100 protein-coding genes, 2 tRNA genes, 1 pseudogene and 1 riboswitch (1 of these 104 only partly in view) are annotated in these 114630 nt (G+C 70.4%); of the genes and pseudogenes, 64 read left to right on the forward strand and 39 right to left on the reverse strand.

The features are described from left to right. Positions 1-153 precede the first annotated feature (153 nt). The 5 genes from ACFYRY_RS17190 (at position 154) to moeZ (ending at position 6491) form a co-directional block, all read left to right on the forward strand. Complete coding sequence (locus ACFYRY_RS17190) at positions 154-1854, forward strand: DUF3492 domain-containing protein (protein ID WP_389145510.1); 1701 nt, start codon at positions 154-156, stop codon at positions 1852-1854. Beyond that, positions 1854-3236: a hypothetical protein gene (locus ACFYRY_RS17195; RefSeq protein WP_389145513.1), complete on the forward strand. Its 1383-nt coding sequence runs from the start codon at positions 1854-1856 to the stop codon at positions 3234-3236. Before ACFYRY_RS17190 ends, ACFYRY_RS17195 begins: the two co-directional genes overlap by 1 nt. Before the next feature lie 310 nt (positions 3237-3546). Beyond that, on the forward strand, positions 3547-4509 hold the full coding sequence (locus ACFYRY_RS17200; RefSeq protein WP_389145516.1) for an NAD-dependent epimerase/dehydratase family protein: 963 nt from the start codon (positions 3547-3549) through the stop codon (positions 4507-4509). Continuing rightward, positions 4497-5249: a spherulation-specific family 4 protein gene (locus ACFYRY_RS17205; RefSeq protein ID WP_389145519.1), complete on the forward strand. Its 753-nt coding sequence runs from the start codon at positions 4497-4499 to the stop codon at positions 5247-5249. The genes ACFYRY_RS17200 and ACFYRY_RS17205 overlap by 13 nt, the downstream gene beginning before the upstream one ends. A gap of 63 nt (positions 5250-5312) precedes the next feature. Next, on the forward strand, positions 5313-6491 hold the full coding sequence (moeZ, locus tag ACFYRY_RS17210; protein WP_356763471.1) for an adenylyltransferase/sulfurtransferase MoeZ: 1179 nt from the start codon (positions 5313-5315) through the stop codon (positions 6489-6491). 71 nt (positions 6492-6562) lie between these two features. On the opposite strand, the gene ACFYRY_RS17215 is transcribed toward moeZ, so the two are convergent. The 3 genes from ACFYRY_RS17215 to ACFYRY_RS17225 all read right to left on the reverse strand — a co-directional run bounded on the left by ACFYRY_RS17215 (position 6563) and on the right by ACFYRY_RS17225 (position 12720). Beyond that, complete coding sequence (locus ACFYRY_RS17215) at positions 6563-8107, reverse strand: alpha/beta hydrolase (RefSeq protein ID WP_389145522.1); 1545 nt, start codon at positions 8105-8107, stop codon at positions 6563-6565. 236 nt (positions 8108-8343) lie between these two features. Next, positions 8344-9888, reverse strand: a complete 1545-nt coding sequence (locus ACFYRY_RS17220) for an alpha/beta hydrolase (protein ID WP_389145525.1) — start codon at positions 9886-9888, stop codon at positions 8344-8346. Between the two features lie 69 nt (positions 9889-9957). Continuing rightward, a complete protein-coding gene (locus ACFYRY_RS17225) occupies positions 9958-12720 on the reverse strand; it encodes a lysylphosphatidylglycerol synthase domain-containing protein (protein ID WP_389145528.1) in 2763 nt (920 codons plus the stop codon). Between the two features lie 185 nt (positions 12721-12905). On the opposite strand from ACFYRY_RS17225, the gene ACFYRY_RS17230 reads away from it, so the two are divergent. From ACFYRY_RS17230 to nudC, 5 genes are all read left to right on the forward strand, one after another. Beyond that, a complete protein-coding gene (locus ACFYRY_RS17230) occupies positions 12906-13292 on the forward strand; it encodes an MGMT family protein (protein WP_389145532.1) in 387 nt (128 codons plus the stop codon). 258 nt (positions 13293-13550) lie between these two features. Continuing rightward, on the forward strand, positions 13551-16889 hold the full coding sequence (locus tag ACFYRY_RS17235) for an ATP-dependent helicase (protein WP_389145535.1): 3339 nt from the start codon (positions 13551-13553) through the stop codon (positions 16887-16889). Between the two features lie 119 nt (positions 16890-17008). Then, positions 17009-20530 carry a UvrD-helicase domain-containing protein gene (locus ACFYRY_RS17240; protein WP_389145538.1) on the forward strand — a complete coding sequence of 1174 codons (3522 nt, stop codon included), beginning with the start codon at positions 17009-17011 and terminating at the stop codon, positions 20528-20530. Between the two features lie 10 nt (positions 20531-20540). Beyond that, positions 20541-21953 carry a dipeptidase gene (locus ACFYRY_RS17245; protein ID WP_389145540.1) on the forward strand — a complete coding sequence of 471 codons (1413 nt, stop codon included), beginning with the start codon at positions 20541-20543 and terminating at the stop codon, positions 21951-21953. Between the two features lie 154 nt (positions 21954-22107). Further along, complete coding sequence (gene nudC / locus ACFYRY_RS17250) at positions 22108-23052, forward strand: NAD(+) diphosphatase (RefSeq protein ID WP_389145543.1); 945 nt, start codon at positions 22108-22110, stop codon at positions 23050-23052. Positions 23053-23157: 105 nt separating this feature from the next. Here nudC and ACFYRY_RS17255 read toward each other — a convergent pair whose 3' ends face one another. After that, complete coding sequence (locus ACFYRY_RS17255) at positions 23158-23400, reverse strand: mycoredoxin (RefSeq protein WP_389145545.1); 243 nt, start codon at positions 23398-23400, stop codon at positions 23158-23160. 207 nt (positions 23401-23607) lie between these two features. On the opposite strand from ACFYRY_RS17255, the gene ACFYRY_RS17260 reads away from it, so the two are divergent. The 4 genes from ACFYRY_RS17260 (at position 23608) to ACFYRY_RS17275 (ending at position 27150) form a co-directional block, all read left to right on the forward strand. Beyond that, positions 23608-25806 (forward strand): ATP-dependent DNA helicase UvrD2, encoded by a 2199-nt coding sequence (locus tag ACFYRY_RS17260; RefSeq protein ID WP_389145547.1) that lies wholly within the window; start codon positions 23608-23610, stop codon positions 25804-25806. A 164-nt stretch (positions 25807-25970) separates the two neighbouring features. Beyond that, complete coding sequence (locus ACFYRY_RS17265; protein ID WP_389145549.1) at positions 25971-26282, forward strand: hypothetical protein; 312 nt, start codon at positions 25971-25973, stop codon at positions 26280-26282. A 176-nt stretch (positions 26283-26458) separates the two neighbouring features. Continuing rightward, entirely contained in the window at positions 26459-26830 is a 372-nt protein-coding gene (locus ACFYRY_RS17270) for a WhiB family transcriptional regulator (RefSeq protein ID WP_356763496.1), read from the forward strand. Beyond that, positions 26827-27150, forward strand: a complete 324-nt coding sequence (locus ACFYRY_RS17275; RefSeq protein WP_389145551.1) for a hypothetical protein — start codon at positions 26827-26829, stop codon at positions 27148-27150. The genes ACFYRY_RS17270 and ACFYRY_RS17275 overlap by 4 nt, the downstream gene beginning before the upstream one ends. Positions 27151-27284: 134 nt before the next feature. On the opposite strand, the gene ACFYRY_RS17280 is transcribed toward ACFYRY_RS17275, so the two are convergent. Together ACFYRY_RS17280 and ACFYRY_RS17285 are read right to left on the reverse strand one after the other, a co-directional pair. Further along, entirely contained in the window at positions 27285-28691 is a 1407-nt protein-coding gene (locus ACFYRY_RS17280) for an ABC1 kinase family protein (RefSeq protein ID WP_389145554.1), read from the reverse strand. Continuing rightward, positions 28684-29907 carry a TOMM precursor leader peptide-binding protein gene (locus tag ACFYRY_RS17285; protein WP_389146297.1) on the reverse strand — a complete coding sequence of 408 codons (1224 nt, stop codon included), beginning with the start codon at positions 29905-29907 and terminating at the stop codon, positions 28684-28686. Before ACFYRY_RS17285 ends, ACFYRY_RS17280 begins: the two co-directional genes overlap by 8 nt. A 300-nt stretch (positions 29908-30207) precedes the next feature. Here ACFYRY_RS17285 and ACFYRY_RS17290 point away from each other — a divergent pair, with 300 nt between their 5' ends. The 4 genes from ACFYRY_RS17290 (at position 30208) to ACFYRY_RS17305 (ending at position 34006) form a co-directional block, all read left to right on the forward strand. Then, positions 30208-30804, forward strand: a complete 597-nt coding sequence (locus tag ACFYRY_RS17290; RefSeq protein ID WP_389145557.1) for a M48 family metallopeptidase — start codon at positions 30208-30210, stop codon at positions 30802-30804. Between the two features lie 190 nt (positions 30805-30994). Continuing rightward, positions 30995-32551: a TerD family protein gene (locus tag ACFYRY_RS17295; protein ID WP_389145560.1), complete on the forward strand. Its 1557-nt coding sequence runs from the start codon at positions 30995-30997 to the stop codon at positions 32549-32551. Between the two features lie 5 nt (positions 32552-32556). After that, positions 32557-33234 (forward strand): AIM24 family protein, encoded by a 678-nt coding sequence (locus ACFYRY_RS17300; protein ID WP_389145562.1) that lies wholly within the window; start codon positions 32557-32559, stop codon positions 33232-33234. Between the two features lie 19 nt (positions 33235-33253). Beyond that, complete coding sequence (locus tag ACFYRY_RS17305) at positions 33254-34006, forward strand: AIM24 family protein (protein WP_389145565.1); 753 nt, start codon at positions 33254-33256, stop codon at positions 34004-34006. Positions 34007-34084: 78 nt separating this feature from the next. Here the strand turns inward: ACFYRY_RS17305 and ACFYRY_RS17310 are convergent, their stop codons facing one another. Together ACFYRY_RS17310 and ACFYRY_RS17315 are read right to left on the reverse strand one after the other, a co-directional pair. Continuing rightward, positions 34085-34600: an NUDIX hydrolase gene (locus ACFYRY_RS17310; RefSeq protein ID WP_389145568.1), complete on the reverse strand. Its 516-nt coding sequence runs from the start codon at positions 34598-34600 to the stop codon at positions 34085-34087. Beyond that, positions 34597-36063 carry a zinc-dependent metalloprotease gene (locus tag ACFYRY_RS17315; protein WP_389145571.1) on the reverse strand — a complete coding sequence of 489 codons (1467 nt, stop codon included), beginning with the start codon at positions 36061-36063 and terminating at the stop codon, positions 34597-34599. Before ACFYRY_RS17315 ends, ACFYRY_RS17310 begins: the two co-directional genes overlap by 4 nt. A gap of 192 nt (positions 36064-36255) precedes the next feature. Here ACFYRY_RS17315 and ACFYRY_RS17320 point away from each other — a divergent pair, with 192 nt between their 5' ends. From ACFYRY_RS17320 to ACFYRY_RS17335, 4 genes are all read left to right on the forward strand, one after another. Then, entirely contained in the window at positions 36256-37368 is a 1113-nt protein-coding gene (locus tag ACFYRY_RS17320) for an SDR family oxidoreductase (protein WP_389145573.1), read from the forward strand. 35 nt (positions 37369-37403) lie between these two features. Beyond that, a complete protein-coding gene (locus ACFYRY_RS17325; RefSeq protein ID WP_389145576.1) occupies positions 37404-37865 on the forward strand; it encodes a molybdenum cofactor biosynthesis protein MoaE in 462 nt (153 codons plus the stop codon). Between the two features lie 177 nt (positions 37866-38042). Continuing rightward, on the forward strand, positions 38043-38207 hold the full coding sequence (locus tag ACFYRY_RS17330; protein WP_389145579.1) for a hypothetical protein: 165 nt from the start codon (positions 38043-38045) through the stop codon (positions 38205-38207). Between the two features lie 53 nt (positions 38208-38260). Next, entirely contained in the window at positions 38261-39355 is a 1095-nt protein-coding gene (locus ACFYRY_RS17335; protein ID WP_389145582.1) for a PDZ domain-containing protein, read from the forward strand. 23 nt (positions 39356-39378) lie between these two features. Here the strand turns inward: ACFYRY_RS17335 and ACFYRY_RS17340 are convergent, their stop codons facing one another. Continuing rightward, entirely contained in the window at positions 39379-39921 is a 543-nt protein-coding gene (locus ACFYRY_RS17340; protein ID WP_389145585.1) for a PPA1309 family protein, read from the reverse strand. A 163-nt stretch (positions 39922-40084) separates the two neighbouring features. Between ACFYRY_RS17340 and ACFYRY_RS17345 the strand changes: the two genes are divergently transcribed. The 4 genes from ACFYRY_RS17345 to ACFYRY_RS17360 all read left to right on the forward strand — a co-directional run bounded on the left by ACFYRY_RS17345 (position 40085) and on the right by ACFYRY_RS17360 (position 45438). After that, a complete protein-coding gene (locus ACFYRY_RS17345; protein WP_389146300.1) occupies positions 40085-43072 on the forward strand; it encodes a UPF0182 family protein in 2988 nt (995 codons plus the stop codon). Positions 43073-43113: 41 nt separating this feature from the next. Next, positions 43114-43187, forward strand: a tRNA-Met gene (locus ACFYRY_RS17350). A 227-nt stretch (positions 43188-43414) separates the two neighbouring features. Further along, positions 43415-45226, forward strand: a complete 1812-nt coding sequence (locus tag ACFYRY_RS17355; RefSeq protein ID WP_389145588.1) for a tetratricopeptide repeat protein — start codon at positions 43415-43417, stop codon at positions 45224-45226. Between the two features lie 138 nt (positions 45227-45364). Further along, positions 45365-45438: transfer RNA gene (locus tag ACFYRY_RS17360), tRNA-Met, on the forward strand. Positions 45439-45488: 50 nt separating this feature from the next. Here the strand turns inward: ACFYRY_RS17360 and ACFYRY_RS17365 are convergent. From ACFYRY_RS17365 to hisN, 6 genes are all read right to left on the reverse strand, one after another. Further along, the gene (locus tag ACFYRY_RS17365; RefSeq protein ID WP_389145591.1) at positions 45489-46640 is read right to left on the reverse strand and encodes an ABC transporter substrate-binding protein; all 1152 of its coding nucleotides are present in this window, start codon (positions 46638-46640) and stop codon (positions 45489-45491) included. A gap of 8 nt (positions 46641-46648) precedes the next feature. After that, the gene (locus tag ACFYRY_RS17370) at positions 46649-47509 is read right to left on the reverse strand and encodes an ABC transporter permease (RefSeq protein ID WP_389145594.1); all 861 of its coding nucleotides are present in this window, start codon (positions 47507-47509) and stop codon (positions 46649-46651) included. Next, positions 47506-48273 (reverse strand): ABC transporter ATP-binding protein, encoded by a 768-nt coding sequence (locus tag ACFYRY_RS17375; RefSeq protein ID WP_389145596.1) that lies wholly within the window; start codon positions 48271-48273, stop codon positions 47506-47508. The genes ACFYRY_RS17370 and ACFYRY_RS17375 overlap by 4 nt, the downstream gene beginning before the upstream one ends. 161 nt (positions 48274-48434) lie before the next feature. After that, positions 48435-48851: a Fur family transcriptional regulator gene (locus ACFYRY_RS17380; protein WP_389145599.1), complete on the reverse strand. Its 417-nt coding sequence runs from the start codon at positions 48849-48851 to the stop codon at positions 48435-48437. 161 nt (positions 48852-49012) lie between these two features. Further along, positions 49013-49405: a cyclic nucleotide-binding/CBS domain-containing protein gene (locus tag ACFYRY_RS17385; protein ID WP_389145602.1), complete on the reverse strand. Its 393-nt coding sequence runs from the start codon at positions 49403-49405 to the stop codon at positions 49013-49015. A 194-nt stretch (positions 49406-49599) separates the two neighbouring features. Beyond that, positions 49600-50400: a histidinol-phosphatase gene (gene hisN / locus ACFYRY_RS17390; RefSeq protein WP_389145604.1), complete on the reverse strand. Its 801-nt coding sequence runs from the start codon at positions 50398-50400 to the stop codon at positions 49600-49602. Between the two features lie 175 nt (positions 50401-50575). Between hisN and ACFYRY_RS17395 the strand changes: the two genes are divergently transcribed. Continuing rightward, the gene (locus ACFYRY_RS17395; RefSeq protein WP_389145607.1) at positions 50576-51187 is read left to right on the forward strand and encodes a TetR/AcrR family transcriptional regulator; all 612 of its coding nucleotides are present in this window, start codon (positions 50576-50578) and stop codon (positions 51185-51187) included. A gap of 90 nt (positions 51188-51277) precedes the next feature. Here the strand turns inward: ACFYRY_RS17395 and ACFYRY_RS17400 are convergent, their stop codons facing one another. The 4 genes from ACFYRY_RS17400 to ACFYRY_RS17415 form a co-directional block, all read right to left on the reverse strand. Then, positions 51278-51601, reverse strand: coding sequence for a multidrug efflux SMR transporter (locus tag ACFYRY_RS17400; protein ID WP_356763538.1), 324 nt, complete (start codon positions 51599-51601; stop codon positions 51278-51280). A gap of 130 nt (positions 51602-51731) precedes the next feature. Then, complete coding sequence (gene rsgA, locus ACFYRY_RS17405; RefSeq protein ID WP_389145610.1) at positions 51732-52742, reverse strand: ribosome small subunit-dependent GTPase A; 1011 nt, start codon at positions 52740-52742, stop codon at positions 51732-51734. A 9-nt stretch (positions 52743-52751) separates the two neighbouring features. Then, positions 52752-54068 (reverse strand): 3-phosphoshikimate 1-carboxyvinyltransferase, encoded by a 1317-nt coding sequence (aroA, locus tag ACFYRY_RS17410; RefSeq protein ID WP_389145612.1) that lies wholly within the window; start codon positions 54066-54068, stop codon positions 52752-52754. A 119-nt stretch (positions 54069-54187) separates the two neighbouring features. Then, on the reverse strand, positions 54188-54910 hold the full coding sequence (locus tag ACFYRY_RS17415; protein WP_389145615.1) for a M50 family metallopeptidase: 723 nt from the start codon (positions 54908-54910) through the stop codon (positions 54188-54190). A 104-nt stretch (positions 54911-55014) separates the two neighbouring features. Between ACFYRY_RS17415 and ACFYRY_RS17420 the strand changes: the two genes are divergently transcribed. The 10 genes from ACFYRY_RS17420 to ACFYRY_RS17465 all read left to right on the forward strand — a co-directional run bounded on the left by ACFYRY_RS17420 (position 55015) and on the right by ACFYRY_RS17465 (position 65017). Next, positions 55015-55830, forward strand: coding sequence for an SOS response-associated peptidase (locus tag ACFYRY_RS17420; RefSeq protein WP_389145618.1), 816 nt, complete (start codon positions 55015-55017; stop codon positions 55828-55830). Between the two features lie 16 nt (positions 55831-55846). Then, entirely contained in the window at positions 55847-56473 is a 627-nt protein-coding gene (locus ACFYRY_RS17425) for an alpha/beta family hydrolase (RefSeq protein ID WP_389146302.1), read from the forward strand. A gap of 258 nt (positions 56474-56731) precedes the next feature. Beyond that, complete coding sequence (sigR, locus tag ACFYRY_RS17430; RefSeq protein ID WP_389146305.1) at positions 56732-57418, forward strand: RNA polymerase sigma factor SigR; 687 nt, start codon at positions 56732-56734, stop codon at positions 57416-57418. After that, positions 57415-57717 (forward strand): mycothiol system anti-sigma-R factor, encoded by a 303-nt coding sequence (gene rsrA, locus ACFYRY_RS17435; RefSeq protein ID WP_389145621.1) that lies wholly within the window; start codon positions 57415-57417, stop codon positions 57715-57717. Before sigR ends, rsrA begins: the two co-directional genes overlap by 4 nt. 154 nt (positions 57718-57871) lie before the next feature. Then, the gene (locus ACFYRY_RS17440; RefSeq protein WP_389145624.1) at positions 57872-59218 is read left to right on the forward strand and encodes an HD-GYP domain-containing protein; all 1347 of its coding nucleotides are present in this window, start codon (positions 57872-57874) and stop codon (positions 59216-59218) included. Then, a complete protein-coding gene (locus ACFYRY_RS17445) occupies positions 59215-60462 on the forward strand; it encodes an HD-GYP domain-containing protein (protein ID WP_389145627.1) in 1248 nt (415 codons plus the stop codon). The genes ACFYRY_RS17440 and ACFYRY_RS17445 overlap by 4 nt, the downstream gene beginning before the upstream one ends. Before the next feature lie 104 nt (positions 60463-60566). Then, positions 60567-61547, forward strand: a complete 981-nt coding sequence (locus ACFYRY_RS17450) for a hypothetical protein (protein WP_356763554.1) — start codon at positions 60567-60569, stop codon at positions 61545-61547. Positions 61548-61625: 78 nt separating this feature from the next. Beyond that, entirely contained in the window at positions 61626-62276 is a 651-nt protein-coding gene (def, locus tag ACFYRY_RS17455; protein WP_389145631.1) for a peptide deformylase, read from the forward strand. 291 nt (positions 62277-62567) lie between these two features. Then, complete coding sequence (gene cyc1, locus ACFYRY_RS17460) at positions 62568-63650, forward strand: epi-isozizaene synthase (protein WP_389146308.1); 1083 nt, start codon at positions 62568-62570, stop codon at positions 63648-63650. Beyond that, on the forward strand, positions 63650-65017 hold the full coding sequence (locus ACFYRY_RS17465) for a cytochrome P450 (RefSeq protein ID WP_389145635.1): 1368 nt from the start codon (positions 63650-63652) through the stop codon (positions 65015-65017). Before cyc1 ends, ACFYRY_RS17465 begins: the two co-directional genes overlap by 1 nt. Before the next feature lie 73 nt (positions 65018-65090). On the opposite strand, the gene ACFYRY_RS17470 is transcribed toward ACFYRY_RS17465, so the two are convergent. Then, a complete protein-coding gene (locus ACFYRY_RS17470; protein WP_389145638.1) occupies positions 65091-66077 on the reverse strand; it encodes a GlxA family transcriptional regulator in 987 nt (328 codons plus the stop codon). Positions 66078-66169: 92 nt separating this feature from the next. On the opposite strand from ACFYRY_RS17470, the gene ACFYRY_RS17475 reads away from it, so the two are divergent. Beyond that, entirely contained in the window at positions 66170-66412 is a 243-nt protein-coding gene (locus ACFYRY_RS17475) for a hypothetical protein (RefSeq protein WP_389145641.1), read from the forward strand. Here ACFYRY_RS17475 and ACFYRY_RS17480 read toward each other — a convergent pair. Together ACFYRY_RS17480 and ACFYRY_RS17485 are read right to left on the reverse strand one after the other, a co-directional pair. Beyond that, the gene (locus ACFYRY_RS17480) at positions 66325-67344 is read right to left on the reverse strand and encodes a ribonucleotide-diphosphate reductase subunit beta (RefSeq protein ID WP_389145644.1); all 1020 of its coding nucleotides are present in this window, start codon (positions 67342-67344) and stop codon (positions 66325-66327) included. The genes ACFYRY_RS17475 and ACFYRY_RS17480 overlap by 88 nt on opposite strands. Further along, a complete protein-coding gene (locus ACFYRY_RS17485) occupies positions 67344-69698 on the reverse strand; it encodes a ribonucleoside-diphosphate reductase subunit alpha (RefSeq protein ID WP_389145646.1) in 2355 nt (784 codons plus the stop codon). Before ACFYRY_RS17485 ends, ACFYRY_RS17480 begins: the two co-directional genes overlap by 1 nt. 140 nt (positions 69699-69838) lie before the next feature. After that, a riboswitch (cobalamin riboswitch) is annotated at positions 69839-69922 on the reverse strand. 209 nt (positions 69923-70131) lie between these two features. Here ACFYRY_RS17485 and ACFYRY_RS17490 point away from each other — a divergent pair. Continuing rightward, positions 70132-73752, forward strand: a complete 3621-nt coding sequence (locus ACFYRY_RS17490) for an NACHT domain-containing protein (RefSeq protein WP_389145649.1) — start codon at positions 70132-70134, stop codon at positions 73750-73752. 138 nt (positions 73753-73890) lie between these two features. After that, on the forward strand, positions 73891-74415 hold the full coding sequence (gene cpt, locus ACFYRY_RS17495) for a chloramphenicol phosphotransferase CPT (protein WP_389146310.1): 525 nt from the start codon (positions 73891-73893) through the stop codon (positions 74413-74415). 147 nt (positions 74416-74562) lie between these two features. Here cpt and mctP read toward each other — a convergent pair whose 3' ends face one another. The 3 genes from mctP to ACFYRY_RS17510 all read right to left on the reverse strand — a co-directional run bounded on the left by mctP (position 74563) and on the right by ACFYRY_RS17510 (position 77407). After that, complete coding sequence (gene mctP, locus ACFYRY_RS17500) at positions 74563-76191, reverse strand: monocarboxylate uptake permease MctP (RefSeq protein ID WP_389145652.1); 1629 nt, start codon at positions 76189-76191, stop codon at positions 74563-74565. Further along, entirely contained in the window at positions 76188-76451 is a 264-nt protein-coding gene (locus ACFYRY_RS17505) for a DUF3311 domain-containing protein (protein ID WP_389145655.1), read from the reverse strand. The genes mctP and ACFYRY_RS17505 overlap by 4 nt, the downstream gene beginning before the upstream one ends. Positions 76452-76642: 191 nt before the next feature. Further along, on the reverse strand, positions 76643-77407 hold the full coding sequence (locus tag ACFYRY_RS17510) for a GntR family transcriptional regulator (protein ID WP_389145657.1): 765 nt from the start codon (positions 77405-77407) through the stop codon (positions 76643-76645). Positions 77408-77777: 370 nt separating this feature from the next. Here ACFYRY_RS17510 and ACFYRY_RS17515 point away from each other — a divergent pair, with 370 nt between their 5' ends. The 4 genes from ACFYRY_RS17515 (at position 77778) to ACFYRY_RS17530 (ending at position 82655) form a co-directional block, all read left to right on the forward strand. Next, positions 77778-79064 (forward strand): extracellular solute-binding protein, encoded by a 1287-nt coding sequence (locus ACFYRY_RS17515; protein WP_389145660.1) that lies wholly within the window; start codon positions 77778-77780, stop codon positions 79062-79064. Positions 79065-79191: 127 nt separating this feature from the next. Next, positions 79192-80175: a carbohydrate ABC transporter permease gene (locus ACFYRY_RS17520; protein WP_389145662.1), complete on the forward strand. Its 984-nt coding sequence runs from the start codon at positions 79192-79194 to the stop codon at positions 80173-80175. Further along, positions 80172-81026 (forward strand): carbohydrate ABC transporter permease, encoded by an 855-nt coding sequence (locus ACFYRY_RS17525; protein WP_389145665.1) that lies wholly within the window; start codon positions 80172-80174, stop codon positions 81024-81026. Before ACFYRY_RS17520 ends, ACFYRY_RS17525 begins: the two co-directional genes overlap by 4 nt. Positions 81027-81035: 9 nt before the next feature. Beyond that, positions 81036-82655 carry a glycoside hydrolase family 3 protein gene (locus tag ACFYRY_RS17530; RefSeq protein ID WP_389145668.1) on the forward strand — a complete coding sequence of 540 codons (1620 nt, stop codon included), beginning with the start codon at positions 81036-81038 and terminating at the stop codon, positions 82653-82655. A gap of 317 nt (positions 82656-82972) precedes the next feature. Here the strand turns inward: ACFYRY_RS17530 and nagB are convergent, their stop codons facing one another. Then, entirely contained in the window at positions 82973-83758 is a 786-nt protein-coding gene (nagB, locus tag ACFYRY_RS17535; RefSeq protein ID WP_389145671.1) for a glucosamine-6-phosphate deaminase, read from the reverse strand. A 164-nt stretch (positions 83759-83922) separates the two neighbouring features. Further along, positions 83923-84027 (reverse strand): annotated as a pseudogene (locus ACFYRY_RS17540) (SDR family NAD(P)-dependent oxidoreductase); the annotation flags it as partial. 96 nt (positions 84028-84123) lie between these two features. Here ACFYRY_RS17540 and ACFYRY_RS17545 point away from each other — a divergent pair. Both ACFYRY_RS17545 and ACFYRY_RS17550 read left to right on the forward strand, forming a co-directional pair. Next, positions 84124-84756 (forward strand): TetR/AcrR family transcriptional regulator, encoded by a 633-nt coding sequence (locus tag ACFYRY_RS17545; RefSeq protein ID WP_389145674.1) that lies wholly within the window; start codon positions 84124-84126, stop codon positions 84754-84756. Positions 84757-85199: 443 nt separating this feature from the next. Further along, complete coding sequence (locus ACFYRY_RS17550; protein WP_389146313.1) at positions 85200-86666, forward strand: sensor histidine kinase; 1467 nt, start codon at positions 85200-85202, stop codon at positions 86664-86666. A gap of 222 nt (positions 86667-86888) precedes the next feature. Here the strand turns inward: ACFYRY_RS17550 and ACFYRY_RS17555 are convergent, their stop codons facing one another. Continuing rightward, on the reverse strand, positions 86889-87146 hold the full coding sequence (locus ACFYRY_RS17555) for a WhiB family transcriptional regulator (RefSeq protein WP_006380970.1): 258 nt from the start codon (positions 87144-87146) through the stop codon (positions 86889-86891). A 320-nt stretch (positions 87147-87466) separates the two neighbouring features. Next, positions 87467-88435, reverse strand: a complete 969-nt coding sequence (locus tag ACFYRY_RS17560) for a diacylglycerol/lipid kinase family protein (RefSeq protein ID WP_389145676.1) — start codon at positions 88433-88435, stop codon at positions 87467-87469. A gap of 115 nt (positions 88436-88550) precedes the next feature. Here ACFYRY_RS17560 and ACFYRY_RS17565 point away from each other — a divergent pair, with 115 nt between their 5' ends. Then, positions 88551-89012 (forward strand): hypothetical protein, encoded by a 462-nt coding sequence (locus ACFYRY_RS17565; protein WP_389145679.1) that lies wholly within the window; start codon positions 88551-88553, stop codon positions 89010-89012. A 134-nt stretch (positions 89013-89146) separates the two neighbouring features. Here ACFYRY_RS17565 and ACFYRY_RS17570 read toward each other — a convergent pair whose 3' ends face one another. From ACFYRY_RS17570 to ACFYRY_RS17580, 3 genes are all read right to left on the reverse strand, one after another. Next, a complete protein-coding gene (locus ACFYRY_RS17570) occupies positions 89147-90244 on the reverse strand; it encodes an RNA polymerase sigma factor SigF (protein ID WP_389145681.1) in 1098 nt (365 codons plus the stop codon). Between the two features lie 17 nt (positions 90245-90261). After that, positions 90262-90675, reverse strand: coding sequence for an anti-sigma regulatory factor (locus ACFYRY_RS17575; protein ID WP_389145684.1), 414 nt, complete (start codon positions 90673-90675; stop codon positions 90262-90264). Positions 90676-90937: 262 nt separating this feature from the next. After that, positions 90938-91198, reverse strand: a complete 261-nt coding sequence (locus tag ACFYRY_RS17580; RefSeq protein WP_389145686.1) for a UBP-type zinc finger domain-containing protein — start codon at positions 91196-91198, stop codon at positions 90938-90940. Between the two features lie 85 nt (positions 91199-91283). On the opposite strand from ACFYRY_RS17580, the gene ACFYRY_RS17585 reads away from it, so the two are divergent. The 6 genes from ACFYRY_RS17585 to ACFYRY_RS17610 all read left to right on the forward strand — a co-directional run bounded on the left by ACFYRY_RS17585 (position 91284) and on the right by ACFYRY_RS17610 (position 98140). Further along, complete coding sequence (locus tag ACFYRY_RS17585) at positions 91284-92879, forward strand: Na+/H+ antiporter (RefSeq protein WP_389145689.1); 1596 nt, start codon at positions 91284-91286, stop codon at positions 92877-92879. A gap of 59 nt (positions 92880-92938) precedes the next feature. After that, positions 92939-93475: a hypothetical protein gene (locus tag ACFYRY_RS17590; RefSeq protein WP_389145692.1), complete on the forward strand. Its 537-nt coding sequence runs from the start codon at positions 92939-92941 to the stop codon at positions 93473-93475. A 171-nt stretch (positions 93476-93646) separates the two neighbouring features. Next, the gene (locus ACFYRY_RS17595; RefSeq protein ID WP_389145695.1) at positions 93647-94381 is read left to right on the forward strand and encodes a hypothetical protein; all 735 of its coding nucleotides are present in this window, start codon (positions 93647-93649) and stop codon (positions 94379-94381) included. Next, positions 94378-96543 carry a hypothetical protein gene (locus ACFYRY_RS17600; RefSeq protein ID WP_389145698.1) on the forward strand — a complete coding sequence of 722 codons (2166 nt, stop codon included), beginning with the start codon at positions 94378-94380 and terminating at the stop codon, positions 96541-96543. The genes ACFYRY_RS17595 and ACFYRY_RS17600 overlap by 4 nt, the downstream gene beginning before the upstream one ends. 36 nt (positions 96544-96579) lie before the next feature. Then, positions 96580-97551: a hypothetical protein gene (locus tag ACFYRY_RS17605; protein ID WP_389145700.1), complete on the forward strand. Its 972-nt coding sequence runs from the start codon at positions 96580-96582 to the stop codon at positions 97549-97551. After that, positions 97538-98140 carry a hypothetical protein gene (locus tag ACFYRY_RS17610; protein WP_389145703.1) on the forward strand — a complete coding sequence of 201 codons (603 nt, stop codon included), beginning with the start codon at positions 97538-97540 and terminating at the stop codon, positions 98138-98140. Before ACFYRY_RS17605 ends, ACFYRY_RS17610 begins: the two co-directional genes overlap by 14 nt. A 32-nt stretch (positions 98141-98172) precedes the next feature. On the opposite strand, the gene ACFYRY_RS17615 is transcribed toward ACFYRY_RS17610, so the two are convergent. Next, positions 98173-99060, reverse strand: a complete 888-nt coding sequence (locus ACFYRY_RS17615) for a 1-aminocyclopropane-1-carboxylate deaminase/D-cysteine desulfhydrase (protein ID WP_389145706.1) — start codon at positions 99058-99060, stop codon at positions 98173-98175. Positions 99061-99238: 178 nt separating this feature from the next. Here ACFYRY_RS17615 and ACFYRY_RS17620 point away from each other — a divergent pair, with 178 nt between their 5' ends. The 7 genes from ACFYRY_RS17620 (at position 99239) to ACFYRY_RS17650 (ending at position 105359) form a co-directional block, all read left to right on the forward strand. Next, positions 99239-100645, forward strand: a complete 1407-nt coding sequence (locus ACFYRY_RS17620) for a family 2B encapsulin nanocompartment shell protein (protein ID WP_389145709.1) — start codon at positions 99239-99241, stop codon at positions 100643-100645. Between the two features lie 112 nt (positions 100646-100757). Next, entirely contained in the window at positions 100758-101834 is a 1077-nt protein-coding gene (locus tag ACFYRY_RS17625; RefSeq protein WP_389145712.1) for a family 2 encapsulin nanocompartment cargo protein polyprenyl transferase, read from the forward strand. Positions 101835-102055: 221 nt separating this feature from the next. Continuing rightward, on the forward strand, positions 102056-102688 hold the full coding sequence (locus ACFYRY_RS17630; protein ID WP_389145716.1) for a GNAT family N-acetyltransferase: 633 nt from the start codon (positions 102056-102058) through the stop codon (positions 102686-102688). 221 nt (positions 102689-102909) lie between these two features. Continuing rightward, positions 102910-103494, forward strand: a complete 585-nt coding sequence (locus ACFYRY_RS17635) for a dihydrofolate reductase family protein (protein ID WP_389145718.1) — start codon at positions 102910-102912, stop codon at positions 103492-103494. A 26-nt stretch (positions 103495-103520) separates the two neighbouring features. Beyond that, on the forward strand, positions 103521-103766 hold the full coding sequence (locus tag ACFYRY_RS17640) for a hypothetical protein (protein ID WP_389145721.1): 246 nt from the start codon (positions 103521-103523) through the stop codon (positions 103764-103766). Positions 103767-103952: 186 nt separating this feature from the next. Continuing rightward, positions 103953-105107, forward strand: a complete 1155-nt coding sequence (locus tag ACFYRY_RS17645; RefSeq protein ID WP_389145724.1) for an anion permease — start codon at positions 103953-103955, stop codon at positions 105105-105107. Between the two features lie 18 nt (positions 105108-105125). Further along, the gene (locus ACFYRY_RS17650; RefSeq protein ID WP_389145726.1) at positions 105126-105359 is read left to right on the forward strand and encodes a hypothetical protein; all 234 of its coding nucleotides are present in this window, start codon (positions 105126-105128) and stop codon (positions 105357-105359) included. 134 nt (positions 105360-105493) lie between these two features. Here the strand turns inward: ACFYRY_RS17650 and ACFYRY_RS17655 are convergent, their stop codons facing one another. Beyond that, positions 105494-106519, reverse strand: coding sequence for an Lrp/AsnC ligand binding domain-containing protein (locus tag ACFYRY_RS17655; RefSeq protein WP_389145729.1), 1026 nt, complete (start codon positions 106517-106519; stop codon positions 105494-105496). Positions 106520-106728: 209 nt separating this feature from the next. On the opposite strand from ACFYRY_RS17655, the gene ACFYRY_RS17660 reads away from it, so the two are divergent. Both ACFYRY_RS17660 and ACFYRY_RS17665 read left to right on the forward strand, forming a co-directional pair. Further along, on the forward strand, positions 106729-108282 hold the full coding sequence (locus ACFYRY_RS17660) for an AbgT family transporter (protein WP_389145732.1): 1554 nt from the start codon (positions 106729-106731) through the stop codon (positions 108280-108282). Positions 108283-108394: 112 nt separating this feature from the next. Next, positions 108395-109582: a M20 family metallopeptidase gene (locus tag ACFYRY_RS17665; RefSeq protein ID WP_389145735.1), complete on the forward strand. Its 1188-nt coding sequence runs from the start codon at positions 108395-108397 to the stop codon at positions 109580-109582. A gap of 130 nt (positions 109583-109712) precedes the next feature. On the opposite strand, the gene sodN is transcribed toward ACFYRY_RS17665, so the two are convergent. Then, positions 109713-110108 (reverse strand): superoxide dismutase, Ni, encoded by a 396-nt coding sequence (gene sodN, locus ACFYRY_RS17670; RefSeq protein WP_030928916.1) that lies wholly within the window; start codon positions 110106-110108, stop codon positions 109713-109715. Between the two features lie 145 nt (positions 110109-110253). On the opposite strand from sodN, the gene sodX reads away from it, so the two are divergent. Continuing rightward, positions 110254-110688 carry a nickel-type superoxide dismutase maturation protease gene (gene sodX / locus ACFYRY_RS17675; RefSeq protein ID WP_389145738.1) on the forward strand — a complete coding sequence of 145 codons (435 nt, stop codon included), beginning with the start codon at positions 110254-110256 and terminating at the stop codon, positions 110686-110688. Here sodX and ACFYRY_RS17680 read toward each other — a convergent pair. Then, positions 110592-111221, reverse strand: coding sequence for a CGNR zinc finger domain-containing protein (locus ACFYRY_RS17680; RefSeq protein ID WP_389145741.1), 630 nt, complete (start codon positions 111219-111221; stop codon positions 110592-110594). The genes sodX and ACFYRY_RS17680 overlap by 97 nt on opposite strands. A gap of 101 nt (positions 111222-111322) precedes the next feature. Between ACFYRY_RS17680 and ACFYRY_RS17685 the strand changes: the two genes are divergently transcribed. Next, entirely contained in the window at positions 111323-112093 is a 771-nt protein-coding gene (locus tag ACFYRY_RS17685; RefSeq protein WP_389145744.1) for a class I SAM-dependent methyltransferase, read from the forward strand. A gap of 142 nt (positions 112094-112235) precedes the next feature. Here ACFYRY_RS17685 and ACFYRY_RS17690 read toward each other — a convergent pair whose 3' ends face one another. The 3 genes in view from ACFYRY_RS17690 to ACFYRY_RS17700 are tightly spaced (at most 29 nt apart) and all read right to left on the reverse strand, a layout consistent with a single transcriptional unit that may run on beyond the window. Beyond that, positions 112236-112997 carry an amino acid ABC transporter ATP-binding protein gene (locus ACFYRY_RS17690; RefSeq protein ID WP_389145747.1) on the reverse strand — a complete coding sequence of 254 codons (762 nt, stop codon included), beginning with the start codon at positions 112995-112997 and terminating at the stop codon, positions 112236-112238. After that, the gene (locus ACFYRY_RS17695; protein ID WP_389145750.1) at positions 112994-113941 is read right to left on the reverse strand and encodes an amino acid ABC transporter permease; all 948 of its coding nucleotides are present in this window, start codon (positions 113939-113941) and stop codon (positions 112994-112996) included. Before ACFYRY_RS17695 ends, ACFYRY_RS17690 begins: the two co-directional genes overlap by 4 nt. 29 nt (positions 113942-113970) lie before the next feature. Beyond that, positions 113971-114630, reverse strand: partial view of an ABC transporter substrate-binding protein gene (locus ACFYRY_RS17700; RefSeq protein WP_389145753.1) — the 3' portion only. 288 nt of this gene lie beyond the right edge of the window; only the last 660 of its 948 coding nucleotides appear in the window; the start codon falls outside the window, past its right edge; it ends in the stop codon at positions 113971-113973.

Here is a 114630-nt window from a genome sequence, read left to right on the forward strand (position 1 = left end):
TCCCCCCCAGTTATTACTACCGCGCGAGGGGCCGCCGGGGGCCCCCCCCCCCCCCCCCCCCCCCCCCCCCACCGCCTTGTCCGCATACGTTCGTCCCGCTGCGAGCCGCCGGGCCAACGGCGGCTCTCCATACGGGAGATCGGGGGTGCGCTCGTGCGCATCGGACTGCTTACGGAGGGTGGCTATCCGTATGTGAGCGGTGATGCCAGGCTCTGGTGCGACCGGCTCGTGCGCGGGCTCGAGCAGCACGAGTTCGACATCTACGCGCTCAGTCGCAGCGAACGCCAGGAGGACGAGGGCTGGGTCCCGCTGCCGCCGCAGGTCAGCAGGGTGCGTACGGCACCGCTGTGGACCGCGGAGGACGACGGGGTGGTGTACGGACGGCGCGCACGCCGGCGGTTCGCCGAGTGCTACGGCGAGTTGGCGGCCTCGTTGTGTCACGGGGGCCCGGCTGAGGTGTCCGAGGAGCCGTCCGCCGCTGAGGCGGACCGTTTCGCCAGCGGGCTGTACGGGCTCGCCGAACTCGCCCGCGAGCACGGCGGACTGGCGGGAGCACTCCGTTCCGAGGCAGCCGTGCGCGCCCTCGAACGCGCCTGTCGTGCGCCCGGCGCACCTCGCGCGGCGCGTGAGGCGCGCGTACCCGAACTGCTCGCCGTCGCCGGGCATCTGGAACGCGCCCTGCGCCCCCTTTCGCTCGACTGGTACGCGGACGACGGTCTCGGCTCCGTCGACCTGTGCCACGCGGCGTCCGGCGGCCCCGCGGCCCTGCCCGGGCTGCTCGCACGCCACTTCGCCGGGGTGCCGCTGGTGGTGACCGAGTACGGCGTGCGGTTGCGCACCCACTACCTGGCCGCCACGGAGGCCGCCCCCGGCGTACGGGCCCTGCTCACCGCCTTCCACGGCAGGCTCGCCACCGAGGCCTACGGGCGGGCCGCGATCGTCACGCCCGGCAACACGCACGCCCGGCGCTGGCAGGAGCGTTGCGGCGCGGACCGCGACAAGCTCCGCACGGTCTACCCGGGCATGGACGCCTCCGACTTCACGGAGGTCGGAGAGTCGTCGGAGTGCGCCGCCCCCGACACCGTCCTGTGGGTGGGCCGGGTGGAGCCGACCAAGGACCTGGTGTCGCTGCTGCACGCCTTCGCCGAGGTCCGCAAGGAGGAGCCCGAGACCCGGCTGCGGATCGTCGGCACCGCCGCGAGCCCTGAGGGTGCCGCCTATCTCGAGCACTGCAAGGTGCTGGCCGCGCAGCTCTTCCCGGACGAGGCCGACGGGCCGCACGCCGTCGGCGACAATCCGGTGTCCTTCGAGGAGCCAGGCGGCCCGGACCTGCCGACCCTCGCCGACGCGTACGCCGCGGGCTGTGTGGCCGTCCTGTCCAGCGTGGTCGAGGGTTTCCCCGTCAGTCTGATCGAGGCCATGTTCTGCGGTCGCGCGACGGTCTCCACCGATGTCGGCGCGGTCGTGGAGGTCATCGGGGGCACCGGGCTGGTGGTGCCCCCGCGCAATCCGCGGGCGCTCGCCGACGCGTGCCTGGCGCTGCTGCGTGACCCCGAGCGCCGTGCCCGCCTGGGTGCCGCCGCGCGCGCCCGTGCGTTGGAACTGTTCACCGTCGAGCAGAACATCACGGCATTTCACGGCATTTACCTGGAGATCGTCTCGCGCAACCCGGTCCGGCACGTCGTCCTCGACGAGACCGGTGAGCCCCTGCCGTTCGCCGCGCCCGCCGAGTCCCACGTCCCCGGCAGCTGGACCGACCGAGGCGCACGTGTGGTGGCTCGCGGCGGACCCGGCTGGGCGACGGAACAGCAGGGACAGGCCACCGCGCCGATCGCCGCGGGGGAGGGAGCGTGATGAGCGGACTCGGTGAGTTGGACCGCCCCGGGAGCCCGAGTGGCGCCGGGCCGTGGGAGCCGCGGTCGCGGAATCCGATCACGACGGAGGCGGACTCGGGGGAGAGAGAGGCGGACTCGGAGGAGACGGAGGCGGGGGAGACGGAGACGGACTCGGTGGAACGGTCCGTGCACGGGTCGGCCGACCCGGACTTGGCGTCGGACGCCGACCCCGAGGCGGGGGCCGGGCTCGTTGCCGGGGCCACCGGCGGTGTCGAAGTCCCCGGAGCCCGCCCGACCGTCCCCGCCGCCCGCCGGGCGGGCGCGGCGGACCCGGTGAAGGCCCTGATGCACCGCCACCGCGAACTGTGCGAACGTGCCGTGGACCCCCTGGAGATCGCGGCGGGCCTGGAGGCGCACGGCGTCACGGACCGCACCGCGGCCCGCTTCCGTCACCGTGACGTCTTCTCCCTCGCCGAGGAGATGTACGCCCGCGTCTCCCGCGACGGCGAAACGCCCTCGAACCCGACATCGGGCGACGCCCCGCGGGCCGGCGCCGGCCCGCTACTGCTCACCCTCCTTCCCGGCGCCCTCTGCACGGGCACAGTGGTCGGCCTGCACCTCACCCACGGACGAGCCCGCCTGACCATCGCCGCCGTGGGCGTTCTCGCCGTGGCCCTCGGAGTGCGGGCCGCGCTGGGCCGCGGCCCGCTCGGCACGAGGGGCCGCGCCCAGCGGAGCGCCACCGGCGCCTGGACGTCCTGGCTCGTGGCCTACGCCGTCCTCGGCGACGGGCTGCTCGGCGCGGCATTGGCCGGCGGCCCCGACGGCCTCCCCGGCGGCACCGCGAACTCCCCCTGGCCCCTCGCCACGGCGCCCGCCCTCGCCCTCGCCTGGGCCTGCGCACCCGCCGCCTGGAGCGCCCACCTGTTCGCCGTCCGGGTCGGCCGCAGACTGACCGCCAGCCGAGGGCTGGAGGACTTCGCCGCCTCCGTACGCCCACTCCTGCTCGGCACGTTCGCCCTGTTCCTCGTCGCCCTCACCGCCCTCCTGGCCGGAGCCGGCCCGGCCCTCGACGAATCACCCCCCTACGCCCAGACCCTCACCCTGGGTGCCCTCCTGCTCCTCGCCCGCCTCCTCAGCGTCCACCGCTTCACCCACGCCCCGAAGACCGTCCTCGCGGTCACGGCGGCCTCTCAGGCAGCGGCCCTGGCCACCGTCTTCGCGGCCCGCCTGCCCGGCTGCGACCTCCTGACCGTCCCCGTCCAGACGATCACCGACGCCTGGGGACCGGGCGCCGTCCCGACCCTCACCTGCGGTCTGGGCGCCCTGACCCTCCTGGTCCACGCGCTGCGCACGCTGACCCGAGCGTCGGCCCACGCCCACCCCGGTGAGCAGCCATGACCGCACCTGTGACCGCAGCCATTACCGCAGCCACGACCGCCGCGCGAGGTACCGCCGCCTGCCGACTGCCGCCGCCCCGCACGCCCGCCCGGCAAGACCCGCACCAGCACTCACCCGCACTCACCCGCACAGCAGGCCACAGGACCCCCGGCCCGGCGCCACAAGCACCCGCGACCGCGCCCGAGCGCGCGGGCCTGCGCCGGTGCCAGGCCCCAACGCCGCAGGCACCCGCACCCGCACCGCCCCTTCTCGAAGGAGACCATCACATGATCACCTCCCGACCCGACGCCTCGGCCCCGGGAGCAGCCCGATGAGAGTTCTGCTGATCGGAGCCAACGGCTACCTCGGCCGCTTCGTCGCCGACCGCCTGCTCGCCGACCCGGCCGTCCAGCTCACCGCCCTCGGCCGTGGCGACGACGCCGACGTCCGCTTCGACCTGGCGACCGGCAGCCCCGGCGCCCTCACCCGTTTCCTCGACGCGGTCCACCCCGGAGTCGTCGTCAACTGCGCCGGAGCCACCCGGGGCGGCGCGCGCGACCTCACCCGCCACAACACCGTCGCCGTCGCCACCGTCTGCGAGGCGCTGCGGCGCAGCGGCTGCGGCGCCCGCCTCGTGCAGATCGGCTGCGGCGCCGAGTACGGGCCCAGCCAGCCCGGTTCCTCCACCGCCGAGGACGCCGTCCCCCGCCCCGGTGGGCCGTACGGCGTCAGCAAGCTCGCCGCCACCGAACTCGTCCTCGGCTCGGGCCTGGACGCCGTGGTCCTGCGGGTGTTCTCCCCGGCCGGCCCCGGGACCCCCGCCGGCTCCCCGCTCGGCCGGCTCGCCGAGGCCATGCGGCGCGCCATGCAGTCCGGCGACGGCGAGCTCAAACTCGGCGGCCTCGGCGCCCAGCGGGACTTCGTCGACGTACGCGACGTCGCCCGCGCCGTGCACGCCGCCTCGCTCTCCGCCGCGCAGGGCGTCATCAACATCGGCTCCGGCCGCGCCGTCCGGCTGCGTGACGCCGCCGCGATCCTCGCGCGCGTCGCCGGATACGGCGGTTCCCTCCAGGAACTCGACGGGCCTCCCGGCAGCCACCTCAGGGCGACCATCGGACACCCCCGCACCGAGCCGGACCACGCGGCCCCGGTCGCGTACCCGTACCCGGACGGCTGCGGCACCTGGCAGCAGGCCGACGTGCGCACCGCACGCGACCGGCTCGGATGGCGCCCGCGGATCAACCTGGAGGAATCCCTGGCCGACATCTGGATGGAGGCGGCATGCCGCATCTGACCGGCGGTACCCCCGGCACGGCGAGCACCGACCTGCGCACCGCCCTCGGTATCCCGGGCTTCGCCCACCCCCTCGTCGCCCCGGCGGAATGGGCCGAACTCCTCCGCCCCGGCACCCCGCTGCACTGGGTCGTCCTGAACATCACCGGCCACGGTCCCGGGACCCGCCCCGACCAGCACTGCCTGGAGGCGGCCGGCCGGCTGCGCGACGCGGGGATCCGGGTCCTCGGTCATCTCGACGCCACCTACGGGGCCCGTGCCTTCGGGGAGATGATCTCCGACGCGCACCGCTACCTCGACTGGTACCGGGTGGACGGCTTCCTGCTGGGCCGCTGCCCGACCGAACGGGTCGCCCTTCCCGCGGTCCGCCGGACGGTCACCACGCTCCGAGCGATCAGTGACCGAGCGCACATCGTCCTCGGCCACGGCACCCACCCGTACCCCGGCTACGTCGAGACCGCCGACCAACTGGTCACGTTCTCCGGCTCGTGGAGCGACTACCGCTGGTCGCAGGTGGCCGAGTGGACCGCCGACCACTCGCCCGAGCGCTTCTGCCACTTCGTCCACGGTGTCCCACGCGGCCACCTCGACGAGGCCCTGCGCATCGCCCGCTGGCAGGGCGCCGCGACCGTCTACTTCACCGACCGCACGGACCGTTTCGGCCGTAGCGACCCGTGGGAGACCATGCCCGGCTACTGGGACGACGTCGTCTCGCGCATCGGAACGGGTGTCTCGGAATGAAGAAGCCCATGGCACTGTTACCAGGAGAACAACTGTAGTGATTGACCGACCAACGGAGTCCCCGTGTCGCTGCCACCCCTGGTCGAGCCCGCTTCCGAGCTCACCGTAGACGAGGTCCGCAGGTACTCCCGCCACCTGATCATCCCCGACGTCGGGATGGACGGGCAGAAGCGGCTGAAGAACGCCAAGGTGCTCTGTGTGGGCGCCGGCGGCCTGGGCTCGCCGGCCCTGATGTACCTGGCCGCGGCAGGCGTGGGCACGCTCGGCATCGTGGAGTTCGACGAGGTCGACGAGTCGAACCTGCAGCGCCAGATCATCCACAGCCAGGCCGACATCGGCCGCTCCAAGGCCGAGTCCGCGCGTGACTCCGTCCTCGGCATCAACCCCTATGTGAACGTGGTCCTTCACGAAGAGCGGCTTGAGGCCGAGAACGTGATGGACATCTTCAGCCAGTACGACCTGATCGTCGACGGCACGGACAACTTCGCGACCCGCTACCTGGTCAACGACGCCTGCGTGCTGCTCAACAAGCCGTACGTATGGGGCTCGATCTACCGCTTCGACGGCCAGGCCTCGGTCTTCTGGTCCGAGCACGGCCCCTGCTACCGCTGCCTCTACCCCGAGCCCCCGCCGCCGGGCATGGTCCCCTCCTGCGCCGAGGGCGGCGTCCTGGGCGTGCTGTGCGCGTCCATCGGCTCCATTCAGGTCAACGAGGCCATCAAGCTCCTCGCCGGCATCGGTGAGCCGCTGGTCGGCCGCCTGATGATCTACGACGCCCTGGAGATGCAGTACCGCCAGGTCAAGGTCCGCAAGGACCCGGACTGCGCGGTGTGCGGCGAGAACCCGACCGTCACCGAACTCATCGACTACGAGGCCTTCTGCGGCGTCGTCTCCGAGGAGGCCCAGGAGGCGGCGGCCGGTTCGACGATCACTCCCAAGCAGCTCAAGGAGTGGATCGACGACGGCGAGAACATCGAGATCATCGACGTCCGCGAGATCAACGAGTACGAGATCGTCTCCATCCCGGGCGCCAAGCTGATCCCGAAGAACGAGTTCCTCATGGGCACCGCCCTGGAGTCCCTCCCGCAGGACAAGAAGATCGTCCTGCACTGCAAGACGGGTGTCCGCAGTGCGGAAGTCCTCGCGGTCCTGAAGTCCGCGGGCTTCTCCGACGCCGTACACGTCGGCGGCGGTGTGATCGGTTGGGTCAACCAGATCGAGCCCGACAAGCCGGTCTACTGAGCTTCGGCTCGTCCCAGTCGGATGACGGCGGGGGCTTCGGGTACCGCGGGTGCCCGAAGCCCCCGCCGCCGTCATGAGCAGACCTTGCCGTCCCTCGGTACGGTGCCGGCCAGCAGATACGCGTTCACCGTGGAGTCCACGCAGTCGCTCCCGCTGCCGTACGACCCGTGGCCCTCGCCCTTCCAGGTGAGCACCACGCCCACGTCCTCGCCCAGTTCGGCGGCCATCCTCCCGGTGCCCTCGTACGGCGTCGCCGGGTCGCCGGTGTTGCCGACCACCAGGATCGGCGCCGCTCCGGGAGCGCTCACCTCCGGCGTCTCGTACTGGCCGGCCACCGGCCAGTCGTGGCACCAGCCGGCCGTGTCCCAGCCCAGGAAGGGCCCGAAGACGGGAGAGATCTTCTCGAACTCCGGCAGCAGTCTCCTCGTCTCCTCGACCGTCGGCCGCTGCTTGTCGTCCAGGCACGATATGACTCGTTGCGCATGGGCCCCCGTGCCGTAGCGGCCCGCGGGGTCACGCTCGTTGTAGTCGTCGGCGAGCGCCAGCAGCTCCGAACCGTCCCCCCGCCGCGCGGTGTCCAGCGCGCTGGTCAGGGTGGGCCAGCTGTCCTCGCTGTACAGCGGCAGGATGACGCCGAGATAGGCGAGCGCCTGCGTCAGCTTCCGCTCCGACGACGTCGGCAGTGGGTTCGCGTCGAGCCGCTTCAGCAGGGCCGCGATCTTCCGCGACCCCTGCTCGGGGTCCTGGCCGGTCGACTTGAGGTAGTCGTTCAGCGCCCGCTGGAAGCCGCGGGCCTGGTTCTTCCGGTGGCCCACCATGTCGGCGCTCGGGTCGCTGACCGCGTCGAGGACCAGCCGGCCCACGTTCTGCGGGAAGAGATGCGCGTACACCCCGCCGAGCGCGGTCCCGTAGGAGATGCCGAAGTAGTGCGTCTTCCTGTCGCCGAGGACCTGCCTCATCAGGTCCATGTCGCGGGCGGTGTCGGTGGTCGAGACGTGCGCCATCAGCTCGCCGGCGTCCTTCTGGCAGCCCTTCCCGAAGTCGGTGGAGTCCTGGAGGTACGCCTTCTCCTCGGTGGGGGTGTCCGGGGTGATGTCCACCGCCTCGGCCGCCTGGATCTGCCGGTCGCCGCGGCAGCGGACGCCCTCGCTCGCGGCCACCCCGCGCGGGTCCCAGCTGACCAGGTCGTAACGCTCGCGGAGCGGGGAGACGGCGGCGGCGTAGGCCGGCATGGTGGAGACGCCGGAGCTGCCGGGGCCTCCGAAGTTGAACAGCAGGGAGCCGATGCGGTTCTTCTCCCGGGCCTTGGTGCGGATGAGGGCCAGCCCGATCGTGTCGCCGTCCGGCTTCGACCAGTCCAGTGGCGCCTTGAGCGTCGCGCACTGCCAGTCGCTGCCCGGCGGGGTGGAGTCCGGGGTGGCCTTGCAGCGTCCCCAGTCGAGTCTCTGCGAGGTCAGCGCGGAGGGCAGATCGCCGGCCGATCCGGACGGGCCGGACGTCGGCTGGGCTCGGTCGGTCCTCCCTCCGCCCCTGTCGCCTCCCGACGAGCCGCCGCATCCCGTCACCAGCAGGGCGACGGCGGCACCCAGAGCCGTCCACCGTGCGAAACTCCTCATCGCGTCCCCCCTCGCAGGCCTTCCACTCTGTGCCGCGGATGGCTTTCCCGCCATGGTAGGCGGATCACGAGATGACCGCGGGGCCTGTGGATAACGCCCTGACCTGCGGCTATCACTGAATTTGGGCTCGCTGTCCGTGGGTCGTCCGTGGGCCGTCCGTCCGTCGGTCGGCCCGCCGGCCGTCCCCCGGTCGTCCCCTGGTCCTCCGTCGGTTGGCGGTGACGCAGCGGGCGACGTCAGGAGCAGACCGTTCCGGCTGTCGGAACCGTCCCGTCCAGCAGGTAGCCGTTCACGGCGTCCTGCACGCACTTGTTCTTGCTGTCGTACGCCCCGTGCCCCTGCCCCTTGTACGTCAGCTCCACGCCGACGCCCTTGCCGAGGGCCGACACCATCCTCCGCGCACCCTCGTACGGCGTGGCCGGGTCACCCGTGTTGCCCACGACGAGGATCGGCGCGGACCCGGGCGCACTCACGTCGGGATGGTCGGCCGCGCCCCGCACGGCCCAGTCGGTGCAGCTGACCAGGCCCCAGGCGAGGAAGTCACCGAGCAACGGCGAGGCGGCCCGGAACTCGGGCAGTTTCCGCACGACGTAGTCCGCGGTGTAGCGCGGCTGGTCGTCCGCGCAGTTGATGGAGATGTTGGCGGCGGCGAGGTTGCTGTACTCGCCGTTCTGGTTGCGGCCGTTCAACGAGTCGGACAGCCCCATCAGGATCTGACCGTTCCCGTCGTACGCCTGTTCAAGCCCTTCGGTGAGGTACTCCCAGAAGTCCTTCGAGTACAGCGCCTGCGCGATGCCGTTGGTCGCGTCGGTCTGGGTCAGGACACGCGGGGGGATACCGGGGATGGGCTTGCTGTCGAGGCTCTTGAGCAGCGCGGCGATGCGGTCCTCGACGTTCCGCGCGCTGTCGCCGACGGGGCAGCCCTCGGGCTTCGACACGCAGGCCTCGGCGAAGTTGTCGAGGGCCAGCTGGAAGCCCTCGGCCTGCCCGAGCGAGCCCTGTTCGGCGTTCTGGGTGGGGTCGACGACCGCGTCGAACACCGCACGGCCGACCTTTTTCGGGAACAGGTGCGCGTACACGCCGCCGAGTTCGGTGCCGTAGGAGATGCCGAAGTAGTACAACTTGTCGTCGCCGAGGACCTGGCGCATCAGGTTCATGTCGCGGGCCGCGTCGGTGGTGCGCACGTGCGGCAGCACCTTCTTGGAGTTCTCCTCGCAGGCGGCATTGAACTCCTTGGTGTTGTCCAGCAGCGCGGTGCGTTCGGCCCGGTCGTCGGGGGTGGCGTCCTGCTGGAAGTACGCGTCGAGCTGGGCGTCGTTCTCGCATTCCACGGGGGCGCTGCGGCCGACGCCGCGCGGGTCGAAACTCACCAGGTCGTAGCGCGTGCGCAGGCGCGCGTAGTCCTCACCGAAGGAGGGCAGGGCGGTGACTCCGGAGCCGCCGGGACCGCCGAAGTTGAAGACGAGTGAACCGATCCGTTCACGCGCGGCGCCGCTCGCCTGCGCCCGGATCAGCGCGAGGTCGATCGTGCCCCCGTCGGGCTTGTCCCAGTCGAGAGGGGCCTTCAGAGTGGCGCACTGCCACGGGTCGCCGTCCGGCAGCGGAGGCGGGGCGTCACCGCCGCCCTCTGCCGCGGACGGCGCCGGGCAGTCCCCCCAGCTCAGCTTCTGCGTCGGAAGGTCCTCGTTCCGGGAGTCGTCGCCGCAGCCGGCCAGCACGGAGGCCAGCAGCAGGGCGGTGGCGGTGAGGGCGGTGGTGCGCAGCCGGGAGGAAGCGGGCATGGTCCCATCTTGGCGTCGTCGCCGGGGGACCGCTCGGGGCGCGGGCTGGAAGAAGTACCGCGGCGCTCCCTACAGCGCGCCCTTGCGGGTCAGATGGTTGAAGGCAAGCCACCCCGGCAGCACCGGCAGCCACAGGGTCAACAGCCGGAACAACAGCACCGCCGGCGCGGCGACCTCCTTGGGCAGACCGATGGCGATCAGACCGACCGTCAGGGTCGCCTCCACCGCGCCCACACCGCCCGGGGTCGGCGCGGCGGACCCCAGGGCGTTGCCCGCGAGGAAGACGACCGCGACGCTGGCGATGCTCAGCGAGGTCGTCTGGTCGCCGAACGCCCGGATCGAGGCGTCCAGGCACATCACGAAGCAGGCGGTCAGCAGCAGCATGCCGCCGATGCCGGTGACCAGCTTCTGCGGCCGCTGGAGCACATCGAGCATGCGCGGCACCACACCCGCGAACAGCGACCTCACGCGCGTGGCGACGAACTTCCGCAGGAACGGAACCGAGGTCACGACCAGCACGAGCACCGCGACCGTCAGCAGACCCGCGATGACCGTCCGGGACGGTGACAGCGACGGGGTCTTCTCGGTGCCGGTGAGATAGCCGAAGGACAGCAGCATCAGGATGTGGCAGCCGAGCCCGAACAGCTGCGACGCGCCGACACTCGCCACCGCGAGCCCCGGCCGCACTCCCGCGCGCTGCAGGAAGCGCGTGTTCAGGGCGACACCGCCCACCGCGGCCGGTGCGACGATCTTCACGAACGACCCCGCGACCTGCGCCGCGACGGTCCGCAGGAAGGTCACCCGCTCCGGCACGAAGCCCAGCAGCGCCATCGCCGCCGCGAAGTAGCTCGCCGCCGAGAACAGCACGGCCGCGGCGACCCAGCCCCACTCCGCGTTGGCCACCAGCGGGCCCAACTCGATGTGGGTGAGCTGCGTGAGCAGGAAGTACGCGCCGATGGCGCCGGCGATGAAACTGATCAGCGTGCGCGGCCGCACCCGCTCCAGTCGGGCCGGTTCGACCGGTGCCTGCGGCCGGATCAGCAGCACCTGGTGGCGGATCTGGGTGAGCAGATCCTCCTCCCGCGCCTCTTCCACGGCCTCGTCGATGGCCCGCTTCTCGGCCCTGGCCTCCGCACGCACGGCCTTCTTGTCGGGCTTCTCGAGTACGGGTGCGGTGTCGTCCGCCGCCGACTCCAGGCGGGCATGCTTGGCCTGCCGGGACGCGTCGAGGACCGCCTCGCGTTCGCGCTCGGCCCGGTCCCTGGCCATTCTTCGCAGCGTCGCACGCGTGGAGCGGCTCAGTGCGATGGGCTGCAGCATCGGCAGGCAGTCGGCGACGGCGTCGGGCCCGAGAACACTCAGCGCCGCGGCCACCGCGCGCTCGGCGCCCACCCGCAGGCCGAGCGTCACCAGCAGCTGGGAGACGTCCATCCGCAGCAGCAGGTCGCCCGCCGCGATCTCGCCGACGCGCAGGTCGGTGAGGATCACCGTGCCGGAACGATCCACCAGGATCGCGTCACCGACGAGCCTGCGGTGTGCGATACGCCGGGACTGCAGCGCCTGCACCTGGAGCCAGGTGTCGCGCAGCAGATCGTCGGTGATCTCCTCGTCCGTGAGGGAGTCCAGGGTGCGGCCGCCGGTGTGCTCGTAGACGAGTATCACCGCGTCGGGGCCCAGCTCGGAGGTGGCGATCAGCTTGGGCGCGTTGGCGCCGGCCGCGATGGCCGCGTACGCGAGCAGCGCCTCCTGCTCCAGTGCCTGCCGCAGCGACGGCAGGCTGCTGCGGGTGGCGAAGCCGCGCAGTGTCAGGTTGCGCCAGGCACGGTAGAAGAAGCCCTGGGCCTGCTGTTCCCGGTCGACCACCGTCACGTCCAGTGGCGGGCCGTCCTCCAGGGTGACGAAGTACCGTCGGCCGCGGTCGCCGGTCTCCGGGGTGTCCGGAACCTCCTCACGGGCCGCGCTCACCGGGCGGAAACCGACGGTTCTGAGGCCCGCCATCAGGGTCCGACCGGTCGGGCGGACGTTGGGGGAGCCGACCGCGTACAGCGTTCCGTAGGCCACGGTCCAGCCGATCAGCACGGTCAGGATGATCGAGAACGGCGTGGTGTAGCCGGTGACGAGCATCGAGAACGCGTCGAGCGTCAGCACGATCCACAGCACGGCCCGCCAGCGCGGTCTGCGTGACATGCCGACCGCCGTCATGTAGGCGATGACGGGGGCCAGATAGCCGTGCACCGGATCGGTCAGGGCGTGGATGTCGCCGGGGGAGGGCTGGGTGAGCGCCTCCTGGATGGAGTCGGGGGCGGCTTTGGCGACCCACAGGTCCGTGGCGAGGGTCACCCCGTGTGCCAGGACCGCCGCGAGGACGCCGTCGGCGATCCGCAGCCCGTCACGCTTGATCAGCCGCTCGATCGCGAACGCGACCGGGACCAGCAGGATCGCGATGCTGGAGGCGAGTCCCGCGATCTTGATGAGCAGGTCGGGCGCCTGTCCGGTGCCCTTGTTGATGTCCTGTTCGAGACCCGAGGTGGTGCCGTGCGCGAACGCGGCGATCGCCAGCAGCATGACGACGGCCAGTACGCCGATGAGGAGCCGCATGAGGTCGGAGGGCCGGTGCACGCGCGCGGGGAGCAGCGGTTCGTCTCCCTCGACCTCGTCGGCACGCACCTCTTCAGGCTCCTCGACGTCGGGCTCGGGCTGCCCCGCCGCCTTCTTTCCGGGGTTCTTCTCGACCTTTCCGGTGTCCTTCTCGACCGCGTCGCCGCTGTCCGGGCGCGACGAGGTGTCAGAGGTGCTCTCCGCGTCGTCGGGATGCACGCCCTGCTGCTCCATCGCCTCTTCTTGGTCTCGTATCACCAGTCACCGCCCGCACGATGGTGGCATGCCCCACCGACAGTCACGGGCGTCAGGGTGCACATGTGGGGCGCACAGTCTGCCCGAAGGGCCGGCCCGGAGCGAGGAATACGCACGGTCACGCGGGGGTCACCCTGTCGGTGGGGTGGGGCAGGATGGGTGGGATGAGCGAGGAGAGCCTTCCGCACGACATCCGCGCGGAGTACGCGGACGCGTTGCCGGAGTACGCCGAGCGGGTCCTCGACGTCGCCGAACGCATCCCGCCCGGGCACGTGATGACCTACGGCGACATCGCCGAGTGGCTGGAGGCCGGCGGCCCCCGTCAGGTCGGCCGGGTCATGTCCCTCTATGGAGGAGCCGTTCCGTGGTGGCGTGTCGTCCGCGCGGACGGTGTCCTGATCCCGGGCCATGAAGTGGAGGCGCTGTCCCGGTACCGCGAGGAGGGCACCCCCCTGAAGCAGGCGAGCCGAACCGCCGAGGGCCATCTGCCACGGGTCGACGTGAGACGGGCCCGATGGGACGGCGGTGAACACACGGAGGGTCACACCTGACAGCTTCCGCCATCGGACCGGCCCAGGGACACCCTGGGGCCCGTACGGGGGAAACCGGGCACGTCCGTGGCATGACGTACGTTCGAGGGGCGAGGGGCGTACGGGTCGCGAGTTCCCCGAGGGAAGAAGGGGAAGTCCTGCTTCCGCACCGCTCGTCGGCGTAGCGTCGGCCGCGCGCGCACCTCTCACCCCCAGGCCTACCGCCCGCCGCGCGCGGCGGTCCTTCCCACAGCACACCCACCAGGACCGGCGAACCACGTGAGCTCCTCTTCCTCCACCAGGCGCCTGTCGCACACCCAGGTGCGACAGGGGAACCGTGGTGCTTACCGACTTGTCCGTACCCCGCCGGCCCGGGTCGATCCCCCTCGTCTTGACGCCGCACAACGCTCCGTGGTTGACCACCGGACCGGCCCGCTGCTCGTCCTCGCAGGTCCGGGCACCGGCAAGACCACCACCCTCGTCGAGTCGGTGGCGGCACGGATCGCCCGAGGAGGGGACCCGGCGCGCATCCTGGTGCTGACGTTCAGCCGTAAGGCCGCCGTCGAACTGCGCGACCGCATGGCGCTGCGCATCGGAGCCGCCCGCGCACCCCAGGCGACCACCTTCCACTCGTTCTGCTACGCCCTGGTCCGCGCCCACCAGGACACCGACCTGTTCGTCGAGCCGCTGCGGCTGCTGTCCGGCCCCGAGCAGGACGTCGCCGTCCGGGAACTGCTTTCCGGCCAGCCCGACCTGGAACGGCTCGGCCTCGCGCACGTGCGCTGGCCGGACGAACTGCGCGCCTGTCTGACCACCCGTGGCTTCGCCGACGAGGTCCGCGCGGTCCTCGCGCGCACCCGCGAACTGGGCCTGGACCCCGGCGCGCTGGACGCCTTCGCCCGCCGTATCGGCCGCCCCGACTGGCGCGCGGCGGCCGCCTTCCTCGCCGAGTACCTCGACGTGCTCGACCTCCAGGGCGTCCTCGACTACGCCGAACTGGTCCACCGCGCAGTCCTCCTCGCCCGCCGGCCCGAGGTCGCCGCACGGCTCGCCGCCCAGTACGACGCCGTCCTCGTCGACGAGTACCAGGACACCGACCCGGCACAGGTACGGCTGCTCCACGCCCTCGCCGGCGGCGGCCGCACCCTGGTCGCGTTCGGCGACCCCGACCAGTCGATCTACGCGTTCAGGGGCGCGGACGTGAACGGCATCCTGGAGTTCCCCCGGGACTTCCCGCGCGCGGACGGCCGCCCCGCACCGGTGGAAGTGCTGCGCACCTCCCGCCGCTCCGGCGCCACCCTGCTGGGCGCGACCCGGCTGCTGACGCAGCGCATGCCGCTGACCCGGCTTCCCGCCGACAAGGCACGCGCCCACCGGGAGCTCACTCCGGTACGGGAGGGCGGCACCGTCGAGGTCCACACGTACCCGACCCCCGGAACCGAGCTGGACAACGTCGCCGACATCCTCCGCAGGGCACACCTGGAGGACGGTGTCCCGTGGAGCGAGATGGCCGTCCTGGTGCGCGCCGGAGCCCGCACGCTCCCCACGGTCCGCCGCGCCCTGACCGCGGCCGGTGTTCCCCTGGACATCGACGGTGACGACCTCCCGCTGCGGCACGAACCGGCGGTGGCACCGCTGCTGACGGCACTGCGGGCGGTGGCCACGGTGGAAGCGGCGGAGACGTCGGCCCCGGCGGGTGGGGTGCCGCCTTCCGCCGAACCGGGGTCGGACGCCTGCTGGCTCGACACCGAGACCGCCCTGACGCTGCTCACGTCCCCTCTCGCGAGCATGGACGCCGCCGATCTGCGCCGCCTCGGGCGTGCCCTGCGCGACGAGGAGCGGGCCGCGGGCAACGCCCTGCCGCCGCCCTCGGACGAACTGCTCGCGCGGGCGCTGGCCGAACCGGAGCGACTGGCCGTCCACGACCCGGCGTACGCGCGCGGTGCGCAGCGGCTCGGCGCGCTGCTGCAAAAGGCCCGCGAGCGCCTCGCGGGTGGCGGCACGGCCGAGGAGGCGCTGTGGGACCTGTGGCAGGGCACCCCGTGGCCCACGCGTCTGGAACGGGCCGCCCGCCGCGGCGGCGCCGCCGGACGCAACGCCGACCGGGACCTGGACGCCGTGTGCGCGCTGTTCGCGACCGCGGCCCGCGCGGAGGAGCGCACCGGCGGCCGGGGCGCCCTGAACTTCCTCGAGGAGATCGACGCCGAGGACATCGCCGCCGACACCCTCACCCGACGTGCCGTACGCCCGGACGCCGTCCGTCTGATGACCGCGCACCGCTCCAAGGGCCTGGAGTGGCGCCTGGTGGTCGTCGCGGGCGTCCAGGATGGCCTGTGGCCGGACCTGCGCCGCCGCGGCTCCCTCCTGGAGGCCGACCGCATCGGCCGCGACGGCCTCGCCGAACCCCTCACCCCGGGTGCGCTGCTCGCCGAGGAGCGACGCCTGTTCTACGTGGCCGCCACCCGCGCGCGGGAGCGTCTCGTCGTCACCGCGGTGAAGGCGCCCGCGGACGACGGCGACCAGCCCTCCCGCTTCCTGACCGAACTCGGCGTCGAACCCAGGGACGTCACGGGCCGCCCCCGCCGCCCGCTGTCCGTCGCCGCACTCGTCGCCGAACTGCGCGCCACCACGGTCGACCCGCGCGTGTCCGACACCCTCCGGCAGGCCGCAGCCCGCCGACTGGCCCGGCTCGCCGCACTGTCCGACGAGGACGGCCGCCCGTTGGTGCCGTCCGCCCACCCCTACCGCTGGTGGGGCATGTTCGAGCCGACCGAGAGCAAGGTGCCGCTGCGCAACCGCGACCAGCCCGTGGTGCTCTCCGGCAGCGCCCTGGACCAGCTCGCCAACACCTGCGCCCTGCAGTGGTTCCTGGGCCGTGAGGTGAAGGCCGACGCGCCCGCGACGGCCGCCCAGGGTTTCGGCAACGTGGTGCACGTCCTCGCCGACGAGGTCGCCTCCGGGCGCACCCCGGCCGACCTCTCCGTCCTCATGGAACGCCTCGACTCCGTATGGAACGCGCTGGCCTTCGACGCGCCGTGGAAGTCGGCCCAGGAGAAGGACAACGCGCGCGTGGCGCTCGAACGCTTCCTGCGCTGGCACGTCATGGACCGCACCGGACGGACCCCGGTGGCGAGCGAGCACGACTTCGACGTCACCCTCGAAGCGGGCGACTACGAGGTCCGTATCCGCGGCCAGTTGGACCGCGTGGAGGCCGACGGCGACGGCCGTGCCTACGTCGTCGACTTCAAGACCGGCAAACACACGCCCAGCGCCAAGGAAGTGGAGCGCCACCCCCAACTCGCCGTCTACCAACTCGCCGTCCGCGAGGGCGCCGTGGACGACGCCTTCGACGGCCTGCGCCCCGAAGCGGGCGGCGCCGAACTCGTCCAACTGCGCCAGGCCGCCGCCCAACGGGACGGCGGCGAGGCCATGCCCAAGGTGCAGGCCCAGGAACCCCTCGAAGGGGCCGCGGGGGAGTGGGTCGGCGACCTGCTGGCCACGGCGGCCGGCAAGGTCCTCGACGAACGGTTCACGCCGAGCACGGGCCAGCACTGCACGCACTGCGCGTTCCGGGCGTCCTGCAGCGCGCGGCCCGAGGGGCGCCACGTGGTCGAGTGACGCGGCTACGGACGCGAGTTCGCTGTGATGCACCGCACGACAGGCGCTGACCTGCGCCTCGGCCCGCCCCGACGGGGATGTGGTCTCCACTGTCAGTGCCCGCCACTAGCCTCTCCGTCATGCCCGCCCGTATCACCGATCCCGACCAGCTCAAGGAGCTCCTCGGCATCCCGTTCACCCCGGAGCAGACGGCCTGCATCATCGCGCCGCCCGCCCCGCAGGTGATCGTGGCCGGTGCCGGTTCGGGCAAGACCACGGTGATGGCGGCACGTGTGGTGTGGCTGGTCGGAACCGGCCAAGTGGCCCCCGAACAGGTGCTCGGCCTTACGTTCACCAACAAGGCCGCCGGTGAACTCGCCGAGCGGGTCCGCAAGGCACTGGTCAGGGCCGGTGTCACCGATCCGGACGTCATCGACCCGGACAACCCGCCGGGCGAGCCGGTGATTTCGACGTACCACGCCTTCGCGGGCCGCCTGCTGACCGACCACGGCCTGCGCATCGGGCTGGAACCCACCTCCCGCCTGCTCGCCGACGCCACCCGCTACCAACTCGCCGCGCGCGTCCTGCGCGAGGCCCCAGGCCCCTACCCGGCGCTCACCCGCTCCTTCGCCGACCTGGTCAGCGACCTCCTCGCACTGGACGCCGAACTCGCCGAGCACCTCGTACGACCCGAGGACCTGCGCGCCTACGACGCCGACCTGCTGCGCACCCTGGAGGGCGTCAAGCTCACCAACGCCGATCTGCGCAAGGTGCCCGAGACGGCCGCCGCCCGCCGTGAACTCGCCGACCTGGTGGTCCGCTACCGCGCCGCCAAACGGGAACGTGACCTGCTGGACTTCGGCGACCAGATCGCCCTGTCCGCGGGGCTCGCCCGGATCCCCGACGTGGGCCGCGTCCTGCGCGACGAATTCCGGGTGGTGCTCCTCGACGAGTACCAGGACACGTCCGTGGCCCAGCGCATCCTGCTCGCAGGCCTGTTCGGCAGCGGCACCGGACACCCCGTCACCGCGGTCGGCGACCCCTGCCAGGCCATCTACGGCTGGCGCGGGGCCTCCGTCGCCAACCTCGACGACTTTCCCGAGCACTTCGCCCACGCCGACGGCCGCCCGGCCGTCCGACAGGCGCTCAGCGAGAACCGCCGCAGCGGCGGACGGCTCCTGGACCTCGCCAACGACCTCGCGGAGCCCCTGCGCGCCATGCACGCGGGCGTGGAGGCACTCCGCCCGGCCCCCGGCGCCGAACGTGACGGCATCGTCCGCTGCGCCCTGCTGCCCACCCACGCCGAGGAGATCGACTGGCTCGCCGACTCGATCGCGCACCTGGTGAACACCGGCAAGGCACCCGGGGAGATCGCCGTCCTGTGCCGTACGGCCACCGACTTCGCCGAGATCCAGGGCGCGCTCGTCGCCCGGGACGTCCCCGTCGAGGTCGTCGGCCTGTCCGGGCTGCTGCACCTGCCCGAGATCGCCGACCTGGTCGCCGTCTGCGAGGTCCTCCAGGACCCCGGAGCCAACGCCTCCCTCGTCCGTCTGCTGACCGGCCCGCGCTGGCGGATCGGCCCGCGCGACCTCGCCCTGCTGGGACGGCGCGCCCGGCTCCTGGTGTCGCACGCGCGGGTGGACGGCGAGGACGACCCGGACCGCCGGCTCGCCGCCGCCGTCGAGGGAGTCGACCCGGCCGAGGTGATATCGCTCGCCGATGCCCTCGACACGTTCCTGGAGACGCCGTTCGACGGGCACGGGGACGACGACGGCCTGCCCTTCTCCCCGGACGCGCGCGTCCGGTTCGCGCGCCTGGCCACGGAACTGCGCGACCTGCGCCGCTCCCTGGCCGACCCGCTCATGGACGTCCTGCACCGCGTCCTGGCGGTCACCGGTCTGGAGGTGGAGCTGTCGGCGTCCCCGCACGCCCTGGCGGCCCGCCGACGAGAGACCCTGTCGAACTTCCTGGACGTCGCCGCCTCCTTCGCCGCCGGCGACGGCGAGGCGACCCTGCTGGCCTTTCTCGGCTTCCTGCGCACCGCCGCCCAGTACGAGAAGGGCCTGGACAACGCGCTGCCCGGCGGCGAGAACACCGTGAAGGTGCTCACCGCGCACAAGTCCAAGGGCCTGGAGTGGGACGTCGTCGCCGTCCCGGGTCTGGTCACCGGTACCTTCCCCAGCAGCCAGGGCCGTGAGAAGTGGACCTCCCAGGGCAAGGTGCTGCCGCACGAACTGCGCGGCGACGCCGACACCCTCCCCGACCTCGCGTCCTGGGACTCACGGGGACTGAAGGCCTTCCAGGAGGCCATGAGGGAGCACCAGCACACCGAGGAACTCCGCCTCGGCTATGTCACCTTCACCCGCCCCCGCTCCCTCCTCCTCGGCTCCGGCCACTGGTGGGGCCCGACCCAGAAGAAGCGGCGGGGACCCTCCGACTTCCTGAGTGCCCTGTACCAGCACTGCGCGGACGGGAACGGCGAGATCGAGGTCTGGGCGGAAGAGCCCGACGAGGACGCGGAGAACCCCGTCCTGCACCAGGTGTCCGCCGACCAGGTGTGGCCCCTGCCACTGGACGAGGCCGCCCTGACCAGGCGTCGGGCCGCCGCCGAGACCGTACTGGCCCACCTGGAGCACCTCGCCTCCCACCCGGACGGCCACCCGGCGGCCACCCACGACCCGGACACCTACGACGACCCGGACTGGCCCGCACCACCGGACCACGAGACTGCCTTCGAGGAGGGCCCCTACGACGACGGCCCTTACGCCGAGGAGGGCCCGCTCGGCGAGGAGGATCCGGCCGACTGGGACTCCTGGACCGCCGCCCGCCCGACCGTCCCGCACCAGGCGGGCGCCCCGGACACCCCGCGGCAGCCCCGCCCGGAACCCGCACGCCCCCACCCCACGGAAGCGGACTCCGACCACTCGCGCCTCACCCCGGAGGAGGCCCGCACCATCGCCTCCTGGGACCGCGACCTCGACGCCCTCACCGGCGAACTCCTGCGTGCCCGGCACGGCGTCACCGACGTCCCCCTGCCCGCCTCGCTCACCGCGTCCCAGCTGCTGCGTCTCGCCGAGGATCCGGACGGTTTCGCACAGGAGCTGGCCCGCCCCATGCCCCGTCCGCCGCAGCCCGCCGCCCGCCGCGGCACCCGCTTTCACGCCTGGGTCGAGTCCCGCTTCGAGGCGCTCACGCTGCCCATGCTGGAACCGGAGGACCTGCCCGGAAGCGAGGCTGAGATCGCCGACGAACACGACCTGGAAATCCTCAAGGACGCCTTCGAGCGCACCGACTACGCCCAGCGCACGCCCTACCGCGTGGAGGCGCCTTTCCAGCTCACCCTCGCCGGCCGCGTGGTCCGGGGCCGGATCGACGCCGTCTACAAGTCGGGCGACGGTGACGAGACGACGTACGACATCGTGGACTGGAAGACCAACCGCGGCCACACCGCCGACCCGCTCCAGCTCGCGGTGTACCGGCTCGCCTGGGCCGAGCAGCAGGGCATCCCCCCGGAGTCGGTCACGGCGGCCTTCCTGTACGTGCGCAGCGGCGAGGTCGTGCGGCCCGAGGGGCTGCCGGACCGCGCGGCGCTGGAACGGATCCTTCTGGAGGAGCCCGGGGGTGAGGAACCGCACGACGAGGATGTCACCGCGGGCCGATAGGCTCGTCACCATGAGCCACCCCGTTGACAGTGCCGTCAGCGCCGTCCGCACGTATGTCCAGCGGCACCGTGCCGTCTTCCTCGACGACCTGGCCGAGTGGCTGCGCATCCCGTCGGTGTCGGCCCAGCCCGACCACGCGCCCGATGTACGACGCAGCGCCGACTGGCTCGCCGCCAGGCTCCGGGAGACCGGCTTCCCGACCGCCGAGGTCTGGGAGACGCCGGGTGCCCCGGCCGTCTTCGCCGAGTGGCCCTCCGCCGACCCCGGGGCGCCCACGGTCCTGGTCTACGGCCACCACGACGTACAGCCGGCCGCCCGCGAGGACGGCTGGGACAGCGAGCCCTTCGAGCCCGTCGTCCGCGACAACCGCCTCTACGCGCGCGGGGCGGCCGACGACAAGGGCCAGGTGTTCTTCCACACACTCGGCGTCCGCGCCCACCTCGCCGCCACCGGCCGCACCACTCCCGCCGTCCACCTCAAGCTGCTGATCGAGGGCGAGGAGGAGTCCGGCTCGCCGCACTTCCGCGCACTCGTCGAGGAGCACGCGGACCGGCTGACCGCCGACGCCGTGATCGTCTCGGACACCGGCATGTGGTCCGATGACACCCCCACGGTGTGCACCGGCATGCGCGGCCTCGCCGAGTGCGAGATCCGGCTGCACGGCCCCGACCAGGACATCCACTCCGGCTCCTTCGGCGGCGCCGTCCCCAACCCGGCCACCGCCGCGGCCCGCCTCGTCGCGGCGCTGCACGACGAGCACGCGCGTGTGACGATCCCCGGCTTCTACGACGGCATCGTCGAACTGACCGATAACGAACGTGAACTCTTCGCCGAACTGCCCTTCGACGAGGGGGAGTGGCTTCGCACGGCCAAGTCGTACGCCGCCCACGGCGAGGCCGGACACACCACCCTGGAGCGCGTCTGGGCCCGTCCCACCGCCGAGGTCAACGGCATCGGCGGCGGCTACCAGGGCCCCGGCAGCAAGACGATCATCCCGTCCTCCGCCCTGGTGAAACTCTCCTTCCGGCTGGTCGCGGGACAGGACCCCGACCACATCGAGAAGATCGTCCGCGCCTGGGTCGAAAAGCAGGTGCCGCCCGGGATCCGCAGCGAGATCACGTTCCTGGCCGCCACGCGCCCCTGCCTGACGCCGCTCGACCACCCGGCCCTGCAGTCCGTCGTCCGTGCCATGGGCCGCGCCTTCGAACAGCCGGTCCGCTTCACTCGGGAAGGCGGCTCCGGACCGGCCGCCGACCTCCAGGAAGTGCTGGGCGCCCCCGTGCTCTTCCTGGGCATCTCCGTCCCGTCCGACGGGTGGCACGCACCCAACGAGAAGGTCGAGCTGGACCTGCTCCTCAAGGGTGTCGAAACCGCCGCGTACCTGTGGGCCGACCTCGCGGAACACTGGAGTCATGCGCCCTGACCGCCCCGAGCCGCCCGGGCCGGCACAGCGGGCGGGGCACACTGGAAGAGCTGCCCCGTACCGCCATGCCCAGCCGCACCCGGCCACCTCCCGCCCGACATCCCGCTGAACCGCCCGAGAAACACCCTTTCCACCGGGGGAGTTGGAAGCACACGTGACCACCTGGACCGACCACACCGCCGACCGCCCCATCTCGCTCACCGCCCCGAGCGGCATCGACCGCGCCGCCCACCACCGGCTCGACGAGGCCTGGCTCGCGGCGGCATGGAGCCACCCGACGACCCGCTGCTTCGTGGTCTCCGGCGGCCAGGTCCTCATCGACGAGACGGCCGACGGCCGCACCGAACTCGTGATGACGCCGTCCTTCGAGGCGCCCCTCACCGAGGCGCACCGCTACTTCCTCGGCATCGACGAGGACGGCGTCCGCTACTTCGCCCTCCAGAAGGACTCGCTCCCCGGCCGTATCGACCAGTCCGCGCGCCAGGCGGGCCTGCGCGAGGCCGGCGCGCTCCTGTCACCCCGTGACGTCGGCCTGATGGTGCACGCGGTCGGCCTGGAGAACTGGCAGCGTACGCACCGCTTCTGCTCGCGCTGCGGCGAGCGCACGGTCATCGCCGCGGCCGGTCACATCCGCCGCTGCCAGGCCTGCGGCGCCGAGCACTACCCGCGCACCGACCCCGCCGTGATCATGGCGGTCACCGACGAGGACGACCGCATCCTGCTGGGCCGCCAGGTCCACTGGCCCGAGGGCCGCTTCTCGACGCTCGCCGGTTTCGTCGAACCCGGCGAGGCCATCGAGCAGTCGGTGCGCCGCGAGGTCTTCGAGGAGGTCGGTATCACCATCGGCGAGGTCGAATACGTCGCCAGCCAGCCCTGGCCGTTCCCGTCCAGCCTGATGCTGGGCTTCATGGCCCACGCCACCTCGACCGCCATCGACGTCGACGGCGACGAGATCCATGAAGCCCGCTGGTTCTCCCGCGACGAGCTGCGTGCCGCCTTCGACTCCGGCGAGGTCCTGCCGCCCTACGGCATTTCGATCGCGGCCCGTCTGATAGAGCTCTGGTACGGCAAGCCGCTGCCGACGAGAAACTTCCTGTGAGACACGGCACTGTGAGACACGGCCATTCGCCGGTCCAGCCACGACAACGCGAGGGCGGCCCCCGAGGAATCCTCGGGGGCCGCCCTGCTCACACCGCGGGAGCGGTTACGCCCCGACCTTCTGCTTGACCTGGGCCAGCGAAGGGTTGGTGAGCGTCGAGCCGTCCGGGAACAGCACGGTGGGAACGGTCTGGTTTCCGCCATTCGCCTTCTCGACGAACGCGGCGGATTCCGGGTCCTGCTCGATGTTGATCTCGTTGTACGCGATGCCCTCGCGGTCCATCTGGCTCTTCAGCCGACGGCAGTATCCGCACCACGTGGTGCTGTACATCGTCACAGTGCCCGGCATGTCTCTCGCGCTCCTTCGGCGGCTCGGGGGTCGTGCTCGCAGTGGGGGAACGTACGCGCAAGGGCGACCATTCCCGTCCGGCTGGTCAACCCGATGTGAGTCCCGCCGCACGACCGGGACGTGACGCCTGCCGCATTAGTACGACTGCGGGTGCTCCCCTGTGGACAACCGACTCTTCCGTCTCCGGCGACCTGGCAGCATGGCTGTGTGACAGCAGCAACGCACTCCACCCTCTTCCCGCGGACACCGGACTCGGCCGACGCGGTACTCGAAGGGCTCGACCCCGAGCAGCGCGAGGTCGCCACCGCCCTGCACGGTCCGGTGTGCGTGCTGGCGGGCGCCGGCACGGGCAAGACACGGGCGATCACCCACCGCATCGCCTACGGCGTGCGCGCGGGCATCCTCCAGCCGTCCAGCGTGCTGGCCGTCACCTTCACCAACCGCGCCGCGGGCGAGATGCGCGGTCGGCTCCGGCAGCTCGGCGCGGGCGGTGTCCAGGCCCGTACCTTCCACTCCGCCGCCCTGCGTCAGCTCCAGTACTTCTGGCCGAAAGCCATCGGTGGCTCCATGCCCCGGCTGGTCGACCGCAAGATCCAGCTCGTCGCCGACGCGGCCGCCGCCTGCCGCATCCGTCTCGACCGGGGCGAACTGCGCGACGTCACCGGCGAGATCGAGTGGTCCAAGGTCACCCAGACCGTCCCCGCCGACTACCCGCTCGCCGCGGTCAAGGCAGGACGCGAGGCGCCCCGCGCGCCCGCCGAGATCGCCCAGCTCTACTCCGCGTACGAGGACCTCAAGCGCGACCGCGCGCTCATCGACTTCGAGGACGTCCTGCTGCTGACCGTGGCCGTCCTCCAGGACCGGCACGATGTCGCCGACCAGGTCCGCTCCCAGTACCAGCACTTCGTGGTCGACGAGTACCAGGACGTCAGTCCCCTCCAGCAGCGCCTGCTGGAGCTGTGGCTGGGCGACCGGGACAACCTCTGCGTGGTCGGAGACGCCAGCCAGACGATCTACTCGTTCACCGGAGCGACCCCCGACCACCTCCTCGACTTCCGCACCCGCCACCCCGGGGCCACGGTGGTCAAGCTGGTCCGCGACTACCGTTCCACACCCCAGGTCGTCCACCTCGCCAACGGCCTCCTAGCCCAAGCGCACGGCCGCGCCGCCGACCATCGGCTGGAGCTGGTCTCCCAGCGCGCCCCCGGCCCCGAGCCCGTCTACAGCGAGTACCCCGACGAGCCCGCCGAGGCCGAGGGTGCCGCCCGGCGGATACGTGAGCTCATGGACGCGGGCGTCCGGGCCAGCGAGATCGCCATCCTGTTCCGCACCAACTCCCAGTCCGAGACCTACGAACAGGCCCTCGCCGACGCCGGAGTCCCCTACCAGCTGCGAGGCGCGGAGCGCTTCTTCGACCGGCCCGAGGTCCGCAAGGCCGGCGTCGCCCTGCGCGGAGCCGCCCGCTTCGGCGGTAACGACTCCCTCCTCGACGACGTCGTCGACCTGCCCTCCCAGGTGCGTGCGGTGCTCTCCGGCGAGGGGTGGACCACCGAGCCCCCGGCCGGCTCGGGAGCCGTCAGGGAGCGCTGGGAGTCCCTCGCGGCCCTCGTGAACCTCGCGCAGGACTTCGCCGCCGCCAGACCGGGCGCCACCCTCGGCGACCTCGTGGCCGAACTCGACGAGCGGGCGGCCGCCCAGCACGCCCCGACCGTGGAAGGCGTCACCCTCGCCTCCCTGCACTCGGCCAAGGGCCTGGAGTGGGACGTCGTCTTCCTGGTCGGCGTCGCCGAGGGCATGATGCCGATCACCTACGCGAAGACCGCCGAGCAGATCGAGGAGGAGCGCCGGCTCCTCTACGTCGGCGTCACCCGCGCCCGGGACCACCTCCACGTCTCCTGGGCGCTTTCCCGCTCTCCGGGTGGACGCCCGAGCCGCCGCCCCAGCCGCTTCCTAGACGGGCTGCGCCCCGGCTCGGCCGCCACCGCGGGGAGCCGAGCCGCGACAGCCGGCCCCGGAGGCGTCGAGCGGGGCTTCACGAGCAGACCGGGCGCCACCCCGCGACGCAGGCAGCGCACTCCGGCCCGCTGTCGAGTGTGCGGGCGCACGCTCACCGACGCCGGTGAGATGAAACTGATGCGTTGCGAGGACTGCCCGTCCGACATGGACGAGGGCCTCTACGAACGGCTGCGCGAGTGGCGCGCGGTCCAGGCGCAGCGCAGCGGACAGCCCGCCTTCTGCGTCTTCACCGACAAGACACTGATGGCGATCGCCGAGGCCGCCCCCGACGAAGACGGGGAGCTCGCGCGGATCCCAGGGGTCGGTATGCGCAAACTCAAGCGCTACGGAGCCGATGTCCTCGCCCTTTGCGCTGGCCAGGAGCCTGCGGGAGAAGAGCACGGGGATTGATGCGAACTCGTCGAAAAAATAGTTTGCGCATGCCCCGGCAATCCCCATAGGTTCTTAGCCACGGGGACGGAGGCCTTCTCGGAGGCCCCGATTCCGTGCTGTACTTGCATACCCGCAGGACTGGTTCAACCCAGTCCCTAAGACGCCGAGAGGAGGCGATTCCAGTGATCAGCATCAACAGCGGCTTCATCAGCAAAATGACCGATCGCTCGGTCGTCTCCACGTGCATGCTCGGCGCCTCTGCTCCGTGCACCGGTCTGTCCGGCATTCGTGCCGTGCGTCCGGTGTCCTCCGTGTCTCTGACGGGTCTTCCCGTCCGAGAGCGCAATGAGCGACCGATCAAGGCACTGGAAGCAGTAGGGGCACAGGCGCAGGCCTATGCCTTTGCGGCGGCCGGTGCCGGTAGCCGGAAGCAGACGCAGCACCACCTGATGTGGGCCTTCCGTGGGCCAGAACCCTGGAGTGATCCAGCCTGATCGTCGATCAGGCCGGCGCCTTCAGGGCCGCGGAACCCCACCCGGGATCCGCGGCCCTTCTGTTTGTCCTCGAACGGGGATGACGGAACGAAGGGGCCTCGGGACAAGAAAAGAACCCGGTACCAGCCGACAACCGGTCCAACAGGGCCGGAACGACCAGACGAGGAAGACGAAACGTGCAACTCGAAGCGCACGCCCCGTCCGTACCGCCTTCCGAAACGATCCCCCCGCCCGGCCTCACGGAGGACTCCACCTTGTTGACCCCGCTCACCGCGCTGACCGCGCTCGACGACGCCATCGAGAACCTCGGCGTGCCCGTCCCCTGCCGCTCCTACGACCCGGAGGTCTTCTTCGCCGAGTCGCCGGCGGACGTCGAGTACGCCAAGTCCCTCTGCCGCACCTGCCCCCTGGTCGAGGCCTGCCTCGCCGGCGCCAAGGAGCGGCGTGAGCCCTGGGGCGTCTGGGGTGGCGAACTGTTCGTGCAGGGTGTCGTCGTCGCCCGGAAGCGGCCGCGTGGCCGCCCGCGCAAGAACCCGGTCACAGCATGAACACCGCAGGAACCATCGACCGTCCCGTCACGCACGACCCCAAGAAGCAGGCCCCGATGAAGCCGTCCACCGACGAACCCGCAGGCGCGACGCCTGAAGACCTCACCATGAGCGGCGCGATGGACTCGCGCCAGAACAGGACCCGCGAGATGCAACTCATCCCAGAAGCCCTGGCCCGTGCGCATATGCACGAGCTCCTGCATGAGGCCGAGCGAGACCGTCAGGCCGTGCGCCTGGTGGCCGCCCGCCGGATGCAGCGCCGGGCCGAGCGCGCCTCGCTGCGCGCCCGCCGCGCGCTCGCCATGGCCGTCATGCAGTAACCCGAACAACACCTGAAGCGGTGGCCTCCCGGCCAGGGAGGCGGAGCTCTCCTGGCGGGGGCCGGTCCGACCGAACGGACCGGCCCCCGCCGTGCATGGTGCCGACCATCCGCAGGTCGTCCGGGCCGGCGCCCTCACGCCTCCGCGACCGACTGCTCCTCGTCCACGTCGTCCGCCGCGCCGCCGTTGTCGTTCTTCTCCAGGATCGACTCCGGGACGAATCCCGGCAGCCACTCCTCCAGTTCCTCACGCAGACGCACCGTCGAGCCCAGCTGGCAGAGCACGCCGATGGTGCTCAGGGTCACACGGTGGATCAGGAGGTAGGCCGGGGGCAGGTTGAGCTGTTTGCCCAGCTGATGGGCGGGGGAGCGGGGATCGGCGATGCGGGCAGCCTGGCTGCGCATCCAGCCGCGGCTGAAGGTGAACTCGTCGGCCTCGGCCGGTTCGATGATCGGCAGGAGGTAGTCGAGGACCGCGTCGGGGTCGAGCTCTATGGATTCCTTGACGAAGCCCTCGGCACACAGGAGCTCGTACACGGCCTCCGCCTCGCCGTCGATCGTCATGCGCAGGGAGGTGCCGATCGGGATGGGCAGACCGCCCGGGAGACGGTCGACCGTGCCGAAGTCCAGGACCCCCAGGCGCCAGTCCTCCTCGCCGTCCGGGCCCCCGGGCAGGAGCCGGAAGTTACCCGGGTGCGGGTCGGCGTGCAGCAGTCCGGTGCGGGCCGGGCCGGAGAAGAGGAAGCGGGCCAGTAGCTGACCGGCGCGGTCGCGCTGCTCCTGGGTGCCGTCGGCGATCACTTCCGACAGCGGAACGCCGTCCATCCACTCCGTGACCAGAACCTGCTCGCACTGATGCACCACCCCGGGCACGACGACATCCGGATCGTCCGCGAACTCCTCGGCGTGGGCGCGCTGGGCCTGAGCCTCCAGTCCGTAGTCGAGTTCCTCGGAGACCCGGTCCTTGAGCTCCGTGATCAGCGGCTTGATGTCCACGCCGGGGATGAGGGGACCCAGCAGGCGGGCGAACCGGCTCAGTTGGGTCAGGTCCGACAGCAGCGCCTCGCCGGCGCCCGGGTACTGAACCTTGACGGCCACCTCGCGGCCGTCGTGCCACACCCCGCGGTGCACCTGGCCGATCGAGGCGGCCGCCGAGGGCTTGTCCTCGAACTCCAGGAACAGGCCCTTCCAGTCCTTGCCGAGGCGCTCCGCCAACACCGTGTGCACGGTGCGGATCGGCATCGGGGGAGCCGCCTCCTGGAGCTTCGTCAGGGCCGCCCGGTAGGGGCCCGCGACCTCCTCGGGCAGCGCCGACTCGAACACCGACAGGGCCTGGCCGAACTTCATCGCGCCGCCCTTGAGTTCGCCGAGCACCTTGAACAGTTGATCGGCCGTGCGCTGTTGCAGCTCGCGGCCGACCAGCTCCGCGGACTCGCCCACGATCCGCTTGCCGAGCCCCCAGGTCGCTCGTCCGGCGAAACCGAGCGGAAGCGCGGCGAGCTTAGCGGTACGGGTGACCGCCTTGCGGGGAAGATCAGACATGCGCCCTCCAGGTGCCAGCCAGCCGCGCCGCGTCAGCCCTACGGCGTAACTCCTTCGACGGTTGTTGCTCCGCCATTGTCTCGTGCCACTCCTCGGCCTCGGAGGTGTGTTCCTCCTTACCCTTCTCCGCTGCTCCGCAACGACATGCGGAGTGCGCCCAGACCGGCCGAGCATGCCAGTTGAGGGCGGGCAGGGCGACCTCCCAGCGTGCGCCCGCGCTCGACGGGACCCGGCCGTCCAGGAAAGCGAGCGCGTGCGCCGCAGCCAGACCCGCGACCGTCGTGGCCAGCGTCAGGTCGCAGGGGCGTACCTGTCGTGCCTGGCGTGGCGTACCGGAGCGCCATTGGGCCACCAGGCGGGGCCAGGTCCGGTCACGGTCGACGCGTGCCTCGTGCAGACATCCGGCGCAGCCCGTCTCGCCGGGGAGGACGAGTGGGCCCACCACGCCGGTTCCCTCCACGACCCCGGCGTACAGATGGGGGGTGCCGGAGGTGATCAAGGGGTCGGCGGTGGAGGGATCGGGAGCGTGTACGTCCACGTCGTCCCGCGGGGTGAGGATCACCAGGGACAGGCCGGCGTTGTCGCCCTCGGCCGGGGCGCGGGAGCCTCGGCGCGGTGGGGCTTCCGGGGCGGCCCGGCGCACCGCCCGCCGGGCAGCCTCGTCCCTGCGCTCGCCGATCGACTCCGCGGTCAGCCCGCCCGGCGCGACGTCCCCCGGCTCGACGCGGCCGACGTCGCGCACCTCGACCTCGCCGATACCCGCGCCCGACAGCAGCGAGGCAAGGACCGCGCCCACCCGGCCCGCGCCTCTCACCTGGACGCGCAGGGAACGTCGCGCGGCCAGCAGACCGATCGCCTCGCCCGGTTCGGACGCGGTCAGCGACAGCGAGGCCAGGTCGGGGCGCAATCGGTCGAGAACCTCCTTCTTCTCGCGTAGGGCCTCGGCCTCCGGCCCGCCGCCTCTCGCGTCGTCGACGAGCCCGGCCCGCGCCAGCCGCTCCACCAGGGCGTCGACGTGCCCCTCGGGCAGATCCATCCGACGGGCCTCTTCCCGAAGGAGCGGAAGCCCACGGGTGCCGTTGAGCAGGTCGAGGAAACTGCCTGTCGCCGTGTCCATCGGGCCCAGTGTCATCGCGTGCGCCGGAGTCATCCCGAACTGCACGGTGTTGAGGTCGCGCCAGCCGCGCCTGAGCGCGGGCTTCACGATCGGAACCATCGACTGTGACGTCGTCGCCTGCGAAACCGTCGACTGCATGACAGACCCCCGTAGCGCTCGTGGAACATCCCCGTCCGCCGACGGATTCTGTTGGGACGTCGGACAGGTCAGGACACCCCGTCACACCTCCGCCGGCGAGTGCCAGCATGCCCCGGGCCGGGCGTCGGGCGCCGACAGTTGTCCACAGGCGGCGGCATTCGTCGTACAAGTCCGTCGTACGAATCAAACGTATGTGGGGTATCGAAGCTCAACCGTCCCGGAGGCGGGACTTCCCCGGTGTGCAGCGGGTAACGTCGGGGCGTGTCCGCCGACCCCCTGCACCGCGCAGGAACGCCGCAGCGCCGTACGACGAGCCAGCCGCCGGGCGGCTCGGGGGCGAGCGCGATCGAGGTGCGCAGGAGTGCCCGGCGCCGCCGGACGGTCTCCGCCTACCGCGAGGGCGACCGCACCATCGTGCTCATCCCTGCCCGGATGTCCGAGGCGGAGGAGCAGCGCTGGGTGGGTGTCATGCTCGACAAGCTGGCCGCCCAGGAGAGCAAGCGGGTCCTGGGCGACGTCGAGTTGGGTGAGCGTGCCGAACGGCTGTCCGCCCAGTACTTCGACGGCCGGGCCAGGCCCACCTCGGTGCGCTGGGTCACCAACCAGAACACGCGCTGGGGCTCCTGCACCCCGGCCGAGGGCAGCATCCGTCTGTCGCACCGGCTTCAGGGCATGCCCGAGTACGTCGTCGACTACGTCCTCCTCCATGAGCTCGCACATCTGCTCGTGCCGGGCCACGGGCCGCGTTTCTGGCGTCTGTTGGAGGCGTATCCGCGCACGGAGCGGGCCAAGGGCTATCTCGAAGGCGTGGTCGCCGTCGGACGATTGCCCCACCTGCCGGTCGCAGACGGAGAATGACGCGTCCTGCGGAGAGCGACGCGTCCGCGCAGAATGACGAGCCCCGGGCGAGTGAGGACCACCCAGGGCACCAGTCCCGAATCCCCAGCGGGATTCTGTACCGGATCTGTACCGACTTCCGCCGGTGTCCGAGTTTGCAGTTAGCCTGTCGCGACGCACTCGTATACGGGATGGGGGACGGTCGTTACGCATGGCCAGGGAATTCCAACGAGGCCACAAGGCCAAGATCAGTGACCTGACCGCGGGTACGGACCTGTACGTGGGTGTACAGATCTCCGGCCCCGGACTGACCTTCGACATCAGCTGCTTCGGTCTCGACGCCGACGAACGGCTCTCCGACGACCGGTACTTCATCTTCTTCAACCAGCCGAAGTCACCCGAGGAATCCATCCAGCTCCTCGGCCCGCAGGCGGGCGACACCGAGTCCTTCCGCGTCACGCTCGATCAGATCCCTTCGCAGATCCAGAAGCTGTCGTTCACCGCGACCATCGACGGCGACGGCCAGATGTCACAGATCGCTCCCGGCTACGTCCGGATCGTCGCCGGCGGGGAGGAGGTCGCCCGGTACTCCTTCGACGGAGGTGAGTTCACCACCGAACGCGCCGTGATGCTGGGGGACTTCTACCTGAAGGACGTGTGGCGTTTCGCCGCCGTCGGACAGGGCTTCGACGGGGGCCTGGACGCGCTGCTGAAGAACTTCGGCGGCGAGGTCGCCGAGGAGGAGCCCGCGCCCGCGCCGGACGCCCCGGCACCGACCCAGGCGCCGGCCTTCGCACCGCCGCAGCAGGCCGCCGCGCCGCAGGCACCCGCGCCCACGTTCGGAGCGCCCACTCCTGTACAAGCGCCGGCTCCCCCTGCCCCGCCCGCCCCCGCCCCGTCGGTCCACACGGCGCCGACGATCGTCGGGACCACGCCGCCCGGTGCGCCTCCCGGCGTCCCGCCGCAGGCGCCCGCGCCGACCAGCCCGCAGATGTTCACGCCGCCCGGAGCGGGCCCGCAGACGTTCACGCCTCCGGGCGCTCCCGGCGTCTTTCCCGGTCAGGGGCAGCCGTTCGGCGGAGCCACGGCGCTCGCGCCCGTGCCGCCCGAGGCCAACGTGCGGGTCGTCCTGACGAAGTACGCGGAAGCCCCGGTGGGCGACCGCTGGACCGAGCAGAACCCGCAGCTCGTGCGCGCCACGCTCTCCAAGGGCGCCCCGATCCTCGCCAAGCAGGGCAGCATGGTCGCCTACCAGGGCGACATCGATTTCGCGCACAAGGGATCCGGCCTGCTCGGCAAGCTCACCGGAGCCCTCACCGGCCAGGGCATGTCCCTCATGCGCTGTTCCGGCGACGGGGAGGTGTTCCTCGCCGACGAGGCGAGCCGCGTGTTCGTCATCCGACTCCAGGGCGAGCAGCTCTACACCAGCGCGCAGGGTGTGCTCGCGTTCGACGAGGCCCTGGAGACCGAGGTCCGCCGGATCGAAGGCGCGGGACTCCCCGGCGGCGGCCTGTTCAGCATGCTGTTCTCGGGTACGGGCGCGGTCGCGGTGAAGACCCGCGGTGTGCCGGTCGTCATCCCCGTCGGCCCGGCCACCTACGTCGACGGGAACGCCGTCATCGCCTGGTCCGCCGGCGCGCAGGCGGTCACCACGACCTCGCTCAGGCTGCGCCGGTCCGGGTACGCCCGGCAGGCCTCCGAGGCCGTGAACCTCCAGTTCCGGGGCGCCCCCGGCAACTTCGTCGTCGTACAGCCCTTCGAGGTGTGAGGTCCATGGACACCCAGACTCTCAGCGCGCACAGCGCCGCTTCCACCGGCGTCCGGATGACCGTGCACAGCTCCAAGACGCTCAAGGTCACCATGGCCACCGGACACGAACTGCTGGCCAAGGCCGGCTCGATGATCGCCTACGACGGCTACGTGCAGTTCGACGGACCGCCGGCCACCCTGCGCCGATCGGCGGAGGAGATGGTCACCGGTGAGGGCGGCAGGCTGATGCTCTGCCGCGGTGACGGCGACCTCTACCTGGCCGACTACGGCGGCGACATCCTCGTCCTCCACCTCAACGGCGAGGCCCTCTCGGTCAACGGCGCCACGCTGCTGGCCTGCGACACCACGCTGGAACTGACCGTCGAACCGGTCAAAGGGCTCGCCAAGCTGTCCGGCTCCGGGCTGACCAACCTGGTCGTCCGGGGAACCGGCTGGGTCGCGCTGGTCAGCCGGGGCATCCCGATGGCCCTGGACTGCGCCGAGCGTGAGACCTACGTGGACCCGGACGCGCTCATCGCCTGGACGACCGGCCTGGACATGAAGGCCCGCCGCACGGTCAAGGCGAGCGCCCTGATCGGCCGGGGCAGTGGCGAGGCGTTCCAGATCGGATTCAAGGGCCAGGGCTTCGTGGTGGTCCAGCCGAGCGAGGACACCGGCGACCGATTCAAGGTCCGGGGCTGAGGGGAGCACCAGGCACATCATGCACAGCACACTTTTCGCACACATTCCGGTGGAGTCCACCGGCCGCTACACCCTCCAGAACCCGCAGCTCCTCAAGACCGACGTCAGCCAGGGCAGCAGCCCCGTGCTCGCGCGCCAAGGGGCCATGGTGGCGTTCGAGGGGCAGGTGGAGTTCGACAGCCAGTACCGCGACCGCAGCTGGCGCAACGTCGAGCGGATGACCGGCGAGCGTCTGGAACTCATGCGGTGCAAGGGCAACGGCGTCGTCTACCTCGCCAACCTGGCCCAGCACCTGCACATCATGGAGGTCGGCCGTGGTCTCACCGTCGACAGCTCCTATGTGCTCGCCTTCGACGGCTCCCTGGGGGTCGGCATCGTCGCGGTCGACAGTGCCGTGGAGGTGGCCTCGGCGGGCGCCTACAACCTGGAGCTGTCCGGCTCGGGGCAGATCGTCCTCATGACCTCGGGCGAGCCGCTGGTCCTGGAGGTCACCCCGGAGAAGAACGTCTGCTGTGACGCGGACGCGGTGGTCGCCTGGTCGACGTCTCTGCGGACCCAGCTCCAGGCCCCGACCTCCACCTCCGCGGTGTGGCGCCGCCGGGGCTCCAGCGGTGAGGGCTGGGAAATGCAGTTCTCCGGGACGGGCCATGTCCTGGTGCAGCCCAGCGAGCTGCTGCCGCCGCAGCATCTGCGGACATCGGGCGTGCTCGGCCAGTTCGGCATGGGCAGCGGCGGCCTGCGCGGCAACTCCCTCGGGGGCAGCAACAGCTGACGCCTTCCGCACCGGTCGGCAAGCGGACCTGAGGGGCGCACGCGGAAGCATGCGCCCCTCAGGTCCGCCCGTTGTGCCTCAGAGTCTCGCGCGCGCCGCCTCCAGCAGACGTACGACCGACTCGTCGGCGACGTCGGCGACCTGGTCGTACGCGAACCAGCGCAGGTCCAGGGATTCGTCGCTGATCGCCTCGACGGCACCCGACGGAGCGAGCGCCGCGTACTGGACGTCGAGGTGCCAGGCGCAGGGCGTGTGATGGCGGTCGAGGCGCACCGGGCCGCCGGGCAGCAGGCGCAGCCCCGCGATGCCCGACTCCTCGGTGCCCTCGCGCAGGGCGCTCGCCGCCAGGGTGTCGTCGGCCGGTTCGCAGTGGCCGCCCATCTGCAGCCACTTGCGGATCTTTCCGTGCAGGGTCAGCAGCACGCGTCCCTGTTCCGGGTCGATCACCATGGCGCTCGCCGTGATGTGACCGGCCTCGCAGGCCTTCCACAGGCCGTCCGGATGATCCGCGAGGTGGTCCAGGTAGGCCTGGCGCAGCTCTGTCTGGCCCTCGTAGTTCTTCAGGACGAGGACCGCGTCGTCGTACAGGCTCACTCGGTGTCGTCGCCCTCGTCCTTGGAGCTGCCCTCGCCCGTGGAGCCCTCCTCGGGGCCCCCGTCCTTCTTGCGGAGGTCGGGCTTGTCCGCCGCCTCGCCGAGCATCTTGTCCAGCTCGGAGAAGTCCAGCTGCTCGCGGTGGACGAAGCCGTCCGGGTCGTCCAGGTCGGAGGCGGTCGGCAGCATGTCCGGGTGGGCCCACAGGGCGTCCCGGCCGTCGACACCGCGCGCGTCCGTGAGCGAGGCCCACAGCCGGGACGCGTCTCGCAGGCGGCGCGGACGCAGTTCCAGACCGATCAGCGTGGCGAACGTCTGCTCGGCCGGGCCGCCGGAGGCGCGACGGCGGCGCAGGGTCTCGCGCAGCGCGTCCGCGGCGGTCAGACGGGGCTTCGCGGCCGCGTGCACCACCGCGTCGACCCAACCCTCGACGAGGGCCAGAGCGGTCTCCAGACGGGCCAGCGCCGCCTTCTGCTCGGGCGTGTCCTCCGGCTGGAACATGCCCTGCTGAAGGGCGTCCTGCAACTGCTCCGGGTTCTGCGGATCGAACTGGCCGACCACGTCCTCCAGCTTCGCTGTGTCGACCTTGATCCCGCGCGCGTAGCCCTCGACCGCGCCGAACAGATGCGAGCGCAGCCACGGCACATGCGCGAAGAGGCGCTGGTGGGCGGCCTCGCGCAGGGCGAGGTACAGCCGCACCTCGTCCTTCGACACGCCGAGGTCCCTGCCGAACGCGTCCATGTTCACGGGAAGCAGCGCGGCCTTGCCGGCCGGGCCGAGCGGCAGACCGATGTCGGTGGAACCGATCACCTCGCCCGCGAGCACACCGACGGCCTGCCCGATCTGGGTGCCGAACATGGCGCCGCCCATCGAGCGCATCATGCCGATCAGCGGGCCGGCCATGGCCTGCATCTCCTCCGGCAGGACGTCACCCATGGCGGCGCCGACCCGCTCGGCGACCGGGTCCACCAGTTCCTTCCACGCGGGCAGGGTCGCCTCGATCCACTCCGCGCGGCTCCACGCCACCGCGGAGGCAGCGCCGGACGGCAGCGACGTCGCGTCGTCCAGCCACAGGTCCGCCAGGCGGACGGACTCCTGCACGGCGGTGCGCTCGGCGGCGCTGACGCTCGTGTCCTTGGTGCCGTCCGCCGTGCCCTGCGAGACCGTCTGGCGGGCGATCTGTTTGGCCATGTCCCAGTTCACCGGGCCGCCCTCGTAGGAGAGCATCTGACCCAGCTGCTGGAAGGCGGCGCCCAGGTCGGAGGGGTTCAGCGAACCGAACATGGCAGCGAGCGGATTGTCCGCGCCGGGGCCGCCAAAGCCTCCGGCGCCGGGCATCCCGCCGAAACCGAACGGGTTGGCCGGTCCCTGACCACCGCCGCTCTGCGGGTCCTTCTTCTTGCCCTCGTCGCCGTCGTCCGGCTCCTCCGGCGGAAGGCCGAATCCGAATGGGGTGTCACTCACGGGATTCCTCGGCTGGTAAGGCCACCGGTTCTCTCCGGCGGCGCGGCTGCCCGACAACACCACCCAGCGTAGACACCATGGGCGGTTAGGGCCTCGGTGCTTCGCCGACTCGCGGCCTGCGGCAGGATGGATGCCACCTGGTACGCACGCTTCACGCGCGCTCGTACTGAAGACAACCACTGGAGACGCCCGGTGAGTTCCCCAGATCCACAGGTTCGCGCAGCGCGAAACCAGTCAACCAGTTCCGCCAGGCGCGGGCCCGTCGTCGCGGTCACCGGCGCGGCCTCCGGCGTCGGCGCGCTGCTCACCGAGCGGCTCGCCGCTTCGGAGGAGATCAAGCAGGTCATCGGCCTCGACGAGCGGCGAGGAGAGTGCGCCGACGCGCAGTGGCACATCCTGGACGTGCGGGATCCGGCCATCGCGGAGAAGCTGCGCGGGGCGGATGTCGTGGTGCACCTGGCTCTCGATCTCGACCTGGAGACCGATGCCGCCGCCCGGACGGCGTACAACGTGCGGGGGACGCAGACCGTGCTGACCGCGGCCGCCGCGGCCGGTGTCCATCGGGCCGTGCTGTGCACGTCCTCCATGGTGTACGGGGCCCTGCCGGACAACGAGCTGCCCCTGTCGGAGGACGCGGAGCTGCGGGCCACCGCGGAGGCGACCGGGGTCGGGGACCTGCTGGAGATCGAGCGACTGGCCCGCAGGGCTCCCCGGGCGCATCCGGGACTCAACGTCACCGTCGTGCGCCCCGCCGTGCTCGTCGGCGGTACCGACACCGCGCTGACCAGGTATTTCGAGTCGCCTCGCCTGCTCGTCGTGGCCGGGTCCCGGCCTGCCTGGCAGTTCTGTCATGTCGAGGACCTGTGCAGTGCCCTGGAGTACGCCGTCCTGGAGAAGGTCGAGGGGGAGCTGGCCGTCGGATGCGACGGGTGGCTGGAACAGGAGGAGGTCGAGGAGCTGAGCGGAATCCGGCGGATGGAGCTGCCCTCGACTGTCGCGCTGGGGGCGGCCGCCCGGCTCCATCGGATCGGGCTCACGCCGTCGCCGGCGGGGGATCTGGCGTACACGATGTACCCCTGGGTGGTGAGCGGGAGCAGGCTGCATGACGCGGGCTGGCGCCCGCAGTGGACCAACGAGGAGGTGCTCGCGGAGCTTCTCGAGGAGGTGTCCGGGAGACGCACGGTCGCCGGGCGCCGGCTCGGGCGCAAGGACGCGACGGCCGCCGGTGCCGCGGGGGCGACGGTGGCGCTGCTGGGAGCGGCGGCGGTGGTGCGCCGGGCTCGCAAGGCGCGTCGGCGGATCTGATCCCCATGGTCGCGGGCGTGCGGCACGATGGGGGTATGGCACCCACACACGACCATCCCGGTGAGCAGGCGGCTCAGGACCCGATCAAGCTGCTTGCCATCCGGGAGACGGATCTCTCCCTGGACGAGGTCTTCCGGGCCGTCGGGGACGACGCCGCCGGCGGCACCGCCCTGTTCGTCGGCACCGTGCGGAACCACGACGGGGGCGCCGATGTCGAGGCGCTCGGGTATTCGTGTCATCCCAGTGCCGAGGCCGAGATGCGGCGGATCGCCGAGAAGGTGGCCGCGGAGTACCCGGTGCGCGCGCTCGCCGCCGTGCACCGGGTGGGAGACCTGCGGGTCGGGGACCTCGCCGTCGTCGTCGCCGTGTCCTGCCCGCACCGGGGTGAGGCCTTCGAGGCCTGTCGGAAACTGATCGACGATCTCAAGCACGAAGTGCCCATCTGGAAACACCAGAAGTTCTCCGACGGGACCGAGGAGTGGGTCGGGGCGTGTTGACCCCGCTACGCGGCAACCCGGCACCTGACACCCCCGGGCCTGAGGGTCGACGGAGCCGGGACCCCTTCCTCACCGCTCCGGTTGCGTAACCGCACCCCTGGCGTGAGCGTTGTCAGTGCGGATGGTTAATCTGCTGATCAGTCAGTTGGGGTAGTTCAGGGTGGGTTGGAGGTCGGCATGGGGGCGCTCGTCTGGTTGCTGATTCCGCTGTCGGCCGGGATCGGCGCGGGACTGTGGGGCAGTTGGGCCAACCGGACCCGCAAGGCCCGGGGTGACGGTCCCGAGCTCGACGGATATGCCCGGTTCCGCGCGGCCATGGAGAAGCCCCAGTCCGGCACGTGACCTGGACGCGGCCCTGACGATGCGCTGACAGGGCCGTCCCGTACTGTCGTGCCATGCCACGCCGCACCGCGACGATGCTCGCCTCCACCCTGATGCTGATCGCGCTCCTGTGCGCGGGAGTCTTCATCGACGTGCCGTACTCGGAGATGTCACCGGGGCCGACGGTGAACACGCTCGGGGACCACGACGGCGAGCCGGTGCTGCAGATCTCGGGACGCAAGACGTACGCGGCCAGCGGGCACCTGAACATGACCACCGTGCGGGTCACCAGCGCCGACTACAAGATGAACCTGGTCGAGGCCGTCTACGGTTGGCTCGCGCACGACAACAAGGTCGTGCCGCACGACACCCTCTACCCCGACGGCAAGACCGAGGAGCAGTCCACCCAGGAGAACGCCGAGGAGTTCAGCCAGTCCCAGGAGAGCGCCAAGGTCGCCGCCCTGAAGGAACTGAACGTTCCGGTGCGGTCCTGGGTGATCGTCTCGACGGTCGTCAAGGACTCCCCGGCCGAGGGCCGGCTGCACGCGGGCGACGTGATCAAAGCCGTCGACGGTACGGCGGTGAAGGAGCCGGCCGACGTCGCCGAGCTGGTGACCAAGCACAAGCCGGGCGACAAGGTCGCCTTCACGATCGTGCCCGCCAAGGAGCAGGCCGCCGCCGAGAAGGAGCACCGGACGCCGACGAAGACGCAGAAGGTGACCATCACGACCAGGACCTCCGACGACAGCGGCAAGAAGCGCGCCATCGTCGGGATCTCCGCCGGGACCGATCACACGTTCCCGTTCAGCATCGACATCAAGCTCGCCGACGTCGGCGGTCCGAGCGCCGGCCTGATGTTCTCGCTCGGCATCTACGACAAGCTCACGCCCGGCAACCTCACCGGCGGGAAGTTCGTCGCCGGCACCGGGACCATCGACGACGCCGGCAAGGTCGGCCCGATCGGCGGCATCGAGATGAAGACCGTCGGCGCGCGCGACAAGGGCGCCCAGTACTTCCTCACGCCCGCCGAGAACTGCGCCGCCGCCGCGAGCGACACCCCCAAGGGCCTCACCCTGGTCAAGGTGCACACCATCGACGACGCCCTGGGCGCCCTCAAGGACATCCGCTCCGGCGACACCGCCGACCTGCCGAAGTGCACGACGAAGTAGCCGGGAGATCCACTCCTCGAGGACTACTCCTCGAACGTCGCCTTCAGCGCCTCCGCCAGCCCCGGCACCAGATCGGAACCGGTGAGGACCTCCGTCGGGGAGTCCTTCTCACGCAGCCGCAGGGCGGAGTCGCGGGCGCCGTCCCGCAGGACCGCGACCGTCATACGGACCTCCTGGCGGTCCGGGTGCTCGGCCACCCACCGCGCGAGCTTCTTCTCGCCGAGTCCCTCCGGCACGGACGCCTCGGCGGACGGCGGCAGCATCAGACGTTCCACGGTCAGGGCGCAACCGACCACGGCGTCGGGCCAGGCGATGGTGCCGAGGAACTCGTCGAGCGGTTTGCCCGTTGGAATCTCGTCCTGCTCGATCGGGGTGAGGCCGGTGATCTCCTGCTCCGCCTCAAGGCCGAGCTGGGCCGCGAGCGCGGGTTCCTGGGTGCGCAGCCGGGCGGTGTCTACGAGGGCGAAGAGGCGGGCGGGCTGGTCCCAGCCGAGGCCGGAGGCGTACTCGTCGATCTCGAGCACCGCCCGGGTGAGCGGGTTCGCCGTCATGGGAGTGTTGGACATAATCACAATCTTGCCTCGTTCCCGGCCCGGATCGGGAACCGAGTAAAGCGTGAGTAAGTTGCATAGGTGAGGGACCACGATCACGTGGCCCATGGACGGCCCGTGACGACGCGGGTCTGACGGACCAACAGCGAACTTCGAGGTGCGCACCTTGGCTTTCCAGATGCCGGACCGCGGCGGAGGCCCGACGGGGCCGCGGATCAGAGTGGGCCGCCCGTCCCGGCGAGTCCGGACCCTGCTCATGACGCTGGGCGTCCTAGCCGTCCTCGGCATGGCGTTCACCATGTTCGCGGGGTTCTGGACGGACTGGCTCTGGTACCGGTCGGTGAACTACTCGTCCGTGTTCACGACGACCCTGTGGACCAAGATCGGGCTGTTCTTCGTCTTCGGCCTGCTGATGGCCCTCGCGGTCGGCTTCAACATCTGGCTGGCGCACCGGATGCGTCCGCCGCTGAGCGCCATGTCGATGGAGCAGCAGAGCCTCGACCGCTACCGGATGGGCATCGCGCCGTACAAGAAGTGGCTGCTGCTCGGAATCACCTCGCTGGTGGGCCTGATCGCGGGTGCCTCCGCCTCCGGCCAGTGGCGGACCTGGCTGATGTGGGTCAACGGCGTGCCCTTCCACCAGAAGGACCCGCAGTTCCACCTCGACGTCTCCTTCTACGCCTTCGACCTGCCCTGGTACCGGTTCCTGCTGGGCTTCGGATTCGCCGCCGCGATCCTCTCCGTGATCGCCGCCGCGCTCACCCACTACCTGTACGGCGGGCTCAGGGTCACCTCTCCGGGCGCGCGTGCGACGGCCGCCGCGACCGGACACCTGTCGGTGCTGCTGGGCGTCTTCGTCGCCCTGAAGGCGGTCGCGTACTGGCTCGACCGGTACGGCCTGGCGGTGAAGTCCAGCGATTTCAAGGCCACCGACAACTGGACGGGCCTCAGGTACGTCGACGCCAACGCCTACCTGCCGGCCAAGACGATCCTGTTCTGCATCGCCGTCATCTGCGCGCTGCTGTTCTTCGCCACCCTGTGGCGGCGCACCTGGCAGCTGCCCGTCATCGGCTTCGGCCTGATGGTGCTCTCGGCGATCCTCATCGGCGGGCTGTACCCGGCGATCGTCCAGAAGTTCCAGGTCCAGCCGAACGAGCAGGCCAAGGAAGCGCCGTACGTCGAGAAGAACCTCAAGGCGACACGTGACGCGTACGGCATCGACGACGCCAAGGTCAGCGAGTACGAGGGCAAGTCCAGCACCACGGACAAGGCGAAGCTGCGTGACGACGCCGCCGACGCGGCCAGCATCCGCATCATGGACCCGAACATCGTCTCGCCGACGTTCCAGCAGCTCCAGCAGATGCGGAACTACTACGCGTTTCCCACCAATCTGGACGTCGACCGCTACAGCAAGGACGGCAAGGGCGCCGGGGACCAGGACACGGTCATCGGACTGCGCGAGCTGAACCTCAACGGCATTCCGAAGAACAACTGGATCAACGACCACTTCCGTTACACCCACGGGTACGGCGCGGTCGCCGCGAAGGGCACCGAGGCCGACTCGCAGGGCCGTCCGGTCTTCACCGAGTACGACCTGCCGTCCAAGGGCGATCTGGGGAAGTACCAGCAGCGGATCTACTACGGCGAGAAGACCAACTCGTACTCGATCGTCGGCGGTCCCCAGAAGGAGATCGACTACTCCGACGACACCGGCGAGAAGACCTTCAGCTACACGGGCAAGAGCGGGGTCAACCTCTCCAACCCGATCAACCGCGCCGCGTACGCGGTGGCGTTCAACGAACCGCAGATCCTCTACTCGGGTGCCATCGGCAAGGGTTCGCGGATCCTGTACAACCGCACCCCGAAGGAGCGCGTCGAGGCGGTCGCCCCGTGGCTGACCATCGACGGGGACGCCTATCCGGCGGTCGTCGGCGGCAAGATCCAGTGGATCGTGGACGCGTACACGACCACCAACGGCTATCCGTACGCCTCCCGTACGACCCTGGGCGACACGACGGCCGACTCGCTGACCGCGACCAACAACTCGCGTGCGGTGGTGGCCCAGCAGAACCAGGTCAACTACATCCGCAACTCGGTGAAGGCGACCGTCGACGCGTACACCGGCGAGGTCAAGCTCTACCAGTGGGACACCAAGGACCCGGTCCTGAAGACCTGGATGAAGGCGTTCCCGAACACGGTGGAGCCCAAGAAGGACATCTCCGACGCGCTGATGGCGCATCTGCGGTACCCGCAGGACCTGTTCAAGGTCCAGCGCGAGCTGCTCAGCCGCTACCACGTCGAGGACGCGCAGACCTTCCTCAGCGGCAGCGAGGTGTGGCAGGTGCCGGACGACCCGACCAACAAGTCGGGCAACGCGGTGCCGCCTTACTACCTGAGCATGAAGATGCCCGACCAGTCGTCGCAGGTGTTCTCGCTGACGACGACGTTCACGCCCAACGGCCGGGACAACCTCAGTGCGTTCATGACGGTCGACGCGGAGGCGGGCACCGGCGACTACGGCAAGATCAGAATCCTGAAGCTGCCGACGAACACCACCGTCAACGGGCCCAAACAGGTGCAGAGCCAGTTCAACTCCGAACAGGACATCGCCGAGACCATCAGCCTGCTCAACCGCGGTGACTCCACCGTGGAGTACGGCAACCTGCTCGCGGTGCCCCTCGACGGCGAACTCCTGTACGTGGAACCGGTCTACGTGCGCGGTGGCGGTCTGAAGTACCCGCTGCTGCGGAAGGTGTTGGTGACCTACGGAGGCAACACCGCCTTCGAGGACACCCTGGGCCAGGCTCTCAACAAGATCTTCGGAGCGGACGGTTCGGCCACCGAGCCACCACCGGACACGGGTGACACCTCGAACCCGCCACCGTCATCCACCAACCCCACGGTCCAGGCGGCGTTGAACGACGCCCAGAAGGCCTTCGACGCCGGTCAGGAGGCGCTGAACAAGCAGCCGATCGACTGGGAGGCGTACGGCAAGGCGCAGAAGGACCTCGAGGCCGCGCTGAAGCGGGCCGAGGACGCGCAGGCGGCGGCCGGCAAGGGCAAGGGCAGCGGCAACAAGCCCAGCAGCAGCCCGAGTCCGAGCAGCAGTCCCAGTGGCAGCAAACCCAAGAGCAGCCCGAGTCCGAGCAGCAGTCCCAGCGGCTGATCAAGCCCACCCCGCGCCGTGATACGGTTGCAGAACAACGGCGCGGGGTGGAGCAGCTCGGTAGCTCGCTGGGCTCATAACCCAGAGGTCGCAGGTTCAAATCCTGTCCCCGCTACTGACGTCGGCGACGCGAGTCGTACGCCGACGAAGGCCCGGATCCAAAAGGATCCGGGCCTTCGTCGTGTGCGAACGCATGTGCCGGGAAGGGGCACGGCCATGCTGTGGAGGCGAGTTGGGGGATCTGTGTTTGACTTGTCTCTCTGTGGGCAAGTCGACAAAACGCTGTAGTGACCTCAATGGCTGCGGTATACCAGGTGTACCCAGGTTGCAGGTGGTGCGACGATGGACGTTATGGGGGACAAGGCAACTCTGTTCGAGACAGGGCGTTTTGTGCATCCTTCCGGGCCGGAAGAGGTCGGGGAGGTGGCTGAGGATGCCGCCGAGGAGGTCCGTCAGCGGCTGGCCGCGGAATCGGGCGACGTCGAGGCGATGAGCGTCCTCGGCGCCATGCTGCTGCGCCGCGGTGATCTCGACGGGGCCGAACCCCATCTGCGTGCGGCCACCGCGGCCGGTGACCGGGCCGCCGCCAACAACCTGGGTGTCCTTCTCCACCAGCGCGGATACGCCGACGAGGCCGCGGGGTGGTGGCGGATCGCCGCCGTCGCCGGGTCCGCGGCGGCCGCGCACGCGCTGGGCCGGCACCACCGCGAGCGGGGCGACGAGCCCGCCGCGGAGTACTGGCTGCGCCAGGCCGCCGAACAGGGCCACGCGCTCGGCGCGTACGCCCTCGCCGATCTGCTGGAGCACCGCGGGGAGGCCGGGGCCGAGCGGTGGATGCGGGCGGCGGCCGAGCGGGGGCACCGGGAAGCGGCGTACCGGCTGGCTCGCGCCCTCGACCGCAAGGCCGCGCCCGAGGGAGGCACGGGGGCCGACGACGGCGTCGTCGCGACCGAGGAGACCGAGCAGTGGTACCGGCAGGCCGCCGCGCGCGGACACCGGCGGGCCGCACTGCACCTCGGGGCGATCCTGGAGAAGCGCGGTGAGCTCAAGGAGGCCGGGCGCTGGTACCTGACGGCGGCCAAGGACGGTGAGGCGCGGGCCGCCTGTGCGCTCGGGTTCCTGCTGCGCGACGCCGGCGACACCGAGAGCGCCGCCGTGTGGTGGCTGCGGGCCGCGCAGGACGGCGACGGGAACGCGGCGAACGCGCTGGGCGCGCTGCACGCCGAGCGGGGCGAGCCGCAGACCGCCGAGCGGTGGTACCGGGCCGCGATGGACGCCGGGGACGACAACGGGGCGTACAACCTCGGGCTGCTCTGCGCCGAGCAGGGACGGACCGCGCAGGCCGAGCAGTGGTACCGGCGGGCCGCGTACGCCGGGCACCGGGAGGCGGCCAACGCGCTGGCGATCCTCCTGCTGCAGGTCGGGGACACCGCCGGGGCGGAGCCGTGGTTCTCCAAGGCGGCCGAGGCGGGAAGCGTGGACGCCGCGTTCAACCTGGGGATCCTGTTCGCCGGGCGGGGCGAGGAGACGGTCGCGCTGCGGTGGTACGAGCGGGCGGCGGCGGCCGGGCACACCGAGGCGGCGTTGCAGGTCGGGATAGCGCGGCTGCGGGACGGCGACGAGCAGGAGGCCGAGCGGCATCTGCGGTGTGCGGCGGGGTGCGGGAGTGCGGAGGCCGCGTATCGGCTGGCCACGGTGCTGGACGCGCGACGGCCGCCGGAGCCCGCGCACGAGCTGGGTGAGTCGGTGCACGAGAAGAGCGAATGCGAGGAGTGGTACGAGCGGGCGGCGTCGCAGGGGCATCGACGGGCGCAGGTGCGGGTCGGAATGCTGGCGGCGGCTCGGGGGGACGTGGTCGAGGCGGCCCGGTGGTACCGGGAGGCGGCCGAGGCGGGGTCCCGGAACGGGGCGTTCAATCTGGGGCTGCTGCTCGCCCGGGAGGGGAGTGAGCCGGAGGCCGCGGTGTGGTGGACCCGGGCGGCTGACGCCGGGCATGGGCGGGCCGCGTTGCGGCTTGCGCTGGTCTACGCGCGTCGGGGGGAGCTGGCGGAGGGGCAGCGATGGGCCGATCGTGCGGTGTCGCTCGGGCCGGTGGAGGTTGCGGAGCGGGCGGCCCGGCTGCGGGACGCGTTGCGGCAGGAGCTGTCGGCGTGACAGGCGTCGAGCTGCGGCGGGGGTCGGCTCGGCCGGTGCTGTCGTGGCTTTCGGCGGGGGCGGCTGACCTGCGTTGATACGCGGCGGTTAATGGATTTGCCTCTGGCTGTGTCGTTGACGTAGTGTTCCATTCATCGACGCGGGGTGGAGCAGCTCGGTAGCTCGCTGGGCTCATAACCCAGAGGTCGCAGGTTCAAATCCTGTCCCCGCTACTGAAGGCCGAGGGCCGGAATCCGAAAGGGTTCCGGCCCTCGGTTCGTGTTCAGGGCCGGTGGCCCACTGCCTCCTCGTAGAGAGCCCTGGTCACGGTCTTCGACTCGGGGAGCGCGTCGCCCTCCGTGACGCCCTGGGCGCGATAGGCCGACTGGAGACGGTCGGTGGTGCCGGTGCGGATCTCCCAGTCCATCCGCAGGGGCGGGGTGGAGCGGAGGATCGCCGCGTCTGTTTTCAGGAGCCGTGCCAGGTAGGTGACGAAGGTCTCGTCCTTCTTGTAGTCCGCCGCGAAGTACGTGTTGATCGTGCGGATGTACGCGCGGAGCAGGGCCACCCCGGCGTCCACGTCGTCGCTCAGCAAGCTGGGGCCGTACAGCATGCCGCCCAGGGGCTCACCCGGCGGCTGGCCACCGAGGAAGGCATAGCCCGGTTCGCCGTCGACACGGCGCCAGACCGGGTCGAGGAGCCAGGCCGAGTCGACGCCTCCGTTCTGCAGGGCCGTGAGGACGTCGGCCGAGCCCAGTTGTTGGTACCGGATGCGGTCGAGGCCGCCGCCGTGGGCCTTCAGCGCCTTCTCCATCGGGTAGGCGATCACCGAACCCTTGCCGATCATCGTGCCCATGCGGCGCCCCGCCATCGCGACCCGGTCCGGGCTCTCCCCGTCCCTCAGGCGCACCCACAGGCCGCTCCTGGACTTCGGATCGGGGGAGAAGTTCCCCGCCACCCACCTGATGTCGAAGCCGCCCCGGACGCCGTTCATGACCGCCGCCTCCGGGGCCGCCCACAGCGCGTCGACGTCCCCCTTGGCCAGCAGCGGGAGCGCGTCCGGCGTGGGCAGGACCTTCAGCGTGACGTCCAGGCCTTCCTTCTTGAACTCGCCTTTGTCGAGGGCGACTTGGAGCGGGGCCACATACTCGGCGCTCAAGGTCCCCGTCGCGATCGTCAGCTTCCGGGACTCGGAGAGTGGTCGTGGGGCGGGGGCGCCGGGGCGGCAACGGGCCGGCGCGCGGGTCGGTGAGCGGTCCGCCGGGTCCGTCCAGGACGTGTCGCCGCAGCCGTCCACCGGGCGGACCGTGCGGGTCGCCAGGTCCGCCTTCGGCTGCGTGCGGTCGGCCGAGGGCGAGGAGCAGGCCGAGGACGCCAGCAGGACGCCGACGGCGACCACGGCACCGTACGCGTGTCCCCTCAGGTGCCGTCTCACGGTTCCCCTCATGACTGCCCCCGTCCGCGGTCCCTCGGTGCCCATGGGGTGAGCAACCTGCCCACCAGCCGGATCAGTTCGGAGAAGAGCACACCCAGCGCGGCCACGCAGACGATGCCGACGAACATCACGTCGTTCTGGAACAGTGCGCGGGAGTCGAAGATCAGGTGGCCCAGACCGTTCGTCGCGGCGATCTGCTCCGAGGCGACGATCACCAGGACCGCCACCCCGGCCGCTATCCGGGCGCCCACGAGGACCTGCGGCAACGACGCCGGCAGCAGCACGTGGCGGAACATCTGCCAGGGCGAGGCACCGAAGACCCGGCCCGCGTCGCGGTGGCCGGCCGGGACCGCGATCACCGCCGACATCGTCGATATCCACACGAAGAAGAAGACCGTCGCCGCCACCAGGGCCACCTGGGGGCCCTCGCCCAGGCCGAACATGTTCAGGAAGACCGGGAGCAGGGCGAGTTTCGGTACGACGTACAGCGCGTCCAGGAGGGGTTCGAGGGCGGCTCGGACCAGCGGGAGGGACCCCATCAGCAGACCGAGCGCGTAGCCCGCCCCCGTTCCGATCGCGTAACCCGCCAGGACGCGCTTCAGCGTGGCCCACACATCCGGCCACAGGTCACCGGCTGCCGCCCGGTCCCAGCCGTCGGCGAGGATCGTGGACGGGGCCGGGTAGACGCGGTCGTCGATCCAGGCCCTGGTGGCCGCCAGTTGCCACAGGAGGACCAGGAGGAGCGGGACGGCCACCGCGAGTGACAGTTCCAGGGCGCGGCGGCGGCGGTGGGCGCGTACGGGGTCGAGTTCCGGGGGGCCGGGGCGGCGGACGACGAGCGAGTCCCGGCGCGGAGTGATCGTCGTCATGCCGGCACCGCCTCCTTCCGGAGCAGGCCCCACAGCTCGCTCCTGAGGGCTGTGAACCGGGCAGTGGAGCGGATGTCGCCGGTGCGTGGACGCGGGAAGGGCGGACGGTGCTCGGCGATGATCCGGCCCGGGCGGGCGGACATCACCAGGACACGGTCGCCGAGGACGATCGCCTCCTCCAGGCTGTGGGTCACGAAGAGGGTGGTGGTGCGCGTGGTCTGGGTGAGCTCCAGCAGCTCCTCCTGGAGGACCATGCGCAGTTGGGCGTCGAGGGCGGCGAAGGGCTCGTCCATGAGGAGGAGTTCGGGTTCGACGGCGAGCGCGCGGGCGATCGCCACGCGCTGACGCATGCCGCCGGAGAGGGCCGCCGGGTAGGCGTGCGCGAAGTCGGCGAGGCCCATGCGGGTCAGCCACTCGTCGGCGCGCGCGTTCGCCGCGCGGCGCGGGACGCGCTGGATGTCGAGGCCGAAGCGGACGTTCGCCCGGACCGTCTTCCAGTCGTAGATGCCGTAGTCCTGGAAGATCATGGCGGCCGGGCGGGCGCTGGACGTGCGGATCTCCAGGCGGCCCGTGCTCGGACGGAGCAGGCCCGCGGCGATGCGCAGGAGCGTGGACTTGCCGCAGCCGGAGGGGCCGACCAGGCAGACGAACTCGCCAGGGGCAACGGTGACGTCGACGGGGCCCAGGGCCTCGACGGCGTGGGGTGTCCGGCCGAAGACGCGGGTCAGTTCGGTGGCGTGGAGTTTTGGGTGCGGATCTCCCACGATGGCTCCTCGCGGAGTTCGGTACGGGGGTGGGCGTGCCGCACGACGATATGACGACCCGTCAGATACGGGAAGGGTGCTGAAGGGGTACGCAGCTCAAAGCCCCGGCATCCATGGGTGCCGGGGCTTGTGAGAAGGGAGGGCTGGGTCGCCGGGGAGGGTCAGGCCGCCGCGCAGTTCGGGCACACGCCGCGGTACGTCACCTCGACGGCGGAGACCGCGAAGCCGAAGCGCTCCGTGTCCGGGAGTTCGGCCAGCGGGTTTCCGGTGGGGTGGACGTCCCGGATGGCGCCGCACTGGGCGCAGACCAGGTGGTGGTGCGGCTGGTGCGCGTTCGGGTCGTACCGCTTGGCGCGCTTGTCGGTGGCGACCTCGAGCACCTCGCCCAGGGTGACCAGCTCGCCCAGCGTGTTGTAGACGGTCGCCCGGGAGATCTCGGGCAGCTTGACGACGGCCCTGGCGTGGACCTCGTCGGCCGTCAGGTGGACGTGTTCGCCGTCGAGGACCTCGGCCACGACGCGTCGCTGCGCGGTCATCCGCCATCCGCGTCCGCGCAGCCGTTCCAGAAGGTCACTCATACCGAACAGCCTAACAGCAAGGTGGACCAGGTTCCGAATGGGTGTGACTTTGGAACAAAGATTGACTTAGACGCTATCTATAACAAGATCGATAATGGATCGCTTGGTGTGAGCGTGCGGGCCGACCCCGCCGGGAGGGAAGGGCCGGCCCGCACGCGTGGTCAGGCCGGTGCGGGCTGCCGGGCCGGGGCCCAGCAGCGGATGATGTCGCGCACCGAGACGATGCCGACCGGCTCGTCGCGGTCGAGCACGATCAGGTGACGGAAGCCGCCGTGCGCCATGGCGCCGGCCGCCTCCTCCAGGGTCCAGGCCGGGGCGGCGAAGACGACGTCGGTGGTGGTGTGGGAGTGGACGTGCTCCGTGTCCGGGCTCTGACCGAGCCCCACGGAGTTGAGGATGTCGCGTTCGGTCAGGATGCCGATGCCGCCGGCGTCGGGATCGAGGACGATCGCGGCGCCGACGCGGCGCGCGGACATCAGGGTTGCCGCTCTGCGGAGGGTGTGGGCGGGGCCGATGGTGAGAACCACCGTGCTCATGGCGTCGCGGACCAGCATGGGTTCGGAGTCACCTCCTGGGACCGCCGAGTTCGTTCGGCAGTTCACAAGTTCACAAATGAGGGTGCTCTCAGAGTGACAGGTAAAGCGGAGGTCAACAAGAGGGCGCGCGCGGCCGGTTGGGGGCGTGCGCGCTCATCCGCGCCCGCCGTCGGCGCCGGTGGCTTTCTCGCCCCGGCCGTGCCTGTCGCCGGTCAGTAGCGCTCGTTGAGATAACCCAGGAACTCGTCGTGCAACAGCCCGTTGGAGGCCGCCGCGTTGCCGCTGTGCGGGCCCGGGCGGCCGTCGAGACCGGTGAAGGTGCCGCCCGCCTCCGTCACGATGATCGCGTTCGCGGCCATGTCCCAGAGCGAGAGCTCCGGTTCGGCGCAGAGGTCCACCGAGCCCTCGGCGACCATCATGTAGGGCCAGAAGTCGCCGTACGCGCGGGTGCGCCACACCGCACGGGTCAGGTCCAGGAAGCCGCCGAGGCGGCCCTGGTCCTCCCAGCCGGTGAGCGAGGAGTACGCGAAGGAGGCGTCGGAGAGGTTCGAGACACGGGAGACGCGCAGCCGGGAGGCGGCGGTGAGGCTGCGGCCGGTGAAGGCGCCGTGTCCCTTCGCGGCCCACCAGCGGCGGCCGAGGGCGGGAGCGGAGACCACGCCGACGACGGGCTGGTAACCGCCCTCCGCCGCCTCCATCAGGGAGATGAGGGTGGCCCATACGGGCACTCCCCGTACGTAGTTCTTCGTGCCGTCGATCGGATCGATGACCCAGCGGCGGGGGCCCGTGCCCTCGATGCCGTACTCCTCGCCGAGGACCGCGTCGCGGGGCCGGGCGCGTGAGAGGTGGCCTCGGATGAGTTCCTCCGCGGACTTGTCCGCTTCGCTGACCGGGGTCATGTCCGGCTTCGTCTCGACCTTGAGGTCGAGCGCCTTGAAGCGGTCCATGGTGGCCGCGTCCGCCGCGTCCGCGAGGACGTGGGCGAGGCGGAGGTCGTCGTGGTAATCGGGCATGTAGGGAACGGTATCTGCCGAGGTGGGTACGGGCTACAGGGGGCTGTCGTGGACGAGGCGCCCGGTACGGAAGCGAGTGCGAGCCGTCCGAGCGCCCCCGCGCGCCCCCGCGAACCCTTGACAGTGACTCTGTGCGCGTCAAATCTGGGCGCAGAGCCGATCGCCCCGGGAGGCGATGATGCCTGCAGCGCGGGAAACCCTGCTGGATGCCGCTCACACGGCGTTGACGCGCCGGCCGTGGTCCGCGGTGCGGATGGTGGACGTGGCCGCCTCGGCCGGAGTGTCCCGGCAGACCCTGTACAACGAGTTCGGCAGCAAGGACGGCCTGGCCCGCGCGCTCGTCCGGCGAGAGGCGGACGGCTATCTCACCGGAGTCGAGCGGGCGCTGACCGGACACGGCGACGCGCTGGCGCGGCTGACCGCGACCGCCGAGTGGACGGCCTCCACCGCCCAGGAGAACGCGCTCGTACGGGCCATGCTCACCGGCTGCTGGAGCGAGCGGCTGCCCTCCCCGCCCTTGAAGGCCGTGCCGTCCTCCTCGGTCGTACCGGCGCAGCGCCGGGCTGACGGCCCGCTCCCGTCGCCCGGTGACTTCGTGACCCTCGTCCGCGACCGGGCCGTCACCGTGCTCGCCGGGCCCGGCACGCCCACGTCGCAGTCCGCCGATCTGGCCCGCTCCTGCGAACTCGTCGTCCGCATCGCGCTGTCGTGCGCGGCCGCGCCGCCCGGCGAGGGCGGACTGGCGGATCTCGTACGGAGCGCGCTGCCACGCCAGTTGACGCCGTAGCGCCTCGCCCGGACGGGAGGAGGGGACTCGGTGCGGCGGTCGTCGGTGGGCGCCGGTCTCAGGGCCGCCCGCCCGGTGCGGTCGCCGGTCTCAGTGCGCGGACCCCGACAACTGCAGGCCGATCACGCCGATGATCACCAGGCTGATCGAGACGATCTTCAGCGTCGACACCAGGTCACCGAGGAATATCATCCCGTAGATCGCCGTGCCCGCCGCGCCGATGCCCGTCCACACCGCGTACGCCGGCCCCACGTCGAGCTTCCGCAGGGCCAGGGTCAGCAGACCGAAGCTGCCGAGGGCGAAGGCGCAGAACGCTATCGTCGGCCACAGCCTGGTGAAGCCGTGCGAGAGCTTCAGACAGACGGCGAACCCGGTCTCCAGGAACCCGGCCACGATGACCAGCAGCCACGCCATGTGCTGTCCTCTCGTATGTCCACGTGTTGAAGCGCTCGGTGACTGCCTTGCGGTTCTGGTCGGGCTTTGATCCGGTTCGGTGCGCGATTATGCCCTTACCAGACCCACGGGAAGACAAACAACGCGGAGTTCAGTCGCCTTCCGTGCGTTCCCTCGTGGACAGCAGCCGGCGCAGGGAGTACAGGCGGGCCGGGTCCGCGTGGCCGTCCGCCACCCACTGGTCCAGCGCGCAGTCCGGCTCGTCGTGACTGCAGGCGCGCGGGCAGCCCTCGGTGCCCGGCTGCAGATCGGGGAAGGCGTTGATCACCCGGGACGGGTCCACGTGGTGCAGACCGAACGACCGCAGGCCCGGGGTGTCGATCACCCAGCCGTCGTCTCCCGCCAGCGGCAGCGCGAGCGCCGAGGTGGTGGTGTGGCGGCCGCGTCCGGTCACCGCGTTCACATGGCCGGTGAGACGGCGGCGTTCCTCCGGGACCAGCGAGTTCACCAGAGTCGTCTTGCCCACGCCCGAGTGCCCGATGAACGCCGTGATCCTGCCGTCGAGTTCCTCGCGCACCCGGTGCACCGCGTCGCCGTTCTCCAGTTCGGCGCGGCTGGTGACGACGAAGGGGATGTCGAGGTCGCCGTACAGCTCCAGGAGCTTGTCGGGCGGTGCCAGGTCCGACTTCGTCATCACCAGCAACGGCTCCAGACCGGCGTCGAACGCGGCCACCAGGCACCGGTCGATGAGGCGCGGGCGGGGCTCCGGGTCGGCCAGGGCCGTGACGATCGCCAGCTGGTCGGCGTTGGCGACGACCACCCGCTCGTAGGGATCGTCGTCGTCGGCCGTGCGCCGCAGGACCGAGGTGCGCTCCTCGATGCGGACGATGCGCGCGAGGGTGTCCTTCTTGCCGGTCAGGTCACCGATGATGGCGACCCGGTCGCCGACCACCGCGGCCTTGCGGCCCAGTTCGCGGGCCTTCATCGCCATGACGATCCGGCCGTCGACGAGGCAGGTCAGCCGGCCGCGGTCGACGGTGAGGACCATGCCCTCGACGGCGTCCTCGTGCTTGGGCCGGATGTGCGTCCGGGGCCGGTTGCCCCTGCGGTTGGGGCGGGAGCGGATGTCGTCCTCGTCGGTGTGCTTGCCGTAGCGGCGCATGCGAAGCCCCTAAGCCCTGAGCATCCCGGTCCACAGGTCGGGGAAGTCCGGCAGCGTCTTCGCCGTCGTCGCCACGTTCTCGATCCGCACCCCCTCGACCACCAGGCCGATGATCGCCCCGGCCGTCGCCATGCGGTGGTCCTCGTACGTGTGGAAGGTCCCGCCGTGCAGGGGGCGCGGGCGGATGTGCAGACCGTCGGCGGTCTCGGTGACGTCACCGCCGAGTTCGTTGATCTCCTTGGTCAGCGCGGCCAGCCGGTCCGTCTCGTGCAGACGCAGATGGGCCACGCCCCGGAGCGTGGAGGGCGAGTCCGCGAGGGCCGCGACCGCCGCGACGCCCGGGGTCAGCTCGCCGACCTCGCCCAGGTCGACATCGATGCCGTGGATCGCACCCGATCCGGTGAACTCCAGACCGTACTCGGTCAGTTCGCAGGTACCGCCCATCTCGGTGAAGATCTCGCGCAGCCGGTCACCGGGCTGGGTGGTGCGGGCCGGCCAGTCCGGGATCACGACCCTGCCGCCGGTCACCAGGGCCGCCGCCAGGAACGGCTGGGCGTTGGAGAGGTCCGGCTCGATGGTCAGGTCACGGCCGAGCAGGGCGCCCGGGGTGACCCGCCAGACGTTCGGCTCGCCGCCCGACTCCGGGGTGTCCACCTGGGCACCGACCGCGCGCAGCATGTCCACGGTCATCCGGATGTGCGGCATGGAGGGCAGCGTGGATCCGGTGTGGCGGACCTCCACCCCCTGGTTGAAGCGCGGGGCGGACAGCAGGAGGGCGCTCACGAACTGGGACGACGAGGACGCGTCGATCTCCACCGGGCCGCCGTCCAGGGCGCCTCCGCCGTGCACCGTCAGCGGCAGCGCGCCGCGGCCGTCGTCGTCGATACGGGCGCCGAGGACTCGCAGCGCGTCGATCACGCCGTGCAGGGGACGTTCGTACGACCTCGGGTCGCCGTCGAAGCGGATGGGCCCGTCGGCGAGCGCGGCGACCGGCGGCAGGAAGCGCATCACCGTGCCGGCGTTGCCGACGTCGACCGTGGCCGGGCCGCGCAGGCCCGCCGGGAGCACCCGCCAGGTCTCGCCGGTGCCGTCGGGGCCCACGCCCTCCTCGATACCGACACCCATGGTGCGCAGCGCGTCGGCCATCAGCAGGGTGTCGCGGGAGCGGAGGGGGCGGCGCAGCCAGCCCGGTTCGGAGGCGAGGGCCGCAAGCACCAGGGCCCGGTTGGTGACCGACTTGGACCCGGGCACGTGGACCGTGGCGTCGACGGCGCCGCTCGCGTGCGGGGCGGGCCAGAGGGCGGTGTCTGCGGGGTTCGGGGCCATGGGGCCACTCTATAAGGAGGCGGTCGGGCGGGTGCGGCAGCGTTGTGGCTGGTCGCACCCGTGGGAGAAGGGCGCCCGCGGACACGGTCCCGTGCCGCCGACGCGCCGCGCTCGGGGCCTCACACCTCCAGCAGCCAGCGCCCCCCACCCATCAGCGCGCACAGCGAAACCGCGTGGAACAGAAACAGCCACAGCCCCGCCGGTACGTGCGTCAGCCGCGACAACTGGTCCGCGTCCGAGTCGCCCGCGCCGCCGCGTGCCCGCTTCGCCTGGAGTTCGAAGGCCGGACGCACCCCGCCGATCAGCAGGAACCAGACCACCGCGTACGCGAACGCGGCCTGCACCTGGGGACCGGCCAGCCAGGACACCACCACGAACGTCCCGCCGGTGACGACCACGGTGAGCGCGCCGTAGGCGTTGCGGATCATCACGAGCATCGCGACCAGCAGGGCGGTCGCCAGCCACAGCAGGGCCGTGATGTGGCCGGAGGCGAGCAGCGCGGCTCCGCCGAGGCCCAGCAGCGGGGGAGCGGTGTAGCCGGCGGCGGCCGTGAGGATCATGCCGATGCCGTGCGGCTTGCCGCGGCTGACGGTCAGCCCGCTGGTGTCCGAGTGCAGCCGTATGCCGGTGAGGGTGCGGCCCGTGAGCAGCGCGATCAGGCCGTGGCCGCCCTCGTGCGCGATGGTGATGGCGTTGCGGGATATGCGCCACAGCGGATGCGGGACGACCACGGCGAGCGAGGCGGCCAGCGTCGCGAGCACCACCCACAGGTCGGGGTCGGGCTGGCTGCCGAAGATCTCGTCCCAGAGGGAGGCGAGCGATTCGGAGGCGGTGGTGTGCATGGTCGGCGGTGGCTCCGTGGGTGTCGGTCAACAGGATCTGACGCGTGGCGCGATCGGCGGGGAGTGGTGGTCGGGCGACGGGTGGGCCTGGCAGTGTGGCACGTATGTGCGGACGGTATGCAGCGAGTCGTGGCCCTGAGGATCTCGCAGGAACCTTTGAGGTCGAGAAGTGGGAGCCCGAGGAGACCCTGGCACCCGACTACAACGTGGCCCCGACCAAAGAGGTCTACGTGGTCCTCGACCGCCCTCTCAAGGACGCGGACGATCCGCGCCCGGTTCGCCAGCTGCGGAAGCTGAAGTGGGGGCTGGTCCCGAGCTGGTCCAAGACCCCCGAGGGCGCGGCCAGGATGATCAACGCGCGCGCGGAGACCGTCCACGAGAAGCCGTCGTACCGGCGTGCCTTCGCCGCCCGGCGCTGCGTCATCCCCGCCGACGGCTACTACGAGTGGGTCACCGGCGCGCAGGAGCGGGACCTGGAGGTCGAGGGGAAGAAGAAGCGGCCCCGCAAACAGCCCTACTTCGTGCTCCCGGCCGACGGGTCCGTGTTCGCGATGGCCGGGCTGTACGAGTTCTGGCGGGACCGGACACTTCCCGACGACCACCCGCGCGCCTGGTGGGCGACCTGCTCCGTGATCACCACGGAGGCGGAGACCAGCCCGCTCGCCGTGGCGCCCGAGTCGGGGCCGCACTCGCTGGCCGAGATCCACCCCCGGATGCCGCTGATGCTGACCCCGGACCGCTGGGACGCGTGGCTGGACCCGTCCCGTACGGACCTCGACGACCTGCGCCCGCTGCTCGCACCGCCGCCCGAGGGCCTGATGCGGGCGTACCCGGTGACCACCGCGGTCAGCAACGTCCGCAACAACGGACCGGAGCTGCTGAAGGAGCTGGAGGGGCCCGAAGAAGGCACACTCTTCTGACGTGACAGAGATCGACGTGACAGAGATCATCGACACCGATGCCGGTGCCGCCCGCATCACCTGGCACCGGGCGAAGGGGGCACGGCTGGTGCTGGCCGTCAGCCACGGCGCCGGAGGCGGCATCGAGGCACGCGACCTGCGGGCACTCGCCCAGGCACTCCCGGAGCACGGCGTGACCGTGGCCCTCGTCGAACAGCCCTGGCGGGTGGCCGGGAAGAAGCTGGCGCCCGCGCCCAGGACGCTGGACGTGGGCTGGCGGGGTGTCTGGCCCGCACTCGCCGGGTCAGGGCTGCCGGTGATCTCCGGCGGACGCAGCGCCGGGGCCCGCGTCGCCTGCCGCACCGCCACCGAACTGGGCGCACACGCCGTGCTCGCCCTCAGCTTCCCGCTGCACCCTCCGGGCAAGCCCGAGAAGTCCCGCGCCGAGGAGCTGCTCGGTGCCGGGGTGCCCACCCTCGTAGTACAAGGGGGGAACGACCCGTTCGGGAAGCCGTCGGAGTTCCCCGAGGGGTCGTACGAACTGGTCGAGGTTCCGCACGGCGATCACGGGTTCGCGGTGCCGAAGCGGGCGGAGATCACTCAGGAGCAGGCAGTGAGGCTCATCACTGATGGTGTCCTCGCGTGGGCCGCGTCACTGGAGTAATGCCTCGGGAATGTTGCGGGCCGGGCCTGGCGTTGTGGCGGACAGAAGTGCTGAAGCACAGGCACCGACGTCGTAGGAGAGGAAGTCCGCCGCATGGGTTCGACCACCTGCCCGAGCCGCAGCGCCCGCGCCGACCTGGACTGGACGGTGCTGCACGCGGCGAAGACCGCCCCCCTTCGGGCGGCGGGCGGACCGGATCGTCGTCTATCCTCCGATTCTGGCGGGACCGGTCTCGGTCACGTCCGGAATCTTGAGGAGGTGGGTCCGGTCACCGGTACCGACGCAGGGACCGATCACGGCCAGGCGGAGCAGCCCGAGGGCCAGGGCGGCGCGGGCGCGGAGTCGACCGCGGAGCGCAGTGCGCGCTTCGAACGGGACGCGCTCGAGTTCCTCGACCAGATGTACTCGGCCGCTCTGCGGATGACGCGCAACCCGGCCGACGCCGAGGACCTGGTGCAGGAGACGTACGCCAAGGCGTACGCGTCCTTCCACCAGTTCCGCGAGGGCACCAACCTCAAGGCGTGGCTGTACCGGATCCTGACCAACACCTTCATCAACTCGTACCGCAAGAAGCAGCGCGAACCACAGCGCTCCGCGGCCGAGGAGATCGAGGACTGGCAGCTCGCCCGCGCCGAGTCGCACATGTCGACCGGTCTGCGCTCAGCCGAGTCGCAGGCGCTCGACCACCTGCCCGACTCGGACGTGAAGGAAGCACTTCAGGCGATCCCCGAGGAATTCCGCATCGCCGTCTATCTCGCGGACGTCGAGGGCTTTGCGTACAAGGAGATCGCGGACATCATGGGGACACCGATCGGTACGGTGATGTCCCGGCTGCACCGGGGCCGCCGTCAACTGCGCGGCATGCTGGAGGACTACGCCCGTGACCGCGGGCTGGTCCCGGCCGGTGCGGGAGAGTCGGACGAAGCGAAAGGTTCGGGCTCATGAGCTGCGGAGAGCCGCACGAGACGGACTGCAGTGAGGTACTCGATCATCTTTACGAGTTCCTCGACAGTGAGATGCCGGATGTCGACCGCGCCAAGTTCAAGCAGCACTTCACGGAGTGCTCGCCGTGCCTGGAGAAGTACGGCCTGGAAGAGGCCGTGAAGAAGCTGGTCAAGCGGTGCTGCGGCCATGACGACGTGCCGACCGACCTGCGCGCCAAGGTCCTGGGGCGGCTCGACCTGATCCGCTCCGGCCAGGCCGTGCCCGATCACGACGTCACCGCGACCCCGCAGGAGTCCTGAACTCCCGCCCCCGTCCCTGCCCGATCGGGTCCGGGACACGCGCTGAACGGCCAGTCATCACCCGAACGTGCTAACCGCGGGCCATGAGCCCGCGCCTCCCCTCCCGCCGTCCTAGGCTCCGGACCCGGAGCAGGCATGGCCGGGGAGGGGCGCGATGGACGCGGTACCGGCACGGGCACGGGTGTACGTCGCCTGTGTCGTCGCCCTCGCGCTGATCTGCCTGGCCCCGTTGCCCGGCGTGCGCACACCCTGGTGGGCGGTCGTCCTGCTCGCCGCGCTGTACGCCGGTTGTGAGCGGGCGACCGCCCGTCGGCGGTTCGCCGGAACGTTCCACCCCGTCCTGCTCGCCGGAGCCTTCCTGCTGCCACCGCCCGCCGCCGCGCTGGTCGCGCTGCCGGGGGCCCTGCTGTCCCGCGTGGAGCAGCGCTCCCGTTGGCTGCGGCGGGTGTGGCGGGCCGCCCAGCTCGGCGTCGGCGTGTGGGTGGCCGCGCGGGTGCACTGGGCGCTCGGCGGAGCGGACGCCGTCGGCGACCCCGACTTCCCGTACGCGCTCGCCCCGGCCGGCGCCGCGGTGCTCGCGTTCTGCCTGGCGCTGAGCGTGCTGGACGCGGGCATCCTGGTCCTCGCGGAACGCGTCCCGGTACGACGGGCCTGCCGGGGGCTGTTCCTGCGTTCCCTCGCGCCGGTCGCCGTGCAGGGGCTCGCCGGGCTGATGATGGCCGTGCTGTGGCGCAGCCCCTACGGGCCCGTCGCCGCGCTGCTGGTGCTGCTGCCGATGTGTGTGTCCTGGTGGGTGTTCGCGCAGTACCACCGGGAGCGGGCCGCCCACCAGGCGACGATCCGGGCGCTCGTGCAGGCCGTCGACATCAAGGACTGCTACACGCGCGGGCACAGCGAGCGGGTCGGGCAGGCCTCGATGATGATCGCCCGCGAACTGGGGATGCCCGAAGAACGCGTCGAGGTGCTGCGGTTCGCCGGGATCCTGCACGACGTGGGGAAGCTGGGCGTGCCCACCCGGCTGCTGCGCAAGGACGGCCCGCTGACCGCCGAGGAGCGGCGGGTGATCGAGCTGCATCCCGAGTACGGGCACGAGATGGTGCGGGGGATCTCCTTCCTCGGGGAAGCCCGGGCCGCCGTGCTGCACCACCACGAGCGGCTGGACGGAAGCGGATACCCGTACGGTCTGGCGGGCTGTCAGATCCCGGAGTCCGCACGCGTGGTGGCCGTCGCGGACGCGTTCGACGCGATGACGTCCACCCGCTCCTACCGGCGGGCGCGGCCCGTGCACGCGGCGCTGGAGGAACTCGGCCGCTGTGCCGGAACCCAGTTCGACCCCCGGATGGTGACGGCCCTGGTGCGAGCACTGGGCCGATGGGGATACCCGCGCCCGAGCGAGGCCGACAGCGGGGGAGGCTGGTATCCCGCCGTCACCGGGGACGAGACGGCACACCCGCCCCGGCCCCGCCCCTCGGACGCCCGCCTGCCGGGAGCACACCGATGAACCACCGCCGGCGTCCCCTCCTGCTCACCCTCGTCCACACCTGTGCCGCTCTCCTCGCCCTGGTCTCCCTCGCCGTCACCTGCCGGACCGGCCTCGAGGAACGCGGTGTCGCCCTGGCCTTCGGAGCACTGGTCACCGTCGGTGAGCTCACCCGGTGGACCGGCGCCCAGAGCGGAAAGGCAGCGCCACTGGCGGCCGCGGGGGCACTGGCGTACGCCCTGCAAGGGGCGGACGCCGGGCAGCCCACGCGGCACGGCGCCCTCCAGGTGGTCGGCGTCGTACTCGCCGCGGCCCTCCTCGGCAGCGTGCCGCACATCGCGCGCGGCCACGGTCCGACCCTGGACCATCTGGCCCGCCGGGTGCTCACCGTCGGGTTCGCCGCCGCGTGCTTCCAACCCCTCTACCACCAGGGGAGGTTCGGAAACTGGGACGGTCCGGCGTATGCCCTGCTGGTGCTCGCGCTGCTCTCGCTCACCGCGCTGTGCGACGCCGTGCTCGCCGCCGCGCTGGCCCACTCCCGCACCCGCTGGCCCTTCGGTCCGTTGCTGCGGGACGAGTTGCGGGCGCTGCTCGGGATCGGGTCCGCGGTCTGCGCGAGCGGGGCGGTGATGGCACTCGGGGTGGCCGTCGTCGGCCTGTGGGCGGTGCCCGTGTTCTCACTGCCGCTGCTGCTCACCCAGCTGTCCCTGCGGCGCTACGCCGCCGTCCGGGCCACCTACCGGCAGACCATCGCCTCCCTCGCCCGGGCCACCGAGATCGCCGGGTACACCCCCGCCGGGCACGCCCGCCGGGTCGCCGCGCTCAGTCTCGCGGTCGGCCGGGATCTCGGGCTGTCCGGGTCCGAGCTCACCGTGGTGGAGTACGCGGCCCTCATGCACGACATCGGGCAGTTGAGCCTCGTCGACCCGGTACCGGCGGGCGCCACCGCCACGCTGCCCCAGTCGGAGCAGCGCCGCATCGCCCTGCTCGGCGGCGCGGTGGTCCGGCAGACCGGGGTGAACGCGCAGGTCGCGGCGGTCGTGGAGCGGCAGGCCGACCCCTGTGCGGAGCAGCCGCTCGGCGCCCGGATCGTGCGGGCCGTCAACGCGTTCGAGGAGAAGGCGCGGGACGCCGGGCCCGGCGGGTCCCTGACGGCACTGGAGGAGCTGCGCCTGGGCGGCGCCGGGGTGTACGCGCCCGAGGTGGTCGAGGCGCTGGCCAGAGTCCTGACAAGGGACTGTCTGACCCCCGCCCAGGCTGGGTAACCCATGGGTAATGAGCGCCCTTCCAGCCGTACGTGGTTGGATGCGATGGAGAGGGTGTCCGGGGGCACAGCCAGCCCACTGAACGGAACTGGCAGGCGGGAATCGTGAGGATCTTCGGCAAGGGACGGCACCGGCCCTCCGCCTCCTGGCGGCAGGCCACAGACCGTGCGTTCACGCTGATCGGCGACGGTCGGTACGAGGACGCGGGCGCACTGCTGACGCGGGCCGCCGATCTGGAGCCCTGGCTGTCGGAGTCCTGGTTCAACCTCGCCCTCCTCCACAAGTTCCGGCACGACTGGGAGCAGGCCCGGGCGGCGGGACTGCGTGCGGTGGCACTGCTCGACCGGGAGACCGGGGCGCCCGACTGGTGGAACGTCGGCATCGCCGCCACCGCCCTGCAGGACTGGCCGCTGGCGCGGCGGGCCTGGCAGGCGTACGGGCTGCGGGTGCCCGGAGGCGCCACCGCCAACGGCGAACCGCTCGGCATGGACCTCGGCAGCGCGGCCGTACGCCTGTCCCCGGAAGGGGAGGCTGAGGTGGTGTGGGGACGCCGGCTGGATCCCGCCCGCATCGAGGTGCTGTCCATTCCGCTGCCGTCGTCCGGGCGGCGCTGGGGCGAGGTCGTCCTGCACGACGGGGTGCCGCACGGGGAGCGGACCACCGCGGCCGGGCACGCGTATCCGGTGTTCGACGAGATCGAGCTGTGGGCGCCGTCGCCGGTGCCCACCTGGGTGGTGCTGCTAGAGGCCGCGAGCGAGGACGACCGGGACGCGCTGGAGCAGCTGGCCGCGGACGCGGGGTTCGCGGCGGAGGACTGGTCGTCGTCGGTGCGGTTGCTGTGCCGGATGTGCTCCGAGTCGCGGATGCCGTCCGACGAGGGCGACGGCGAGCACCTCGACCCGCATGATCACAGCGAGCCGGGGCATCCCGGGCCGCTCCAGCACCGGACCGACGGGCAGCTGTGGGTGCCGGAGCGGGAGTGCGGGGTGGCCGCGCCGGCCTCGCTGGTCCGGGGGTTGCTGGACGGGTGGGTCGCGGACAGTCCCGAGTCCAGGGACTGGCGGGATCTGGAAGAGGTCTGCTGAACGGATCCTGCGCTGCGGGGCTGCCTTTAGGCTGTACTCGCAGAAATTCCCAGGCTTGCAGGAAGGCATACGTCGGTCATGGCGCAGCAGGACACCGATCAGCAGCACACGGGCGTGCTCCCCGTGGACGACGAGGGCTTCGTCATCGACACCGAGGACACCGAGGAGCGCGAGACCGCCTGGCGTGAGCGTGGCACCTCGCGGCCGATCACGGTGGTCGGCAACCCGGTGCTGCACAAGGAGTGCAAGGACGTCACCGAGTTCGGCGCGGAGCTGGACCAGCTGGTGGCGGACATGTTCGCCTCGCAGCGCACCGCCGAGGGTGTGGGTCTGGCCGCCAACCAGATCGGCGTCGACCTGAAGGTCTTCGTGTACGACTGCATGGACGACGAGGGCCAGCGGCACGTCGGGGTGGTCTGCAACCCCAGGGTCGTCGACCTGCCCGCCGACAAGCGCCGTCTGGACGACAGCAACGAGGGCTGTCTGTCGGTGCCGACCGCGTACGCGCCGCTGGCTCGCCCTGACTACGCCGAGGTGACCGGCCAGGACGAGAAGGGCAACCCCGTCAAGGTCCGCGGCACCGGCTACTTCGCTCGGTGTTTGCAGCACGAGACCGATCACCTGTACGGGTACCTCTACATCGACCGGCTCTCCAAGCGTGAGCGCAAGGACGCGCTGCGGCAGATGGCCGAGAACGAGCCCCGCTACCCCGTGGTCGCCAACGACTGACGCCCCCCGGGCCTCACATCTCCCTTCCGTACGGCGCCTGTTCAGGGGTTTTGCCCCCTCGACAGGCGCCGTACGTCTGTCCCTCGCACGTTCGATCGCTCCTACTCCTCCAGTGATCAAGAACCAGTCAGGCAACAGGAGAATCTCAGCACTGTGGGATAGCGAATGGAGCAAATCCGTTCCCATAGTGGTCAGTTGTGGTGCTGAATGGAAGTGCGGGGATACGCAACGGCGCACGCCCGGCACGGCGGGAGGGGCGTGCGTCAACTGGCGGCTGGAAGGGGTTTGTTCGTGCCTGCTTTCCCACACAGCACCACATCGACACCGACGGCGATCGCGGTTCCACCGTCACTCTCTCTCCCGGTGATCGAGGCAGCGTTTCCCAGGCAACTGCACCCGTATTGGCCCAGGCTTCAAGAGAAGACCCGAAGCTGGCTGACGGAAAAACGGCTCATGTCGGCGGACAAGGTGAGGGAATATGCCGATGGCCTGTGCTACACCGACCTCATGGCCGGCTACTACCTGGGCGCCCCCGACGAGGTCCTCCAGGCGATAGCGGACTACAGCGCGTGGTTCTTCGCCTGGGACGACCGCCATGACCGCGACATCGTGCACGGCCGCCGCGCCGCCTGGCGGCAGCTCAGGTTCCGGTTGCACCGGGCCCTGGACTCCCCGCGGGACCATCTGCATCACGAGGATCCCCTGGTCGCCGCGTTCGCCGACAGCATGGTGCGGTTGTACTCGTTCCTGCCCCGGACGTGGAACACCCGCTTCGCCGGCCACTTCCACGAGGTGATCGAGGCGTACGACCGGGAATTCGGCAACCGCACCGAGGGGATCGTCCCGACGGTCGAGGAATACCTGACGCTGCGCCGTCTCACCTTCGCGCACTGGATCTGGACCGACCTGCTTGAGCCGAGCGCCGGCCGCGAACTGCCGGCGCGGGTCAGAAACCATCCGGCATATCGACGGGCGGCACTGCTGAGCCAGGAATTCGCCGCCTGGTACAACGACCTCTGCTCACTTCCCAAGGAATTGGCGGGCGACGAGGTGCACAATCTCGGGATCAGTCTCATCAAACACGAGGGGCTGACCCTGGAAGAAGCGATAGCGGAAGTCCGGCGGCGTGTGGAGGAATGCGTGACGGAATTCCTCGTGGCCGAACAGGACGCCTTGAGCCTCTCCGACGAACTGGCCGACGGCACCGTTCACGGAAAAGAACTGAGCGCCGCCGTCGAGGCCTGCGTGAGCAATATGCGGAACTGGTTCAGCACCGTCTACTGGTTCCACCACGAGTCCGGCCGGTACCGGGTCGACAGCTGGGACGACCCGTCCACACCCCCGTACGTCAACAACGAAGCGGCAGGTGAGTGATGACCGTCGAGTCTGTGAAGCCCGGGACCTCTTCGACTGCGGAGGTGCGTGAGGCGCCCCTCGCGGGCGGGGGCGCCCTGGGCCTGGGCCACGGCTGGAAGCTGGTCCGCGACCCGCTGGGCTTCCTGGCCCGGCTGCGCGACGACGGCGACCTCGTCCGGCTGCGGCTCGGACCGAAGACGGTGCACGCCGTCACCGCGCCGCACCTCGTCGGCGACATGCTGACCAGCCCCGGCTACGAGATCGGCGGGCCGCTCTGGGACACCCTGGACGTCCTGCTCGGCAAGGGGGTCGCGACCAGCAACGGGCCGCTGCACCGACGCCAGCGGCAGACCATCCAGCCATCGTTCCGCAAGGACGTCATCCACGAGTACGAGCGGGTCATGGTCGAGGAGTCATTGGCCTTCGCCGCGCGCTGGCAGCCGGGGGACACCGTCGACGTCACCTCGGAGGCGTTCCGGGTGGGGGTGCGCATGACGGCCCGGTGCTTCCTGCAGATCGAGCACATCGACGATCTGGCCGAGCGGCTGAGCACCGCCCTCGCCACCGTGTTCGGCGGTATGTACCGGCGGATGATCCTCTCCTTCGGCCCCTTCTACCGGCTCCCGCTGCCCTCGCACCGGGAATTCGACCGGGCATTGGCCGAATTGCATCTGCTGGCCGACGAGGTCATCGCGGAACGCCGTGCCGCCACCGAGAAGCCCGACGATTTGCTCACCGCCTTGCTGGCGGCAAAGGACGAAAACGGTGAACCGGTCAACCACCGGGAGGTGCACGATCAGGTCATTGCGATACTCACCCCGGGCAGCGAAACCGTCGGGTCCCAGTTGATGTGGATCTTGCAGCTGCTGGCGGAACATCCGGAACACGCGGACCGGGTGAGCGAAGAGGTGAAATCGGTCGTGGGCGACCGTGCGATCACATTCGGCGATCTCCACAAGCTCACCCACACGAACAATGTCGTCACCGAGGCGCTGCGCCTACGCCCCGCTGTCTGGATTCTGACTCGGCGGGCGATGGCCGAAACCGAGCTCGGCGGGTATCGCATTCCGGCCGGGGCGGACATCGTGTACAGCCCGCTGGCGCTCCAGCGCGACCCGCGGTCGTACCAGCAGCACCTCGACTTCGACCCCGACCGCTGGCTTCCGGGACACTCCGAGGAGGTGCCGAAGTACGCGATGAGCCCCTTCAGCGCGGGCAACCGCAAATGCCCCGCCGACCACTTCTCGGTGGCCGAACTCGGCATCATCCTGGCGACCGTGATCCCCCGGTGGCGCTTCGAACGGCTCCCGGAGGCAGACGAGTCGACCCGGGTGGGCATCACCCTGCGGCCGAAGCGGCTGCTGCTGAAGGCGGTGCCGCGGTGACGGGGCGGGACCGCGACCGGTGCGGCGAGGACCGAAGGGCAACGGCGCGGGAGACGGGGCGAGGGCTGAGGGGTCAGGCGGCGTCGGTACCGGCCTCGGCGCCCGCCTCCGGCCCCTGGAAGGTGCGCCGGTAGGCGTTCGGGGTGGTCCCGAGCACCCGGACGAACTGGTGACGCAGCGCGGCCGCGTTACCGAACCCGGTGCGACCGGCGATCGTGTCCACCGTCTCGTCCGTCGCCTCCAGCAACCGCTGGGCCAGCAGCACCCGTTGTCGCAGGATCCAGCGGTAGGGAGTCGTCCCCGTCTCCTGCTGGAAGCGACGCGCGAAGGTGCGCGGTGACATGTGCGCGCGCTCGGCGAGCTGCTCCACGGTGACCTCCTGGTCGAGGTGCCGCTCCATCCACACCAGCGTCTCGCCGACGGTGTCGCCCTGCGACCGCGGCAACGGGCGCTCGATGTACTGGGCCTGGCCGCCCTCCCGGTGCGGCGGTACGACCATCCGCCGGGCGATCTTGTTGGCCACCTCGGGGCCCTGCTCCTTGCGCACGATGTGCAGACAGGCGTCGATACCGGCGGCGGTGCCGGCCGAGGTGATCACGGGCTCCTCGTCGACGTAGAGCATGTCGGGTTCGACGGTCAGCCGGGGATACGCCCGTGCCAGCGCGTCCGCGTGATGCCAGTGCACGGCGCAGCGCCTGCCGTCGAGCAGCCCGGCCGCGGCGAGCACGAAGACGCCGGAGCAGACGCTGAGTACCCGTGCCCCGCGGTCGACTCCGCGCCGCAGGGCGTCCAACATCTCCGGTGGGAAGGTCCGGGTGTCGTAGTGAGCACCCGCCGGTACGGCGATCAGGTCGGCCGACTCCAGGCGCTCCAGGCCGTGCTCCACCCGCATCGAGAAGCCCGAGCGCGTGTTGAGGGTGGGCCCCTCGGCCGAGACGACCGCGAAGTCGTACACGGGCAGGCCGTCGTCACTGCGGTCGGTGCCGAACACCTCGCAGACGACGCCCAGTTCGAAAGGGTTCACACCGTCGAGCAGGACGGCGACCACGTTCTGCAGCATGCCGCCAGTGTGCCTCAGGGCTGGCAGTAAATCGAGGGTGTGCGGCAGTCCTGCCACTGTCGGTAAGGAGTCCGGGACGCGACAGTGATGTCATGACTACCGCACAGACACAAGGACTGATCGGAATGCTCACCGTCCTCGGAATCCTCGTCCTCCTGGCCCTCCCGTCCACGGTCGGGATCCTGCGCGACCGGCGCATCGACCGTCAGATCAGGGAGGCCCAGGAGGCCCGCGAGGCGTCCGAGGATCAGAAGTCCTCGTCCAGGTCCACGGTGCCCTCCACCGCGACCTGGTACGCCGAGGGACGCCGCTCGAAGAAGTTGGTCAGCTCCTGAACCCCCTGCAGCTCCATGAAGGAGAAGGGGTTCTCGGAGCCGTACACCGAGGCGAAGCCGAGGCGCGTCAGGCGCTGGTCGGCGACGCACTCCAGGTACTGCCGCATCGAGTCGGTGTTCATGCCCGGGAGGCCGTCACCACACAGGTCGCGCGCGAACTGCAGCTCGGCCTCGACGGCCTCCCTCAGCATGTCGGTGACCTGCTGCTCGAGCCCGTCGTCGAACAGCTCCGGCTCCTCCTTGCGGACGGTGTCCACGACGTCGAAGGCGAAGCTCATGTGCATCGTCTCGTCGCGGAACACCCAGTTGGTGCCGGTGGCCAGACCGTGCAGCAGGCCCCGGCTGCGGAACCAGTAGACGTAGGCGAAGGCACCGTAGAAGAACAGGCCCTCGATGCAGGCGGCGAAGCAGATGAGGTTGAGCAGGAAGCGGCGGCGGTCGGCCTGGGTCTCCAGCCGGTCCAGCTTCTCGACCTCGTTGATCCACTTGAAGCAGAACCCGGCCTTCTCGCGGATGGACGGGATGTTCTCCACCGCGTCGAAGGCGGCGGCCCGGTCCTTAGGGTCGGGCAGGTAGGTGTCCAGCAGGGTCAGATAGAACTGGACGTGGACCGCTTCCTCGAAGAGCTGCCGGGAGAGATACAGGCGCGCCTCGGGGGAGTTGATGTGCTTGTAGAGGGTCAGCACCAGGTTGTTCGCGACGATCGAGTCGCCCGTCGCGAAGAACGCGACCAGGCGGCCGATCAGGTGCTGCTCGGCCGGCGTCATCTTCGAGAGGTCGGCGACGTCCGAGTGGAGGTCCACCTCCTCGACGGTCCAGGTGTTCTTGATGGCGTCCCGGTAGCGCTCGTAGAAGTCCGGGTAGCGCATCGGGCGCAGGGTCAGCTCGAAGCCAGGGTCGAGGAGGTTCTGGTTACGGGTGGTGCTGGTCATTACTGGCAGGCCTCGCAGGACTCGGGGTTTTCCAGGGAGCAGGCGACGGCGTCCTCGGGTGCCGGCTGCTGGACGGGGACGGCGGCTCGTGCCGCGCGGGCGATACGGGTCGCCGGGCGTGAGCGCAGGTAGTACGTCGTCTTCAGGCCCGACTTCCAGGCGTACGCGTACATCGAGGAGAGCTTGCCGATGGTCGGCGTCTCCAGGAAGAGGTTCAGGGACTGGGACTGGTCCAGGAACGGGGTCCGGGCGGCGGCCATGTCGATCAGGCCGCGCTGCGGGATCTCCCACGCCGTGCGGTACAGGGCCCGTACGTCCTCGGGGATCCAGCTGAAGTCCTGCACCGAGCCGTTGGCCTCGCGCAGGGCCTCCCGGGTGCGCGCGTCCCAGACGCCGAGCCGCTTCAGTTCCTTCACCAGGTACGAGTTGACCTGGAGGAACTCACCGGACAGCGTCTCCCGCTTGAACAGGTTGGACACCTGCGGCTCGATGCACTCGTACACGCCGGCGATCGACGCGATGGTGGCGGTGGGGGCGATGGCGAGCAGCAGGGAGTTGCGCAGCCCGGTGGCGGCGATCCGGGCGCGCAGGGCGGCCCAGCGCTCCGGCCAGGTGAGCTCGGTGTCGTAGTGGTCGGGATGCAGGACACCCTTGGCGGTGCGGGTCTTCTCCCAGGCCGGCAGCGGACCGCTCCGCTCGGCGAGGTCGGCGGAGGCCTCGTACGCGGCGAGCATGACGCGCTCGGCGAGACGGGTGGAGAGCGCCTTGGCCTCGGGTGAGTCGAAGGGCAGGCGCAGTTGGAAGAAGACGTCCTGCAGCCCCATCGCGCCGAGGCCCACCGGACGCCACTTGGCGTTGGAGCGGCCCGCCTGCTCGGTCGGGTAGAAGTTGATGTCGACGACCCGGTCGAGGAAGGTCACCGCGGTGCGGACGGTCTCGTCCAGCCGCTCCCAGTCGATGTCCCCGTCCTTGACGAAGGCGCCGAGGTTGACCGAGCCCAGGTTGCAGACCGCCGTCTCCCCGTCGTCCGTGACCTCCAGGATCTCCGTGCACAGGTTCGAGGAGTGCACCACATGGCCCGGCTCGGCCGTCTGGTTGGCGGTGCGGTTGGCGGCGTCCTTGAAGGTCATCCAGCCGTTGCCGGTCTGGGCGAGGGTGCGCATCATGCGGCCGTACAGGTCACGGGCGGGGATGGTCTTCTTCGCCAGGCCCTTCGCCTCCGCCCGGCGGTAGGCGGCGTCGAACTCCTCGCCCCACAGGTCCACCAGCTCGGGAACGTCGGCGGGGGAGAACAGTGACCACGGCGCGTCGGCGTTCACGCGCCGCATGAACTCGTCCGGGATCCAGTGCGCGAGGTTCAGGTTGTGCGTACGGCGGGCGTCCTCGCCGGTGTTGTCGCGCAGCTCCAGGAACTCCTCGATGTCCGAGTGCCAGGTCTCCAGGTAGACCGCGGCCGCGCCCTTGCGCCGGCCGCCCTGGTTCACGGCGGCGACCGAGGCGTCGAGGGTCTTCAGGAACGGGACGATGCCGTTGGAGTGCCCGTTCGTGCCGCGGATCAGCGAACCCCGGGAGCGGATGCGGGAGTACGCGATGCCGATGCCGCCCGCGTGCTTCGAGAGCCGGGCCACCTGGTGGTAGCGGTCGTAGATGGAGTCCAGCTCGTCCTCGGGGGAGTCGAGGAGATAGCAGGACGACATCTGGGGGTGCCGGGTGCCGGAGTTGAAGAGGGTGGGGGAGGACGGGAGGTAGTCGAGCCGGCTCATGAGCCCGTAGAGCGCGGCGACCTCGTCGACGGAGCGGTGGGTGTCGTCCTCGGCGAGACCGGACGCCACCCGGAGCATGAAGTGCTGGGGCGTCTCGATCACGCGGCGGGTGATCGGGTGCCGCAGGAGATAGCGGCTGTGCAGGGTGCGCAGTCCGAAATAGCCGAAGCCGTCGTCGGCCTGCGGGTCGATGAGGGCGTCGAGGCGGTCCGCGTGGACCCGCACGAACTCGGCCGTACGGTCGGCGATCAGGCCTTCCCGGTGCCCGACGGCGACCGAGCCGGTGAAGGACGTGACGCCCTGTGAGGCGGCCTCGGCGCGGATGCTGATGGCGAGCAGACGGGCGGCCAGCCGCGAGTAGACGGGGTCCTCGGAGATGAGGCCGGCGGCAGCCTCGGTGGCCAGCTCGCGCAGCTCCGACTCGTCGGCCCGCGCGGAGCGGCCGCGCAGCGCGGCGGCGGCGACCCGGACGGCGTCGGCGTCGGGGAGGTCGGCGGTCAGCTCGGCCAGGGTCCGCTGCAACGCGGTTCCGGGGCCATCGGGTTCCACAGGAGCTGTCGCTGATACCGGATCGGCTGACGCGATGGTCACGTGGGGGCTCTCCCTCGCTCGGCAGGGGCCCCAGGACGGGCAGCGGCACACGAGCGCACACGGCGTCGCGTCCACCGGCCCATTCCACGAGGCCCGGACGTCAATGCACCCGGGCCGGATGGCCGGGCGCACTGTCGGCAGGTCCTCGGACTGACTCTCATGCGCACGTTTTGCACACATGAGTACACCGTTGCGGGACAGTTCCGGATTCGCACCGGATTCCCCTGCGGCGACAGCGAGCATGAGCATACATCTTGTGTCGGGTCGCGATGGCACCCCCAGATGTTGTGTCATGTCGGCTGCGGAGCGTGGTGGAGCGCCACGACGGCGCAGCGGGCGGCCCGGGTTGCGGGCCCTCACCGGAGTGATTCCATGGAGGTAGGTGCCGGTGCACGCGGTCCTCGCCCTGAGCCTCTCTCGGAAGGAGACCGCCATGACGAGGGTCGTCCGTCGTCCGCCCGGCAAGGAGCGGCCGCGCAACGCGCCGATGGCGACGCTGGACCTGAGGCGGGTGGGAAGCCGGTTCGGGCGCGCCTGCCTCGGCCACTGGCACACCCTGACGATCCGTCTGGAGGCACGCCGCGGCACCACCCGCCCCAAGAAGTGGCGCAGATGGGTTTCCTACACGAACACCACCAGGGCCGTCTGGCTGCTGGCCGCGCTCACTGCGCTCGCCTGGATCGGGGAGGGCGTGTACATCCTGATCGCGCAGCACACGACCCCCTTCGAGAAGTGGCGCGACCACAACGATGGGGCCAAAGTCATCCTCGGCTTCGTAGGTCCGGTCCTCACCGCGTCGCTCGCCGCCGCGCTCTTCCTCTTCTGTTGGTACCGGTGGACCAAGAAGCGCTACCTCGTGAAGGCACGCAAGGACCCGCGGCGACTGGTGCCCACCGCCGGACCGGACACCGCCGAGATAGTCGGCCGGGAGGAGATCGCCCAGGTCATCGCCGAGCGGTTGCGGGAGCGCGACACTCGCCGGCCCTATCTGCTGGTCGGCGGCGTCGGTGTGGGGAAGACCGCCGTCCTCGTCCGGCTCACCGAACTGCTGGCCAAGCAGCACGCCGTGCCCGTGCCGATCCGGCTGCGGGACGCAACCAACGGGACCGACCTGAACTTCGAACGCCTGGCCAGAAAGCGCTTCGGCGAGGAGGCGCCCCAGGGCATCCTCGCCCGCAGCAAGACCGAGCGTGTGTGGCAGCAACTCCTCGCCGACGACAAGCCGGTGGTCATCGCCGACGGACTGGAGGAGGCGCTGCTCGACGACGAGCTCCAGCAGAACCGGGACAACATCATCCGCCGCGCCATCGAGCGGGCCCACGCCGAGAAGCTGCCCCTGGTCATCGCATCCCGGCCGCACAGTCCGCTGGAGAGCACCTCCGCCGCCATCCTGGAGCTCGAACCGCTGAGCGGGGAGGCGGCGCTGCGCTTCGTCATGGCGCACACGCCGGAGACGGACGAGCGCCGGGTGGACTGGATCGTGGAGACCGCGGAGGTGACCGAATCGCCCGTCTACCTGCACATCGCCCGCGAACTGCACCGCCACGGAGCTTTGGAGCACGACCGGCCGGGTGACGATCCGCAGCACATGAACACGCGCAGCCGGGATCGCGGCACGCTGCGACTCTGGCTGCTGGAGACGTGGGACGAAGCCGTGTGCGAGGGCCGGCTGCGCGAGGACATCGCACTGGTCCCGCGGGAGCGCCGCGACACCCTCGAAGTGGTCTCCGCCCTGGCGTGCATCGGACTGCTCCAGGACAAGCTGGAGGTCGGTTTCGAGGAACTGCTCGAAAAGGACGTCCACCCCGGTCCGGCACGCCGCGCGAAGACCCGGGCCCAGTACCTGTGGGCCACGCGACGTGGCTTCGACCGGTACGGCAAACGTCAGAACGTCTACTCCGAGTGGCACCGGCAACAGATCTGGAACGCGCTCTGCGACAGGCTCAGCGACAAGGAGAGGCGGCGACTGCGGGAGGGGAACCTGGACCAGTGTCAGGCCGCCCTCGCCCGCCTGGTCGGCAATGCGGACAAGCTCAAGTTCGTGGAGGGCTACTCCAAAAAGGTCCGCTTCCCGCACAGCATCATCCAGGCCTACTTCGGCTACCGCGTGTTGAACCACCTGGGCGAACAGGGCGCAGGCGATCTGGCCGAGCAGGCCCTGCAGCCGCCCGGTCCCAGCCGTGAACTGCTCATCGCCCTGGTGCTGTTGTCACGTCGGCGGGCGGCGAGGCCCGCGGCCCGCGGGAGCGGTGTCCGGGCCGTGGTGAGGAAGGATTTCCAGGAGCGGGTACGGCAGTCTCCTGTGCGGGGGCGCCCCCTGGCCTACCGGTTGTGCGCGACCGCGAACCATCGTACGGACGACCCGAAGGCCCTCGACCTCTACGCGGCGGCCCTGGAGATCGAGAGCGTGGAGGAAGCCCCGACGCTGCTGAGCGACATTGTCGGTACGGTTCGGGCCCGCTGGGCCGGCATCAAGGGAGACCAGCGCACCGTCGAGGACGCGAAGCTGAGGCTGATCAAGCAACTCGGGGCCGCGCTGCGGAAGGTGGCCGCCAAGATCGACACCACCCCGCTGTACCAGCAGCTCTACGGGTTGGGCATCGAGGAGCCGTCGTACTCCATCCGCCTGGCCGTCGCCCAGGAGTTCGGCATCGGCGGCAACGCGGCGTTCGCCGTGATCCGCGAGGTGGTCGGTCTGAACAGTGATCCGGTGCAGGAGTACAACGACCGGCTGACCGAGCTGAGGGCGTGGAAGAGAGGGGAGTACGAGGTATGGGCCCCGCGTATGAGGCGAGCCAGGGCGGCCGACACGTCCTCACGGGCCGCATGCGCCGACAACATCAGGCGACTGCAGCGCGACCGGCAGGAGATCAACCGGAGCTACCGCAAGCAACGGGTCGCTCTGCTTCGGGAATTCGTGATGCGGGCCTGGATGCTCCCCCTGCTCCTGGGGTCCGTGGACGAGGCCCACCGTGACGAGGCCCGGGAGCGCCTCACCAAGTGGCTGCGCCACCTCGACCCGGCCTTCACCGGCGGCACCCCCGATCTGCCGCTCGCCCTCGAGTCCGCGCTGGCCCAGGGCTTCAAGTACGCGGCCAACCGGCGCAAGCGGCACCCGGAGACCTACCCGGGCGGTCGTGCCGACCTGATCCGGCAGGCGGAGACCGTGCTGCAGCAGTCCCGGTGCTGGTACACGCAGCTCGTCCTGCTCCAGGCGCTGTGCCTGTGGGAGCTTCCGGACAGTATGGGCGCCCACGAGCCGGACGGGGACACCGTGGCGGGGCAGGAGGGCGACCGTGACGGCGGGCCCGATTCCCGGGCGATCACCGGGATGACCGCCGTGCAGACCGTGCAGCGCTGGCTGTCGATGGCCGGCACGGTGAACCCGGCGCCCGGCCGTCCCGGTGCGAACGGCGACGAGCCCCGGCGGTGCCTGCATCCGTTCGTCGCCGAGGCGGGCGACATGGCGGCCCTCGCCCTGGAGACCGGGCAGCCCGAGCGCTTCCTCTGGATCGACGAGAAGAGCGTGGCCGACAACGTCGGTGCCCGCACCGGCAACCCCTGCGGATACCGCAAGCACAACCTGTGGATTCCGCCCTCGGTCGGGTGGAGCACCCTCGACGCGCGAGCCCAACACCTCGTCGCCGACCTGCTGGTCATGCTGAACCTCATCGAGCGGGACGGGCACCCGGACGAGGTCGAGGAGCGGCTGGCCCGCACGGAACAGCCCGGCATGCCGCTCCCGCCGTGCATCCGTACGAACCGGGAGCCGCTGCGCCCCGCCCTGCGGGCCGGTATCTCGGTTCCGCCCGCACCGGGCAGCTCCTGCCTGCCCGACTGCAAGTTCCAGCTCTGCCCGTACCCGCCCCGGGGGTGTGTGCCCCGGGGCGAGATACGCGAGCCGTTCTGCCGGCAGCAGCAGGCCCTGCTGCCCGGCCGGGTGCGGCGGTGCTTCCCCCGGATGCTGCATCGCAAGACACCCCAGTGGGTCAGCATGCGGGTGCGGGAACTGGACGACTTCTGGGACGCGATGGCCGGCCGGACGAGGGACTAGGGCCACGACAGACAATGTTCGCCCCGTCGCGACGCCCGGCACGCTCCCCCACCGCCTTAAGGGCGTGGGAGGTGCCCCTACTCGCCGCACCGGCCGAAACCCCAAGCGTTGCCTCGCTGCCTCTACTGTGGCGCGGTGATGACTCAGGTGATCGTTCTCAACGGTGGTTCCAGCTCGGGGAAGTCCGGGATCATCCGGTGTCTGCAAGCAGTCCTGCCGGATCCGTGGCTGGCTCTCGGGACAGACACGCTCGTTGACGCGATGCCAGTGCAGACGTCCGTTGGCGGGATCGAGTTCGCTGCGGACGGAGAGGTGATCATCGGCCCGGAGTTCCGAACGCTGGAAGCAGCATGGATCGAGGGGATCGCCGCGATGGCCCGTGCCGGCGCCCGGATCATCGTCGATGAGGTCTTCCTCGGCGGGGCGTACTCACAGCAGCGTTGGCAGAAGGCCTTCGGCGAACTGCGTGTTCTGTGGGTCGGCGTCAGGTGTGACGGTGCGGTTGCCGCAGGCCGTGAGGTCGCCCGAGGCGATCGGACCATCGGGATGGCCGCCTCGCAGGCGGATGTGGTTCACCAGGGCGTGGCCTATGACCTGGAGGTGGACACCACGCATACCGAATCGATGGAGTGCGCACGGACCATCGCCGCACAGGTCAAGTGATCGACAGCGGCGGATGCCGCTGCCTTCCTGGTCGGTCGGTCTGCGCAGGACAGGCTCAGCCACCGCGCCTCCAGCGGTCGGATCGAACGTCACCGCTCATCCGACCGCTACGACCACCACACCCGGTGAACCTTCCCGGTCAGAGCACTAGTGGGCCGCTCCCGAGGTCGCCGGGGGCAGTTCCGTCTGGACGCCGGGGTCGCCGGCGTCGGCCGTGTAGTCCTGCGGCGAGGTCTCGTCGATGCCGTCCGGGGCCTTGAGGGCCTTCAGGACGAACGTGAGGACCACCGTGACGACGACGTTCAGGACGAACGCCGTCAGACCGATGTAGCCGATCTCCCCGATGCCGGGGATCTCCTTCGCCGAGCCGCCGAAGTGCTTCTGCGTCGGCGAGGCGACCCCGTACGCGGCGACCGTGCCGTACACCATGCCGACCGCCCAGCCGGCGAGCAGCGCCCAGCGGTGGAACCAGCGGGTGAACAGGCCGCCGACCAGGGCCGGGAAGGTCTGCAGGATCCAGATGCCGCCGAGGAGCTGGAAGTTGATGGCGACCGTCTTGTCCATGGTCAGGACGAAGACCAGAGCGCCCACCTTCACCAGCAGCGAGACCAGCTTGGAGACCCGCGTCTCCTCCTTGGGCGTCGCGTCCGGCTTGATGAAGTCCTTGTAGATGTTGCGGGTGAAGAGGTTCGCCGCCGCGATCGACATGATCGCCGCCGGGACCAGTGCGCCGATGCCGATCGCCGCGAAGGCCACGCCCGCGAACCAGTCCGGGAACATGTCCTCGAAGAGCTGGGGGATCGCCAACTGGCCGTTGGTGACCTTGACCCCGGCCGCGATCGCCATGAAGCCCAGCAGCGCGAGCAGGCCCAGCATCAGCGAGTACAGCGGCAGGATCGTGGTGTTGCGGCGGATCACCTCACGGCTGCGTGAGGACAGCGTCGCCGTGATCGAGTGCGGGTACATGAAGAGCGCCAGCGCGGAGCCCAACGCGAGCGTGGCGTACGTCCACTGGCCGGCCTCGGCCGGGACCAGGGCGCCGCGCGGCTTGCCCGTCGCCGGGTTCGTCTGCGCGAAGGCGTCACCGGCCTTGGCGAAGATGTCGTCGAAGCCGCCCAGCTTGATCGGGATGTAGATGATCGCCACCGCGATGACGATGTAGATCAGCGTGTCCTTGACGAAGGCGATGAGGGCGGGGGCGCGCAGACCCGACGAGTACGTGTAGGCCGCCAGCACACCGAACGCGATCAGCAGCGGCAGGTCCTTGACGAACCAGTTGGTGTTCTCGCCGCCGCCGACGCCCATCACGTCCAGCACCGCCTGGATGCCGACCAGTTGGAGCGCGATGTACGGCATCGTGGCGAGGATGCCGGTCACGGCCACCGCCAGCGAGAGCCCCTTCGAGCCGAAGCGGCCGCGCACGAAGTCCGACGTGGTCACGTATCCGTGCTTGTGGGACACCGACCACAGGCGGGGCAGGAAGGTGAAGATCAGCGGATACACCAGGATCGTGTAGGGCACCGCGAAGAAGCCGGCCGCGCCCGCCGCGTAGATCGCCGCCGGGACGGCCACGAAGGTGTACGCCGTGTACAGGTCACCGCCGAGCAGGAACCAGGTGATCCAGGTGCCGAAGGAACGTCCGCCCAGGCCCCACTCGTCGAGGCTGTGCTCGTCGTCGGCCCTGCGCCAGCGTGCGGCGAGGAAGCCCATCACCGTGACGGCCAGGAAGAAGAAGATGAAGACGGCGAGTGCGACGCCGTTCACGCCGTCGTTCACTTCGACGCACCGCCCTGCTGAGTCGAGCGGGCGCGCTGGTCACGCTGCCACAGCTTGTAGGCGGTCACCGTCAGCGCGGTGGAGATCAGCACCCACGCCATCTGGTACCAGTAGAAGAACGGGATGCCGATGAATGCGGGGTCCGTCTTGGCGTACGACCCCACCCACAGCATCGCCACGAAGGGCGCGATCAGGCAGACGGCGATGACGACCCGTGTGGGTGTCACCACCGTTCTGCTCACTTCCGGACCGTTCGACATCGGGTGACTCCGTCCCCTCGCTGATCACCTGTGTAATGCGCAGGCAATCTAGGTCACGGTGTCACAGATATGGAACCCCTCGTCCGCATACCGGTATGTGTCAGTTCCGTGTGGGGCGTCAACGATGGCCGTCCGCAATGGCTGCCGTCCAGGGGCGGTTGGGGTTCGCCGCCTGTCCTCCTGCCGTGGCGTCAGTCCTGCGGGCGCTTCAGCCGCGCCACGAACTTGTAGCGGTCCCCGCGGTAGACGGACCGCACCCACTCCACCGGCTGGCTCGTCCCGTCCAGCGAGTGCCGGGACAGCATCAGCATGGGCAGGCCCACGTCGGTGCCGAGCAGGCCTGCCTCGCGCGGGGTGGCCAGCGAGGTCTCGATGGTCTCCTCGGCCTCGGCGAGATGGACGTCGTAGACCTCGGCGAGCGCGGTGTAGAGGGACGTGTACTTGACCAGTGACCTGCGTAGGGCCGGGAAACGCTTCGCGCTCAGGTGGGTCGTCTCGATGGCCATCGGCTCGCCGTTGGCCATGCGCAGGCGCTCGATGCGCAGCACCCGCCCGCCGGCCGTGATGTCGAGGAGACCGGCGAGCCGGTCGTCGGCGGTGATGTAGCCGATGTCCAGCAGCTGGGAGGTGGGTTCGAGGCCCTGGGCGCGCATGTCCTCGGTGTACGAGGTGAGTTGGAGCGCCTGCGAGACCTTCGGCTTGGCGACGAACGTGCCCTTGCCCTGGATGCGCTCCAGGCGCCCTTCGACGACCAGTTCCTGAAGGGCCTGGCGCACGGTGGTGCGCGAGGTGTCGAACTCGGCGGCCAGGGTGCGCTCGGGCGGCACGGGTGTGCCCGGCGACTGCGTCTCGGTCATGTCGAGCAGATGCTTCTTCAGGCGGTAGTACTTGGGCACGCGCGCGGTACGGACGGTAGCCCCACCCTCGTTCTCCGCACTGCTGACGTCGGTGCTCATGTTCTGCCTTCCCGGCTCCTGGTGGCGCACATCGTGACACGGCCGCGCGCGCACGTTCTCCGCACGCTGCGTGATCCCTTCTGTATACCTCCATGGACCTCGCTGGTCTAGTCCACCGCACAGGCTCATGGGGTACGTGAAGTGGTCTACCCGATTCGCCCGATCGGGGCGGCGATTTTTGAGGGCTTCTTACTTAAAGGTTCCTGCATATGTAGGTCGCATAACGGCTGGTGAGAGCGGACTCGCGCACCCTTGACAGCCCTATTGGTCTGAGCCAAGCTCTGCGCACTGGTCTACACCACTGGTCCAGGTCCTGGCCCATGGGCTACGTGGGAGCAGGGGGGTTTGTGGCATCCCTGAGGAGGGTGGCGTGAAGCGCAAGCTGATAGCCGCGATCGGTATCGCGGGCATGATGGTCTCCATCGCGGCGTGCGGGAGCGACAGCGGCAGCGGTGGCTCGGGCAAGAGCGGCGCGGACGCCAAGGAGCTGACCGTCTGGCTCACCGTCGACGCGCAGAACAACTGGCCGCAGCTGGTCAAGGCCGCCGACGCCGCGGTCACGAAGGCGCACCCCGGCATCAAGATCAACCACGAGTACTACGGCTGGCCCGACAAGAACACCAAGCTCGACGCGGTCCTCGCCACGGACAAGGCCCCCGACGTCGTCGAGATGGGCAACACCGAGATGCTCAGCTACATGGTCAAGGGTGCCTTCGCCCCCCTCGACCCGGCGAAGTTCACCAACTCCTCCGCCTGGCTGGACGGTCTCAAGGCCTCGGTGACGTACGACGGCAAGACGTACGGCGTTCCCTACTACGCGGGCGGCCGCGTCGCCAACTGGCGCAAGGACCTGTTCGCCTCGGCCGGCGTCAAGTCCGTCCCCAAGACGTACGCCGAGCTGACCGCCGCCCTGGACAAGGTCCAGAAGAAGGAGGGCGACAAGTTCAGCGCCTGGTACCAGCCCACCCGTGACTGGTACGCGGCCATGTCCTTCGTCTACGACGCCGGCGGCTCCATCGCCGTCGACTCGGGCGGCCAGTGGAAAGCCAACCTCTCCTCGCCCGAGTCCGTCAAGGGCCTCACCGAGTTCAAGAACGTCGTCGACACGTACATGCACGGCGACAAGACCAAGGACGAGTCCGACCGCTACATCGTCTACGGCCAGGGCAAGTCCGGCATGATCTTCGGCGCGGCCTGGGAGGGCGCGACCTCCGAGGACCCGAAGAACGACAAGACCGGCAAGCTCAAGGGCAACCTCCAGAACTTCGTGATGCCCGGCCCGTCCGGCAAGAACCTCCCCGTCTTCCTGGGCGGTTCGGACCTCGCCGTTCCGGTGAAGTCGAAGGCGCAGGCCCTCGCCGCCGAGTGGATCAACGCGTTCACCGGTCCCTCGGGCCAGAAGGGCCTGATGGCCAAGGGCAACCTGCCCAACAACAAGACCGACCTCGCCACGCTCAAGAAGGACCCGGCGACGGCGGTTCCGGCCACCGCGGCCGAGTCCAACTGGTTCGTCCCGATGGCGCCGGGCTGGGGCCAGGTCGAGAAGGCCCAGATCCTGCAGAACATGCTGCAGGAGATCGGCACCGGCAAGAAGTCGGTCGAGGCCGCCGCGAAGGAAGCGGACACCGCGATCGACAAGGTCATCAACGTCAAGTGACCACCGGTAGGGCCCCGTCGCAAACGGCGGGGCCCCGCCTCTCGTACGTCTCCGCGGCCCTGGTCCGCACGAGAGCGTGCGGGACTTCGCCTTCGTACGACCTGAGGGACCGCTGAGGAGAGCACGGATGAGCGCCGACACGACCACCCCCGCCAAGGCGCCGCCGCGACAGGCACCGGCACCACCGGCCAAGGCGAACAAGCCCCCCAGAGCACGGAAATCCGGTGGAGCGGTCACCCCGTGGCTGCTGCTCGCCCCCTGCCTGCTGATCCTGGCGCTGGTCTTCGGGTATCCGCTGATCCGCCTGGTCACCATCTCCTTCCAGAAGTTCGGGCAGTCCCAGCTGTGGGGCTTCCAGCCGGCCGAGTCGGTCGGGTTCGCCAACTTCACCAACGTGCTGGGGGACAGCGAGTTCTGGGCGGTCGTCGTCCGGACGATCGTCTTCGCGGCCGGCTGCGTGATCTTCACCATGGTCGCCGGCATGCTGATCGCCCTGCTGCTCCAGCGAGTCTCCGGCTGGGTGAAGACGCTGGTCAACATCGCGCTGGTGGCCAGCTGGGGCATGCCGATCATCGTCGCCACCACGGTCTTCAAATGGCTGTTCGACGCTGACTACGGCATCCTCAACGCGCTGCTCAGCAAGCTGCCCGGGGTGGAGATGATCGGCCACAACTGGTTCGCCAGTGGGCCGCAGGGCCTGGCCGTGATCATGCTGCTGGTGGTCTGGGGAGCCATCCCCTTCGTGGTGATCACCTTGAGTGCGGGTCTCACCCAGGTCCCGAAGGAACTGGAGGAGGCGGCCCGCCTGGACGGTGCCGACGCCTGGGGCCTCTTCCGTCACGTCACCCTGCCCATCCTCAAGCCGATCATCGTGATGCTCACGACCCTGTCGGTCATCTGGGACATGGGTGTCTTCCCGCAGGTCTTCGTGATGCGCGACGGCCACCCCGAGCCCGAGTTCCAACTCCTCACCACCTATTCGTACGACCGTGCCTTCGTGATCAACGACTACGCCCAGGGCTCGGCGATCGCCCTGCTCACCGTGCTGTTGCTGCTCGGTGTCGTCGCCGTCTACATGCGCCAGATGCTGAAGATCGGAGAGGTCGAATGAGCACGCTGACGACTGGCGGGCCGACTCCCGCGCGCCGGAAGTCGAAGGCCGGCTGGAACCTCATCGGCCTCCTGGTCTTCGCCACCGCGGGCTTCCCCGTCTACTGGATGCTCAACACGGCGTTCAAGCCGGCCAAGGACGCCATCGACCCGGACCCGAGCCTGCTGCCGACGGGGCTGACCCTGTCCAACTTCAGCCGCGCGCTCGACATCGCGGACTTCTGGGGCCCGGTCAGCCGCAGCCTGATCGTGTCGCTCGCCGTGGTCGTGATCGGCATGGTCGTCGGCATGCTGGCCGCGCTCGCCATCTCCCGGTTCGCCTTCCGCGGCCGCAAGGTCGTGATCGTGGGCATTCTCGCGGTCCAGATGGTCCCCTTGGTCGCCATGATCATCCCGGTGTTCCTGCTGCTCAACGACCTGGGCCAGTACGACAAGCTCTCCGGTCTGATCATCACCTACCTGACCTTGATCCTCCCCTTCACGGTGTGGACGCTGCGCGGCTTCATCGTCAACATCCCCCGGGAACTGGAAGAGGCGGCGATGGTCGACGGCTGCTCCCGCACCGGCGCCTTCATCCGGGTCGTCTTCCCACTTCTGGCCCCCGGCATGGTCGCCACCTCGGTCTACGGCTTCATCCAGGCCTGGAACGAGTACCTGTACGCACTCATGCTGCTCAGTCAGAAGAACCAGACCGCGACCGTCTGGCTCGGCAACTTCACCACCAAGCACGGCACCGAATACGCCCCGATGATGGCCGGATCCACCATGATGGCCGTGCCGATCGTGGTCCTCTTCCTCCTCGTTCAGCGCAAGATGGCCGCGGGTCTGACCGCGGGCGCCGTGAAGGGATAACGCCAACCGATGACGACATTCGCCGGCACCGACACCCTGACGCGAGACGCCCTCACCGTCCTCCAGCCCGGCTTCACGGGCACCACGGCCCCCGACTGGCTGCTGCGCCGCCTCGGTGAGGGCCTGGCCTCGGTCGGCCTGTTCGGCCGCAACATCGACTCGCCCGACCAACTGGCCGCCCTCACCGCACAGTTGCGCGCCGAACGTGACGACGTACTGGTCGCGATCGACGAGGAGGGCGGAGACGTGACCCGCCTGGAGGTACGCACGGGCTCCAGCTTCCCCGGCAATTACGCGCTGGGCGCGGTGGACGACGTGGAACTGACCCGGGAGGTGGCGCTCGAACTCGGCCGTCGCCTCGCGGCCTGCGGCGTGAACCTCAACTGGGCACCCTCGGCCGACGTGAACTCGAACCCGGGCAATCCGGTGATCGGCGTGCGCTCCTTCGGTGCCGCCCCCGACCTGGTCGCCCGGCACACCGCCGCCTATGTCACGGGCCTCCAGGCCGCCGGAGTCGCCGCCTGCACCAAGCACTTCCCGGGTCATGGCGACACTGCGATCGACTCCCACCACGCGCTGCCGCGCATCGACGCGGACACCTCCGTGCTGCACGAGCGTGAAATCACCCCCTTCCGCGCGGCAATCGCCGCCGGTACCCGAGCGGTGATGACCGCTCACATCCTGGTCCCGGCCCTGGACCCGGAACGTCCCGCCACCCTGTCGCGCCGGGTCCTCACCGACCTGCTGCGCGGCGAACTCGGCTACGACGGCCTCATCGTCACCGACGGTATGGAGATGCGGGCCATCGCCGGCACCTACGGCATCGAACGCGGCAGCGTCCTGGCCCTCGCGTCCGGCGCCGACGCCATCTGCGTGGGCGGTGGCCTGGCCGACGACGAGACGGTACGCCGCCTCCGCGACGCCCTCGTCACCGCTGTCCGCTCCGGCGAACTCCCCGAGGAACGCCTGGCGGACGCGGCGGACCGAGTCCGGGCCCTGGCCCGCTGGGCCGCGTCGACGAGCGGACGAAGGACCCAGACGGAGGCCTCCCCGGCGGTGCCGCCCACCCAAGCCGCTCAGACTTCCCTGACCTCCCTTGCCTCCGCGGTCTCCTTTGCCTCTGCTCAACGCTCTCCTGCCTCCCCAGGCCCGCTGACCTCTACGGTCTCCGCTCAGGCCGCCGTCGACGACGTCGGACTGCGCGCCGCCCGCCGCGCTCTGCGCCTCACCGGCGCCGAGAACTTCACCCCGCTCACCGAGCCCCCGTACGTCGCCGCGCTCACCCCGGTGGCCAACATCGCCGTGGGCGACGAGACGCCCTGGGGCGTGGCCGCGGAGCTGGCCCGTCTGTTCCCTGGCACGGAGACGGGCACCTTCACCGACGAGCACGCCGGACCGGCCGCCCTGGAGGCGGCGGGCGAACGGCGCATCGTCGCCGTCGTCCGCGACGAACACCGGCATCCCTGGATGGCGGCAGCCCTCGACACCCTGCTGGCCGCCCGCCCCGAAACGATCGTCGTCGAGATGGGTCTGCCTCAGGCAGCCCCCCGAGGATCCCTCCACATCGCCACCCATGGCGCGGCCCGAGTCTGCGGCCGAGCGGCGGCGGAGGTCGTCGCAGGGCTGTAGCGGGATGCGGCGGACGTAGCGGGATCCGGCGGACCTAGCGGGATGTGGGGCCGGCTTTTGCCCTGGCCGTCCCAGACCTCCTCGCGACAGGTGCCGCCGACGGCGACGCACCCAGGGCCTACGCGGCCCCCGCCCTCATCGCCGTCATAGCCGTCCACTGGCTGACGCCGCTGTGCTCGGCAGGCCTGACCGGCGAGCTCACTGGTCGGAGGGCCGCGGCCTGAGGCGTGCGCGACCTGAGAGTCCGACGACCTGAGGCAGCCCAGGGCCCGAAGTGCCCGTAGTCCGACGTGCCGGACTACGGGGCCCCGATCCTGCTAAATCCCCTGCCAGTCCGGCTTGTTGGCGAACGTGTGCCGGAAGTACCCCGCCAGCTTCAGTTTGGACGCGGCGGCGTCGTCGACCACCACAGTGGCGTGCGGATGGAGCTGGAGTGCCGAGGCGGGGCACACCGCCGCGACCGGCCCCTCCACGGTCGCCGCGATCGCGTCTGCCTTGCCCTCGCCGGTCGCGAGGAGCACCAGGTGTCGCGCCTCCAGGATCGTCCCGATGCCCTGGGTGATCACGTGGTGCGGCACCTGCTCGATGTCGCCGTCGAAGAAGCGCGCGTTGTCCACCCGTGTCTGCTCGGTCAGCGTCTTGATCCGGGTCCGGGAAGCCAGCGACGAGCACGGCTCGTTGAATCCGATGTGACCGTCGGTCCCGATCCCCAGCAGCTGCAGGTCCACCCCGCCGGCCTCGGTCAGCTCCCTGTCGTACGCCTCGCACGCCCCCTGCACGTCCTCCGCGGTGCCGTCGGGCCCCATGAACGCGCCCATCCCTATACCGAGCGGCTCCAGCACCTCGCGCCGCAGCACCGACCGGTACGACTCCGGATGCTCGGCGGGCAGCCCCACGTACTCGTCGAGCTGCGCTATCCGGGCCCGCGAGGCGTCCACGGTGCCGGAGTGGACCTTTGCCGCGAGTGCCTCGTAGATGGGCAGCGGTGTCGAACCGGTGGCCACGCCGAGCAGGGCGGCGGGCTTGCTCCGGAGCAGCTGTGCCATGGCCTCGGCGATGAGCTCGCCACCCGCCTTGGCGTCCGGGACGATGACAACTTCCACGCTGGCCTGCCGATCTGAAGAGACGGTCCGAACAGAGGGGACTCGACGGGGGACCCGGGAGTGTGTGGTTTAGACCAATCTAACAGAGACCGTCCCTCCGGCCCAGGGTGGCGGACCAGGGCCCGCAGAGCCCGTATCGGGGAGCCGTGGCCTGCGGAGGCTCGCACCGCCACCCGGGCGCCCTCGCGCCCCAGCCGCTCGGCGATCCCCCGCCCGATGCCCCTGCTCGCCCCGGTGGCCAGAGCCGTCCTGCCAGCAAGTACGCCCACGTCGGCGCCCCCTTCGCATTTACCTAGCGGTCGCTACAGAAAAACCGTACAACACGCGTCGGTCATTTCTCTAGCACCCGCTATATAATTCACTCCATGGTGCGCAGCGAGGAGACGAAGCCGCAGGTCGGACAGGCGTCGAAGCCGCGTGGCCGCCCCCGCTCCTTCGATCGCGAGACCGCGCTGGAGAAGGCGCTCCTGGCCTTCTGGGAGCACGGTTACGAGGCCACCTCCGTCTCCGACCTCACCCGCGTGATGGACATCGGCGCCCCGAGTCTCTATGCGGCCTTCGGTGACAAGCGCTCGCTGTTCGAGGAGGTCGTCCGGGAGTACGGCACCACGTACGGCTCGTTCTGTGACCGCGCTCTCGCCGAGGAGCCCACGGCCCGTGCCGCCGTCGAGCGCACCCTGCGTGAGGCCGCCGCCGAGTACACCGACCCCGCTCATCCGTTCGGGTGCCTCGTCATCCACGCGGCCATCAACTGCACGACCCGCGAGGTGGAGGAGTCCCTGCGTGAGCGGCGCAATGCCGACATCGCCGCGTTCGAGAGCCGCGTCAGGGCCGACATCGCCGCCGGCGCCCTGCCGGCCGGTACGGACGCCGCCGCCCTCGCCCGGCACACCGGCGCGATGATCCAGGGCATGTCCCAGCAGGCGCGGGACGGCGCGAGCCGGGCCGAGTTGGAGGCGCTGGTGGAAATCGCCATGGCCATCTGGCCCCGCACCTGAACCGGTGCGCGTTAGGCTGCGTGGTGGATGTCAGGACGTACGACCAGGATGTCCGGCCGGCACGTCCGGCCAGTGACGTCCGGCAGGTTCCGCTGCTACGAACACGGCGGGAAAAGTCCCAACAACAAACAGCCTCCAACGCATGGACACACGTAGTGGTCTAGTCCACAATGCGTAGAGACAACTGAAACGAACAGACTTCCGTCCTCCCCGCACAGGAGGACGGGACCGAGGAACCGGAGCTCTCTGCCCTGACTGCCCCGGATCCTCGTCCTTCGGCCGACCGGGACCGCACACCCCACGGCCGATATTGCTCCGGGCTGCGGTGCCGGGAGGGTTGAGGGTCCCTCCCAGGCGCCGCGGCCCGCGGGTGTTTCCGGGGCCCGCGACGGCTGCTTCCGGACATGTCCGTACCGCCAGGTACGCTCGCACACGTGCCCTCCATGAACGAACTCGTACGCCAGCACACGGACCTCGACGACTCCGACCTCGAGTGGCTCCACCTGCTGGTCTCGGAGTGGCAGCTGCTCTCCGACCTCTCCTTCGCCGACCTGGTCCTGTGGGTCCCCACCCGCGACGGCACGCGCTATGTCTCGGTCGCCCAGATGCGCCCCAACACCGGCCCGACCTCGTACCAGGACGACATGGTCGGCCACCTCGTCCCGCGTGGACGCCGACCGATGCTGGACCTCGCCCTCGACGAGGGCAGGATCGTGCGCGAGGGCGATCCGGAGTGGCGCGAAGAGGTCCCCGTCCGGATCGAGTCCATCCCGGTGCGACGGGAGGGGCGCGTCCTCGGGGTCATCGCACGTAACACCAACCTCCTGACCGTGCGTACCCCGAGCCGTCTGGAACTGACGTATCTCCAGAGCGCCTCGGACCTCGCGCAGATGATCGCGGCCGGCGCCTTCCCGTTCGCGAACCAGCAGGTCGACATGGACGCCTCGCCCCGCGTGGGTGACGGCCTGATCCGCCTCGACGCGGACGGCCTCGTCCAGTACGCCTCGCCGAACGCGCTGTCCGCCTACCATCGCCTCGGCCTCGCCTCCGACCTGGTCGGCCAGCACCTCGGCAGGACCACCGCCGAACTCGCCCCGACCCATGGACCGGTGGACGAGGCACTCGCCAAGGTTGCCAGCGGCTGGGCACCGCGGGAGTTCGAGATCGAGTCCGACGACGGTGTGATCCAGTTCCGGGCGATCCCGCTCAAGCCCAAGGGCACGCGCATCGGTTCTCTGGTCCTGCTCCGCGATGTCACCGAACTGCGCCGCCGCGAGCGTGAGTTGATCACCAAGGACGCGACCATCCGGGAGATCCACCACCGGGTGAAGAACAACCTCCAGACGGTGGCCGCCCTGCTGCGGCTCCAGGCCCGGCGGATCGAGTCCGACCGTGGCCGTGAAGCCCTCGAGGAGGCGGTACGCCGGGTCGGTTCGATCGCGATCGTGCACGAGACGCTGTCCCAGAACCTGGACGAGCGCGTGGAGTTCGACGAGATCGCCGACCGCGTCCTCGCGATGGTGGCCGAGATCTCCCCGGGCAAGGTGACCGGCCGGCGCACCGGCCGCTTCGGCATCCTGGACGCGGAGGTCGCCACCCCCCTGTCGATGGTCCTGACCGAGATTCTCCAGAACGCCCTGGAACACGGCTTCGTCGAGGGGGAGACCGGCACCGTCGAGGTCTCGGCCGTCCCCGGCGGCACCGCCAAGGAGGCCCGGCTGCTGGTCACCGTCCAGGACGACGGTGTCGGCCTGCCCGAAGGCTTCGACCCGCACACCGCCGGCAATCTCGGCCTGCAGATCGTACGGACGCTGGTGGAGGGCGAGTTGGGCGGCACCTTCGACATGGTCCCGGCGCCGGGGCGGGGAACCCGGGTGATTCTGGACATCCCGGTGCGGGCGAACAAGTAACGACGTAGGGACGCGCCGGATCCCGTGAGTACAGCGGGCCCGTCACCGCAGCGGAGCCCGTGCGCACAGCAAAGAGCCCCGGACCGTTCAGGGGTCCGGGGCTCATCATGCTCGTTGCCAGCATTCGCTGCGCATCGGGGGTACTGCGCGCTGCGGCTCGGGAGCGGGAGATGCGTACTCGCTGTACGCGCCGCCAAGCCAGGCTGTCGCGGGGCGGGTGTGTCAGGCAGTTGCCTGACGGGCCCGGTTGCGGGCGGCGCGGCGCTTCATGGCGCGGCGCTCGTCCTCGCTGAGACCACCCCAGACGCCGGAGTCCTGGCCGGACTCGAGCGCCCACTGCAGGCACTGCTCCATGACGGGGCAGCGGCGGCAGACGGCCTTGGCTTCCTCGATCTGCAGCAGCGCAGGACCGGTGTTGCCGATGGGGAAGAAGAGCTCGGGGTCTTCCTCGCGGCAAACGGCGTTGTGACGCCAGTCCATGGCTGCTACCTCTCCTTGGTATTACGTGCGGGTTGCTTGTGAATGTGAACGCTTTCACGAATCCCTCAACAAGTGAAGGGCCGCCCGTCGGGTTTGCCGACCGTGGTCCTGTGGTTTGAAGAGGGGTTCTGGCGATCAGTGGAGGCTGGTGTTGCGGGCCGTCCCGATCGCCACGTAGAGACTCGCAAACCTCAGCGGCGGATACAACCCCTACCGGAAAGTTTTTTTTGATTCCTCGGTGTCGACTAGGTCACAGCCGTACTTCCATGGGGTGGATCCTGGCCTAAACGTTCGAGTGAAAGGACTTCAGCCCTTTCTGCTCACACAATCACACGCAGTGCACGGCGAACGCCTGTGAACGTCACGCTCGTACGGAGCCCTAGGTGGTCGCCGTCCATCTGGAGGGGGAGCGGCACCTTCGAATGCAAGGTGAACTGGTCCATGTCGTGGAGGGAGACCGCGTGCTTGCCATGTGGTCCACGCTCGGGGGACGAAGTGAGCAACTGGGTGCCATACCGGGCAACCGCAGGTGCCGTCATGCGGCTGAGGCCGAGTACGTCGAGGCCTTTATCGAACGAGGCCTTAGGTGAGGCGTACATCGGGTGATTACCCAGGAAGGTCCACGGAGAGGTGTTTGAAACTATGGACAGCACCAGATCGGTCACCGGGTCCGCGCCCGGACGCTCCAGCGTGATGGTTCCCTGGCGGCGGTGGGCCTCGCCGAAGAACTGACGCATGGCCTGACGCACATAAAGAGCGTGGGTGGATTTCCTGCCACGTTCACGCTGCTGTTCGACTCGCCCGACGACGCCGGCATCGAATCCGAGCCCCGCGTTGAAGGTGAACCAGCGCGCGGGTATTGCCTCGTCCTCCGTGCCCGGGGTGCCCGAGGTCAGCCCCAGGCCCACGGTGCGTTCGCTGCCCTCGCTCAGGGCGTCCAGCAGGGCGCCGGTGGCCTCCACGGCGTCGTTGGGCAGGCCCAGGGCGCGGGCGAAGACGTTCGTGGATCCGCCGGGGACCACCGCGAGGCCGGGCAGGCGCTGCGGGTCCGGACCCGCGTGCAGGAGGCCGTTGACGACCTCGTTGACCGTGCCGTCGCCGCCGAGGGCCACCACCAGGTCGACGTCGGAGCTCTCCGCGGCGTGCCGGGCCAAGTCACGTGCGTGGCCGCGGTACTCGGTGGTGACCGCGTCCAGTTTCATCTCGCTCGCGAGCGCGTGGATCAGGACATCGCGCGTACGTGCGCTTGTGGTGGTTGCCGCCGGATTGACCACGAGAAGTGCACGCATGGGTTGCAGCGTACCTACTGGGTGGTACCGGGCACAGGGCGAGGTAGGGATCAAGTAAGACTTCGGGCGTGAACCTCGCCACGAGGCCGTACGGACCGAGAGCTACCCTTCAGGGGTGAGCGCTGAGCAGAACCCCACTTCCGCAGCGGAATCCGGCGGGCCGGAGGGTCCCCGTCCCGGTCGGCTGGTCGCCGCGGCGGCACTGACCGCGCTGGAGGGGCTGGCCCTGGTCGTCGGCGGTGCCTGGATGCTCGTGGAGGGCTTCGCGGGGGACCCGGACGACCAGCGGTCGGCAGTCACCGGGGGCATCACTCTGATCGTGCTCGCGCTGCTGCCGCTGCTCGCCGCGCGCGGGCTTCTCGGTCGGCGCGGCTGGAGCCGCGGGCCTGCCGTGATCACCCAGATCATGGCCTTGCCGGTTGCCTACAACCTGCTCCAGGCCGACAGTGTGGCCATCCCGGCGGGGATCGCGCTCGGAGTGGTCGCGATCGCGGCGCTGGTGCTGCTGGTGAACGGGGCGACGACCCAGGCCCTTGGGATCAAGGGGCCGGGTCGTAGGCAGGAATCCGGCAAGTAACCGGTCCGGTGGAGTGACCGCCCCGGCGACCGACCGTGCTGACGAGTGGCCGTCCCGGCGAGTGGCCGTCCCGCCGACCACCCTTCGCGCGACGGGTGGTCGTCCGGTGTTGCCGCGTCCCGGTCGGCGGCCGACTACTCCTCCACCAGCAGCTTCTCCCGCAGCTGGGCCAACGTGCGGGCCAGCAAGCGTGAGACGTGCATCTGCGAGATGCCGACCTCCTGCGCGATCTGGGACTGGGTCATGTTGCCGAAGAAGCGCAGCAACAGGATCCGCTTCTCGCGCGGTGGCAGGTCCTCCAGGAGCGGCTTGAGGGACTCGCGGTACTCGACGCCCTCCAGCGCCTCGTCCTCCGCGCCCAGGGTGTCCGCGACCGCCGGGGACTCGTCGTCGGTGTCGGGGACGTCCAGGGACAGCGTGGAGTACGCGTTGGCGGACTCCAGGCCCTCCAGGACCTCCTCCTCCGAGATGGCCAGCTTCTCGGCCAGCTCGTGCACCGTCGGAGAGCGGCCGTGCTGCTGGGACAGCTCCGCCGTGGCCGTCGTCAGGGCCAGCCGCAGCTCCTGGAGCCTGCGCGGTACTCGCACCGCCCAGCCCTTGTCGCGGAAGTGCCGCTTGATCTCTCCGACGACCGTCGGTGTCGCGTACGTCGAGAACTCGACGCCGCGGTCCGGGTCGAAACGGTCCACCGACTTGATCAGGCCGATGGTGGCGACCTGGGTGAGGTCGTCCAGCGGCTCACCGCGGTTGCGGAAGCGGCGCGCGAGGTGCTCGACGAGCGGCAGGTGCATACGGACCAGCTGGTTGCGCAGCTCCGCGTACTCCGGGCTGCCCTCCTTCAGGGCCCGCAGTTCGACGAACCTGGCGCGCGCCCCGCTGCGGTCCTGATGGTCGTGCCGGGTGGCCTGCACCCGCTGCGCGACCTTCGCGTCGTCCTCGGAGTTTCGCTGGTGCTCGCTCATCGTCCCGCCCGTCGCCCTTCCCCGAGCCCTCGCCTCGGCTCGGACAGGGGTGACCTCGATCCGTCCGTCCGCAGGCGTGCTCTGCACAGCACCTTCCCGGTCATGCTGCCCGTCCTCCAGGAGGCCCGCCTCCGAGGAGTCGTCCTCCGGGTGCGGCCGGGCCTGCTCGGGGATGCCGTCGATGCCGTCCGCCATGCGTCGGGATGTGTTCGGACCGCCCGTGCCCGTGGCGGCGGGCTGCTCCCGTGTGCCGCGCTCTTCGTCCCGCACCGGCCCGTCCCCGTTCCTCACGCCGGCCCGGGTCCCGCGCCGCGCTGTTTGTAGAGGCTGATCGAAACGGTCTTGTCCTCGTCGACGGCCGAGGAGACCTTGCCGGCGAGGGCCGACAGCACGGTCCACGCGAAGGTGTCCCGCGCGGGGGCGTGACCGTCAGTGGTCGGCGCCGAGACGGTGACCTCCAGCGAGTCGTCGACAAGGCGGAACACACAGCTGAGGACTGAGCCGGGCACGGCCTGCTGGAGCAGAATCGCGCACGCCTCGTCCACCGCGATGCGCAGGTCCTCGATCTCGTCGAGGGTGAAGTCCAAACGGGCCGCGAGACCGGCCGTGGCCGTACGCAGCACCGACAGGTAGGCACCCTCGGCCGGCAGCCGGACTTCGACGAAGTCCTGGGTCGCGGGCTCGCCTGCGATCTGGGACACCCTCACCTCCAAGGTGGTACAAGCTTTTCAGGGGCCGAGGGTCGCCCCCCGGGATAACGCGATACATGGTTCAGCGGTGACGCTACCGCGCTCTGAACTTTCCTGTCCCCGGGACCCCAGCCCCTTGCTGTCACTCATAGTAAACACACGGATACGCTCCGTGGCTAGGGGGTCTGCGGGCCCAATTGGGAAGAGCGCGCGCCGGATTGACGTACCCAGACGTCAGACGGTCGAACCGTCCCGATCTGGGGTCGGTCGGGGGTCATACGAGGACGTGGTCGACGAAGCACCACCGCCATGCCTCACCGGGCTCGAACGTCCGCATGATCGGATGTCCGGTGTCCTTGTAGTGCTCTGTCGCGTGCCGTCCCGGCGAGGAGTCGCAGCAGCCGACGTGGCCGCAGGTCAGGCACAGTCGCAGCTGCACCGGATGGGTGCCGGTCGCGTGGCACTCCGTACAGGTGTCGCTCAGCGGCTCCGGTTCGGGGTGCGGCAGCTCGTCGGCGTGCGTGCACTGTTTCATGATTGCCAGGTTACGACGGGTGTGCGGACGGCGGCGCGAAAAGGCGCGGGCGGCACCCGACGACGGATGAGGGTGGGCGGGAAGCATGGACGTGATGCCACTGCTGTTGCTGGTGGCGGGCAGTGCCGTGGTCGCGGCGGCGGCTCGGCGTACCCCGGTTCCGGCGCCGCTGCTGCTGGTCGCGGCCGGGCTGGCGGTCAGCTATGTCCCCGGGGTCCCCGGGTACACCCTCGACCCGCATGTCGTGCTGCCCCTCGTGCTGCCCCCGCTGCTGTACACGTCGGCCGCCGACAGTTCCTACCTGGACCTGCGGGCGCAGCTGCGGCCGGTGGCGCTGCTGTCCGTGGGGTACGTCCTCTTCGCGACCTTCGCCGTCGGCTGGGCCGCCTACCTGATCGTGCCGGACCTGCCGCTGACCGCGGCGCTGGTGCTGGGCGCGGTGGTGGCGCCGCCGGACGCCGTCGCGGCCACGGCGGTCGCCCGCCGGGTCGGGCTGCCGTCCCGGATCACCACGATCCTGCAGGGCGAGTCCCTGGTGAACGACGCCACCGCGATCACGGCCTACCGGGTGGCCCTCGCGGCGGCGGTCGGTGAGGGCGCCACCTGGGCCGGCGGGATCGGCGAGTTTCTGCTCGCGGCGGTCGGCGGCGTCGGCTTCGGTCTGGTGCTCATGGTGCCGATCCACTGGCTGCGCACCCACCTCAAGGAGGCGCTGCTGCAGAACACCCTTTCCCTGCTGATCCCGTTCGTCGCGTACGCGGCCGCCGAGCAGGTGCACGCCTCCGGTGTCCTCGCGGTCGTGACCGTGGCGCTCTATCTCGGACATCGCGCGTGGGAGGTCGACTTCGCGACCCGCCTCCAGGAGGAGGCCGTCTGGAAGATGGTCGCCTTCGTCCTGGAGTCCGCGGTGTTCGCCCTGATCGGCCTGCAACTGCCGGTGATCCTCAAGGGTCTGGGCCCGTACGAGGGGGGTAGTGCCGCCTGGTACGCGATCGCCGTGTTCCTCGTGGTGGTCGTCTCCCGTTTCGTATGGGTGTATCCGGCGACCTTCCTGCCTCGCAGGCTGTCGGCGCGGATCCGGGAACGTGAGGCCAACCCGACCTGGAAGGCGCCGTTCGTCATAGCCTGGGCGGGCATGCGGGGCGTGGTCTCCCTGGCCATCGCCTTCTCGATCCCGCTGACCGTGCACGGCGGCGGCCCCTTCCCCGAGCGCAACCTCATCCTCTTCCTGACCTTCACCACGGTGATCGGGACCCTGGTCCTCCAGGGCCTCACCCTGCCCTCGCTGGTCCGTCTCCTGAAGCTCCCCGGCCGGGACGCGCAGGCCGAGACCCTCGCGGAGGCCAACGCCCAGGCGCAGGCCTCCCGGGCCGCCGAGCGGCGCCTGGACGAACTCCTCTCCGACGAGCACAACGCCCTTCCGGGGCCACTGGCCGACCGTCTGCGCTCGGTCCTGGAGCGGCGCCGCAACGCGGTCTGGGAACGCCTCGGCCAGGTCAACCCGCTCACCGGTGAGACCGTCGACGACGCCTACCGGCGCCTGTCCCGGGACATGATCGGCGCCGAACGCGCGGTGTTCGTCAGGCTGCGCGACGCCCGGTACATCGACGACGAGATGCTGCGGACCCTGCTGCGCAGGCTGGACCTGGAGGAAGCGGCGGCTTATCGGGAAGCGGTGTGAAGAAGGGTCGTTTCCCCCTAATGTGGTCATGACGGTGATCCCCGTACATGGTGATCCCGGTGTGCAGGACGGGGGGCGGGGGCCTGATGCAGGACGCGTGCGAGCCCGGGGCGGACGCCACGCTCGCGATCAACCAGGTGAGCGCGTGGATCGTCGCGGCCGACACCAAGGCGGGACTGCTGGCCGCGAGCCTGGGGGTCCTGGTCGCCGGGCTCCTGACCCAGGCGGCCCCGCTGCGGACGATGGCTCCGCCGCACACGGTCCGGGAAACCCTGATCCTGCTGCTGGCGCATCTGGTGATGATCTCGGTGGCGATGTCCGGCTGGTTCATCCTCCGCACGCTGGCCCCGAAGTCGACGACGGGCCTGCCGACACGGTACGGCTGGCCGGCGCTCGCGCGGCGTACCGGCGCTCCGGAGCCGGCTGCGGGACCGGGCGGGGAGAGCGGGCGGGCGCGGGCTGAGGCGTGGCAGCACGCGGTCGACCTCGCGGTCATCGCGGAGCTGAAGTACGTCACCTTCCGGGTCGCGTTGGCGTGGGCGATGGTAGCGGGTGGAACCCTGCTGTCGCTACTGATTGTCATCCTTTGGGCATGATCTGATGATCCATTGGCTCGGCGTACGGTTTCCTGGTTAATCTCTGCTTTCTCCCCGTCGAGGTGGCGGAATTCCGCCACCTCACCCATCCATGGCGGGGCGTTCTGGGGTGCTTGACCTTGGGGGACGAGGAGCTTGACAACTTCCGGTGTTTTTCCTGTTCATCACGTCATGCTCGGCCTCGACATCCAGGGTTCGTCCCGGCCTACCCGTGACGACAGCGTCCTGCCGACGCTGCGCGCCGCACAGACCAGGCTGATCGCCGAGGCCCTGGGACAGCAGGGCGTCGACCAGGACTCGTACGCGCTCCGCAGCCGCGGCGACGGCGGTCGGTACGACTTCCGTCCTGGTGTCTCTCCGGTCCCCGTGGTGGAAGCGGTCACAGGCCGACTCCCCGGCCTGCTGAGGCGCCACAACAAGCAGTCGTCCGAGGCGCTCCAGCTCGTACTGCGGCTGGTCGTGCACGGCGGATACCTCGTGCCCACCCCCGACGGGGGCGACGCCGACGGCGCGGACGTCAACCTGTTGCACGGGATGCTGGACGCGGAGCAGCTGCGTTCCGAGCTCGTCGACAACGGTGCGCCGTACGTGCTCGCGGTGTCGGAGAGCATCTGGCACGGCGCCGTCCGGCACGGGCACGGCGAGCTCGACCCGGACGCCTTCACGCCCAGCGAGCTGACCGTCAAGGGTGGCCAGAAGGTGGCCACCTGGCTGACTCCGGCCGCCCGCACCCCGCGGCCCGCACCGAAAACCGAGCCCTCGCAGACGCGACAGGCCGACCAGGCGCCTCGCCGCGACGGCGGCGCCTCCGCATCCTCCGACGAGCGTCCCCGGCCGGGTATCACCTTCAACGGGCAGGTGCGGGCCAAGAACGTGGTCAGCGGCGAACAGTGGAACATCCGGTGAGTCCACCGGAGTCCCCGGACCCCGCCGACGCGACCGACCCGAAGGACGACGATCCCGCGAGTGGCGGGCCCGGTGCGACCGGCGACCAGGCGGCCGGTGCCGACGAGGAGGAGTTCGAGCCGGGTGACATGCACCGGCTGCGCTCCGACCTGGACAACGACGTGGGCCGCTTCGACGGCGCCGGGTCGATGACCTTCCGACGCCGGGTGCGGGCCGAGTCGATCGTGGGCGGCGACCAGTTCATCCTCAACATGGCCGGGCGCCCCGCCCGCCGCCCCAGCTGGTACCGCCTCACGGACGCCGACCTGAGGGAGATGGAGCAGGTCTACGTGCGTCCGTCCTGCGCTCAGGACGCGGAGAGCACGCTGCGCCGCCACCGAGTCCTGGTGCTGCGCGGTCCCCGCCACAGCGGCCTGCGTTTTCTCGCCACGGCCGTGGCCGTCACCCTCGCGCCGCCCGACGGGCAGTGCCGCCTCCTCCACCCGGGCACCGATCCGGACGCCCTCGTCGCGCAGGACGTGGCCGCCAGGTGCGCCTACGTCCTGGAGACCGGGCCGGCGCGGGCGGACCGCCCCCTGAGCGGCTTCACCCTGTCCAAGCTGTCGCAGATACTCACCGACCGGGACGCCTTCCTGGTGCTGACGGTCGACGACGACTCGCCCGCTCCGCCGGACACGGCCGCGTGGACGGTGTCGGTGGACGCACGTCCGGACGGCGCCCGTCTGCTGCGCAGCCACCTGCGGCACCGGCTGCCCACACAGCGGCGCTCGCACGCGGAGACCCTGCTCGGCCACGAGGAGGTGACCGAGTGGCTCGCGAACAGTCCGACGCCGACGGAGATCGCACAGACCGCCCGCGAACTGGCGCGGACCGCCGACGGATCGGTGACCGTGGCCGAGTGCATGGCCCAGGTCGCCGTACGCCTCAAACAGGACGCGGCGGACCTGCTCAAGAACCCGGAGCTGCCCCGGGAACTGGCACTCGCCGTGGCGTTCTTCGGCGGGTTCCCGTACGCCACGGTCACCCGGCTGGAGAACCGGCTGGCCGACGTCGTGCACGAGGCGATGGCACACGACGGAGCCCGTCCGCGCCCGTTCCTCGCCGTCACCCGCAGGCAACGACTGGACGCGGTACGAGCCGTCACCGCCACCGGGACGGTGCACACCCGCTACGGCAGCAGTCCGGCGGAGGTCGTGGACTTCTCCGCGCGGGGACTGGCACCGGCGCTGATCGACGCCATGTGGCTGGATTACGACGGCTTCGAGCTGCTGCGTTGGCTCTCCGACCTCGTGCACGACCCCGACGCGGCGGTCCGGCGGCGCGCGGCGGTGTGCGTGGGCCGGCTGTCCCTGCTGAGCTTCGTCGAGATCGCGGAGGAGGTGCTCCAGCCGTGGTCCCTCTCGACCGATCAGCGCGACCGGGTGGCCGCGGCCATCGCGCTCTCCGTCGCGGTGCGCGACCCCGCCGTCGCCGGACACGCTCTGGGCCTGGTGGAGTCCTGGGGCGCGGCCCCCAACCGGTACCGGCGCATGACCGCCGCTCTCGCCTGGGGGCTCGCGGTGAGCCCCGTACAGCCGGTCGTCGGCATCCAGGGGCTCGGCGAGCTGCTGGACACCAAGGACGGGGGCGTGGCCTGGTCGACGAGGGTGGGGCTGTCCGCCGCGTTCACCAGCGGGCTGTCCACGCTCGTCCTGGAGGCGATGGGCACCTGGCTCGACGGCGCCGACGACCCCTCCCGCGGTCAGCTTCTCGCCGCGTTCCTACGGGTCTGCCGCCTGTATGGCGCGGACGGCAGACCGGACGCCGTGAACTGGCCCACCGTCCTGTGGCTGTTCGGACGGAGCGGTTCGACGGACCACGATCGTCCCCAGGGCCCGGGCGGCGCCGCCGAGGTCGACGATGACGTCGTCGACCTCTGGCGGTCCGCCCTCGCGCACCGCGCCACGGCCAGGGAGGCGCTCGACGTCCTGGAGTCCTGGATCCGGCAGGCCGACCGCAACGGCGAGTGCCGCGAGGCACTGCTCGACCTCGTCGACGAACTGATCGTGGACGGCAGCGACTTCCGACGGTTCGACCACTACCTGCAGCGGCTCGCCCATGGGCCGTCCACCCCGTCCTACACCGCGCAACTGGCCCTCGAGGAGCTGGACGCGCTGCGCTGAGCGGCAACGACACGAACGACAGGAGCCAGTGTGGCCATGACCAACGGGCCGGTGCGCGGACCCTTTCCGGTGACCCGCCCGCGCGACATCGAGGACCGGGCGCGCCCGGGAGCCGGTGAATGCGCGGTGGTCCAACTCGGCAACCAACTCCAGCCCCTGCCCAGGGGGGAGGTGCCCCCGTCCGGCATCGGCTGGTTCCGGCCCAAGGGGCAGTACTGGATCGTGGACCTGAGGGAACTGGGCACCACCCTGGACGTGGAACTCGAGAGCGCGGACAAGGGGCTGCGCTTCCAGGGCCAGGTCGAGGTGGTCTGGCGCATCGCCGACGCCCGGCTGGCGGCCGAGCAGGCCCCCTTCGACGTACCGAAGATCCTCAAGCGCCGTATCGTGCCGCGCCTGAACAGCGCCGCACGCGGTTACGGACTGGACGCGGTCGGGGAGTTCGAGTCCTGGGCAGCTCGGGAGCAGTGGACCGTACACCTCGGTGACGGACTGCTGGAGGTCCTGGAGGTCACCTGCGCCCTGCGGCCCGACGCCGAGGCCACGGACATCACCCGTACCGGCACGCTGAGCAGCATGCAGCGCACCAACGCGGCCGCGATCCTCAACGAGGGCGAGATGGGCCTGATGGCCGAGGCGCTCAGCAAGGACCCCGAGGCCGCCATGGAGTTCTACCGGGACCTCCGGGAGGACAAGCGGGTGGCGATGCTCGCCCACCTGGAGATCGTCAAGGCGGTGGCCGGGTCCGACTCGAGCGAGGAACACGAACGGGCCCACGCGGTCAACGAGCTGCTCACCCAGATCCGTAACACCCTGCCGAGCTCGGCGACCCAGCTGCCGCCCGCGGCCTCGGCGAATGTCCCCCGCCAGCTCGGCGAGGGCCGGTCCCGCCGCCGGGACCGCAGGGCCCGTCGCCAGGACGACGGCGTGTACGAGGACCGGCGCGACCGCGGGCCGGGCCCGGACAAGGACGACGACGCCGGACAGCCACGCCGTGAAGACGACTGACGGGGCCGGCTCGATGATCGAGATCTTCAACCTCCTCGTGGACGTGTGGACCGAGGCCTTCTCCTGGTTCGTCTATCCGATACGTGTCCCCTTGCTGATCCTCGCGGCGATCGTGGTGCTCTGGCTCGTCCTGCGCCATGTCGTACCGCGTGCGGGCGGCACCGCCGACTGGACGGGAACGAAACTGTCCGCGCTCGTCGCGACGGTGCTCCTCGCCCCCGAGTACGCGTGCACCCTGCTGATCCTCCGGCAGGGCCGGGGTATTCCGCTGGTGCTCCGGATGTACGGCCAGTGGGCCGAGAACGTCTCCGACTGGACGAAGACAGCGGGGCAGAGCCTGGGCCGGGGCATGCGCGCCTGCACGCGGGTGTCCTTCAAGGCGGTCACCGCCGTGATGCTCGTCTACCTGGTCGGCTACAACGTGCACGCGATCGGCAGTGCCGAGCACCCGGCCTCCCAGGACGCCCCGGTGGTGGTCTGGTGGGACTCCCTCCAGGTGTGGGTGGACGCCCCCGAGCACCCACTGCTGGAGGACGGGGGGACCCCGGCCGCGCGCCCCGCGGGCTTCCGCCACCCACTGACCGCCTGACCGCCTGGCCGGGTCGCCTGACCGCCTGATTGCTAGGGCCGACCCGTGATCACCGCGGCCACGGTGGTTCCCGGCGTGAAGTGGCCCTCCTGGGCGAGGACAACAAGTCCGTACAGCAACTTGGCGACATAGAGCCGCTCGACCGGCAGGCCGTGGCGGCTCTCGAAGTCCGCGGCGAAGGCGTCGAGTTCGGGGGTGGTGCGGGCGTAGCCGCCGAAATGGAACCGCTCGTCGAGGCTCCAGCTGCCGCGGGAGCCGCCGAAGGCCTGCTGTTGCAGGGCCCGTATGTCGCCGTCCAGGAAGCCCCCCTTGAGGACGGGGACGCCCAGCGCGCGCCGATCGGGGCCGAGTCCGGCCGCCAGCCCCGCGAGCGTGCCTCCGGTGCCGCAGGCCAGCCCGACGACGTCGGCGTGGTCGCGCAGCTCCTCGCCCAGGGCCAGGCATCCCCGCACGGCGAGGGCGTTGCTGCCGCCCTCGGGCACGACGTACGCGTCCTCGGCGCCCGCCGCGCGCACCACGGCCGCCAGGGTCTTCGGCTCGGTCTTGCGACGATAAGTCGACCTGTCGATGAAATGCAGCCGCATGCCGTCGGCCGCGCAGCGGGCCAGGGAGGCGTTGAGCGGGCGGCCGGCGAGTTCCTGACCGCGCACCACACCGACGGTGCGAAGGCCGAGGAGGCGCCCCGCGGCGGCCGTGGCGCGCAGGTGGTTGGAGTACGCGCCGCCGAAGGTGACGACGGTACGCCCGGCCGCCGCGGTGAGGTTCGGCGCGAGCTTGCGCCACTTGTTGCCGATGAGCTCCGGGTGGATGAGGTCGTCGCGCTTGAGGACGAGACCGACGCCGTACCGGGTGAAACGGTCGTCCTCGATCTCCTGCAACGGGGAGGGGAGCCGGGGGCGCAGGGAGGCGAGGCTGGTCACGGATCCATTGTCACCGCCAGGAACCGCCGACGGACAGGCGTGTCTGCCCAGTCGTGGGTGATCCAACCCCGCTCTTTCGTGTAATAGCACCGGCACGCTCCGTGATGGAAGGCTTGGCCGTGCAGATCGATGCGCGGAGCACACGCTGCCGCGTATGAGCCGGGGAGGGCAATTCCTTATGTCGGTAGGCGAAGAGGTCCGCGCGCAGCAGGACAAGCCGCAGCAGAGTCTCGGTACGGCGGCCGCGCGGAACCTGGCCACCACCACCAAGTCCGCACCCCAGATGCAGGAGATCAGCTCCCGCTGGCTGCTGCGCATGCTTCCGTGGGTGAACGTGCAGGGCGGTACGTACCGGGTGAACCGGCGACTGACCTACGCGGTCGGGGACGGCCGGGTGACGTTCGTGAAGACCGGCGACCGCGTGGAGGTGATCCCCGCGGAGCTGGGCGAGCTGCCCGCACTGCGGTCCTACTCGGACGAGGACGTGCTCAGCGAACTGGCTCGGCGCTGCGAGCAGCGGGAGTTCGACGCCGGGGCCGTGATCGCCGAGTTCGGCAGCCGGACCGACGAGGTCTTCCTGCTGGCGCACGGCCGGGTGGAGAAGGTCGGCACCGGGCCCTACGGCGACGACGCGGTCCTCGGAGTCCTCGCCGACGGCGCGTACTTCGGCGACCAGGCCCTGCTCGACCCGGACGCCATCTGGGAGTACACGGCCCGCGCGGTCACCGCGTGCACCGTGCTCGTGCTGCCCCGCCAGTCGGTCGAGCAGGTCGCGGAGCGCAGCGAATCCCTGAGCGAACACCTCCAGGGGCAGCGTGCGATCCCCTCGCAGCGCACCAACAAGTTCGGCGAGAAGGAAATCGACCTCGCGGCCGGCCATGACGGTGAGCCGGACATCCCGCACACCTTCGTCGACTACGAGGCCCGGCCCCGCGAGTACGAACTGAGCATCGCCCAGACGGTGCTGCGCATCCACTCCCGCGTGGCCGACCTCTACAACCAGCCCATGAACCAGACCGAGCAGCAGCTCCGGCTCACGGTCGAGGCGCTGAAGGAACGCCAGGAGCACGAGCTCGTCAACAACCGCGAGTTCGGTCTGCTGAACAACTGCGAGTACGACCAGCGCCTCCAGCCGCACGACGGCGTGCCCGGCCCTGACGACCTGGACGAGCTGCTCAGCAGGCGGCGCGGCACCAAGCTGCTGCTCGCCCATCCGCGCGCGATCTCCGCGATCGGCCGTGAGCTCAACAAGCGCGGCCTGGTCCCCGAGACCATCGAGGTGGCCGGCAACCGGATTCCCACCTGGCGCGGGGTGCCGATCTACCCGTGCAACAAGATCCCGGTCACCGAGGCCCGGACGACCTCGATCATCGCCATGCGTACCGGCGAGGCCGAGCAGGGTGTCATCGGCCTCCAGCAGGCCGGCATCCCGGACGAGATCGAGCCGAGCCTGTCGGTGCGTTTCATGGGCATCAACGAGCAGGCGATCATCAAGTACCTGGTGACGGCGTACTACTCGGCGGCGGTCCTGGTGCCGGACGCGCTGGGTGTCCTGGAGAACGTCGAGATCGGCCGCTGGAGGTGACGTCCTGGCACCTGAAGGTCGTGTTCCCGCCCTTGGGGGCGGGTGCACCCTGGTCGTCCGCGCCCGGCCGCGGCGCGGACACCATCGTCCACGGACTCGCCGAGGGGGGCCCATGACCGAGTTCATGGCGGAGACGGAGCGATGCTCCGCGGGGACGCATCCGCTCGACGGTCACGAGGCGGGGGTGATCCTCGAACGGACGCGGGCGTCGGTCGATCCCGCGTTGCGCTCCGCGATCGAGTCGCTGCCCGGCTCCATGCGCCGCATCGCGCTCTACCACTTCGGCTGGGAGCACGCGGACGGCACCCCGGCGGCGGGCAACTCGGGCAAGGCGATACGTCCGGCGCTGGTCCTCGCCGCGGCCGCCGCGCTCGGTGGGCCGGGGGCGCGGGAGGCGGCGGTGCGGGCGGCCGCGGCGGTGGAGCTGGTCCACAACTTCACCTTGCTGCACGACGATGTGATGGACCGGGACACCACCCGTCGGCACCGTCCCACCGCGTGGACCGTGTTCGGTGACGCCGACGCGATTCTCGCCGGAGACACGCTCCAGGCGCTGGCCCTACGGTTGCTGGCCGAGGACCCGCATCCGGCGTCCGCGCGGGCAGCCGCCCGGCTCGCCGACTGTGTCGTCGAGCTCTGCGCCGGCCAGCACGCCGACACCGCCATGGAGGCGCTCGGCCCGCGCGACGTCACTCTCGACGAGGTGCTCACCATGGCCGAGGCCAAGACGGGCGCACTGCTCGGGTGCGCCTGCGCTCTCGGCGCGCTGTACGCGGGCGCGGAAGACGAGGACGTTCAGGCGCTGGACGGGTTCGGCCGGGAGGCCGGGCTCGCGTTCCAGCTCATCGACGACGTGATCGGCATATGGGGCGACCCGCGCAGCACCGGCAAGCCGGCCGGCGCGGACCTGGCCGCCCGTAAGAAGTCGCTGCCGGTGGTCGCCGCGCTGGTGTCCGGGACACCGGAGTCCGCCGAACTGGCCGCACTGTACGAAGCCCCTTATGCGGAGGAGGACCTGGAGCGGACCGCCCTCGCGGTGGAGCGGGCGGGTGGGCGGGACTGGGCGCAGGTCCAGGCCGCGGACCGGATGGCCCGGGCGATGCAGGAGCTGGCCCGGGCGGTGTCCGACCCGGAAGCGGCGGGCGGTCTGCTGTCGCTGGCCGAGTTCGTGACCCGGCGCAGCAGCTGAGGCGTCCACCGAAGGGCGTCCACCAGGGGGGAGGGCGCCCAGGGCCCCGGAGGTCTTGGCGGCGGTGCGGCTCCTGACTCCGCACCGCCGCGGGCTCCGGTCCGGCGGGTCCCGCACATCCCCACGATGTGCGGGCCCCGCTCTTCCGCCCAGGCGACGGAAGGTCCCGTATAGGCTCAACCGCCGTACGACCAAGGCTGGTTGAGACCAAGGGGTGGGCGATGGGTGTGGCGGTCCGGACGGCGGGCGCAGGGGACCGGGAGTCGGTCGTACGGTTGCTGGACGCGGCGTTTCGGGACGATCCGGTGAGCTGCTGGGTTTTCCCGGGAGACGAGCACCGGCGTACGACCCATCCCTTGCTGATGGCCGCGTTCACCGACATCGTGCTCGATGAGGGCCGGATCGACGTCACCGAGGACGGCACGGCCTGCGCGCTGTGGCTGCCCGTGCCGGGGGACGAGCATGGACACGACTCCGGTCTGGACGACTCCGCCGGAGACGACTCCGCTGAGGGCGACGGCCCCGCCCGGTTGCGTGAGGCCGTGGACCCGGACAACGAGCGGGTCGAACTGATCGGGCGGCTCACGGCGGACATTCACCCCTCGGGCCGCGCCCACGCCTACCTGTGGATGATCGCCGTGGCCCCGGAGCGTCAGGGCGAGGGCCTCGGCACCGCGCTCCTGGCCCCGGTCCTCGACCGCTGCGACCGCGAGGGGCTGCCCGCCTATCTGGAGGCGAGCAACGCCCGCAGCCGCCGGCTGTACGAGCGCCTCGGCTTCGAGCTCGTGGGCCGCCCCCTCGACCTGCCCGACGGCCCCAAGATGTGGCCGATGTGGAGAGAGCCCCAGGGCTGATTCCGAGCACCTCGACAGCTGATTCCGAGCACCTCGACTCCGGCGCCGACGCGCGGGCGGACCGGCGCTCCGGATCGCCGGCCGGGCGGAACCTCTTCTCCCACTTGATTCCCTGCCCGGGATTCGCTTGTGACCACTACAAGTGGAGCACTATAACTGGAGTGGTTGGAGAGGGGGCTGACACGGCTCCCGTAGAACGCCCCCTACGGAAAGAGACCGGCTTGCGCAAGCTCACGTACTACATCGCCTGCTCCATCGACGGGTTCATCGGGGACGAGAGCGGCGACGCGTCGTACATGGTCCGACTCGTCGACGAGGAGTTCTTCGAGTTCCTCAAGAACGAGTATCCGGAGACGATGTCGACCCAGGGCCGCCGGGCCTTCGGCCTCGACGACCTGGAGAACAGGAGGTTCGACACGGTCATCCAGGGCCGGGCCAGTTACGACCTCGCGTTGAAGGAGGGCATCACCAGTCCGTACGCCCATCTGCGCGAGTACGTCGCCTCACGCACCCTGAAGGAGTCGCCCGACCCGAAGGTCGAGATCGTCGCGGACGACCTGGTCGGCAGGGTGCGGGAACTCAAGGCGGAGGACAGCGCGTTCGGTATCTACCTGTGCGGCGGGTCGGTGCTCGCGGGCGAGCTGTTCGACGAGATCGACGAACTGGTCATCAAGACCTACCCGGTGGTGCAGGGCTCCGGCATGCCGATGTTCCAGTCCGCCTTCGCGATCAGCGAGTTCGAGCTCGACGACGTACGGACCTTCAAGAACGGCGCCATGGTGCGCACGTACAGCAGGAAGCGCTGACGCGCCGCTCGTCCTACTCTGAGGACATGGACAGCGGCGCACATGCCTGTCCCGTCTGCGGACAGCCCGTCGACACGGTCGTCCGGCGTCACAAGACGCTGGGCGTGTGGGTCCCGGTGTGGGTGGCCGGACCGTGCCGAGCCCCCGAGTGCGCGGCGTACGTCGAGGAAGGCGCGGACAGCGCCGAGGCCGGACGGAAACCCGGCAGGGCAGAGCCCGGGTCGAGGGATCCCCGGAACACCGGCGAGCACAGGGCCGAGAAGAGCGCCTGAGAACACGACCCGAACGGTGTCGGCAATCCCCGACCGGCATCACTTCGCGCGCCTTCCGTAGCCGGACCAGTCCTCCAGGGTCAGGCCCCCGGCGTCACACGGCCTCCATCACTTGTGCGCGCGGTTCTGGACCAGCCTTTGCCTCCGGTTCTCCGGGGATTGGCCTGGCCTTGTTTGCATGGCGGAATGGACCACATAACGTTCCTGGTGGCCGTCGTCATCGTCACGGCGCTCGCCTTCGACTTCACCAACGGGTTCCACGACACGGCGAACGCGATGGCCACCTCCATCGCCACGGGGGCGCTGAAGCCGAGAACCGCCGTCGTCATCAGCGGAATCCTCAACGTGGTCGGCGCCTTCCTGTCCACCGAGGTCGCCAAGACGATCTCCGGCGGCATCGTGGACGACACCCTGGTCTCCCCAGGAATGATCTTCGCGGGGTTGATCGGGGCGATCCTGTGGAATTTGCTGACCTGGCTGGTCGGGCTGCCGTCCAGTTCGTCGCACGCGCTGTTCGGCGGGCTGATCGGCGCGGTCTGGGTCGGTGCCGGTTCCCACGGTGTGCACTTCGACAAGGTGGTCGAGAAGGTGCTGATCCCGGCGGTGGCCTCGCCGCTGGTCGCCGGGGTCGCCGCGCTGATCGCCACCTACTTCGCCTACAAGCTCACAGCCCGGGCCCGCAAGGAGTCGGTGACCAAGGGCTTCAGGCTCGGGCAGATCGCCTCCGCCTCGCTGGTCTCGCTGGCGCACGGCACGAACGACGCGCAGAAGACCATGGGCGTCATCACCCTGACGCTCATCTCGGCGGGCGCGCTGGGCCACGACGCCGGTCCGCCGGTGTGGGTCATCGCGTCGGCGGGGCTCGCCATCGGTCTGGGCACCTACCTCGGCGGCTGGCGGATCATCCGCACGATGGGCAAGGGCCTGACGGAGATCCAGTCGCCGCAGGGTTTCGCCGCCGAGACCGCCTCCACGACCGTCATCCTGACCTCCGCCCACCTCGGCTTCGCCCTGTCCACCACTCAGGTCGCCTCGGGCAGCATCCTCGGCGCGGGCCTGGGACGGCGGCTCGCGGAGGTGCGCTGGGGTGTCGCGGGCCGGATGGTCGCCGCCTGGCTGATCACTTTGCCCGCCGCCGCGCTGGTCGGCGGTGTCTCCGCGAGCGTGGTCAAGCACGGCGGCAACCTCGGCACGACCGTGGTCGCCCTGATCGGTGCGGCGGTCGCCGCGGGCATCGTGCTCCTGTCCCGGCGCAACCCGGTGCACGCGAACAACGTCAACGACGCCCATGAGGTCGCCATCAAAGCCACCACGCCGGCCGGTGTCGGCACTGCCGCCTGAGTCAGGGGAGTTCACAGCATGAGTCTCGACTGGAGCGCACTGGGCCAGGTCACCGCGGTGAGCGTCGGCGTCACCGTCGCCGTGGTCGTCGTCTTCGCCCTCGGCGTCCTCGGCCTCGCGCGGTTCGAGGGAGCACGCGCGGAGAACGGCACCACCCACGCCGTGAGCCTCACCCAGGCCGCCCTCTGCTTCGCCGCGTGCGCGGCGGTGGTGGCGTACGGGATCTATCTGATCGTGCCGCAGTTCCACTGACCCGGAGCGCTGTACGGGAACGACCAAGGGGCTCGGCCGGAACCTGTCCGGCCGGGCCCCTTCGGGGTTCTAGCCGGCCACCGGATCCGTTCTCCCGCTGACTCCGTCACCTGGCACCCCTGGGGGCACCTGACCTACAGCAGTGTCGGCGCGTGGAACTCCCCGAGCCCCGATGTCCGGTCCCGGTCCAGCCAGTAGCGGCGCGGTTCGGCGAGCATGACGGCCGTGCTGACGGTGAGGATGCCGGGGATCCTGGCGAGTTCGTCGTCGACGAAGACCGCGAGGGCGGAGCGGTCGGTGACCAGGCCGACACACAGGACGGACATGTCGCTGGCGACGTGGACGGCGAGCCGGGTCTGCGGGAGCTGGTCAAGGCGCCGCATGACGTCGGGGGTGTCGCCGGGGGCGACCCGCAGGCGCAGCAGGAACGGGGTCTGGAAGCCGAGCCATTCCGACACGATCTCCAGGCGCGGCTTGACCCACTGCTCGTCGAGGACCCGACGGACGACGCGGTGCGCGGTGGAGGTCGCCAGGTCAGCTGCCCGCGCGATGCTCGCCGCGGAGGACCGGCCGTCCCGCATCAGCAGGGAGACGACCGCGCGCTCGGCCTCGCTCAGGGGTTTGGCGGGAGGTGTCGCCGTCGCGATGCCCTCCGGCTGCGTACCGGAGAGTCGCAGCAGGTCGGCCCGTTCGGCGCCGTTCAGGAGCTGCGGGTCCCAGGTGATGCCCCGGCGCAGGGTGCTGAGCGCGGGCAGCGCGTTGACGCGGCGGACTCCGGGGACCGAGAACATCCGGTCGACGGCCTCGCTGGTGGCGGCGTCGCTGGGGGCGTGGACCACGGCATAGAGCGGATAGTCACCGGAGATCTGCGCCAGGAGCTGGAGGTGGGGCAGGTCACGCAACCGGTCGAGGACGGCCAGCGGAGTCTCGCCGGTAACGTCCAAAAACACGTGGATCGGCATCGCCGTGGAGTGCATGCCCCAGTCGGCCTGGCCGATCACACGGACCATTCGGGCCTCGTGCAGCCGGTCGTAGCGGCGCTTCAGAGTGCTGGCGTCGGCGGACAGGATCCCGCCGATGTCGTCCCAGGTGGCCCGGGGTGCCAGGTGCAGTGCCCCGATCAGGCGCCGGTCGAGCTCGTCCAGGAGAAGGCGGGTCATGCGCCCACCTTAGACCGCAGCCGTCTGCTGATTAATGCCACTGTTACAGACTGGCTATAGAGAATCTCTCACTCTGCTGTCATGGTTTGCAGGAACATCCCCGAGATGTCATCTGGGCCCCTCCCGGACGTCGTCCCCGAATGTCCTCCCCGGGCGTCCTCCCTGAGCGTTCTCCCCGGGTGTCCCCCCGAATGCACGAAGAGGTACCCATGAGTGCCACCGCCACCGAGCCCCAGCCGACCGAACCGCCTTCGAGAGTCCTGCGCGCCGCGTTCCGCGCCTTCGCGGCGATCGAGAAGGTCGGCAACAAGCTGCCCAACCCCTTCTGGCTGTTCTGGATCCTCGCGGGGGTCGTGATCGTCCTCAGCGCGATCCTGGCGGCGGCCGGCGTCAGCACCCCGCACCCCGGAACGCACGAGACCATCAAGGTCCAGAGCCTGCTCAGCAAGGCCGGGCTCACGACGATGGTCGAGGGGGCCGTCGACAACTACGCGACCTTCCCGCCGCTGGCCACCATCCTCATCGTCGGCTTCGGGATCTCCGTCGCCCAGGCGAGCGGGCTGTTCACGACCCTGCTGCGCCGCATGGTCGCGCGGGTGCCCGGCAGGTACCTCACCTTCGCGCTGTCGATGACGGCGATGGTCGCCCACGTCGCCGGCGACGCCGCGTATGTCACCCTCATCCCGCTCGGGGCGCTCGTATTCCGCGCGGCCGGCCGCAGTCCCGTCCTCGGCTGCATCGTCGCCTACGTCTCCGTCTCCGCCGGCTACGACGCCTCCCCGTCCCTCACCACGACCGACGTCCTGCTGTCGTCGATCTCCACCGCCGCCGCCCACACCATCGACCCGCACCACGTCGTGACCCCGGTGGCGAACTACTTCTTCGGCGTCGCCTCGTCCGTGCTCGTGGCCCTGGTCATCACGCTCGTCGTCGACAAGGTCATCTCCAAGCGCTCGGACCTGGACCCCGACGAGCCGGTCACGGCGCTGACCGCAGCGGAGTCGAAGGCCATCGAGGTCACCCCGGACCAGCGCCGCGCCCTGCGGGCGACCGGCCTGGCCGCGCTCGGCTTCGTCGCGGTCCTCGCGGCCGCCATGATCCCGGCGTCCTCCCCGCTGCGCGGGGAAGGCGGCTCGCTGGTCGAGTCCCCGGTGATCAGCGGCATGTCGATCGTGCTGTTCCTGTTCTTCTCCCTGCTCGGCTGGGTCTACGGCCGTATCGCCGGGACCTTCCGCGCGGCGGTCGACCTCCTGGACGCGCTGGTCGAAGGCACCCGCACCTTCGCCCCGATCCTGGTCCTGTTCTTCGCGATCTCCCAGTTCCTCGCGTACTTCAAGTGGACGAACATCGGCGACGTCATCGCCATCGAGGGAGCCGAGACGCTGAGGCAGATACACCTCGGCGGCTGGGGCGTGCTGGTTGGCATCGCCGTACTGATCACCTTCATGAACCTCGTGATCACCAGCGGTTCCGCCCTGTGGGCGTTGGCCGCGCCGGTGCTCATCCCGATGCTGATGCTCATCGGGATCGAGCCCGAGACCACCCAGGCCGTCTACCGCGTCGCCGACTCGGTCACCAACTGCGTCACCCCGATGAGCCCCTACTTCGCGATGGCGCTCGGCTTCATCCAGCAGCACCGGAAGTCCGCCGGCATCGGCACGCTGGCCTCCTTCACCATCCCGATCGCCGCCGTCGTCTGGGTCGTCTGGGTCGCGTTCTTCGTGCTCTGGTACCTGCTCGGCATCCCCTTCGGCGTCGGCTGACCCGGCCCTGCCAAGCGACAAGCGCCCCCACACGCCGTCGTACGAGACCTACGACAGGCACCAGGTCGTGTCTCTCCTGCGAGACGTACGACAGACACGGAGAAAGCCGATCATGACCACATCGCCCGAACCCGCCGCCGCCCTCATCGCCCGCGCCCAGGAGGTCTCGTCGGAGATCCTCACCGACATCCTCACCCTCGTCCGCCAGGAGACCAGCAGCCACGACCTGGCCGGCCTCGCGGCGGGCCTGGACCTCCTGCGCGAACTGGCCGTGCACCGGCTCGGGCAGCCCGACCACGAGCACCGTCACCCCGGCGGCGAGTCGGGCGACACCCTCACCCTGACCTACACCGGCAGCGGCGCCGGGCACGTCGCGCTGGTCGGCCACTACGACACCGTCTGGCCGACCGGAACGTTCGCCGGCTGGGAGCAGCCGGAAGCGGACCGCGACGGTCGCGAGAAGCTCAGCGCGCCCGGCATCTTCGACATGAAGACCGGTCTGGCGCAGGGCATCTGGGCCCTGAGGCTCGCTCGGGAGAGCGGCGCGGCGGTGCCCACCGTCACCTTTCTCTTCAACGGCGACGAGGAGATCGGCTCGTTGTCCTCACGGCCCGTGATCGAGGACGTCGCGAGGAAGGTCGACGCCACCCTGGTCCTGGAGCCCACCGCGCACGGCGCCGTCAAGACCGCACGCAAGGGCTCCGGCATCTTCAAGGCGGCCGCCACCGGCGTCGAGGCCCACGCCGGGCTCGCGCCCGAGGACGGGGCGAGCGCGATCCTGGCACTGTCCGAGTTCGTGATCGCCGCCGCGAAGGTCGCCCGCCCCGAGCGGGGCACGACCATCAACACCGGCCTGATCAGCGGCGGTTCGGCCACCAACGTGGTCGCAGGACGGGCCACCGCCAGCATCGACATCCGGATCAGCAGCGAGTCCGAACAGGACCGTGTGGACGCCGAGTTCGCCGCCATCAGGGTCAGTGACCCCCGGGTGCGCATCGAGGTCGACCACGCCTGGAACCGGCCGCCGATGACACTGAACGCCGCCTCCGCCCCGCTCTTGGCCCTCGCCCGCGAGGTCGCCCGCGAGCAGGGACGCGCGGACCTGCCCGACGCGGCCGTCGGCGGCGCCAGCGACGCCAACTTCGTCGCCGCGCTCGGTCTGCCGGTCCTGTGCGGCATGGGCGCGGTCGGCGACGGCGCCCACGCCCGGGGCGAGTTCGTCTACCCCGACACCGTGCCCGCCCAGACCGCCCTGGTCGCCGGGCTCCTCCAGCGCCTGGCCGAACCCCTGCGCGGCTGAGCCCTCAGCGGGTTGAAAAAGACCGCACCCGGACCGTCAGAGACGCCGTTCTCGGCGGCCTGCGGAACCGGGTGCGGGCAGGAAGACCGGGCGACCAGGCAATGCGTAGGTCGAGCGGCGAGATCGAAGATCAAGCCTTCTTGGTCTCCCAGAAGATCTTGTCGATCTGGGCGATGTAGTCCAGGGCCTTCTGGCCCGTGGCCGGGTCGGTCGAACCCTTGGCGGCCGAGAGGGCCTTCAGGGCGTCGTTGACCAGCTGGTGCAGCTCCGGGTACTTCTCGAAGTGCGGCGGCTTGAAGTAGTCGCTCCACAGCACGGAGACGTGGTGCTTCGCGAGCTCGGCGCGCTGCTCCTTGATGACGGTGGCGCGCGCTTGGAAGTGCGGGTCGTCGTTGCCGGCCATCTTCTCCTGGACAGCCTTGACCGACTCCGCCTCGATGCGGGCCTGGGCCGGGTCGTACACGCCGCAGGGCAGGTCGCAGTGGGCGCTGACCTTGACCTTGGGGGCAAACAGGCGGGAAAGCATGGAGCGTTCCTTCCTCGTGATCGTCTTCTCAGGTGCGACATTACTCCCCGCGCGGGGGGATTTCGCGGGTGCCCCCATGGGCTTAGGACAAAAGTCCGGGGTCAGACTGAGACTGGTGGAGGATGGAGCGGGGAGGTGTCGGGTGATGCCGGAGCTGTCGCAGGAGACCGAGGACCGGGGCGCCGTGCTGCCGTTCGGGCTGGCCGAGGTGACCGGGCCGTCGATGGTGCCCACGCTCCGCCACGGGGACCAGCTCGTGGTGCAGTGGGGCGCCCGGATCAGGCCGGGGGACGTGCTCGTGCTGCGTCATCCGTTCCAGCAGGACCTGCTGGTCGTCAAGCGGGCGGCCCAGCGGCGTGAGGGCGGCTGGTGGGTGCTCGGCGACAACCCGTACGCCGGCGGCGACAGCACCGACTACGGCACCGTGCCCGACGAGTTGGTCCTGGGCAGGGTCCGCTTCCGTTACCGGCCGCGCCGGCCGGATCAGCGCTCGCCGTTCGCCGCGGTGCGCTGGGCACTGTCGGCCGCGAGGCCGGTGCTGTCCGACCGGTCCGCCTCCAGGCGTTTGCGGGCGCGGTAGGCCGCCACATTGGCGCGGGTGGCGCAGCGGTCGGAGCAGTAGCGCCGGGAGCGGTTGGTGGAGGTGTCCAGGTAGGCGTTGCGGCAGGGGGGCGCCTCGCACAGGCCCAACCGGTCGACGCCGTACTCGGTGAGGTGGAAGGCCAGGCCCATCGCCGCGATCGCCGCGTAGCCCGCGGTCGCGTTGGACGGATGGTCCGCCAGGTGCATGTGCCACAGCGGGCGGCCCTCGTCGTCCCGGTAGTCGTGGCCGGAGATCTGCGGACTCACCGGGAACTCCAGGAGGAGTGAGTTCAGCAGGTCCACGGCCAGGGTCTCGCTGCCCGCGTCCGCCGCCTCGAAGACCGCCCGCAGCCTGGCCCGTACGCCCCGGAAACGTGTGACGTCGGCGTCCGTGGCACGCCGGGCTGCCCCCTGGTTGCCCCCGAAGAGGTCGTGGATCACCTCGACCGAGGTCAGCGCGTCCTTGCCGCGGGCCGGCTCCTCGGTGTTGACGAGTCGCACGGCATAGTCCGAGTAATAGGCCAGTTCCACTTGTAGTCCTTACGGAGGCGTTCTATGGTCGAGGTGCGGTCGGGGTAACAGCCGGTCGTGCATTCAGGGTATTACGTGACATCGTGCGACGGAGGGGCTCGATGACGGACACCAACACCACCACGGCGGGTACCGACTGGCAGGCCTGGCAGGACAGCTGGGACCGGCAGCAGGAGTGGTACATGCCGGACCGGGAGGACCGCTTCCGGATCATGCTCGACATGGTCGAGGCCCTCGTCGGCACCGCCCCGCGCGTCCTGGACCTCGCGTGCGGTACGGGAAGTATCACGGCCCGGCTGTTCGCGCGGTTCCCCGAGGCCACCAGCACCGGTGTCGACCTCGACCCGGCGCTCCTCGCCATCGCCGAGGGCACCTTCGCCGACGACGACCGGGTCACCTTCGTCACCGCCGACCTCAAGGACCCCAGCTGGCCTTCGAGGCTGCCGCACGCGTCGTACGACGCGGTTCTGACCGCCACCGCCCTGCACTGGCTGCACAGCGAACCCCTCGCCGCCCTTTACGGTCAGGTCGCGGAACTCGTCCGTGACGGTGGTGTCTTCATGAACGCGGACCACATGATCGACGAGTCCACGCCCCGGATCAACGCGGCCGAGCGGGCGCGGCGGCACGCGGGCATGGAACAGGCCAAGGCGAACGGCGCCCTCGACTGGGCCCAGTGGTGGCAGCTCGCCGCCCAGGACCCCGTCCTCGCCGGGCCCACCGCCCGGCGCTTCGAGATCTACGGCGAGCACGCCGACGGCGACATGCCGTCCGCCGCGTGGCACGCACGGACCTTGCGCGAGAAGGGGTTCGGCGAGGCCCGGCCGGTGTGGTGCTCGCCGTCGGACACCTTGTTGCTGGCACTGAAGTAGGCGTGCGCTTTCCTGCCGGAGGAAAGCCCTGCCGGAGGAAAGACCTGCCGGAGGAATCCCTGCCGGAGGAAAGCGAAGGGCCGGTGCCGCGGGAGGTTCCCCGCCGCACCGGCCCTTCGCCGTCCTTCGTCTTCCCGAGAGGTCAGAGGACCTTGGACAGGAACGCCTGCGTCCGCTCATGCTGGGGGTTCGTCAGGACATCCCTCGGGTCGCCGGACTCGACCACCACGCCGCCGTCCATGAAGACGAGGCTGTCGCCGACCTCGCGGGCGAAGCCCATCTCGTGGGTGACGACGATCATCGTCATGCCGGACTCGGCGAGGTCGCGCATGACGTCGAGGACGTCACCGACCAGCTCCGGGTCGAGCGCCGAGGTCGGCTCGTCGAAGAGCATCAGCTTCGGGTCCATCGCCAGCGCCCGGGCGATCGCCACGCGCTGCTGCTGCCCGCCGGAGAGCTGAGAGGGGTAGCTGCTCGCCTTGTCGGCCAGGCCGACCCGGTCCAGCAGTTGCTGGGCGCGCTCCCTGGACTGGGCCCTGCTCTGACCCTTGACCTGGACCGGCGCCTCCATGACGTTCTCCACGGCCGTCATGTGCGGGAACAGGTTGAAGCGCTGGAAGACCATGCCGATGTCGCGGCGTTTCAGCGAGACCTCGCTGTCCTTGAGCTCGTACAGCTTGTCGCCCTTCTGGCGGTAGCCGACCAGCTCCCCGTCGACGTACAGCCGTCCGGCGTTGATCTTCTCCAGGTGGTTGATGCACCTCAGGAAGGTCGACTTGCCGGAGCCGGAGGGGCCGATGAGGCAGAACACCTCGCCGGTCTTCACTTCCAGGTCGATGCCCTTGAGGACCTCGACCAGACCGAAGGACTTGTGGACGCCTTCGGCCTTCACCATGGCGGTCATGCGGTACCTCCCGCCGAGGACGAACGGTTCGACAGGGACAGCAGGTTCGCCCTGATCTTCTGCAGCGGGGTCGCCGGCAGACTGCGGCTGGAACCGCGGGCGTAGTACCGCTCCAGGTAGTACTGGCCGACGCTGAAGACCGAGGTCAGCACCAGGTACCAGGCCGCGGCGAGGAACAGCATCTCGGCCGGGGCGCCGGAGGTCTGGCCGATGTCCTGGGCGACGCGGAGCAGTTCCGAATACTGGACCACGGACACCAGCGAGGTCGTCTTCAGCATGTTGATGACCTCGTTGCCCGTGGGGGGCACGATCACCCGCATCGCCTGCGGGACGACGATCCGGCGCAACGTCTTGCCGTGGCTCATGCCCAGCGCGTGCGCCGCCTCGGTCTGGCCCTCGTCGACCGAGAGCAGACCCGCGCGGCAGATCTCCGCCATGTACGCCGCCTCGTTGAGGCCGAGGCCCAGCAGAGCCGTCAGGAACGGGGTCATGAACTGCGACCACTCGTCCTTGTAGATCGGCCCGAGGTTGATGTACTCGAAGACCAGGCCCAGGTTGAACCAGACGATGAGCTGGACCAGGACCGGGGTGCCGCGGAAGAACCAGATGTAGAACCAGGCGATGGACGAGGTGACCGGGTTCTTCGACAGGCGCATCACCGCCAGCAGGATGCCGCCGACGACGCCGATCAGCATGCACAGCACCGTGAGCAGCAGCGTCTTGCCCACGCCGCCGAGGATGCGGTCGTTGAAGAAGTAGTCCGGGATGGCTCCCCAGTTGATCTTGCCCTGGGAGAACGCGTAGACGATGCCGGCCAGTACGGCGACGGCGACCACGGCGGAGACGTACCGCCCGTAGTGCCGGACCGGGATGGCCTTGATCGCCGTCGGGCCGGGCGGCGGGGTGTCCGCCGGTCCGTCCGTCTTGTCGATGTCAACAGTCACGGGTGTTGCCTTTCAGTGCCCGCGCGCGGTCACTTGGCGCCGTTGATGACGGCTGCCTTGATGGCGCCGGCGTCGGCACCCCACTTCGTAAGGATCTTCTGGTACTCGCCGCTCTTGATCACAGCGTCCAGGGCCGCCTTCAGGGCGTCCCGCAGCTGGGTCTGGTCCTTGGCGACCGCGATGCCGTACGGCGCCGCCTCGACCTGCTCGCCGACGAGCTGGAAGTCCTTGCCGCCGCCGGAGGTCTTCACCGCGTACGCGGCCACCGGGAAGTCCGAGGAGCCGGCGTCGGCGCCGCCCGCGCGCAGCCGGGTCTGGGCCTGCTGGTCGTTGTCGAAGGACTGGAGGGCGATCGTCTTGCCGCCGGTGCACTTCTTCGCCTCGGACTTGGCGAGGTCCTCGGAGACGGTGCCGCGCTGCACCACGAGCTTCTTGCCGCACAGGTCGGACCAGGTCTTGATGCCCTGGTCCTCGCCCTTCTTGGTGTAGATCGAGACACCCGCGGTGAAGTAGTCCACGAAGTCGACGCCCTCGCCGACCTTCTTGCCGGTGTCGGAGTCGATGCCCTGCTGGCGGTCCTTCGTGTCGGTCATCGCGGACATGGCGATGTCGTACCGCTTGGAGCGCAGACCGGTGATCAGGGTGTCGAAGGTGCCGTTCTGGAAGTCGAACGTCACGCCCAGCTGCTT

Origin of the sequence: Streptomyces sp. NPDC005263 (genome assembly GCF_042872365.1) — a bacterium.
Taxonomy (GTDB): domain Bacteria; phylum Actinomycetota; class Actinomycetes; order Streptomycetales; family Streptomycetaceae; genus Streptomyces.

Coding starts and splice junctions, on each gene's coding strand:
- ACFYRY_RS17195 (WP_389145513.1), top strand. CDS start 1,854: ATGAGCGGACTCGGTGAGTTGGACCGCCCCGGGAGCCCGAGTGGCGCC.
- ACFYRY_RS17200 (WP_389145516.1), top strand. CDS start 3,547: ATGAGAGTTCTGCTGATCGGAGCCAACGGCTACCTCGGCCGCTTCGTC.
- ACFYRY_RS17205 (WP_389145519.1), top strand. CDS start 4,497: ATGCCGCATCTGACCGGCGGTACCCCCGGCACGGCGAGCACCGACCTG.
- ACFYRY_RS17215 (WP_389145522.1), bottom strand. CDS start 8,107: ATGAGGAGTTTCGCACGGTGGACGGCTCTGGGTGCCGCCGTCGCCCTG.
- ACFYRY_RS17220 (WP_389145525.1), bottom strand. CDS start 9,888: ATGCCCGCTTCCTCCCGGCTGCGCACCACCGCCCTCACCGCCACCGCC.
- ACFYRY_RS17225 (WP_389145528.1), bottom strand. CDS start 12,720: ATGGAGCAGCAGGGCGTGCATCCCGACGACGCGGAGAGCACCTCTGAC.
- ACFYRY_RS17230 (WP_389145532.1), top strand. CDS start 12,906: ATGAGCGAGGAGAGCCTTCCGCACGACATCCGCGCGGAGTACGCGGAC.
- ACFYRY_RS17240 (WP_389145538.1), top strand. CDS start 17,009: ATGCCCGCCCGTATCACCGATCCCGACCAGCTCAAGGAGCTCCTCGGC.
- ACFYRY_RS17245 (WP_389145540.1), top strand. CDS start 20,541: ATGAGCCACCCCGTTGACAGTGCCGTCAGCGCCGTCCGCACGTATGTC.
- ACFYRY_RS17255 (WP_389145545.1), bottom strand. CDS start 23,400: ATGCCGGGCACTGTGACGATGTACAGCACCACGTGGTGCGGATACTGC.
- ACFYRY_RS17275 (WP_389145551.1), top strand. CDS start 26,827: ATGAACACCGCAGGAACCATCGACCGTCCCGTCACGCACGACCCCAAG.
- ACFYRY_RS17280 (WP_389145554.1), bottom strand. CDS start 28,691: ATGTCTGATCTTCCCCGCAAGGCGGTCACCCGTACCGCTAAGCTCGCC.
- ACFYRY_RS17285 (WP_389146297.1), bottom strand. CDS start 29,907: ATGGTTCCGATCGTGAAGCCCGCGCTCAGGCGCGGCTGGCGCGACCTC.
- ACFYRY_RS17295 (WP_389145560.1), top strand. CDS start 30,995: ATGGCCAGGGAATTCCAACGAGGCCACAAGGCCAAGATCAGTGACCTG.
- ACFYRY_RS17300 (WP_389145562.1), top strand. CDS start 32,557: ATGGACACCCAGACTCTCAGCGCGCACAGCGCCGCTTCCACCGGCGTC.
- ACFYRY_RS17305 (WP_389145565.1), top strand. CDS start 33,254: ATGCACAGCACACTTTTCGCACACATTCCGGTGGAGTCCACCGGCCGC.
- ACFYRY_RS17325 (WP_389145576.1), top strand. CDS start 37,404: ATGGCACCCACACACGACCATCCCGGTGAGCAGGCGGCTCAGGACCCG.
- ACFYRY_RS17330 (WP_389145579.1), top strand. CDS start 38,043: ATGGGGGCGCTCGTCTGGTTGCTGATTCCGCTGTCGGCCGGGATCGGC.
- ACFYRY_RS17335 (WP_389145582.1), top strand. CDS start 38,261: ATGCCACGCCGCACCGCGACGATGCTCGCCTCCACCCTGATGCTGATC.
- ACFYRY_RS17340 (WP_389145585.1), bottom strand. CDS start 39,921: ATGTCCAACACTCCCATGACGGCGAACCCGCTCACCCGGGCGGTGCTC.
- ACFYRY_RS17345 (WP_389146300.1), top strand. CDS start 40,085: ATGCCGGACCGCGGCGGAGGCCCGACGGGGCCGCGGATCAGAGTGGGC.
- ACFYRY_RS17355 (WP_389145588.1), top strand. CDS start 43,415: ATGGACGTTATGGGGGACAAGGCAACTCTGTTCGAGACAGGGCGTTTT.
- ACFYRY_RS17370 (WP_389145594.1), bottom strand. CDS start 47,509: ATGACGACGATCACTCCGCGCCGGGACTCGCTCGTCGTCCGCCGCCCC.
- ACFYRY_RS17380 (WP_389145599.1), bottom strand. CDS start 48,851: ATGAGTGACCTTCTGGAACGGCTGCGCGGACGCGGATGGCGGATGACC.
- ACFYRY_RS17385 (WP_389145602.1), bottom strand. CDS start 49,405: ATGCTGGTCCGCGACGCCATGAGCACGGTGGTTCTCACCATCGGCCCC.
- hisN (WP_389145604.1), bottom strand. CDS start 50,400: ATGCCCGATTACCACGACGACCTCCGCCTCGCCCACGTCCTCGCGGAC.
- ACFYRY_RS17395 (WP_389145607.1), top strand. CDS start 50,576: ATGATGCCTGCAGCGCGGGAAACCCTGCTGGATGCCGCTCACACGGCG.
- ACFYRY_RS17400 (WP_356763538.1), bottom strand. CDS start 51,601: ATGGCGTGGCTGCTGGTCATCGTGGCCGGGTTCCTGGAGACCGGGTTC.
- rsgA (WP_389145610.1), bottom strand. CDS start 52,742: ATGCGCCGCTACGGCAAGCACACCGACGAGGACGACATCCGCTCCCGC.
- aroA (WP_389145612.1), bottom strand. CDS start 54,068: ATGGCCCCGAACCCCGCAGACACCGCCCTCTGGCCCGCCCCGCACGCG.
- ACFYRY_RS17415 (WP_389145615.1), bottom strand. CDS start 54,910: ATGCACACCACCGCCTCCGAATCGCTCGCCTCCCTCTGGGACGAGATC.
- ACFYRY_RS17420 (WP_389145618.1), top strand. CDS start 55,015: ATGTGCGGACGGTATGCAGCGAGTCGTGGCCCTGAGGATCTCGCAGGA.
- rsrA (WP_389145621.1), top strand. CDS start 57,415: ATGAGCTGCGGAGAGCCGCACGAGACGGACTGCAGTGAGGTACTCGAT.
- ACFYRY_RS17440 (WP_389145624.1), top strand. CDS start 57,872: ATGGACGCGGTACCGGCACGGGCACGGGTGTACGTCGCCTGTGTCGTC.
- ACFYRY_RS17445 (WP_389145627.1), top strand. CDS start 59,215: ATGAACCACCGCCGGCGTCCCCTCCTGCTCACCCTCGTCCACACCTGT.
- def (WP_389145631.1), top strand. CDS start 61,626: ATGGCGCAGCAGGACACCGATCAGCAGCACACGGGCGTGCTCCCCGTG.
- ACFYRY_RS17465 (WP_389145635.1), top strand. CDS start 63,650: ATGACCGTCGAGTCTGTGAAGCCCGGGACCTCTTCGACTGCGGAGGTG.
- ACFYRY_RS17470 (WP_389145638.1), bottom strand. CDS start 66,077: ATGCTGCAGAACGTGGTCGCCGTCCTGCTCGACGGTGTGAACCCTTTC.
- ACFYRY_RS17475 (WP_389145641.1), top strand. CDS start 66,170: ATGACTACCGCACAGACACAAGGACTGATCGGAATGCTCACCGTCCTC.
- ACFYRY_RS17480 (WP_389145644.1), bottom strand. CDS start 67,344: ATGACCAGCACCACCCGTAACCAGAACCTCCTCGACCCTGGCTTCGAG.
- ACFYRY_RS17490 (WP_389145649.1), top strand. CDS start 70,132: ATGACGAGGGTCGTCCGTCGTCCGCCCGGCAAGGAGCGGCCGCGCAAC.
- cpt (WP_389146310.1), top strand. CDS start 73,891: ATGACTCAGGTGATCGTTCTCAACGGTGGTTCCAGCTCGGGGAAGTCC.
- ACFYRY_RS17505 (WP_389145655.1), bottom strand. CDS start 76,451: ATGTCGAACGGTCCGGAAGTGAGCAGAACGGTGGTGACACCCACACGG.
- ACFYRY_RS17510 (WP_389145657.1), bottom strand. CDS start 77,407: ATGAGCACCGACGTCAGCAGTGCGGAGAACGAGGGTGGGGCTACCGTC.
- ACFYRY_RS17520 (WP_389145662.1), top strand. CDS start 79,192: ATGAGCGCCGACACGACCACCCCCGCCAAGGCGCCGCCGCGACAGGCA.
- ACFYRY_RS17525 (WP_389145665.1), top strand. CDS start 80,172: ATGAGCACGCTGACGACTGGCGGGCCGACTCCCGCGCGCCGGAAGTCG.
- ACFYRY_RS17530 (WP_389145668.1), top strand. CDS start 81,036: ATGACGACATTCGCCGGCACCGACACCCTGACGCGAGACGCCCTCACC.
- ACFYRY_RS17545 (WP_389145674.1), top strand. CDS start 84,124: ATGGTGCGCAGCGAGGAGACGAAGCCGCAGGTCGGACAGGCGTCGAAG.
- ACFYRY_RS17550 (WP_389146313.1), top strand. CDS start 85,200: ATGAACGAACTCGTACGCCAGCACACGGACCTCGACGACTCCGACCTC.
- ACFYRY_RS17555 (WP_006380970.1), bottom strand. CDS start 87,146: ATGGACTGGCGTCACAACGCCGTTTGCCGCGAGGAAGACCCCGAGCTC.
- ACFYRY_RS17560 (WP_389145676.1), bottom strand. CDS start 88,435: ATGCGTGCACTTCTCGTGGTCAATCCGGCGGCAACCACCACAAGCGCA.
- ACFYRY_RS17580 (WP_389145686.1), bottom strand. CDS start 91,198: ATGAAACAGTGCACGCACGCCGACGAGCTGCCGCACCCCGAACCGGAG.
- ACFYRY_RS17585 (WP_389145689.1), top strand. CDS start 91,284: ATGGACGTGATGCCACTGCTGTTGCTGGTGGCGGGCAGTGCCGTGGTC.
- ACFYRY_RS17595 (WP_389145695.1), top strand. CDS start 93,647: ATGCTCGGCCTCGACATCCAGGGTTCGTCCCGGCCTACCCGTGACGAC.
- ACFYRY_RS17605 (WP_389145700.1), top strand. CDS start 96,580: ATGACCAACGGGCCGGTGCGCGGACCCTTTCCGGTGACCCGCCCGCGC.
- ACFYRY_RS17620 (WP_389145709.1), top strand. CDS start 99,239: ATGTCGGTAGGCGAAGAGGTCCGCGCGCAGCAGGACAAGCCGCAGCAG.
- ACFYRY_RS17625 (WP_389145712.1), top strand. CDS start 100,758: ATGACCGAGTTCATGGCGGAGACGGAGCGATGCTCCGCGGGGACGCAT.
- ACFYRY_RS17630 (WP_389145716.1), top strand. CDS start 102,056: ATGGGTGTGGCGGTCCGGACGGCGGGCGCAGGGGACCGGGAGTCGGTC.
- ACFYRY_RS17640 (WP_389145721.1), top strand. CDS start 103,521: ATGGACAGCGGCGCACATGCCTGTCCCGTCTGCGGACAGCCCGTCGAC.
- ACFYRY_RS17645 (WP_389145724.1), top strand. CDS start 103,953: ATGGACCACATAACGTTCCTGGTGGCCGTCGTCATCGTCACGGCGCTC.
- ACFYRY_RS17650 (WP_389145726.1), top strand. CDS start 105,126: ATGAGTCTCGACTGGAGCGCACTGGGCCAGGTCACCGCGGTGAGCGTC.
- ACFYRY_RS17655 (WP_389145729.1), bottom strand. CDS start 106,519: ATGACCCGCCTTCTCCTGGACGAGCTCGACCGGCGCCTGATCGGGGCA.
- ACFYRY_RS17660 (WP_389145732.1), top strand. CDS start 106,729: ATGAGTGCCACCGCCACCGAGCCCCAGCCGACCGAACCGCCTTCGAGA.
- ACFYRY_RS17665 (WP_389145735.1), top strand. CDS start 108,395: ATGACCACATCGCCCGAACCCGCCGCCGCCCTCATCGCCCGCGCCCAG.
- sodN (WP_030928916.1), bottom strand. CDS start 110,108: ATGCTTTCCCGCCTGTTTGCCCCCAAGGTCAAGGTCAGCGCCCACTGC.
- sodX (WP_389145738.1), top strand. CDS start 110,254: ATGCCGGAGCTGTCGCAGGAGACCGAGGACCGGGGCGCCGTGCTGCCG.
- ACFYRY_RS17685 (WP_389145744.1), top strand. CDS start 111,323: ATGACGGACACCAACACCACCACGGCGGGTACCGACTGGCAGGCCTGG.
- ACFYRY_RS17690 (WP_389145747.1), bottom strand. CDS start 112,997: ATGACCGCCATGGTGAAGGCCGAAGGCGTCCACAAGTCCTTCGGTCTG.